General features: G+C 68.8%; 109 protein-coding genes, 3 tRNA genes and 1 pseudogene (2 of these 113 only partly in view). 51 read left to right on the top strand and 62 right to left on the bottom strand.

Annotated elements, in window-relative coordinates; genetic code table 11:
• Positions 1–1,193: the 5' portion of a cryptochrome/photolyase family protein gene (locus PSC72_RS22100; protein WP_274323588.1), read on the bottom strand. It extends 208 nt beyond the left edge of the window; only the first 1,193 of its 1,401 coding nucleotides appear in the window; it begins with the start codon at positions 1,191–1,193; its stop codon lies off the left edge, out of view.
• 125 nt (positions 1,194–1,318) lie between these two features.
• Between PSC72_RS22100 and PSC72_RS22095 the strand changes: the two genes are divergently transcribed.
• Entirely contained in the window at positions 1,319–2,104 is a 786-nt protein-coding gene (locus tag PSC72_RS22095) for an enoyl-CoA hydratase/isomerase family protein (RefSeq protein ID WP_274323587.1), read from the top strand.
• A 42-nt stretch (positions 2,105–2,146) separates the two neighbouring features.
• Here the strand turns inward: PSC72_RS22095 and PSC72_RS22090 are convergent, their stop codons facing one another.
• Positions 2,147–2,812, bottom strand: a complete 666-nt coding sequence (locus PSC72_RS22090; RefSeq protein WP_274323586.1) for an HD domain-containing protein — start codon at positions 2,810–2,812, stop codon at positions 2,147–2,149.
• Between the two features lie 75 nt (positions 2,813–2,887).
• On the bottom strand, positions 2,888–3,946 hold the full coding sequence (locus PSC72_RS22085; protein WP_274323585.1) for a DMT family transporter: 1,059 nt from the start codon (positions 3,944–3,946) through the stop codon (positions 2,888–2,890).
• Between the two features lie 313 nt (positions 3,947–4,259).
• Between PSC72_RS22085 and PSC72_RS22080 the strand changes: the two genes are divergently transcribed.
• The 4 genes from PSC72_RS22080 (at position 4,260) to PSC72_RS22065 (ending at position 7,852) form a co-directional block, all read left to right on the top strand.
• Positions 4,260–5,066 (top strand): helix-turn-helix transcriptional regulator, encoded by an 807-nt coding sequence (locus PSC72_RS22080; protein ID WP_274323584.1) that lies wholly within the window; start codon positions 4,260–4,262, stop codon positions 5,064–5,066.
• A 197-nt stretch (positions 5,067–5,263) separates the two neighbouring features.
• Positions 5,264–6,037, top strand: coding sequence for a TMEM165/GDT1 family protein (locus PSC72_RS22075; protein WP_274323583.1), 774 nt, complete (start codon positions 5,264–5,266; stop codon positions 6,035–6,037).
• An 84-nt stretch (positions 6,038–6,121) separates the two neighbouring features.
• Positions 6,122–7,054: an HhH-GPD family protein gene (locus tag PSC72_RS22070; RefSeq protein ID WP_274323582.1), complete on the top strand. Its 933-nt coding sequence runs from the start codon at positions 6,122–6,124 to the stop codon at positions 7,052–7,054.
• 144 nt (positions 7,055–7,198) lie between these two features.
• Positions 7,199–7,852 (top strand): ribonuclease HI family protein, encoded by a 654-nt coding sequence (locus tag PSC72_RS22065; RefSeq protein WP_274323581.1) that lies wholly within the window; start codon positions 7,199–7,201, stop codon positions 7,850–7,852.
• 5 nt (positions 7,853–7,857) lie between these two features.
• On the opposite strand, the gene PSC72_RS22060 is transcribed toward PSC72_RS22065, so the two are convergent.
• Positions 7,858–8,316 carry a response regulator gene (locus PSC72_RS22060; protein ID WP_274323580.1) on the bottom strand — a complete coding sequence of 153 codons (459 nt, stop codon included), beginning with the start codon at positions 8,314–8,316 and terminating at the stop codon, positions 7,858–7,860.
• Positions 8,303–13,300, bottom strand: coding sequence for a PAS domain S-box protein (locus tag PSC72_RS22055; RefSeq protein WP_274323579.1), 4,998 nt, complete (start codon positions 13,298–13,300; stop codon positions 8,303–8,305). Before PSC72_RS22055 ends, PSC72_RS22060 begins: the two co-directional genes overlap by 14 nt.
• A 193-nt stretch (positions 13,301–13,493) precedes the next feature.
• Between PSC72_RS22055 and PSC72_RS22050 the strand changes: the two genes are divergently transcribed.
• The 8 genes from PSC72_RS22050 to PSC72_RS22015 all read left to right on the top strand — a co-directional run bounded on the left by PSC72_RS22050 (position 13,494) and on the right by PSC72_RS22015 (position 20,529).
• Complete coding sequence (locus tag PSC72_RS22050) at positions 13,494–14,501, top strand: sodium:calcium antiporter (protein WP_274323578.1); 1,008 nt, start codon at positions 13,494–13,496, stop codon at positions 14,499–14,501.
• Positions 14,502–14,585: 84 nt separating this feature from the next.
• Positions 14,586–15,164, top strand: coding sequence for an NADPH-dependent FMN reductase (locus tag PSC72_RS22045; protein ID WP_274323577.1), 579 nt, complete (start codon positions 14,586–14,588; stop codon positions 15,162–15,164).
• Between the two features lie 87 nt (positions 15,165–15,251).
• Positions 15,252–16,289, top strand: coding sequence for a sensor histidine kinase (locus tag PSC72_RS22040; RefSeq protein WP_274323576.1), 1,038 nt, complete (start codon positions 15,252–15,254; stop codon positions 16,287–16,289).
• A 40-nt stretch (positions 16,290–16,329) separates the two neighbouring features.
• A tRNA-Leu gene (locus tag PSC72_RS22035) sits at positions 16,330–16,413 on the top strand.
• 447 nt (positions 16,414–16,860) lie between these two features.
• The gene (locus tag PSC72_RS22030; RefSeq protein WP_274323575.1) at positions 16,861–17,574 is read left to right on the top strand and encodes a TIGR00266 family protein; all 714 of its coding nucleotides are present in this window, start codon (positions 16,861–16,863) and stop codon (positions 17,572–17,574) included.
• Positions 17,575–17,711: 137 nt separating this feature from the next.
• Positions 17,712–18,722 carry a nicotinate-nucleotide--dimethylbenzimidazole phosphoribosyltransferase gene (locus PSC72_RS22025; protein WP_274323574.1) on the top strand — a complete coding sequence of 337 codons (1,011 nt, stop codon included), beginning with the start codon at positions 17,712–17,714 and terminating at the stop codon, positions 18,720–18,722.
• A 209-nt stretch (positions 18,723–18,931) separates the two neighbouring features.
• Entirely contained in the window at positions 18,932–19,738 is an 807-nt protein-coding gene (gene dacZ / locus PSC72_RS22020; RefSeq protein WP_274323573.1) for a diadenylate cyclase DacZ, read from the top strand.
• A complete protein-coding gene (locus PSC72_RS22015; protein ID WP_274323572.1) occupies positions 19,738–20,529 on the top strand; it encodes a mechanosensitive ion channel domain-containing protein in 792 nt (263 codons plus the stop codon). Before dacZ ends, PSC72_RS22015 begins: the two co-directional genes overlap by 1 nt.
• Before the next feature lie 49 nt (positions 20,530–20,578).
• Here PSC72_RS22015 and PSC72_RS22010 read toward each other — a convergent pair whose 3' ends face one another.
• The 8 genes from PSC72_RS22010 to glmS all read right to left on the bottom strand — a co-directional run bounded on the left by PSC72_RS22010 (position 20,579) and on the right by glmS (position 28,805).
• Positions 20,579–21,052 (bottom strand): acyltransferase, encoded by a 474-nt coding sequence (locus PSC72_RS22010; protein ID WP_274326208.1) that lies wholly within the window; start codon positions 21,050–21,052, stop codon positions 20,579–20,581.
• A gap of 244 nt (positions 21,053–21,296) precedes the next feature.
• On the bottom strand, positions 21,297–22,736 hold the full coding sequence (locus tag PSC72_RS22005; RefSeq protein WP_274323571.1) for a DUF4397 domain-containing protein: 1,440 nt from the start codon (positions 22,734–22,736) through the stop codon (positions 21,297–21,299).
• 549 nt (positions 22,737–23,285) lie between these two features.
• Positions 23,286–23,356 (bottom strand) — tRNA-Gly (locus PSC72_RS22000).
• A 127-nt stretch (positions 23,357–23,483) separates the two neighbouring features.
• On the bottom strand, positions 23,484–24,524 hold the full coding sequence (gene citE / locus PSC72_RS21995) for an L-malyl-CoA/beta-methylmalyl-CoA lyase (RefSeq protein ID WP_274323570.1): 1,041 nt from the start codon (positions 24,522–24,524) through the stop codon (positions 23,484–23,486).
• Between the two features lie 6 nt (positions 24,525–24,530).
• A complete protein-coding gene (gene mch, locus PSC72_RS21990) occupies positions 24,531–25,598 on the bottom strand; it encodes a 2-methylfumaryl-CoA hydratase (RefSeq protein WP_274323569.1) in 1,068 nt (355 codons plus the stop codon).
• The gene (locus PSC72_RS21985; protein WP_274323568.1) at positions 25,595–26,884 is read right to left on the bottom strand and encodes a methylaspartate ammonia-lyase; all 1,290 of its coding nucleotides are present in this window, start codon (positions 26,882–26,884) and stop codon (positions 25,595–25,597) included. Before PSC72_RS21985 ends, mch begins: the two co-directional genes overlap by 4 nt.
• Positions 26,874–28,358: a methylaspartate mutase subunit E gene (locus tag PSC72_RS21980; RefSeq protein ID WP_274323567.1), complete on the bottom strand. Its 1,485-nt coding sequence runs from the start codon at positions 28,356–28,358 to the stop codon at positions 26,874–26,876. Before PSC72_RS21980 ends, PSC72_RS21985 begins: the two co-directional genes overlap by 11 nt.
• Positions 28,359–28,805, bottom strand: a complete 447-nt coding sequence (glmS, locus tag PSC72_RS21975; RefSeq protein WP_274323566.1) for a methylaspartate mutase subunit S — start codon at positions 28,803–28,805, stop codon at positions 28,359–28,361.
• A 153-nt stretch (positions 28,806–28,958) separates the two neighbouring features.
• On the opposite strand from glmS, the gene mct reads away from it, so the two are divergent.
• Both mct and PSC72_RS21965 read left to right on the top strand, forming a co-directional pair.
• Positions 28,959–30,152: a succinyl-CoA:mesaconate CoA-transferase gene (gene mct, locus PSC72_RS21970; RefSeq protein WP_274323565.1), complete on the top strand. Its 1,194-nt coding sequence runs from the start codon at positions 28,959–28,961 to the stop codon at positions 30,150–30,152.
• A gap of 128 nt (positions 30,153–30,280) precedes the next feature.
• Complete coding sequence (locus tag PSC72_RS21965) at positions 30,281–30,568, top strand: hypothetical protein (RefSeq protein ID WP_274323564.1); 288 nt, start codon at positions 30,281–30,283, stop codon at positions 30,566–30,568.
• Positions 30,569–30,592: 24 nt separating this feature from the next.
• Here the strand turns inward: PSC72_RS21965 and PSC72_RS21960 are convergent, their stop codons facing one another.
• Positions 30,593–31,240, bottom strand: a complete 648-nt coding sequence (locus PSC72_RS21960) for a class I SAM-dependent methyltransferase (protein WP_274323563.1) — start codon at positions 31,238–31,240, stop codon at positions 30,593–30,595.
• 16 nt (positions 31,241–31,256) lie between these two features.
• Positions 31,257–32,291, bottom strand: a complete 1,035-nt coding sequence (locus tag PSC72_RS21955) for a tyrosine--tRNA ligase (RefSeq protein ID WP_274323562.1) — start codon at positions 32,289–32,291, stop codon at positions 31,257–31,259.
• A 153-nt stretch (positions 32,292–32,444) separates the two neighbouring features.
• Between PSC72_RS21955 and PSC72_RS21950 the strand changes: the two genes are divergently transcribed.
• Entirely contained in the window at positions 32,445–32,840 is a 396-nt protein-coding gene (locus tag PSC72_RS21950) for an RAD55 family ATPase (protein ID WP_274323561.1), read from the top strand.
• A 34-nt stretch (positions 32,841–32,874) separates the two neighbouring features.
• Here PSC72_RS21950 and PSC72_RS21945 read toward each other — a convergent pair whose 3' ends face one another.
• On the bottom strand, positions 32,875–33,132 hold the full coding sequence (locus tag PSC72_RS21945; protein ID WP_274323560.1) for an HAH_0734 family protein: 258 nt from the start codon (positions 33,130–33,132) through the stop codon (positions 32,875–32,877).
• Positions 33,133–33,266: 134 nt separating this feature from the next.
• On the opposite strand from PSC72_RS21945, the gene PSC72_RS21940 reads away from it, so the two are divergent.
• The 6 genes from PSC72_RS21940 to PSC72_RS21915 all read left to right on the top strand — a co-directional run bounded on the left by PSC72_RS21940 (position 33,267) and on the right by PSC72_RS21915 (position 36,172).
• Complete coding sequence (locus tag PSC72_RS21940; RefSeq protein WP_006883878.1) at positions 33,267–33,551, top strand: 50S ribosomal protein L44e; 285 nt, start codon at positions 33,267–33,269, stop codon at positions 33,549–33,551.
• Positions 33,552–33,553: 2 nt separating this feature from the next.
• Positions 33,554–33,727, top strand: coding sequence for a 30S ribosomal protein S27e (locus tag PSC72_RS21935; RefSeq protein WP_274323559.1), 174 nt, complete (start codon positions 33,554–33,556; stop codon positions 33,725–33,727).
• Positions 33,727–34,527: a translation initiation factor IF-2 subunit alpha gene (locus PSC72_RS21930; protein WP_274323558.1), complete on the top strand. Its 801-nt coding sequence runs from the start codon at positions 33,727–33,729 to the stop codon at positions 34,525–34,527. The genes PSC72_RS21935 and PSC72_RS21930 overlap by 1 nt, the downstream gene beginning before the upstream one ends.
• A gap of 29 nt (positions 34,528–34,556) precedes the next feature.
• Entirely contained in the window at positions 34,557–34,739 is a 183-nt protein-coding gene (locus PSC72_RS21925; RefSeq protein WP_274323557.1) for an RNA-protein complex protein Nop10, read from the top strand.
• Between the two features lie 5 nt (positions 34,740–34,744).
• Positions 34,745–35,500: a proteasome assembly chaperone family protein gene (locus tag PSC72_RS21920; RefSeq protein WP_274323556.1), complete on the top strand. Its 756-nt coding sequence runs from the start codon at positions 34,745–34,747 to the stop codon at positions 35,498–35,500.
• Positions 35,501–35,572: 72 nt separating this feature from the next.
• The gene (locus PSC72_RS21915) at positions 35,573–36,172 is read left to right on the top strand and encodes a J domain-containing protein (RefSeq protein ID WP_382261876.1); all 600 of its coding nucleotides are present in this window, start codon (positions 35,573–35,575) and stop codon (positions 36,170–36,172) included.
• 31 nt (positions 36,173–36,203) lie between these two features.
• On the opposite strand, the gene PSC72_RS21910 is transcribed toward PSC72_RS21915, so the two are convergent.
• From PSC72_RS21910 to PSC72_RS21895, 4 genes are all read right to left on the bottom strand, one after another.
• The gene (locus PSC72_RS21910) at positions 36,204–36,479 is read right to left on the bottom strand and encodes a HalOD1 output domain-containing protein (RefSeq protein WP_274323554.1); all 276 of its coding nucleotides are present in this window, start codon (positions 36,477–36,479) and stop codon (positions 36,204–36,206) included.
• Positions 36,480–36,657: 178 nt separating this feature from the next.
• Positions 36,658–38,700: a PAS domain S-box protein gene (locus PSC72_RS21905; protein WP_274323553.1), complete on the bottom strand. Its 2,043-nt coding sequence runs from the start codon at positions 38,698–38,700 to the stop codon at positions 36,658–36,660.
• A gap of 415 nt (positions 38,701–39,115) precedes the next feature.
• Positions 39,116–41,038 (bottom strand): molecular chaperone DnaK, encoded by a 1,923-nt coding sequence (gene dnaK / locus PSC72_RS21900; RefSeq protein ID WP_274323552.1) that lies wholly within the window; start codon positions 41,036–41,038, stop codon positions 39,116–39,118.
• A gap of 209 nt (positions 41,039–41,247) precedes the next feature.
• Positions 41,248–41,988 (bottom strand): nucleotide exchange factor GrpE, encoded by a 741-nt coding sequence (locus tag PSC72_RS21895; protein ID WP_274323551.1) that lies wholly within the window; start codon positions 41,986–41,988, stop codon positions 41,248–41,250.
• A gap of 166 nt (positions 41,989–42,154) precedes the next feature.
• Here PSC72_RS21895 and PSC72_RS21890 point away from each other — a divergent pair, with 166 nt between their 5' ends.
• Complete coding sequence (locus tag PSC72_RS21890; RefSeq protein ID WP_274323550.1) at positions 42,155–43,564, top strand: DEAD/DEAH box helicase; 1,410 nt, start codon at positions 42,155–42,157, stop codon at positions 43,562–43,564.
• A 26-nt stretch (positions 43,565–43,590) separates the two neighbouring features.
• Here the strand turns inward: PSC72_RS21890 and PSC72_RS21885 are convergent, their stop codons facing one another.
• Positions 43,591–44,163 (bottom strand): hypothetical protein, encoded by a 573-nt coding sequence (locus PSC72_RS21885; RefSeq protein ID WP_274323549.1) that lies wholly within the window; start codon positions 44,161–44,163, stop codon positions 43,591–43,593.
• Positions 44,164–44,281: 118 nt separating this feature from the next.
• On the opposite strand from PSC72_RS21885, the gene PSC72_RS21880 reads away from it, so the two are divergent.
• On the top strand, positions 44,282–45,793 hold the full coding sequence (locus tag PSC72_RS21880; protein ID WP_274323548.1) for a DUF790 family protein: 1,512 nt from the start codon (positions 44,282–44,284) through the stop codon (positions 45,791–45,793).
• 23 nt (positions 45,794–45,816) lie between these two features.
• Here the strand turns inward: PSC72_RS21880 and PSC72_RS21875 are convergent, their stop codons facing one another.
• The 3 genes from PSC72_RS21875 to PSC72_RS21865 all read right to left on the bottom strand — a co-directional run bounded on the left by PSC72_RS21875 (position 45,817) and on the right by PSC72_RS21865 (position 47,856).
• Positions 45,817–46,290, bottom strand: coding sequence for a hypothetical protein (locus PSC72_RS21875; protein WP_274323547.1), 474 nt, complete (start codon positions 46,288–46,290; stop codon positions 45,817–45,819).
• A gap of 112 nt (positions 46,291–46,402) precedes the next feature.
• On the bottom strand, positions 46,403–46,921 hold the full coding sequence (locus tag PSC72_RS21870) for a DUF7122 family protein (protein WP_274323546.1): 519 nt from the start codon (positions 46,919–46,921) through the stop codon (positions 46,403–46,405).
• The gene (locus PSC72_RS21865; RefSeq protein ID WP_274323545.1) at positions 46,918–47,856 is read right to left on the bottom strand and encodes an RsmB/NOP family class I SAM-dependent RNA methyltransferase; all 939 of its coding nucleotides are present in this window, start codon (positions 47,854–47,856) and stop codon (positions 46,918–46,920) included. Before PSC72_RS21865 ends, PSC72_RS21870 begins: the two co-directional genes overlap by 4 nt.
• A gap of 123 nt (positions 47,857–47,979) precedes the next feature.
• On the opposite strand from PSC72_RS21865, the gene PSC72_RS21860 reads away from it, so the two are divergent.
• The gene (locus PSC72_RS21860) at positions 47,980–48,717 is read left to right on the top strand and encodes a proteasome assembly chaperone family protein (RefSeq protein WP_274323544.1); all 738 of its coding nucleotides are present in this window, start codon (positions 47,980–47,982) and stop codon (positions 48,715–48,717) included.
• A gap of 93 nt (positions 48,718–48,810) precedes the next feature.
• On the top strand, positions 48,811–49,521 hold the full coding sequence (locus PSC72_RS21855; RefSeq protein ID WP_274323543.1) for a LysE family translocator: 711 nt from the start codon (positions 48,811–48,813) through the stop codon (positions 49,519–49,521).
• Positions 49,522–49,555: 34 nt separating this feature from the next.
• On the opposite strand, the gene PSC72_RS21850 is transcribed toward PSC72_RS21855, so the two are convergent.
• Positions 49,556–50,266 (bottom strand): HD domain-containing protein, encoded by a 711-nt coding sequence (locus PSC72_RS21850; RefSeq protein WP_274323542.1) that lies wholly within the window; start codon positions 50,264–50,266, stop codon positions 49,556–49,558.
• Between the two features lie 324 nt (positions 50,267–50,590).
• On the opposite strand from PSC72_RS21850, the gene PSC72_RS21845 reads away from it, so the two are divergent.
• The gene (locus tag PSC72_RS21845) at positions 50,591–51,322 is read left to right on the top strand and encodes a GNAT family N-acetyltransferase (protein ID WP_274323541.1); all 732 of its coding nucleotides are present in this window, start codon (positions 50,591–50,593) and stop codon (positions 51,320–51,322) included.
• Positions 51,323–51,358: 36 nt separating this feature from the next.
• Here the strand turns inward: PSC72_RS21845 and nikR are convergent, their stop codons facing one another.
• Positions 51,359–51,778, bottom strand: coding sequence for a nickel-responsive transcriptional regulator NikR (nikR, locus tag PSC72_RS21840; RefSeq protein WP_274323540.1), 420 nt, complete (start codon positions 51,776–51,778; stop codon positions 51,359–51,361).
• Positions 51,779–51,896: 118 nt separating this feature from the next.
• Here nikR and PSC72_RS21835 point away from each other — a divergent pair, with 118 nt between their 5' ends.
• Positions 51,897–52,934: a DNA-methyltransferase gene (locus PSC72_RS21835; RefSeq protein ID WP_274323539.1), complete on the top strand. Its 1,038-nt coding sequence runs from the start codon at positions 51,897–51,899 to the stop codon at positions 52,932–52,934.
• Between the two features lie 85 nt (positions 52,935–53,019).
• Here the strand turns inward: PSC72_RS21835 and PSC72_RS21830 are convergent, their stop codons facing one another.
• The 10 genes from PSC72_RS21830 to PSC72_RS21785 form a co-directional block, all read right to left on the bottom strand.
• Positions 53,020–55,233 carry an immune inhibitor A domain-containing protein gene (locus PSC72_RS21830; RefSeq protein ID WP_274323538.1) on the bottom strand — a complete coding sequence of 738 codons (2,214 nt, stop codon included), beginning with the start codon at positions 55,231–55,233 and terminating at the stop codon, positions 53,020–53,022.
• A gap of 226 nt (positions 55,234–55,459) precedes the next feature.
• Positions 55,460–55,532: transfer RNA gene (locus tag PSC72_RS21825), tRNA-Gln, on the bottom strand.
• Positions 55,533–55,626: 94 nt separating this feature from the next.
• A complete protein-coding gene (locus tag PSC72_RS21820) occupies positions 55,627–56,058 on the bottom strand; it encodes a metal-dependent transcriptional regulator (protein ID WP_274323537.1) in 432 nt (143 codons plus the stop codon).
• 52 nt (positions 56,059–56,110) lie between these two features.
• The gene (locus PSC72_RS21815; protein ID WP_274323536.1) at positions 56,111–56,593 is read right to left on the bottom strand and encodes a ferritin-like domain-containing protein; all 483 of its coding nucleotides are present in this window, start codon (positions 56,591–56,593) and stop codon (positions 56,111–56,113) included.
• A 100-nt stretch (positions 56,594–56,693) separates the two neighbouring features.
• Positions 56,694–56,903, bottom strand: a complete 210-nt coding sequence (locus tag PSC72_RS21810; protein ID WP_274323535.1) for a hypothetical protein — start codon at positions 56,901–56,903, stop codon at positions 56,694–56,696.
• A 129-nt stretch (positions 56,904–57,032) separates the two neighbouring features.
• Positions 57,033–58,247 carry a Fe-S cluster assembly protein SufD gene (sufD, locus tag PSC72_RS21805; protein ID WP_274323534.1) on the bottom strand — a complete coding sequence of 405 codons (1,215 nt, stop codon included), beginning with the start codon at positions 58,245–58,247 and terminating at the stop codon, positions 57,033–57,035.
• A 15-nt stretch (positions 58,248–58,262) separates the two neighbouring features.
• Entirely contained in the window at positions 58,263–59,693 is a 1,431-nt protein-coding gene (gene sufB / locus PSC72_RS21800) for a Fe-S cluster assembly protein SufB (protein ID WP_274323533.1), read from the bottom strand.
• A gap of 45 nt (positions 59,694–59,738) precedes the next feature.
• Positions 59,739–60,665: an ABC transporter ATP-binding protein gene (locus tag PSC72_RS21795; protein ID WP_274323532.1), complete on the bottom strand. Its 927-nt coding sequence runs from the start codon at positions 60,663–60,665 to the stop codon at positions 59,739–59,741.
• 133 nt (positions 60,666–60,798) lie between these two features.
• On the bottom strand, positions 60,799–62,811 hold the full coding sequence (locus tag PSC72_RS21790; protein ID WP_274323531.1) for an ATP-binding protein: 2,013 nt from the start codon (positions 62,809–62,811) through the stop codon (positions 60,799–60,801).
• 127 nt (positions 62,812–62,938) lie between these two features.
• Entirely contained in the window at positions 62,939–65,674 is a 2,736-nt protein-coding gene (locus PSC72_RS21785) for a DNA-directed DNA polymerase (protein WP_274323530.1), read from the bottom strand.
• 126 nt (positions 65,675–65,800) lie between these two features.
• Here PSC72_RS21785 and PSC72_RS21780 point away from each other — a divergent pair, with 126 nt between their 5' ends.
• The 4 genes from PSC72_RS21780 to PSC72_RS21765 all read left to right on the top strand — a co-directional run bounded on the left by PSC72_RS21780 (position 65,801) and on the right by PSC72_RS21765 (position 68,365).
• On the top strand, positions 65,801–66,007 hold the full coding sequence (locus PSC72_RS21780) for a DUF7331 family protein (RefSeq protein WP_274323529.1): 207 nt from the start codon (positions 65,801–65,803) through the stop codon (positions 66,005–66,007).
• 686 nt (positions 66,008–66,693) lie between these two features.
• The gene (locus PSC72_RS21775) at positions 66,694–67,068 is read left to right on the top strand and encodes a DUF7322 domain-containing protein (protein ID WP_274323528.1); all 375 of its coding nucleotides are present in this window, start codon (positions 66,694–66,696) and stop codon (positions 67,066–67,068) included.
• An 81-nt stretch (positions 67,069–67,149) separates the two neighbouring features.
• Positions 67,150–67,587, top strand: a complete 438-nt coding sequence (locus PSC72_RS21770; protein ID WP_274323527.1) for a DUF7346 family protein — start codon at positions 67,150–67,152, stop codon at positions 67,585–67,587.
• Positions 67,588–67,654: 67 nt separating this feature from the next.
• Complete coding sequence (locus PSC72_RS21765) at positions 67,655–68,365, top strand: hypothetical protein (protein WP_274323526.1); 711 nt, start codon at positions 67,655–67,657, stop codon at positions 68,363–68,365.
• A 189-nt stretch (positions 68,366–68,554) separates the two neighbouring features.
• Here PSC72_RS21765 and rad50 read toward each other — a convergent pair whose 3' ends face one another.
• The 3 genes from rad50 to PSC72_RS21750 all read right to left on the bottom strand — a co-directional run bounded on the left by rad50 (position 68,555) and on the right by PSC72_RS21750 (position 73,080).
• Entirely contained in the window at positions 68,555–71,254 is a 2,700-nt protein-coding gene (gene rad50 / locus PSC72_RS21760) for a DNA double-strand break repair ATPase Rad50 (protein WP_274323525.1), read from the bottom strand.
• Entirely contained in the window at positions 71,251–72,648 is a 1,398-nt protein-coding gene (gene mre11 / locus PSC72_RS21755) for a DNA double-strand break repair protein Mre11 (protein WP_274323524.1), read from the bottom strand. The genes rad50 and mre11 overlap by 4 nt, the downstream gene beginning before the upstream one ends.
• A 165-nt stretch (positions 72,649–72,813) precedes the next feature.
• Positions 72,814–73,080, bottom strand: a complete 267-nt coding sequence (locus PSC72_RS21750) for a MarR family transcriptional regulator (protein WP_274323523.1) — start codon at positions 73,078–73,080, stop codon at positions 72,814–72,816.
• Between the two features lie 249 nt (positions 73,081–73,329).
• Between PSC72_RS21750 and pan1 the strand changes: the two genes are divergently transcribed.
• On the top strand, positions 73,330–74,541 hold the full coding sequence (gene pan1, locus PSC72_RS21745; protein ID WP_274323522.1) for a proteasome-activating nucleotidase Pan1: 1,212 nt from the start codon (positions 73,330–73,332) through the stop codon (positions 74,539–74,541).
• A 15-nt stretch (positions 74,542–74,556) separates the two neighbouring features.
• Here pan1 and PSC72_RS21740 read toward each other — a convergent pair whose 3' ends face one another.
• Entirely contained in the window at positions 74,557–74,790 is a 234-nt protein-coding gene (locus tag PSC72_RS21740) for a hypothetical protein (RefSeq protein ID WP_274323521.1), read from the bottom strand.
• A 126-nt stretch (positions 74,791–74,916) separates the two neighbouring features.
• Here PSC72_RS21740 and PSC72_RS21735 point away from each other — a divergent pair, with 126 nt between their 5' ends.
• Positions 74,917–75,057: a hypothetical protein gene (locus tag PSC72_RS21735; protein WP_274323520.1), complete on the top strand. Its 141-nt coding sequence runs from the start codon at positions 74,917–74,919 to the stop codon at positions 75,055–75,057.
• 73 nt (positions 75,058–75,130) lie between these two features.
• Here the strand turns inward: PSC72_RS21735 and PSC72_RS21730 are convergent, their stop codons facing one another.
• Complete coding sequence (locus PSC72_RS21730; RefSeq protein WP_274323519.1) at positions 75,131–75,328, bottom strand: DUF5800 family protein; 198 nt, start codon at positions 75,326–75,328, stop codon at positions 75,131–75,133.
• 136 nt (positions 75,329–75,464) lie between these two features.
• Between PSC72_RS21730 and PSC72_RS21725 the strand changes: the two genes are divergently transcribed.
• The 3 genes from PSC72_RS21725 (at position 75,465) to PSC72_RS21715 (ending at position 78,263) form a co-directional block, all read left to right on the top strand.
• Positions 75,465–76,694 (top strand): polymer-forming cytoskeletal protein, encoded by a 1,230-nt coding sequence (locus PSC72_RS21725; RefSeq protein WP_274323518.1) that lies wholly within the window; start codon positions 75,465–75,467, stop codon positions 76,692–76,694.
• Between the two features lie 86 nt (positions 76,695–76,780).
• Positions 76,781–76,981 (top strand): hypothetical protein, encoded by a 201-nt coding sequence (locus PSC72_RS21720; RefSeq protein WP_274323517.1) that lies wholly within the window; start codon positions 76,781–76,783, stop codon positions 76,979–76,981.
• A gap of 100 nt (positions 76,982–77,081) precedes the next feature.
• Entirely contained in the window at positions 77,082–78,263 is a 1,182-nt protein-coding gene (locus PSC72_RS21715; RefSeq protein ID WP_274323516.1) for a redox-regulated ATPase YchF, read from the top strand.
• A 60-nt stretch (positions 78,264–78,323) separates the two neighbouring features.
• Here the strand turns inward: PSC72_RS21715 and PSC72_RS21710 are convergent, their stop codons facing one another.
• On the bottom strand, positions 78,324–78,629 hold the full coding sequence (locus PSC72_RS21710) for a hypothetical protein (protein ID WP_274323515.1): 306 nt from the start codon (positions 78,627–78,629) through the stop codon (positions 78,324–78,326).
• An 86-nt stretch (positions 78,630–78,715) separates the two neighbouring features.
• Here PSC72_RS21710 and PSC72_RS21705 point away from each other — a divergent pair, with 86 nt between their 5' ends.
• Complete coding sequence (locus tag PSC72_RS21705) at positions 78,716–79,471, top strand: DNA-3-methyladenine glycosylase (protein ID WP_274323514.1); 756 nt, start codon at positions 78,716–78,718, stop codon at positions 79,469–79,471.
• A gap of 59 nt (positions 79,472–79,530) precedes the next feature.
• Positions 79,531–79,947: a hypothetical protein gene (locus PSC72_RS21700; RefSeq protein ID WP_274323513.1), complete on the top strand. Its 417-nt coding sequence runs from the start codon at positions 79,531–79,533 to the stop codon at positions 79,945–79,947.
• 17 nt (positions 79,948–79,964) lie between these two features.
• Here the strand turns inward: PSC72_RS21700 and PSC72_RS21695 are convergent, their stop codons facing one another.
• The 3 genes from PSC72_RS21695 to PSC72_RS21685 are packed head-to-tail and all read right to left on the bottom strand — an operon-like array spanning position 79,965 to position 82,451.
• Positions 79,965–80,417, bottom strand: coding sequence for a DUF7124 domain-containing protein (locus tag PSC72_RS21695; protein ID WP_274323512.1), 453 nt, complete (start codon positions 80,415–80,417; stop codon positions 79,965–79,967).
• 54 nt (positions 80,418–80,471) lie between these two features.
• Positions 80,472–81,536: a guanosine monophosphate reductase gene (locus PSC72_RS21690; protein ID WP_274323511.1), complete on the bottom strand. Its 1,065-nt coding sequence runs from the start codon at positions 81,534–81,536 to the stop codon at positions 80,472–80,474.
• Between the two features lie 60 nt (positions 81,537–81,596).
• The gene (locus tag PSC72_RS21685; protein ID WP_274323510.1) at positions 81,597–82,451 is read right to left on the bottom strand and encodes a UbiA family prenyltransferase; all 855 of its coding nucleotides are present in this window, start codon (positions 82,449–82,451) and stop codon (positions 81,597–81,599) included.
• A gap of 146 nt (positions 82,452–82,597) precedes the next feature.
• Between PSC72_RS21685 and PSC72_RS25650 the strand changes: the two genes are divergently transcribed.
• Positions 82,598–83,158, top strand: coding sequence for a lycopene cyclase domain-containing protein (locus PSC72_RS25650; RefSeq protein WP_382261824.1), 561 nt, complete (start codon positions 82,598–82,600; stop codon positions 83,156–83,158).
• 26 nt (positions 83,159–83,184) lie between these two features.
• Here the strand turns inward: PSC72_RS25650 and PSC72_RS21675 are convergent, their stop codons facing one another.
• The 3 genes from PSC72_RS21675 to PSC72_RS21665 all read right to left on the bottom strand — a co-directional run bounded on the left by PSC72_RS21675 (position 83,185) and on the right by PSC72_RS21665 (position 85,831).
• Positions 83,185–83,556, bottom strand: a complete 372-nt coding sequence (locus PSC72_RS21675; RefSeq protein WP_274323509.1) for a hypothetical protein — start codon at positions 83,554–83,556, stop codon at positions 83,185–83,187.
• Positions 83,557–83,743: 187 nt separating this feature from the next.
• Positions 83,744–84,646 (bottom strand): hypothetical protein, encoded by a 903-nt coding sequence (locus PSC72_RS21670; protein ID WP_274323508.1) that lies wholly within the window; start codon positions 84,644–84,646, stop codon positions 83,744–83,746.
• 63 nt (positions 84,647–84,709) lie between these two features.
• Entirely contained in the window at positions 84,710–85,831 is a 1,122-nt protein-coding gene (locus PSC72_RS21665) for a pyridoxal phosphate-dependent aminotransferase (RefSeq protein WP_274323507.1), read from the bottom strand.
• A gap of 226 nt (positions 85,832–86,057) precedes the next feature.
• Here PSC72_RS21665 and PSC72_RS21660 point away from each other — a divergent pair, with 226 nt between their 5' ends.
• Positions 86,058–86,705, top strand: a complete 648-nt coding sequence (locus PSC72_RS21660; RefSeq protein WP_274323506.1) for a DUF6517 family protein — start codon at positions 86,058–86,060, stop codon at positions 86,703–86,705.
• 314 nt (positions 86,706–87,019) lie between these two features.
• Here PSC72_RS21660 and PSC72_RS21655 read toward each other — a convergent pair whose 3' ends face one another.
• Together PSC72_RS21655 and PSC72_RS21650 are read right to left on the bottom strand one after the other, a co-directional pair.
• Positions 87,020–88,183 (bottom strand): thiolase family protein, encoded by a 1,164-nt coding sequence (locus tag PSC72_RS21655; protein ID WP_274323505.1) that lies wholly within the window; start codon positions 88,181–88,183, stop codon positions 87,020–87,022.
• Between the two features lie 105 nt (positions 88,184–88,288).
• Complete coding sequence (locus PSC72_RS21650; protein ID WP_274323504.1) at positions 88,289–88,441, bottom strand: hypothetical protein; 153 nt, start codon at positions 88,439–88,441, stop codon at positions 88,289–88,291.
• A gap of 128 nt (positions 88,442–88,569) precedes the next feature.
• On the opposite strand from PSC72_RS21650, the gene PSC72_RS21645 reads away from it, so the two are divergent.
• Both PSC72_RS21645 and PSC72_RS21640 read left to right on the top strand, forming a co-directional pair.
• Positions 88,570–89,235: a GNAT family N-acetyltransferase gene (locus tag PSC72_RS21645; RefSeq protein WP_274323503.1), complete on the top strand. Its 666-nt coding sequence runs from the start codon at positions 88,570–88,572 to the stop codon at positions 89,233–89,235.
• Between the two features lie 72 nt (positions 89,236–89,307).
• Positions 89,308–90,009, top strand: coding sequence for a metallophosphoesterase (locus tag PSC72_RS21640; RefSeq protein WP_274323502.1), 702 nt, complete (start codon positions 89,308–89,310; stop codon positions 90,007–90,009).
• Between the two features lie 353 nt (positions 90,010–90,362).
• Here the strand turns inward: PSC72_RS21640 and PSC72_RS21635 are convergent, their stop codons facing one another.
• A complete protein-coding gene (locus PSC72_RS21635; RefSeq protein WP_274323501.1) occupies positions 90,363–91,625 on the bottom strand; it encodes an NAD(P)/FAD-dependent oxidoreductase in 1,263 nt (420 codons plus the stop codon).
• Between the two features lie 117 nt (positions 91,626–91,742).
• Between PSC72_RS21635 and PSC72_RS21630 the strand changes: the two genes are divergently transcribed.
• Complete coding sequence (locus PSC72_RS21630; RefSeq protein ID WP_274323500.1) at positions 91,743–92,939, top strand: threonine synthase; 1,197 nt, start codon at positions 91,743–91,745, stop codon at positions 92,937–92,939.
• 489 nt (positions 92,940–93,428) lie between these two features.
• Here PSC72_RS21630 and PSC72_RS21625 read toward each other — a convergent pair whose 3' ends face one another.
• Both PSC72_RS21625 and PSC72_RS21620 read right to left on the bottom strand, forming a co-directional pair.
• A complete protein-coding gene (locus PSC72_RS21625) occupies positions 93,429–93,581 on the bottom strand; it encodes a hypothetical protein (protein WP_274323499.1) in 153 nt (50 codons plus the stop codon).
• 433 nt (positions 93,582–94,014) lie between these two features.
• Positions 94,015–95,763, bottom strand: a pseudogene (locus tag PSC72_RS21620) (Rieske (2Fe-2S) protein); the annotation flags it as partial.
• Between the two features lie 127 nt (positions 95,764–95,890).
• On the opposite strand from PSC72_RS21620, the gene PSC72_RS21615 reads away from it, so the two are divergent.
• The 7 genes from PSC72_RS21615 to PSC72_RS21585 all read left to right on the top strand — a co-directional run bounded on the left by PSC72_RS21615 (position 95,891) and on the right by PSC72_RS21585 (position 101,419).
• Complete coding sequence (locus tag PSC72_RS21615; RefSeq protein WP_274323497.1) at positions 95,891–96,490, top strand: DUF5789 family protein; 600 nt, start codon at positions 95,891–95,893, stop codon at positions 96,488–96,490.
• A 42-nt stretch (positions 96,491–96,532) separates the two neighbouring features.
• Positions 96,533–97,147 carry a cupin domain-containing protein gene (locus PSC72_RS21610; protein ID WP_274323496.1) on the top strand — a complete coding sequence of 205 codons (615 nt, stop codon included), beginning with the start codon at positions 96,533–96,535 and terminating at the stop codon, positions 97,145–97,147.
• Between the two features lie 252 nt (positions 97,148–97,399).
• Complete coding sequence (locus tag PSC72_RS21605; RefSeq protein WP_274323495.1) at positions 97,400–98,005, top strand: hypothetical protein; 606 nt, start codon at positions 97,400–97,402, stop codon at positions 98,003–98,005.
• A 91-nt stretch (positions 98,006–98,096) separates the two neighbouring features.
• On the top strand, positions 98,097–99,254 hold the full coding sequence (gene dnaJ, locus PSC72_RS21600) for a molecular chaperone DnaJ (RefSeq protein ID WP_274323494.1): 1,158 nt from the start codon (positions 98,097–98,099) through the stop codon (positions 99,252–99,254).
• Between the two features lie 230 nt (positions 99,255–99,484).
• On the top strand, positions 99,485–99,997 hold the full coding sequence (locus PSC72_RS21595) for an Lrp/AsnC family transcriptional regulator (RefSeq protein WP_274323493.1): 513 nt from the start codon (positions 99,485–99,487) through the stop codon (positions 99,995–99,997).
• Positions 99,998–100,244: 247 nt separating this feature from the next.
• A complete protein-coding gene (locus tag PSC72_RS21590; protein ID WP_274323492.1) occupies positions 100,245–100,571 on the top strand; it encodes a DUF7344 domain-containing protein in 327 nt (108 codons plus the stop codon).
• A gap of 131 nt (positions 100,572–100,702) precedes the next feature.
• On the top strand, positions 100,703–101,419 hold the full coding sequence (locus PSC72_RS21585; RefSeq protein WP_274323491.1) for a hypothetical protein: 717 nt from the start codon (positions 100,703–100,705) through the stop codon (positions 101,417–101,419).
• 10 nt (positions 101,420–101,429) lie between these two features.
• Here the strand turns inward: PSC72_RS21585 and PSC72_RS21580 are convergent, their stop codons facing one another.
• The 9 genes from PSC72_RS21580 to PSC72_RS21540 all read right to left on the bottom strand — a co-directional run.
• Complete coding sequence (locus PSC72_RS21580; protein ID WP_274323490.1) at positions 101,430–102,182, bottom strand: hypothetical protein; 753 nt, start codon at positions 102,180–102,182, stop codon at positions 101,430–101,432.
• A 175-nt stretch (positions 102,183–102,357) separates the two neighbouring features.
• Positions 102,358–103,197, bottom strand: coding sequence for an aldo/keto reductase (locus PSC72_RS21575; RefSeq protein ID WP_274323489.1), 840 nt, complete (start codon positions 103,195–103,197; stop codon positions 102,358–102,360).
• Positions 103,198–103,259: 62 nt separating this feature from the next.
• The gene (locus tag PSC72_RS21570; RefSeq protein ID WP_274323488.1) at positions 103,260–105,218 is read right to left on the bottom strand and encodes a hypothetical protein; all 1,959 of its coding nucleotides are present in this window, start codon (positions 105,216–105,218) and stop codon (positions 103,260–103,262) included.
• A gap of 79 nt (positions 105,219–105,297) precedes the next feature.
• A complete protein-coding gene (locus tag PSC72_RS21565; protein ID WP_274323487.1) occupies positions 105,298–106,527 on the bottom strand; it encodes a digeranylgeranylglycerophospholipid reductase in 1,230 nt (409 codons plus the stop codon).
• Positions 106,528–106,589: 62 nt separating this feature from the next.
• Positions 106,590–107,090: a DUF7519 family protein gene (locus PSC72_RS21560; RefSeq protein WP_274323486.1), complete on the bottom strand. Its 501-nt coding sequence runs from the start codon at positions 107,088–107,090 to the stop codon at positions 106,590–106,592.
• On the bottom strand, positions 107,081–108,454 hold the full coding sequence (locus PSC72_RS21555) for a DUF58 domain-containing protein (RefSeq protein ID WP_274323485.1): 1,374 nt from the start codon (positions 108,452–108,454) through the stop codon (positions 107,081–107,083). The genes PSC72_RS21560 and PSC72_RS21555 overlap by 10 nt, the downstream gene beginning before the upstream one ends.
• The gene (locus tag PSC72_RS21550) at positions 108,447–109,028 is read right to left on the bottom strand and encodes a DUF7269 family protein (RefSeq protein WP_274323484.1); all 582 of its coding nucleotides are present in this window, start codon (positions 109,026–109,028) and stop codon (positions 108,447–108,449) included. The genes PSC72_RS21555 and PSC72_RS21550 overlap by 8 nt, the downstream gene beginning before the upstream one ends.
• Positions 109,025–109,723, bottom strand: a complete 699-nt coding sequence (locus tag PSC72_RS21545; protein WP_274323483.1) for a DUF4129 domain-containing protein — start codon at positions 109,721–109,723, stop codon at positions 109,025–109,027. The genes PSC72_RS21550 and PSC72_RS21545 overlap by 4 nt, the downstream gene beginning before the upstream one ends.
• 10 nt (positions 109,724–109,733) lie before the next feature.
• A protein-coding gene (locus PSC72_RS21540) for a DUF4129 domain-containing protein (RefSeq protein WP_274323482.1) crosses the window boundary here: on the bottom strand, positions 109,734–110,047 show its end. The gene runs 370 nt beyond the window's last position; the window shows 314 of its 684 coding nt (coding positions 371–684); its start codon lies off the right edge, out of view; its stop codon occupies positions 109,734–109,736.

Genomic DNA, 110,047 nt, shown 5'->3' with positions numbered 1-110,047 from the left:
CCCTGGGTCATCGGGTTGAAGACGCGGAAGTAGGGCTGGGCGTCGGTCCCCGTGGAGGCGGCCCACTGCCACCCGCCGACATCGTTCGCGGTGTCGTGGTCGACGAGTTTCTCCCGGTACCAGTCGTACCCCTCGCGCCAGTCGACGAGGAGGTCCTTCGTCAGGAAGGAGGCGGCGATCATCCGCACGCGGTTGTGCACGAAGGCTTCCGCCCGCAACTGGCGCATGCCCGCGTCGACGATGGGATAGCCCGTCTCGCCGTCCTTCCACGCCTGGAGCGCATCGGGGTCGCGGTTCCACTCGATGGGCCGTTCGTAGTCCTTGAAGTTCTCGGTGACGACGTTCGGACGGTCCCAGAGGACGTGGCTGTAGAACTCCCGCCAGGCGAGTTGCGACTCGAACTCCTCGGCGGCGTCGTAGTCGGTCCCCGCGACCGCGCTCTTGGCCTCCGCGACGGCGTCGTAGACCTCCCGGATTCCGATGGTCCCGAACTTGAGGTGGGCGGAGAGCCGCGACGTGCACTCGTCGGCCGGGTAGTCGCGCCGGTCGTCGTAGTCGTAGATGTCGTCCGCACAGAAGGCTGCGAGGAGTTCGCGGGCCGCGCTGGTCCCGGCCGGCGGAACCGTCGCCTCAGGTTCCTCGAAGCCCAGGTCGCCGAGCGAGGGGAGCGGTTCGTCGTCGGCGACATCTGCGAGGTCGTCCGAGGTGAGAGGGGCCACGGGGTCCTCCTTCGGTCGGTCGCGCCACTTCTTCCAGAAGTAGGTGAACACCGAGTAGACCTCGCCCTGGTTCGTCCGGATCGAACCGGGGTCGTGCAGGAGCGCGTCCTGGACGCTCCGGCGGGCCACGTCGGCGTCGTCGAGCGCCCGCCGGACCGCCGCGTCGCGCTCGCGACCGAGTCCCGAGACCTCTTTCCCCCAGGTGACGGCGTCGGCGCCGAACTCCGCCGCGAGGTCGGGGAGGACTTCGCGCGGGTCGCCGCGGCGGACCAGAAGGTCGCTCCCGTGCTCGCGGTAGCGCTCCCGGAGCGAGTCGAGCGCGTCGAGCATGAACGCGACGCGCGGCGGCCCCGCGTGGGCGAGCACGCCGCGGTCGAAGACGAAGACGGGGACGACGGGACCGCCCTCGGCCGCCGCGGCGAGCCCCGCGTTGTCGGCGACCCGGAGGTCCCGGCGGTGCCAGTGGAGTCTCACAGGGGAGGTATCCGGTTAATCCCCCTCAAACTACCGCCAAACTGGTGTGGGATAGCGGCAGTCCACGACGCCGCTCGTCTCGATCCAGGCCCACGCTTAAGCGGCGGCCGACCGTCTCTCGCGACATGGAACACGTCACACTCGACGTGACCGACGGGGTCGCGACGGTGACGCTCGACCACCCGGAGATGCGCAACGCGCTGACCAGCGGCGTCGCGACGGACCTCATCGCGGCGATGGAGGAGATCCCCGACGACGCCCGCTGCGTCGTCCTGGCCGGCAACGGCCCGACGTTCTGCGCCGGGGGCGACATCGACGCGATGGTCGACGGGCTGGAGAGCGAGGCGCCCGCCCACGAGCGCGTCCAGCGGATCGTCGACGAGACGGCGGGCGCGGTCCGGGCGGTCGCGACCTGCGACCTGCCCACGGTCGCGAAGATCCACGGCCCGGCCTACGGCGCCGGGGGTGCCCTCGCCGTCGCCTGCGACGTGCTCCTGGCGAGCGAGTCCGCGTCTATCAGCTTCGGATTCCGACAGGTCGGCCTGAACGTCGACTCCGGCGCCTCGCATCTGCTGCCGCGAGTGGTCGGCGAGAACGTCGCGAAGGAACTGCTGTTCACCGGCGAACTCATCGATGCCGAGCGGGCGGCGGAGGTCGGACTGTTCAACCACGTCTTCCCCGACGACGAGTTCGACGCGCGCGTCGCGGGGACGGTCGACCGCATCGCTACCGGGCCGACTGTCGCGCTGAAACAGTCCAAACGCCTCGTCGAACAGGGGCTCACGAGCTCGCTCGACGAGGCCGTCGAGAACGAGGCCGCCGCCCAGATCGTCTCGGCGTCGACCGACGACCACGAGGAAGGCGTCCGCGCCTTCGTGGCGAGCCGCGACCCCGAGTTCGAGGGGGAGTGACGAGCGGCGCCGCCGAGCGTCGGGACGGCAATCGCTCGCCGATCAGCGCTCCCCGTCGACGCCGATCTCGGCGTAGAACTGCGCGAAGAAGTCGTCCATGAACTGCCACCGGGACTCCCCGAGGCGGCGAGCGGGCGGCGTTTGCAACGCATCCAGTCGCTTTCTGGCCCACTCCCGGAGGATCGCGACGTCGGGCACGTCCGGCTCGTCCGCGCCCGGGATCGACGAGTCGTCGATCGCCGCGTATCGCTCCCCAGTTCTGCCCGAGCGCTCGCCGACGATGCACGCCAGCCGGACGAGCCCGACCGCTCCGGTCGCGTCCAGCTTGTCCGCGTCGAACAGCAGTTCGGCCTCGACCGTCTCCGGGTCCGGCGAACTTGACCGGATGCTGTGGGCGCGGATGCAGTGTTCGACGGCGTCGATCGTCTCTGTCGACGCGCCTTCGGCGTCGAGGAGGTCGACCGCTTCCGCGGCGGCCCACTGGTCGTGGTCGTCGATCGCTCCCGTCCGTTCCAGCGGCCGGCCGATGTCGTGCAGCCAGGCCGCCGCGGCGAGGACGTCCCGGTCGACGGATCGCTCGGAGCGGTCCGCCAACCGGATCGACAGGTCGCGGACCCGTTTGGCGTGGAAGCAGTCGTGGGCCGGGAGGGCGTCTTCGTAGTACGGTAGCGACAGGTCTCGCGCGAGGGGACCGAGGTCTCGCGTCATAGGGCGTCTGGACCGTCGAAAGCCGGACAGCAAAGTCGTTGTGGAGTGGTCGAGGGACCGGACGGGGCCGGACAGTCAGTCGTCAGCAGGACAGCCGGGCGCGTCCGAACTGAATCGCGAGTCGGACGCGGCCTCGGCGTCGGACTGCCCGGACGAACCGCTCTCGGTCGCGTAGGCGTCGTCGAGGGGGAGGATGCCGTCGGACGCGGCGATCCGACCGGGGAGCGTACCGCGGAACCACGGGTCGTCGAGGGAGTCGCTCCCGATGATCGCGAAGCCGACGAAGATGACGAGGAAGCCGGCCATCGCGAGCGCCGAGACGGTCTCGTCGAGCAGCGCCCAGCCGCCGAGCGTCGCGACGACCGGGACGACGTAGAACGCCAGGTTCGCGCGGATCGGGCCCACGTCGTCGATGAGGCCGAAGTAGGCGATGTAGGCCAGCGCACCGGCGAACAGCGCCACGTACCCGAGCGCGAGCAGCGACTCGGCGTTCCACGAGACGGCGGCGACGGACTCGCCGGCGCCCAGGCTCAGCGCGTGGGTGACGACCGCCGCCAGGGGGAGGCCCCACGCGGTCCGGACGGTGCTGGAGAGGTCGGCGTCGGCCCGGCGGATGAGCACCGACCCGAGCGCGCCGCAGACGGCGCTCGCGAGCATGACCGACTCCCCGAAGACGCCCCCGGAGAGGAGCGCCGCTGGGTCCGGGTTCGCGACGAGGCCGACGCCGAGCAGGCCCAGCGCCATCCCGACGGCGCCGCGCGCCGAGAGCCGCTCGTCGGCGAGCAGGACGGCCGCGAAGACGGGCGTCAGGATGGGGTTGAGGCTCGCGATGATCGACGCGACGCCGCTGGTGACGTACTGCTGGCCGACGAACAGCAGCGCGTTCGTCAGCCCGATGGCGAACAGCCCCGTCGCGACGATGCCCCCGAGGTCGCCGCGGGTCCGCGGGATCAGGTCCGCGCGCTCTCGCGTGAGGGCGACGAACGCGAACATGACGACCGCCGCCACGTCGAAGCGGAGCGCGACGAACAGCAGCGGCGGGAAGTGGTCGAGGCCGGCCTTCGCCGCGACGAACGTCCCGCCGAAGAAGACGCTCGTCGCGAGGAACGCGAGGATGCTCTTGCGACTGATCACGCCGACACCTCCGCTAGCTGTCGGCTGCGGCTCACGCCTGCGGCGGGGGGCGAACGCGTCGAGGGCGAGGAGATATCGAGATATCGCATCTTACCATATCGTAGGATACGTAGCCTTATAGTGTCGTTTAGAAAATTTTGAGCGGCGAGAAACGGGCGCGTCCCGTGCTTCGTTTTCACCCCGTGCAAGCGCGGCGCGGGGTGCAAGCGGACGCCGGCGTCGGGCCGTCACGTGCGGGCCCAGATGCGCCGCAAAGGCACGCGAGCCGTCCGGACCCCGAAAACGGTTTAGCCCGACGGCCGTCAGGTCGGGTATGGACGCGGCGCTCGAAGACGTGGAGTTCCTCGCGCTCTCGGCCAACCGGGTGGAGGTGTTGCAGTCGCTCGCGACGGGGTCGCGGAGCCGATCGGACCTCGCGGCGGAGACCGGGGCGTCCCAGGCGACGCTCGGCCGGATCCTCGGCGACTTCGAAGAGCGGTCGTGGGTCCGGCGGAGCGACGGCGCGTACGAGGCGACGGCGACCGGCCGGCTCGTCGCGAGCGCGTTCTCGGACCTCCTCGACGTGCTGGAGACCGAGCGACAGCTCCGCGACATCGTCGCCGACCTCCCGACCGACGCGATGGAGTTCGACCTCGCCCGCCTCGCCGACGCGACGATCACCGTCCCGACCGAGACGCGGCCCAACGCGCCGCTCCAGCGGCTGATCGACCTGGAGCGCGAGGCCGAGACGATCTGCGCGTTCTCCCACGCGTTCAACGAACAGACGCTCGCGCTGACGGCCGAGCGCGCCGCGGACGGCGACGTCTCGTTCAGCGGCGTCTTCTCCCGGAGCGCCATCGACGCGCTGGCGAGCGAGTCGACGCTCAGGCGGCGGCTGGAGACGCTCCTCGGCGCGGACGCCGCGTCGGTCCGCGTCCGCGACGACGGCGTTCCCCTCGCCGGGACGCTCGTCGACGACAGGGTCCACCTGCTCGTCCGCGACGACAGCGGCGTCTTGCGGGCGTCGATCGATACCGACGACCCGGCCGTCGTGTCGTGGGCCGAGGACGCCTTCGAGCGCTACTGGTCCGACGCGACGCCGCTCGACCGGGACGACATCGCCGACTGCGATACCGACTGACTCCCGAACGACTGGGGAGTGAGGCGCCACCGGCCGGATCCGACCAGTTCGCCGTCGGCCACTGCGGGGGTGTTTGCGCCGCCAGACTTATGATTTAGACGGGTCTAATCCGAGCCGATGAACGGTCGCGCGTCCGTCGGATACGTCACCGACAGCGACGCCGAGACGGTCCGCGCGGCGGTACGGGTGAGTCGCTCGTGAACGGGTTCCTCACCGTGATGGTCGCCGCGATGGTCGCCCAGCTAGTCGTCTTGCCGGGCGAGAAGGTGCAGTTCATCATCGCGGGCCTGGCGACGCGGTTCGACCCGCGCACGGTCGTCAGCGCCGCCGGGCTGGCGTTCGCCGGGTGGACGGCACTGGAGATCTGGTTCGGGCAGGCGCTGAAGGGCGCGCTCCCGCCCGTCTACCTCGACGGCATCGCTGGCGGGCTCTTCCTCCTGTTCGGCGTGTTGCTCCTCCGGTCCATCCCGGAGGGCGGGGGCGTCCAGCCGAGCGGGGGGAAAGAGGCCCTCGCCGAGACCGACGGCGGCGTCGCCGGCGTCGCGAGCGCGGGCGGGGAGCTCGACGTGTCCGTGCTGGGCCGCGACGTCCCCAACCGCTTCGGGAACTTCCTCCCCATCTTCGCGATGATGGCCGCCGGCGAGTTCGGCGACAAGACCCAGCTTGTCACCATCAGCCTCGCCGTCAAGTACGGCGCTCACCCGGGCATCTGGGTCGGCGAGATGCTCGTCATCATCCCGGTGAGCCTCGCCAACGCGTACTTCTTCAGCACCTTCTCCGGGCGCTTCGACGCGGTGAAAGCCCACCTCGCCGGCGCGGCGCTGTTTTTCTTCTTCGGCCTCGACACCTTCCTGACCATCTTCACCGGCTTCTCCGTCTGGGAGACGGTCGTCGACGCAGTCGCGGCCGTCCTCCAGGGCATCTGGGGCGGCGTCGCGGCGGCGATGCCGGCGTTCGCGGCGCTCGCTTGACGGGAACGAGTGCGGGACGGTCGGCGCCGCGTCCGGCGTCGCTGATCGCCACACCCAAGCGAGTTCGACCGGTAGCAGTGAGCGATGAGCGAGGCCGACGAGTCGGTGGGTGCGGACGACCATCTCCCCGAGGACGTCGAGGCGGTCCGGGCGGCGCTGGTCGAGTGGTACGAGGCCGACCACCGCGAGTTCCCGTGGCGACGGACCGACGACCCCTACGAGATCCACGTCTCCGAGGTGATGAGCCAGCAGACCCAGTTGAGCCGCGTCGTCACCGCATGGGAGGCGTTCCTGGAGCGGTGGCCGACGACCGCGGATCTCGCGGCCGCCGACCGCGCCGACGTGGTCGGGTTCTGGAGCGACCACAGCCTCGGCTACAACAACCGCGCCAAGTACCTCCACGAGGCGGCGGGTCAGATCGAGTCCGAGTACGGCGGCGAGTTCCCCCGCGAGCCCGACGAACTCGCGGAACTGATGGGCGTCGGTCCCTACACCGCCAACGCGGTCGCGAGCTTCGCGTTCGACAACGGCGACGCCGTCGTCGACACGAACGTCAAGCGCGTCCTCTACCGCGCGTTCGACGTGCCGGACGACGACGCGACCTTCGAACGGGTGGCCGCCGACCTCATGCCGGAGGGCGAGTCCCGCGTCTGGAACAACGCGATCATGGAACTCGGCGGCGTGGCCTGCGAGAAGACGCCGGAGTGCGACGGCGAGTCCTGTCCGTGGCGCGAGTGGTGTCACGCCTACGAGACCGGCGACTTCACCGCGCCGGACGTCCCGACACAGCCCGCGTTCGAGGGGAGCAGGCGGCAGTTCCGCGGGCGGATCGTCCGGACGCTCGGCGAGCACGACGAGTTGCCCCTCGACGTACTCGGCCCGCGTATCCGCGTCGACTACGCCCCGGACGGCGAATACGGCCGCGAGTGGCTCCGAGGACTGCTCTCGGACCTGGCCGACGACGGCCTCGTCCGGGTCGAGGAGCGGGACGACGAGACAGTCGCTCGGCTCCAGTAGTCAGAACGGTCGCCTGTCGGTCCCACCTGAAGGGATTATCCCGCTCGACCGCCGAGAACAGGTATGCAGTGGTGCGACCGGTCGACGATATCGCCCGGGACCGAGCGAAGGAATCCCGTACCGGAGTCCGGCGGGTGACGCGGTGTGACTGACGACCGACTCCCGGGCGAACACCTCACGCGGCTCGCCGCGCTCGTCGACGAGGTACTAGCGGGCGTCGGCTACGAGATGGCGGCGGCAACCGAGGTCATCGACGACGCCGTCCCCGGCTACGGCGGCCTCTTCGACCCCGCGACGACCCCGGCCGAGTTGCGTGGCGCGCTCGAGACCCTGCTGGAGTCGGACCTCGCCCGACCACCGGCCCCCGAGCCGTCGGGCGACGCGTTCGTCCTCTACGTCGACGGCAGTTCACGCGGCAATCCCGGCCCCGCAGGCGCGGGCGCCGTCATCATGGACGCCGAGGAGAACGAACTCGTCCGTCTCGGCCGGCCGGTCGGCTCCCGAGCGGGGAACAACACCGCCGAGTACGTCGCCCTCCAGCTCGGACTCTCCGAACTGCTGGCTCGCTACGAGCCGCGCAGGCTGGAGGTTCGCATCGATTCGATGACGGTCGTCCGGGACGTCTGGGGCGGCGACGCCCCGACGGAGCCGGGCGTCGAGACGTACAGCGAAGGCGTCGCGGCGGCGCTATCGAGCGTCCCGGACCATCGGTACACGCATCTCGCCGACAGCGACCCGAACCCCGCCGACGCGCTCGCGACGGTCGGCGCCGATATCGCGGCCCTCGGACCCGGCTAGCGGAGCTACTCCTCGTCGTAGGGCGGGAGCCGAACGACGGACAGCCAGAACTGCTGGATCGACCGGACGGTCTCGATGAACTCGCTCGGGTCGACCGGTTTCGTCAGGTACGCGTTCGCCTGGAGTTCGTACGACTGGACCACGTCCTCCTGGGCCTCCGAACTCGTCAGGACGATGACCGGCAGGTACTCGAGATCGGGGTCACTCCGTATCTCGTCGAGCACTTCGTCGCCGTTCTTCCGGGGGAGGTTGAGATCGAGGAGGACGATGTCCGGGAGCGGCGCGTCCGCGTGGTCGCCGCGCCGGCGGAGGAAGTCGAGCGCTTCGACCCCGTCGGTCACCACGTGGAGGGTGTTCCGGATCTGTCCCTCTTTGAACGCCTCTTGCGTGAGGCGGACGTCGCCCGGATTGTCCTCGACGAGGAGGATGTCGGCGGGGTCGCCGGAGCGGTCATGGTCGGGCACTGTCTGTCCCTATGGTCGGCAACGTGAATGTAAACGTCGATCCCTCACCGGGCACGGAGTCGAGCCAGATGTCGCCGCCGTGGCGCTCGACGATCCGCTCACAGAGCGCGAGGCCGATGCCCGTGCCGGCGTGGTCGCCCTGGCTGTGGAGGCTCTGGAACACTTCGAAGACCCGGTCGGCGTCCTCGGGGTCGATGCCGATGCCCTCGTCGCTGACCGAGACTTCCCACCGGTCGCCGGCCCGCTCGGCCGAGACGCGGACCCGCGGTGGGTCGTCGCCGCTGTACTCGATCGCGTTGTCGAACAGATTCTGGAACACCTGCCGCAGTTGCCCGCCGTCGCCCTCGACCTGGGGCAGCGGGTCGGCGGTTATCTCGGCGCCGCTCTCCTCGATCCGGACCTGCAGGTCGTCGCAGACGTCCGACACGACGGCCTCCAGGTCGACCGGTTCGAAGGGGTCGCCGCGGGTGTCCACGCGGGAGTACTGGAGCAGCCCCTGGATCATGTCCCGCATGCGGTCGGCGCCGTCGACGGCGAACTCGATGAACTCGCGGCCGTCCTCGTCGAGGTCGTCGGCGTAGCGGCGTTCGATCAACTGGAGATAGCTCGACACCATCCGCAGCGGCTCCTGCAGGTCGTGCGAGGCGGCGTAGGCGAACTGTTCGAGCCGTTCGTTCGACTCCTCCAGTCGTTCGATCAGGTCTTCGAGGCGCTGTTCGCGGTGCTTGCGCTCGGTGACGTCCTGGGCCGCGCCGCGGAGCGAGACGACGTCGCCGTCGACCACCTCCGGGACGCCCTGGAGCCGCAGCCAGCGGATCTCGCCGGTCGCCCCCGTCCGGAGACGCACCTCGACGTCGAACGACTCGCCGGACGCGAGCGCGTCGTCGACGGCTTCCTCGACGATCGCCCGGTCGTCCGCGTGGTACATGTCGAGGGCCTCGTCCAGCGGCGGTTCATCCTCGCCCTCGACCTCCAGCAGGTCGAAGACGTGGTCTGTCCAGAACACGTCCCGCGTTTGCGGGTCGATCTCCCAGCCGCCGACGTCGGCGATGCGCTCGGTCCGCTCCAGCAGGTCGAGCGCCCGTTCGAGTTCGGCCTCGCGCTCGACCTGTTCGGTGATGTCCTGGGAGAAGCTCAGGCCGGCGAATATCTCGCCGCCGGCGTCGCGCAGCGGGGTCGCTCGCGTCCGCCAGTGCCGGCCGCCGAACTCGAAGGTGTCGCTGTCGCTCTCGCCCTCCTCGACGGCGGCCCGCAACAGCGGTTCGAGGCGCTCGACGATGCCCCGCGGGAACACCTCCGAGACGGTCCGGCCCTCGAGTTCGTCGCGCTCCGGGAGCACGTCGCCAAGTTCGGCGCCCTGGGTGAGCGTGAACCGGAGGTCCTCGTCGTACACGGCGACGGCGCCGTTCGGGAAGTTCTCGGCGAGCGTGCGGTACCGGCGCTCGGACTCCTCCAGGCGGCGCTCGCGCTCGACCTGCTCGGTGATGTCCTGTGACATCCCCATCGCGCCGAATATCTCCCCGTCGTCGTCCCGAACGGGGAACGTCCGGTACCGAGTGTGCCTGTCTCCGTCCTCGTGGCTGTACTCCAGCGTGGCGGGTTCGCCGTCGAGCGCCGACTGGTAGAGCGATTCGACGCGGTCGGCCAGTTCCGGCGACAGCACCTCACGGACCAACCGTCCTTCCAGGTCTTCGGCCGTCAGATCCCTCTCGGTGAGCGGTTTCCCGCCGATGGTCACGTACCGCAGGTCCGTGTCGACGAGGCCCACCGCGCCGTTGGGGAAGTTTTCGACGACCGTCCGGTAGCGGCGCTCGCTCCGTTCTAGTTCGCGCTCGCGCTCGACGCGCTCGGTCACGTCATCGCCGATGCCGACGACGCGAACCATCCCGCTGTCCTCGTCTCGCACGGTGGCGCCGCGGGAGTGGACCCAGCGGACCTCACCGTCGCTTCGGCGGATCCGGTACTCCTCGTCGAACTCCCGCTCCGGGAGCGCGGCGAACGCCTCGCGGACGCGCTCGCGGTCGTCGGGATGGACCGCGTCGAGGAAGGACGTGGGTTCGTCGTACAGTTCTCGTCGGTCGAGTCCCCACACCTCCTCGAAGGCGGGGTTGATGTAGACGAACTCCTCGCCGTCCGCGGTGGCCATCCAGACGATCTCCTCGAGGTTCTCGGCGAGCATGCGGAACTTCGCCTCGCTCTCGCGGAGTTCGCGCTGGGCCTCCCGGCGCTCGGTGACGTCCTGGACGACGAGCATGCCGGCGAACACCTCGTCGTCGGCGTTCCTGACCGGGAGCGTGTGAGCGTGGAGGCGGCGGCCGCGGTATTCGACCTCGAAGGAGTTCATCTCGCCGTCGAGTGCGGCGTGGAAGTACGGCTCGATTTCCTCGAGCAGTTCGTCGGAGTGGATCTCGGAGATGCGCTTTCCGATCCGGTCATCCGGCGACATGTCGAGACTGTCCAGGAGCTGTCCGCCCACGACGGTGTATCGCAGGTCTTCGTCGAACATCCCGACGGACCCGTTCGGGAAGTTCTCCACCAGCGTCCGGTAGCGGCGCTCGGACCGCTCGACCTCCTGCTGGTACTCCTTGCGTTCGGTGATATCGGTGAGCGCACCGGGGAAGTTGACCGGCGTCCCGTCCTCGTCGCACTCGACGTGGCCGCGCGCGACCACCCACCGGAGATCGCCGTCGGCGTTCCAGACGCGGTACTCCGACTCGTACTCGCCGCACGACTGGACGGCGGCCTCGATCTCGCGTTCGACCCGCTCGCGGTCGGCCTCGTAGATCGAGTCGACGAGCCGGTCGAGCGACACGCCCTCGCGGGCCTCCTCGGGGTCGATGCCGAACTTCCGCGCGAGCGAGGCGTCGGCGACGAACCGGTCTTCGGGAATGTGCCACTCCCACGTCCCGACCGCGCCGGCCTCGGCCGCGGCTTCGAGTTGCGACTTCGCGTCGCGCAGGTACTGCTCGCGCTCTTTCTGTTCGGTGATGTCCTGGACGATCCCGATTCCCCTGACGGGGTCGCCGTCGTCGTCCTCGTGGAACTCGCCCTGGACGGAGATCCAGCGCTGTTCGCCGTCGGCTCGGACGATCCGGCACTCGAACACCCACTCGCCCGTCTCGAAGGCCCGCTCGAAACGCCGCTCCACCCGCTCACGGTCGTCGGGGTGGACGTGGTCGAGAAACGTCTCGAAGTCCCAGTCGTTCAGCGGCTCCTCGTAGCCGAATATCTGGTCGTGCTGCTCGGTGCGGACGGGCGCACCGCCGGTCTCCAGGTCGAGTTCCCACGACCCCATCTCGCCGGCTTCGAGCGCGAGCTGGAGGCGCTCCTCGCTCTCCCGTAGCTCGGTTATCATCTCGTCGAGCGCCCGCTCGCGCTCCTTGCGCTCTGTGACGTCCTGGGCCATCGTCATGCCCGCGAAGACGTCGCCGCGCTCGTCGGTGATGGGCACGCCGTGGACGAGCCAGTCCCGCCCCGCGTACTCGACCTCGATGGACCGCTCCTCGCCGTCGAGGGCGGCCTGGAACAGCGGTTCGAGCGCCGCTGCGGTGTCCTCGTCCCAGACGTCGCTGAACTGCTCTCCCTCCGCGTCCTCCGGGTCGACGGGGATCCTGTCGAACCCCTGGCCGGCGGCGAGCGTGTACTGCAGGTCGTGGTCGAACAGCGTCACGAGACCGTTCGGGAAGTACTCGGCGAGCGTCCGGTAGCGGCGCTCGGACTCCGCGAGTTGCCGCTCGCGCTCCTTGCGCTCGGTCACGTCGCGGTCGGAGACGATGATCGAGACGACCTCGCCGTCGTCGTTCGTGACCGGCCGGAAGTAGCCTTCGATGGAGTACTGCTCGCCGTTCGGACGGGTGAGATCGGCCTGGAAGTCGACGTATTCGCCGTCCGCGGCACGCGAGATCCACTCGGTGACGTCGGACCGGACGTCGTCGCCCTCGCCCCACCACGGCGTCTCCCAGAACGGGTCGCCGCGCACGTCGGCGAGGTCGGCGTCGATGTACTCCATCGCCGTCTCGTTGATGTCCAGTACCGTCCCGTCCGGTTCGAGCAGCCCGACCAGGATGTTCGGATCCTCGAACACCGCCTCGAAGCGCCGCTCGGTCTCCCGCAGTTCCCGCTCGCGCTCCGTCCGGTCGGTGACGTCCTGGACGAAACAGAGTAGCTTCCCGTCACCGGTCGACACGAGCGAGTGGTGGCTGCGGAACCGACTCCCGTCGCTCCGGACGCACGTCGTCGTGCCCGTCCACTGGCCGTCCTCGTGGATAGTCGAGAGGACCTCCTCGCGAAATCCCTCCGGGTCGGCCTCGATGCCGAGGGCCTCCCAGCGTTCCCCTCTCATCTCGTCGGGGTCGTAGCCGAACGTCTCGGCGTAGGCGTCGTTCACGTAGACGAACTCGCCGTCCTCGTTCAGCAGGCTGACACCTTCACGAGCGGCTTCGAGCGCGGTGATCAGATGCTCGTGGTCGATCGCTCGCCCCCGGCCGCTCCTCTCGTTCTCGTGGTTCCGCTCGCGTTCGTCGGCGGATGCTCCGCCGCTGGACTCCCCCTCGGCGTCGCCCCCCTCCGCCGCTTCGCGTCCGACGTCCCGGCGGACGACGCCGACGAGTCCCGCGGTGCCGTCCAGTTCGATCGGGTTCACGCGCATCTCGCAGGGGACGCGGTTCCCGTCCGCGGTTCGAAGGGCGATGTCGGCCCTCGCGCTTCGTCCGGCCTCGCCCGCGGCGAGTCGGTCGACCTCGCGTTCGATCGCCGGGGCGTCTCCGTCGAAGAGCGCGGCGACGGGCCGCCCGAGGAGGTCCTCGCGCTCGCGACCCGTCAGGTCGACGAGTACGTCGTCGACGGCGGCGACTCGTCCCTCGCCGTCGATCCGGACGATCCCACCGTCTATCGCGTCGACCAGGGCTCGATACCGCTCGCGAGCCTCGGTGTCGTCGACTTCACCCCAGAACGCCGTCCCCGAGGCGTCGGCCCGTCTGCACATGTTCACGCTACAGTGGTCCACGGTGGATAAGTTTCTTGTCTGGCCGCAGTCCCCGGATCGGTCACCGGTCGACCGGGCCCGGCGAGCGCGAATCGACCCGTTCGGCCGCCGTATCGAGCGAAACGCGGCCCGGGCTCGAGCGAAGCGTTCGAAGGGGACACTCACTTCAGCGCGCGTCCGCAATTTCCGGGCGATGCCCGGTCTCCTCGTCTCGCTCGCGCTGGCGGTCGTGGCGACGGTCGTCATCTGGAAGGGGAGCGGGCGCTTCGAGCGGGCCGCCGAACGCCTGAGCAGGTACTACGGGCTACCCGTCGCCGTCCACGGGGCCATCGTCGTCGCCGTCGGGTCGAGCTTCCCCGAGATCAGCTCCATCGCCATCAGCACGGTCGTCCACGACGAGTTCTCCCTCGGCGTCGGCGCCATCGTCGGCAGCGCCATCTTCAACCTCCTCGTCATCCCCGCGCTCTCGGCGCTCGCGAGCGAGGACCTGGAAGCGACGCGCGACGTGGTCCACAAGGACGCCCAGTTCTACGTCATCAGCGTGCTCGTCCTGTTCATCGTCTTCGCCCTCGGCGCGACGTACGTCCCCGGCGGGACGAACAGGGCCGCCGTCCTCACGCGACCGCTCGTCGTCCTCCCGCTCGCTACCTACGTCGTCTACGTCTTCCTCCACCAGCAGGACGCGAGCGAGCACGTGGCCGCCGCCGCGCCCGACGTGGATCCGCTCCGCGAGTGGGGACGGCTCGCTGTCGCGCTCGTGGTCATCGCCGTCGGCGTCGAGGGCATCGTCCGCGCCGCCCTCTCGTTCGGGACGATATTCGACACGCCGACGTTCCTGTGGGGGCTGACCGTCATCGCCGCCGGGACGAGCCTCCCCGACGCGTTCGTCAGCGTCAACGCCGCGAAGAACGACGACGACGTCACCAGCCTCACGAACGTCCTCGGGAGCAACACGTTCAACCTCCTGGTCGCCATCCCTGTCGGCGTCCTCCTCGCGGGCGAGGCGACGATCGACTTCCTCGTGGCGATCCCGACGATGGGCTTTCTCGCGTTCGCGACGCTCGTGTTCATCGTCTTCACGCGCACTCGCCTCGAACTCACCGACCCCGAGGCGTACGGCTTCCTCGGACTGTACGCGCTGTTCCTCGTCTGGATGACCCTGGAGACCGTCGGCGTCGTCGACACCGTCATCGGGATATAGGTGACGGCGCGGTCCGACGGCACTGCCGCCCGGAGAAGCGGCGGAACCGGCGAAATTTTAGGCTCGCGTCCCCGACGAGGACACATGTCGGACCAGCCGCACGTCGCCGCCGTCTGTGGTAGCCTGCGCGAGGAGAGTTACACACGCAAAGCGCTGCGGATCGCGCTCGATGCCGCGGAAGAGACCGGCGCGAGCGTCGACCTGATCGACCTCCGATCGCTCGACCTCCCGGTGTTCGACCCCGACGACGAGGACGCCGGCGACGCCGCGGAACTCCGCGACAGGATCGGCCAGGCCGATTCGATCCTCCTGGGGACGCCCGTCTACCACGGGTCGTACTCGTCGGTCCTCAAGACGGCTCTCGACTACTGCGGATTCGACGAGTTCGAACACAAGACGATCGGCCTCCTCTGCGTGGCCGGCGGGTCGTTCCCGGTCACGTCCCTCGACCACCTCCGGTCGGTCTGCCGCTCGCTCAACGCGTGGGTCCTCCCCCACCAGGCCGCGCTGCCGCGGGCGCGGACCAAGTTCGACGGCGAGTCGCTCCGGGAGGAGAGCGACCGCGACCGAGTCCGGACGCTCGGCCAGCGAGCCGTCGAGTACGCGAGCATCGAACCCGATCCGCCCTACATCGAGAGCACGGAGAACGTCGGCGCCGACTGACGCTCGCGGACAGTCGACCCGACTGGCGAACCGCCCCGCCGATCCCGGTACGATACTTTAACCGGGAGGGCGGCGCACTCGCTTGCAATGAACGGGGAGAGAGCCGTGGCGTGGGTCGACGGAGCGCCGGGGGAGCGAACCGAGGCCTTCGCCGATGCCGAATCGCGGTTCCAGCGGAGAGATTTCACCGTCGAACGGATCGCTTTCGGCGATCTCGCGGACGACGTCGCGGCCGGACGACCGGACTGTCTGGTGGTCGACGCGGACAGCTGTCCGGACCCAGTCGCAGCGATACAGACGATCCGCGAGACCGATCCGGCCGTCGCAGTGGTCGCACTCGCACGCGAGGGGGACGAATCGCTGGCGCATCGGGCCGTCGCGGCGGGCGCCGCGGAGTACGTCCCATCGATAGCTGACGAGGCGCTCGTCGACGCCGTCGAACGAGCGATCGACCGGGGGGAGCGGGCGCGCGAGCGGTACCGCCAGTCCGAGACCGACCAGATCGGCGAGTTCGCGAGCGTCGTCGGTCACGACCTGCGAAATCCGCTCTACGCGGTCAGGCACCGCATCGAGATGGCCCGCCGGACGGGCGACGACGGTCACCTCGACGACGCCCTCGCGGCGCTCGACCGGACGGACGAACTGCTGAGCGACCTGATCGCGAGGACCGGATCGGACCCGTCGGCCGACGACACCGAGTACGTCTCGCTCGCCGCGGTCGCTCGCTCGGCCTGGGAACACGTCGCGACGGGCGAGTCGACGCTGTTCGTCCGCGACGACCGACCCGTCGCGGCCGACCGCGGGCGACTGACCCAACTGCTCGAGAACCTCTTCGTCAACGCGGTGGAGCACGGGATCGGTGACGAGAACGGCGGGGTGGAGGTGAGCGTCGGCGTCGACGGGGACGGCTGCCTCTCCGTCGAAGACGACGGGTGCGGGATCCCGGCGGAAGAGCGGGAAGCGGTGTTCGAGTCGGGGTATTCGACGGCAGTCGACGGGACCGGATACGGTCTGGTGAGCGTCCGACGGATCGCGCGGGCTCACGGCTGGACCGTCGAGGTGACAGAGGGGGCTGACGGCGGCGCCCGCTTCGAGTTCCACGGGGTGGCGGTCGGCGACTCGTGAGCGACACCTTCATGAGCGCGACGGGGATAGCGGAAAGCGGGCGCGGGTAGCCAAGCCAGGAAAAGGCGCAGCGCTTAGGACGCTGTTCCGTAGGGATCCGCCGGTTCAAATCCGGTCCCGCGCATGAGCGAACGGAGTGAGCGAAGAGCAGGACCGCGATTTGAACCCGGGGAGTCGCAGCGGCCGAGCGAAGCGAGGCCGACCGTCTCCACTCGGTTCAAATCCGGTCCCGCGCATTTTTGCTGCGAGCAAACCGCGAGCAGTAAAATCGCCAGCGGATTTGAACCCTACCAGTCGCGCACAGCGACCACAGGGAGCGAGCACGTCTGGGTCCGGTTCAAATCCGGTCCCGCGCATTTTTGCTGCGAGCAGACTACGAGTCGCAACATCGCCAACGGATTCGAACCCGAGGAGTCGCAGCGGGCGAGCGACGTTAGGCCGACCGTCCCCGTTCGGTTCGGATCCGGTCCCGCGAATTGTCCCGTGAACGCGGCCAACAGGCCCGAACGGTGGCGTTTGCACGTAAACATTAGCAAGATATAAGTAACGGATGAGAGACATACCTGGTGAGATGCGCTACACGATCGACAAGCGACCGAGTTACGCGGTGCTGGAAGTGGGTCTCGCGGAGGGTGAGGAGATCGAGACGAAGCCGGGCGCGATGATGACCCAGTCGGCGGGAATCGAGAACGAGACGAGCATCGGCGGCGACGACGGCGTGATGGGGATGGCGAAGCGGGCGATCAGCGACGAGCGGGGGTTAGTCGAGAACAAGTACTACGCGGTGGCCGACGACGCCGAGGTGACGCTGGTGCCGGACCACCCGGGCGACATCACGGCGATCAACGTCACCGAGCAGGGACCGATCAAGTCCCAGTCGGGGTCGCTGCTGGCCTGGGAGCCGCTGGTGGAGCGGTCGACGGAGATGAACAACCGGTCGAACCTGTTCTCGTCGGGCGAGCTGACGGTGCTGGGCATTTCGGGGCAGGGGATGGCCTTCGTCTCCTCGTACGGGTCGATGTACGAGAAGGAGGTGACGCCGGAGGAGCCGCTGACGGTCGACGAGGATCACCTCGTGGCCTGGACCGACGGGCTGTCGATGGACCGCCGGAAAGACGGGAGCATCAAGTCGACGATGCTGGGCGGCGAGGGCTTCGTGACCGAACTCTCCGGCGAGGGGCACGTCTGGCTCCAGACGCGCAACCCGCTGACGCTGATGGCCGGCGGGACCGAACACGAGGACAGCGATTCGGCCGGCGGCCCGAGCGTCGACGACTTCATCTGACGAAACCGAGTCGGTTCGAGGGGGACCGGTTCGAAGCGTCCTCTTTCTTGCGGCGAGCGTCCCGACGGAGTTAACTCGTGGCCGTCTGACCCGACGGATATGGAACGCAGTCCGAGCGCGACGGGGAGGGGAGACAGGTGCGCGTAGTTCTGGCAGTCGGGACGACGCGGACGGCGGAGATCGAGGGGCTGAGCGCGGCGGGCGCCGACCCGGAGGCGATGGTCCACACGCCGAGCGCCGACGCCGAGATCGTGAGCTACGGCGAACCGGTCCGGTCGCCGGTAGTGCCGGTGAGTCCCACCGGCTGTCCGACGCCGGCGGTGGTGACGCGGGCTGTGCGAGACCTGGTCGGGTTCGACGTGACCGTCGTCGACGCCGGGCTGGCCGAACCGACCGGCGCGCCGACGGTGACGGTCGGGGCGCGGTCCGGCGACGACATCCGGGAAGCCGATCCGGTCCCGACTGCGCCGGGGGCGTTCGCGGCGGCCCGGGAGTTCGGGCAGGCGCTGCCCGACGACGAGGTGTACCTCGGGGAGTCGATCCCCGGCGGGACGACGACGGCGCTCGGCGTGCAGGCGGCGCTCGGCGAGCGGTCGGCCACCGCCGACGGCGCGAGCGTCTCCTCGTCGCTGCCGGAGAACCCGGTCGAACGGAAGGAGGCGGTCGTCGACGAGGGACTCGCCGCGAGCGGGCTCGCGGAGGGCGACCTGTCCGGCGACCCCCGGGAGGCGATCCGGCGGATGGGCGACCCGGTGCTGGCCGTGCTGAGCGGGCTCGCGCTGGGCTGTCTCGAATCGGGGACGGCCGTCACGCTCGCCGGTGGGACCCAGCTGGCGACGGTCGCCGCGGTCCTGCGCCACGCGGGGGAGGAGCGGCCGCTCGACCTGGCGACGACGCAGTACGTCGCCGACGATCCGTCGGTGGATCTCGGCGCGCTGGCCGACGCGTTCGACCTCTCGGTGACCGCGACCGATCCGGCGTTCGACGCCGGCGACCACCCCGCGTTCGACGGCTACGTCGCCGGCGAGGCGAAGGAAGGCGTCGCCATGGGCGGGGCGCTCGCGCTCGCGAGGACCGCCGGCGTGTCCGACGCCGACGTCCGCGAGCGAGTGCTGGAGCGGTACCGCTCGCTCCCGCTCGACGCCTGATCGGGGCGTCGCGGTCGCATGGCAGTCCGTCGCGGCAGTGAGCGATCGCGGACGGAACACCACCCCCGACGCGGACGTGTCAGGTGGCAGTTCTTTTCCGGGTGCGGCGGGCCGGCCTCGGGACGAGTTCGGCGCGTTCGCATGACGAGCGTGCGACGGCGGTCAGACGGGCCGAAACGCTTTTTCATGTCGGATGAGTTGATACGACAATGACCGGTCTCGACGACTTCCTCGACGAGCTAGTCGCGGACGCCGACGCTGTGTTTCTCTTCTCGCCGGGCAAATCGGACTACGAGACGATGGCCGAGGACGAGGAGACCGTCGTCGTCGGCCCGGACAACGACGTCGAAGCGGAGTCGTTCGTGGAGCTGCCGCTGGAGTTCGAGGACCTGCGCGATCGGGTTCGGTTCGGCGTCGAAGGGGCCGTCGAGAACGGCCACGTCGACGAGGACGCGGAGCTGGTCTGTCTGGCGGGCGTGTTCGGCGAGGACGCCGACACGGTCACGCGAGTGCGGGCCGACGAGTTCGAGAAGTCGGGCGTCTACGACCTGTTCGCCAACTCGCGGGCCGAGCCCTCGGTCATCCGCGACGTGCTCGAAGTGGCGGTCGAACTCGGCAAGAAGGGCCAGAAGGGCAAGCCGGTCGGCGCGCTGTTCGTCGTCGGCGACGCCGGGAAGGTGATGAACAAGTCCCGGCCGCTCAGTTACAACCCCTTCGAGAAGTCCCACGTCCACGTCGGCGACCCCATCGTCAACGTGATGCTCAAGGAGTTCTCGCGGCTCGACGGCGCGTTCGTCATCTCCGACTCCGGGAAGATCGTCTCCGCCTATCGCTACCTCGAACCCTCCGCCGAGGGCGTCGACATCCCGAAGGGGCTCGGCGCGCGCCACATGGCCGCCGGGGCGATCACGCGGGACACGAACGCCATCGCGATCGTCCTCTCCGAGAGCGACGGTCTCGTGCGAGCGTTCAAGGCGGGAGAACTCATCCTGGAGCTCGATCCGGAGGCGTACTGATGCAGATCGACTGGCTCGCGGAGTTCGTCCGCGCGGTCTTCTCCGACCAGGGAGCGGTCGTGGCCTCGATCGCGATCCTGCTGTTCGGCCTCGTCTTCAGCTACCTCGTCTGGCGGTGGACGCGGACGCTGCTCAGGAGCGCCGGCATCCCCGAGACCGTCGAGGGGACGCCGTTCGAACGGACCGCTCGCGGCTTCGGCACCTCGACGATCGGGATCATCTCGAACATCGCGGCGGTCTTCGTCTACGTGCTCGCCATCGTTCTGGCGGTCAACGTGGCCCAGCTCGGCAACCCGGACGTGTTCTGGACGCGCTTCACGGGGTACCTGCCGAGCCTGTTCATCGCCGCGCTCGCACTCATCATCGGGCTCGTCGTCGGCGACCAGGCGAAGCTCTACGTCGGCGAGCGCCTCCGGAGCGTCAAGCTCCCGGAGGTCAGCGTCATCCCCGAACTCGTCAAGTACAGCATCTTCTACGTGGCGATACTGATCGCGCTCGGCCAGCTCGGCGTGGAGACCGACGCGCTGCTCGTCCTGCTCGCCGTCTACGCGTTCTCGCTGGTCGTCCTCGCCGTCGTCGCGTTCTGGGACATGCTCCGCTCGGGGGCGGCCGGCGTCTACCTGCTGCTGACGGAACCGTACAGCATCGGCGACCGCGTCCGCATCGACGACAGCGAGGGGATCGTCCAGGAGGTCGACATGTTCACCACTCGCATCGAGAGCGACGGCGAGGAGTACATCGTCCCGAACCGGAGCGTCTTCGAGTCGGGCATCGTTCGCATCCGCGACTGACCGCGTTCGACCGTCGCGGCGTCAGACCACTGCCCCGTAGTTCGTCCGGTCACTCGGCGTCCTCGACGGTCGCCGGAACGCCGGCGGCGGTCGCGCCGGGCGGGACGTCGTCGGTCACGAGCGAGTTGGCGGCCACCTGCGCGCCGGCGCCGACCTCGACGCCCGGCAGGACGATCGCGCCGGCGCCGATCATCGCCCGCTCGCCGATGACGACCTCGCCCGTCCGGTACTCGTCCTGGAGGAACTCGTGACAGAGGACGGTCGCGTCGTAGCCGACGATCGCGTGGTCTTCGACGGTGATGAGATCGGGCCAGAACACGTCCGGCGTCGACTCCAGCCCCCAGGCGACGCCCTCGCCGACCGTCACGCCGATGCGCCGCAGCAACCAGTTCTTCAACCGCATGCTCGGACAGACCCGACAGGCGAGGATGACGACGTAGTTGACCATCACCCGGAGCGGGTGGCGCGCCGTCGTCCAGTGAAAGATGGAATTGTGCGGCCCCCGCGTGGGGTGGCGCGTCACCCGATCGTAGCGAGCGGTGGACCCGCCGCGCTCCGCTTCCGACGTGTCCTCGGACGGTGACGACGCCGCCCCGCGTCGCTGCCCCCCGTCGTCGGCCTGCGTGTCGTCGTTCACGAGCGCACGTTCGGTCGCCGTCGCCTTGAATCTCGCCACATCGATCGGTTCAGACGAGCCTCTCGGGGTGCAACGGCGGTGCAGAAAAAAGGCGATTTCGCGTCTATCCGTCGGCGGAGTCAGTCGCTCGCTATGCGCCGGCTTCGGTGGCGGTGTCCGTCTCCGTTTCGACACCAAGCCCGTCGTCGGTCTCCGTCTCGGTTTCGGTGCCGATACCGACGTCAGTTTCCGTCTCGGTCTCCGTGCCGAGGCCGTCGTCGGTCGCGGTCTCGGTCTCGTTGCCGATGCCGACGTCAGTTTCCGTCTCGGTTTCGGTCTCGTTACCGATGCCGACGTCGGTCTCGGTCTCCGTCTCGGTCTCTTCGCCGACCACGTCAGTCTCGGTTCCGGTCTCGGTCTCCGCGCCCGCTTCCACGGTCGGGAGCGTGACAGACTTCGTCGCGTCCTGAACGGTGATCAGCTGGAACGAGGCGCCCGCGGGCGCTTCGTCGGGGTACTGGTACCCGGCGAGGAACGCCGTGTACGCGTTGCCGCCCTCGACGGAGAGGTCGACGGTGGCGAGCGTCTCGCCCGTCTCGTTCGAGCGGATCTCGAGCGTGTAGTCACCGGCCGGGACGTTCATGTACTCCGAAGCGTTCCGGAACGTGACGTTCTGGGCGAGGGTCAGCTGCTCGTCCATATCGGTCTCGGTCTCGTTACCGACCATGTCGGTCTCAGTTTCGGTCTCGGTTTCGGTACCGACCACGTCCGTCTCAGTTTCCGTCTCGGTCTCGTTGCCGACACCGACGTCAGTCTCCGTCTCGGTCTCGTTGCCGACACCGACGTCAGTCTCCGTCTCGGTCTCGTTGCCGAGGCCGTCGTCGGTCTCGGTCTCCGTGTCCGTCTCCTCCTGCGCTGCGAGGAACATTCCCTCGTCTGTCGCGGTTTCCGTCTCGTTACCCATGCCGACGTCAGTTTCCGTCTCAGTCTCGGTCTCGTTGCCGACACCGACGTCAGTCTCCGTCCCGGTCTCGTTGCCGACACCGACGTCAGTCTCGGTCTCCGTCTCGGTCTCTTCGCCGACCACGTCGGTCTCGGTCTCCGTCTCTTCGCCGGTCTGTCCGTCGGACGGCCCCTCGGTGACGACGACGTCGACCGAACCCACGTCCGGCGAGAGGTTGACGATACTCACTGCCGCCATGTCGTCGCTCGGCTTCCAGGCGTTGTCCTCGAAGGTCGCCGGTTCGAAGTCCGTCATGGACTCCGAGGAGAACTCACCGCTGGCGGCGATCGTCGCGACCACTCGCGGCTCGATGGTCACGTTCCCCTCGAAGATCGCGTTCGTCGGCTGTCCCACGGGAGTGATGCTCACGTTGTACGTGCCCGCGGTGACGTTCATGTACTCGGTCACGTTGCCGAACTCGACGTTCGACGCGACCGTCTGGTTACCCAGCGTCACGTTGACTGCCGGCGCGTCCGGCGACAGGTGGGCGATCCGAACGTACGAGGTCTCCTGCGTCTGCGTGCTCGTCTGTGTGTCGTCTTGCTGTGCGGAGAACGACGCAGCGCCGCTCATCGCGAGCGTACTCACGACGAGTGTCAGCGCTACGGCTCCGACTATCGCTTTTGTGTATTTATCGTAAGTCATGCGACCGAGGAAAGGGGCGAGATACACTTTGTTATCCTCCGCCCAGTGGCAGGTCGCGATCCGTAAGCCGAGGCAATTCCCGGGAACGCCGTCGATAGCCCCCTCATTGTGTCACCCTGTTCCACACGCGGCTCAGTGGGGCATCCTTACCCGTATCGAACGCACGCACTCCGACGACGCCGTCGGCCGACGGTAATTTCCAGTTACTCGCGGCGAGACCGCCGAAACCACCCGTGAACTTTGACCCGAATATCGATCTCGATTCTCGGCGCGACGTTCGACCCCTTATAAATCTCAGATGCTGTCATAATTCACACACGCTGTCGGACGTGGACTCGACGGCGACACTCACACCGTTCTGCGGCTGCGACCCGCGTGAAACGAATCCCACCAGCGGCTCGCTCGTCACGTCCGTTCCTCGCAGAACTGCGCTCACGGGTCACTTCGTTTCCCGTTCGCCGTTCGAGGCGCTCACTGCGTTCGCGCCTCGCATGCGCCGGCCGGGATTTGAACCCGGGCCATGAGCTTGGAAGGCTCAGGTCCTACCACTAGACCACCGGCGCTCGTTCGACTCGCTCGCGCCCAGAGGCTCGCGAACGCACCGCGTTCGCTCACCACCGGCGCTCACTTCGTCTTTTTTCGCCGCTAATTAAGGGTGTTTCCTTTCCGACCGAGGCGACGGCCGACGTCTCACCCGAAGTCGAGCGCGACCGAGCGCACCCGTTCGAGAAGCGACCCGTCGTACGTCTCGGCCGTCTGCGCCGGATGCGCCTGGTCGATGGCCCGGACCGTCTGGACCGTGTTCGCGAAGTTCCTGTAGGTCGCCTCGTCGACCATCTGGCCGTCGAGGACCACTGCACCGGTCCCCTCGCGCTTGGCCTCGTTGAAGCCCTCGACCTTCTCGACGGCGGATTCGAGTTCCGCGGTCGTCGGCATGTGGACGCGGTTCGCCTGCGCGGTCTGCTTGGGGTGCAGCGACCACGACCCGTCGAGGCCGATGCGCGCCTCGCGTTCGACCTGGTCCGCGTAGCCTGGCGCGTTGTAGTAGGTGACGCCGGCCCGCTCGTCGAACAGGCGGTCGAACGGCCCGCCGATGGCGACCAGTCCGCCCGCGGACGCCTCGTTCGACAGGCGTTCGAGCAGACCGCTCCAGCGCGGGCGCTCGCCGTCCATCGACCGACCGCCCAGGTCCGCCGTGTAATCGACGGGGCCGAACACCAGCCCGGCCAGCCGATCGGTCTCGCCGAGGCGGGCGATGTCGGGCAGGTCCGAGACCGCAGGGGCCGTCTCGACGATGACCGCGAGTTCGATGCTGCCGTCGTCGTAGCCGAATTCCCGCTCGGTCTCGGCGACCGCGACGGCCGCGCGCTCCACGTCTTCCAGCCGGCCGACCTTCGGCACGACGACGCCGTCGAGGTGGTCGCCGGCCACCGCGACCAGCGTCTCGATCTGGGATCGGCCGCGTTCGCGGTACTCCGCGTCGTCGTGGGCCCACTCGACGCGCGGCCAGATCTCGCCGCCGAAGTCGGGGGCGAGCGCGGGGAGCCGATCGACGACGTTGTCGACGGCCTCCGACTTCATGTCCGGGGCAGTCCCGTCTTCGATATCGGGGACGAGCCAGTCGGGCGCCTCGAACCCCTCGGCGGTGAGACCCGATTCGAGGTACTTCGCCGTGTCGTCGCCGGGAACGGCGGCCGGTGCGGTCTGGAACGTGCGGCAGAGTCGTGGCATTGGTGATCAGGCTCCCTCGCGGTCGACGAGCGCTCGACGAACGCCGGAGTACACCGGCCGCTCGTCGTCAGTGAACGCGACGTGTTCGAAGGTGACTTCGCCGGCGCGCGACGGACCGGCGGACCCGTCCGCGTCGAGCACCCGGGTGAACCCGAAGACCGTGTCCCCGGCGGTCACGAAGTCGTGGAACCGCTCGCCGTCGTAGCCGAGTTCGCGGTAGGTCCGCTCGTCCGAGCGGGCGTGGCCGAGCGCGGTCGAACGGGTCACGTCGCCGTACGCGACGGGTTCGCCCGACGGCGAATCGGCCATCGCCGCCGCGTTGTGGTGCTGGCGCGCGGTGTTGAGCGTGGCGAGCGGGAGCGCGGCGACGGTGAACTCGTCCGTGGTCCGCCCCCGCTCGTGCCGGTAGGCGACCGCGGCGTCGCGGTCGGCGGCCTCGTCCAGCGCACGGCGGAAGTCCTCGAACGCACCGCCGTCCGGCGCGACGAGCGTCTCCGGGAGGAGCGACGGCCCGGACTCGTCGTCCCCGGTCGATCCCGACCGACCGCCGTCGGTCGCGGCGGGTTCGCGGCGCGGGACCATGTTCGTCCGCTCGTAGGACACCAGCGGCTCGCCGGACGCCGCGTCGATACCGCGCGTCTCCCAGGTGACGACCCCGTAGCCTGGCCGGCTACTCGACGGTCGCGTCGTCTCGACGGTGGATTCGACGCGCAGTTCCGTTCCGAGCGGGACGCCGTGGCGGTGGAACTCCACGCCGTCGCGACCGAGGAAGTAGCCGCCCTTCTCGCTGAGATCCTCGACGGACGGGCCCATCACGCAGGCGAGGAGGTAATCCGGGTGGACCGGCGGGGCGTCGAATCCGCGGTCGAGCGCGGCGTCGCTCCGCCAGTAGGCGGGGTCGTGATTGAGCGTCTGGCTCATCCACGTCTCCGAGCCGTGGCGAGTCAGCCGGAGGCCCGGCGCGTGTTCGATCACCGCGCCCTCGTCGAAGTCCTCGAAGTACCGGCCCTTCTCGCGGGTGTCCGCGCGGTCGAGCGCCGCCGCGAACGTCTCCGGGTCGGTCCAGTCGGTCATCGGCGACCACCGCCCGACCCGTCGGCTGGCACCGCTCGGTCCGCCCGCTCGCGTCGCGCGAGCGTCCGGCGCATCTCGTTGGTGACGACCATGTACCCCTCGTCGAAGCCCATCCCCGGTTTCGCGAGGATCTGCGCGGCGTCGGTCGCGAGCGCGACGTGGACGCAGGCGCGGGCCGAGACGGCGGTCTCGTTGCAGGTGCCGCCGAGGTACGCGCGTGTGTCCGTCCCGTCGCACTCGGTCACCGCGCGGGCGCTCCGCTGGATCCCGCCCAGGTCGGGCGTCTTCACCTGCACGACGTCCGCCGCGCCGGCGTCGACGAACGCCTGCACGTCGCCGTAGGTGTTGCACCACTCGTCGGCGACGATGTCGACCGAGACCCCCGCACCGTCGAGGCCGTCGCGGAGTTCGGCCATCGCGGCGATCTGTTCGCTCCGGCCGCCCGCGTCCATCGGCCCCTCGACCTGGAGCGGATACGGGTCGGCGGCCGCGGCCAGGTCGGCGAAGTAGTCCGTGACTTCCGCGCGGTCGTAGGGCGGACCGAACACCTCCCCGACGGTCCCGTACACGTCGACGTGGAATTGGGGGCGGTAGCCGTCCGGACCGAGTTCGCCGGCGCGCTCGCCGAGCCACGCCAGGTACTCGACCAGCCGCCCGCCGTCGCTCCCGAGCTTCGCCTCGCTGTTGAACAGGCCGTGGGGCAGGACCGGCACGCCCTTCACGAGCATCTTCTCGGCGTTCCGCCGGCGCTCGTCGCCCGACTGCCCGAAGACCGGGACCGGGTCGGTGGCGGGAGCGGTCCCGAACGCCTCCGCGAAGACGCCGGTCGGCGTGATCCGCCGCACCCGCGCCGCGGCCGCGGCCAGCGCCTGCGAGACGCCGTACCGGACCGCCGTGTGGAGCGCCTGGCCGTCGTCGGCGGCGGACGGCAGCAGTTCGACGACGGAGACGTTGTCGGCGAACGCCCGCGGGTCCCGCCCGCGGAGCGCGTCGGCGACGGGGCCCTCCACGACCGGGGCGTACTCCTCGGCCCGGAACAGCGGGTCCCGACCGCCGGCGCCGGAGTACTGGACGGCCGCGCAGTCGCCGCGGACGACGCTCCCGTCCGAGAGTTCGAGTTCGACGAGCAGCGCCTCGCCGGCCTGGCGGACGGCGTCGAAGCCGTTGGTGACCGGTTCGCCCGCGTAGGCGAACCCGTCCTCGTCGGCGCCGGCCTTGATGGCCCGCTGGTCGTCGAAGTAGAAGCCGGAGACGCCGGGGACCGCCCGGACCGACTCAATCCGCATCGCTCTCGCCCCCCTGGGTGCCGACGCCGTCGCCCGAGTCGCCGTCGCTCGCGGACGGGCGACCGATCAGTCTCCCGTCGCTGATGGCGTCGACGTCGTCGGCCACCATCCGGAACGAACGGTTGCGTCCCTCGGTGCGCGCCCGCTCGTCGAGGCGGGCCTCGTGGACCTCCCTGACCTCCTCGGGCACCGCGAGGTCGCCCCATTCGAGGACGCGGACCCGCCCGTCGTCGTCGCGGGCCGGCAGGACGGCCGCCTTCGCGCTGTCGCTCGGCGCGAACGGCACGTCGAGCGCGCCGGACTCGAAGGCCGCGACCGCGCCGCGGGCGACGTCGCCGTCGCCGCGGTCGAACACCGCCTCGATCAGCGAGCGCGCCGCGCGCTCGATGAGATCCTGTTCCTCGCCGATGCCGTCGATGACTATCTCCTGTTCGACCATCATATCGATGAGCTGTCTGGTGGTGCGCAGGCCTGCGGCGTTGGCCTCGCGGGTGGGGACCCCCTGGAACTCCTGGGGCGACTTGGTGATGACCTTGTCCGGACGGGCGAGCGCGGCGGTCGCGCCGCCGAGGCCGATGACGCCGCTCGCGCGGGCCTCGTCGGGCGGGAAGCCGCCCATCCACTCGTGGAAGACGGTGGTGACCGCGACGTCGTCGGGGAGGTACGCCTCGCCGAGGTCGCGCAGCGCCCGCAGCGCCGCCACGTCCTGGACGACGTTGCCGACCTGGCCGAACCCGAGTGTGAGCGAGCGGACGCCCTGGGTCGCCGCGAGCAGGCCCTCGACGACCATCACCGCGATGGCGATGGCCGGCGGGACCAGCGTGCCCGTGAGCGGGCCGAACGGCTCGCGGTTGATCCGGACGCCGCGCTCGGTGTAGGCGCCGCAGAGCCGGTCGACGAACTGCCAGTGTTCGATCGTCTCCGCGAGGTCGTGTTCCTCGGTGTACGGGATGTTGTACGAGATGGGCCCGCCCTCGAAGCTCTGGAGGCCGCCGGCGAGCGTGACGACGGCGAGCAGGCGCGCGTCGGGCGTCCCGTGGCGGACCTCGACCGGCGCGTCGACCGACCGGACCAGGTCCCGACAGGCGCCGACGCCGTGGTTCACCGCCGGAAAGCCGTTGAGCGTGTCGTCGCCGGACTCGCGGGCCTCCTCCAGGCCCCGTCCGGCCTTCTCGTACTCGTTGTCCCGGGTGTACGAGTCGATGGTCGTCGGCAGCAGGTCGGCCCCGCCCTCGGTTTCGAGGTAGCGGAGCAGGCCGATCTGGTCGTCCAGCCGCGGGACGCCGGCGCGGGGCTGGAGGAGCGGTCGGTCGGCCGACTCCAGCACGTCGGCGAAGCGCTTGCTCGCGGGCAGCGACTCGTGGAACTCGACGGCGTCCTCGAAGTCGGCGCCGGCGCCGGTCGGCCAGCGGTCGCGGAGCCGTTCTTCCGTCTCCCGTAGCTGCTCGCCGGGAATGCGTTCGTCGCGGAGCATCTACGAGTTCACGCTGACCCTGTCGGTCTCGGGCTCGGTGGTCCGCTGGTCGAGGTCGCGTTCGAGCGCGGCGACGACGGACTCGGGGTCGGTCTCGGCGTCGAACACGCGGTCGAACCCGAGTTCGCGGAACAGCGACTCCGTCTCCGCCCAGTCGTCCTGGCCGACGGCGAGGTTGCCGCCGATGTACGTGACGGCGTCGCAGTCGGCGTCGGCGAGGCGCTCGTGGAGCCCTCGACAGTCCTGCTCGGCGTGCCCGTACAGCGAGGAGACGAGTACCGCGCCCGCGTCCTCGGTCTCCGCCGCCGAGACGAACTCGGCCTTCGACGTCTGCACGCCCAGGTTCTCGACGTCGAACCCGGCGGCTGTGAGCGCCTGTTCGAGGATCGTGATGCCGACGACGTGGGCGTCGGACCCGATCACACCGAGGATGACAGTCTGCCCCATGTGAGTGTCTGCACCGTTGGGGGCCACCGTGATAAATATAATGGTCTTTCATTATAGACTTGGTAACCGCTCACACAGACGCGAACGGCGGAACATTCGAGTATGTAATGATTTATCACTAGATTTTATGTCGGGCGAACGCCTGGGGGTGGTATGGGCGCACTGTCGGACCTGCGCGTGATCGACCTGACACAGGTCCTGGCCGGGCCGTACTGCACGATGTTGCTGGCGGACATGGGCGCGGACGTCGTGAAGGTGGAGCGGCCTGGCGGTGACCTCATCAGAACGAACCCGCCGTTCGTCGAGGACGCCGACGAGGAAGCCTACGGCGGCTACTTCCAGAGCGTCAACCGGAACAAGCGGTCGCTAGAACTGGATCTGGGGGACAGGGAGGACCGCGCCGACTTCCTCTCGCTCGTCGAGACGGCCGACGTGGTCGTCGAGAACTACCGCGCGGGCACCATGGAGCGGTTCGACCTCGGCTACGAGACGCTGCGCGAGCGCAACCCCGGCCTGATCTACTCGTCGATCCGCGGATTCGGCGACCCGCGAACCGGCGAGACCGACCGGCAGGGACAGCCCTCGTTCGACCTCGTCGCGCAGGCGCTGGGCGGCGTGATGGAGATCACCGGCCGGCCCGACGGCCCGCCGACCAAGGTCGGCCCCGGCATCGGCGACCTGTTCACGGCCGTACTCAACGCCGTGGGCGTCCTCGCCGCGGTCCATCACCGCGACCGCACGGGCGAGGGCCAGTACGTCGACACGGCGATGTACGACGCGATGGTCTCGCTCTGCGAGCGCACGGTCTACCAGTACTCCTACACCGGCGAGGCCCCCGGACGCCGGGGGAACGCCCACCCCACCCTGTTCCCCTACAACGCCTTCGAGACGACCGACGGCCACGTCGTGATCGCCGCGTTCTCGGACGGCCACTGGCGGGCGCTCTGCGAGGCGATGGAGCGACCGGACCTGGCCGCTGACTACCCGGACGGCGCCGACCGCCTCGCCGAGCGCGACGCGCTCCGCGGCGAGATCGCCGAGTGGACGCGGACGCGATCGTCGGACGCGGTCGTCGAGGCGCTGGACGGGTCTGTGCCCGCGGCCCCCGTTCAGGACACGAGCGACGTGTTCGCGGATCCCCACGTCGAAGCGCGGGAGATGCTCGCGACCGTCGACCAGCCCGGCACCGACGAGCGGGTCACCGTCGCCGGCAACCCGATCAAGCTCTCCGAGACGCCGACGGGCGTCGAGCGCCGCGCGCCGCTGCTGGACGAACACCGCGACGAACTGCTGGACCACCTGGGACCGGGCCGCGACGACGCCGAACAGGCGAAACGCACCGACTGAGATCGTGCGACAGCGGACGGGTTCCCACCGTAGAGAGCGCGTCTGCCGCCGTTATTGTCCGTGATAGCTGCGGGAGACCGCTTATAAGCGATGGTCGACCACCTTGAGAGACGGTATCGACGACAGCTATGAGCCTGGAATCCACGCGACGGCCGTACTCGTCCGCCGACCGGAGCGAGAGCGACGACGCGGCGAACCTCGACGACCCGGACACCGGATCGGTCTGGTGGGCCGAACTGTCACTGGGCGCCGTCTGCTGGCTCGCCGCCGGCGCGGTCGCCCTGTCTCAGACGTCGATCGGACCGTTCTCGTCCGTGTCGTTCGTCTACGGGACGATTCCGACGACGCTGTATCTCGTCGCCGCGACGGCGCTCGGCCTGAGTTTTCTCCGGTCCGGCTTCCGGCGAGCTCCCTGAACGGGCGGCTGCCCCATCGGCCGGCTACGCCGGTCGTACGACCGCGTAGCAGTTCCCGCTGGATAGCTCGAACTCGACGAGCGCCAGCCCGCTCGCGGCCACGTCCGCCCGGAACTCCTCGGGGTCGTAGATGTGGTAGAAGCGGTCGACCGTCTCGCCGCCCGGCAGGGTCCACTCGACGGTCGTGTCGAAGCCCTCGTCCTCCTCGAAGCGGTCGTGTGCGGTCGACCACGCGCTCACGAGCGCCCGGCCGTCGGCATCGAGCGCCCGAGCGAGTTCGTCCAGGCTCGCGACGCGGCGCTCCCGCGACGGCAGGTGCGGCAGCGTCGCGACGTACACGGCGAGGTCGATAGCGTCGCTTTTGACGGGTAGCCGCGCCGCGTCGGCCTGTCCGAGTGCGCACGAGAACTCCCGCTCCGCGGCCCGAGCGCTCGCTTCGCGGAGTATCCCGCGGCTCACGTCGAGACCCACCGCGCGATCGCAGCGCTCGGCCAGCAGTTCGGTGTGGCGGCCGTTGCCGCAGCCGACGTCGAGGCCCACGTCGCCCGATCGGCCGTCGAGAAAGCGCTCGACCTCCGGCCAGGGGTACTCGCGCGTCGACGAGAAGTGCTCGGCGATCCGGTCGTAGGTGTCGCGGACCGCCTGCGTGTCCGGGCCGTCCGCCGGCGTCATCGGTCGCTCATCCCGATCAGTCGTACTTCTCGGGGTAGGCCTCGCGGAGCAGTTCGCGCCGGTCGTTCAGGCGCCCGCGGACGGGCGCGATGACGTCCGAGATGGCCTCGCCCGCGGAGGGCTTGAGGTCCGCCGGGTGGAGCTCGCCCGACAGGAAGTCTTCCTCCAGGTCGTCGTAGTCGTCGTAGGTGAGGTTCCCGCCGTACTCGTCGGGGCGTTCGACGACGAGCGACTCGCCGCGCTCGTCGAGGATCGGGAAGACGAGGTATTCGAGGTACTCCAGGACGCCGTTGTCCTCGCGCTCGCCCGCGGGGCAGTAGGCGGCCTCGATCTTCTCGACGACTTCCTCCGGGGAGTCGTTGAGGTTGACCTTCGAGGACTCGTCGGAAGCGGACATCTTCCCCCCCGAGAGCCCCGAGAGCAGCGGCGCGAAGACGCAGACCGGCGCCTCGCCGCCGTGGTCGGGGAGGATCTCCCGCGAGAGCATGTAGATACCGCGCTGGTCGATACCGCCGTAGGCCACGTCGGCGTCCAGCGCGTCCACGTCCAGCGTCTGCATGAGCGGGTAGAGCAGCCCGCCGAGCTTCGGCGAGTCGGACTCGCGGACGACCTCGCTGCCGGCCCGCTGGGCGCGGCTGAGCGTCGTCTCGGCGGCCATCCGCAGCAGTTCCAGCGTGTAGTCGGGGTCGAGTTCGAAGTCGCTCCCGCGGACGAAGGAGATCCGGTCGGCGTCAGCGCCAGCGGCGTCGATCATCGCCTCGATGGACGCCTCGTAGTAGTCCGAGCGGGCGTCGAGCAGGTCGAAGGGACTCTTGTTGTCGTCGAGGTGGGCGTGCAGGTCCGCGATCAGGACCGTCACGTCCATCCCGGCGCCGAGGAAGTCCGCGAGCTTGCGCATCGTCGTGAAGTGCCCGATGTGCATCTCGCCCGTCGGCGCGTAGCCGATGTAGACCGACGGGTCCCCCTCCTCGAAGTGCGCCTCCAGTTCCGATCGCTCGACCACCTCGGCCGTGTTCCGGGTCGCGAGTTCGAGCCGCTCGGCCGTGTCCATGTCCACCCGTCCCACCGGGCGAGATTAAAGCGTTTCTTTCGCCCGAGAACGCCTATCACCGCCCCGATACGTTTTTGCGGCCGGAACTCTCCGGCGACGGCACCCAAATGTGTCGGAACAACTGATTTAATCGCTGAAACGCATTTGGGGACGATGCCTCTCTCGACCGGATGCGAGCGGCTGAACGCGCTCCTGGGCGGTGGCGTGCCGGCGAATCGCAGTCTGCTCGTGTCCGGCTCGCCGGGGACGGGGAAGACCACGCTCGGGATGCAGTTCCTCCAGGCCGGCCTCGACGGAGGGGAGGACTGCCTGTTCGTCAGCACCGAGCAGACGCTGGAAGAACTCGAAGACGCGCTCGCCCCCTACCCGTTCGACCTGAATGCGGAGAACCTGACGGTGATCACCGTCCACTCCGAGCCGGGCGAGACGATGGAGCGCGACGACGACGGCGTCGAGTGGCTCACGCTGGAGCAGTCGCCGACGGGGTCGCCGGGGACGAGCGCCGTCGTCGACTACGCCGAGGACCCGCCGTACGTGGACCTCGTGTGACGGGAGAAAAACGGGACTGTCGGGCGCGGCCGGCTCAGGCCGTCGCCGGTTCGACGAGTTCGACCGCCTCGGCGTCGACGGCCTCCGTGTCGAGGAAGTTGGGGATGTAGTCGCGGCGCTCGTAGGTGTCGCGCTCGTCTTCGGTGCCGACAGTGCACCACAGCTGGGGTCGGTCCGGACCGTGCCACTCGCCCTGGCGAGCGACGCCGAAGACGACCAGCTCCTCGCCGTCGACCGAGATGACGGCGTCCTTCCGGAATCCGGGGTCCCCGTGGACGATCAGCTTCTTCATGCCCGTCGATTCGGCGGAACCGTACTTAGTGACTTCGAAGCGCCCTCCGAGCCACCGCTTCGCGCTCCTGTCGCCGCCCCGAACCAAACGGGTTTTAAGCGGGCACGACCAAGCCGCTCGCAAGGTCGATATCTATGGAGATGCCACGCCGATTTAACACGTACTGTCCGCACTGCGACGAGCACAACGAACACGAGGTCGAGCGCGTTCGGAGCGGTCGGACCTCGGGGATGACCAAGGTCAACGGGCGACAGGCCGAGCGAACGCGCTCGGGCTACGGGAACGCGGGCAAGTTCTCGAAGGTCCCCTCGGGCGGGAAGCCGACCCAGAAGACCGACCTCAAGTACCGCTGTTCCGACTGCGGCAAGGCCCACCTCCGCGAGGGATGGCGCGCCGGCAAACTGGACCTGCAGGACTAACGATGACAGGCAACTTCTACTCCGTCGCGTGCCCGGACTGTGAGAACGAACAGATCGTCTTCGGCAAGGCCGCATCCGAAGTCGCCTGCGAGGTCTGCGGTCACACGCTCGCCCGACCGACGGGCGGCAAAGCGGCTATTGAGGGCGAGGTTCTAGAGACCGTCGAGGCACGATAATGAAATACAGCGGCTGGCCCGACCCCGGCGAACTGGTGGTCGGACGCGTCGACGAGATCGAGGACTTCGGCGTCTTCGTCGACCTCCAGGAGTACGAGGACAAGCGCGGCCTCTGTCACATCAGCGAGGTCGCCTCCGGGTGGATCAAGAACGTCCGCGACCACGTCTCCGAGGGCCAGACGGTCGTCGCGAAGGTCCTCGACGTCGACGAGGATGCCCAGCAGATCGATCTGTCGATCAAGGACGTCAACGACCACCAGCGCAAGGACAAGATCCAGGAGTGGAAAAACGAGCAGAAGGCCGACAACTGGATGCTGCTGGCGTTCGGCGACGACATCGACGACGAGACCTACGCCGCCATCGCCAACGAGTTGCTGGCCGCCTTCGGCTCGATGTACGAGGGCTTCGAGGAGGCCGCCATCCACGGCGAGGAAGCCCTCGACGAGACCGACCTCTCCGACGAGGAGATCGAGGCCATCGTCGAGACCGCTCGGGAGAACGTCTCGGTGCCCTACGTCAACGTCACCGGCTACGTCACGCTGGAGTGCCCCAGCGGCGACGGCGTCGACGTGATCAAGGAGTCGCTCCAGGCCGCGGAAGGCAACGGCGAGATCCCCGAGGAGGTCGACCTCGAAGTGACCTACGTCGGCTCGCCCGAGTACCGCATCCAGGTGCAGGCGCCCGACTACAAGACGGCCGAGTCCCACCTCGAGACCAGCGCCGAGCGCGCAATCGCCGTCGTCAGTGACCACGGCGGCAGCGGCGAGTACCACCGCGACCGCCGCGAAGACGCCGAGTAATCGACGTCGCTCGCGGCCCACCAGTTCTCATGAAATCGGACATCCTCGTCTGCTCGGCGTGGCGCGACGAACACGAGCGGCCGCGCTACACGCTCGCCGAGACGTGTCCGGCGTGCGGTGCTGAGGCGGTCAACTCCGCGCCGGCGCCGTTCTCGCCCGAGGACAACTACGGGAAGTATCGACGCGCACTTAAGCGGCGACGCCGCGACTAACCCGTATGGACGAATACGAACGCGAGGCGCTGGCGAGCCCCGACCTCGACGAGCCCGTGCTGGTCGAGGGGCTGCCCGGCGTCGGTCACGTCGGCAAACTCGCCGTCGAGCACCTCCTCGAAGAGATCGACAGCGAGCTGGTCGAACGGGTCCACTCGACGCACTTCCCGCCGCAGGTGAGCGTCGAGGACGGCCGGACGGAGCTCGCCTCCGCCGAGTTCCACGCCGTCCAGCCCGAGGACGGCCGGGACCTGCTCGTTCTCACCGGCGACCACCAGGCCCAGGACAGCGAGGGCCACTACGGGCTGACCGACACGTTCCTCGACGTGGCCGACGACTACGGCGTCGAGCGCGTGTTCGCCCTCGGAGGCGTCCCCACCGGCGAACTCATCGAGGAGTACTCCGTCCTCGGAGCGGCGACGACGGACGAGGTCGTCGACGACCTCGAAGCGGTCGGCGTCGAGTTCCGCGAGGACGAGCCGGCCGGCGGCATCGTCGGCGTCAGCGGCCTGCTGCTCGGCCTCGGCGAGCGCCGCGGCTTCGAAGCGGCCTGTCTGATGGGCGAGACCAGCGGCTACCTCGTCGATCCCAAGAGCGCACAGGCCGTCCTCGAAGTCCTCCAGGAGGTCGTCGACTTCGACGTCGACTACGCCTCGCTGGAAGAGCGCGCCGACGAGATGGAGGAGGTCGTCCGGAAGATCCAGGAGATGGACCAGGGCACCCCGACCCCCTCCGACGAGGACCTCCGCTACATCGGGTGACCGGAGACCGCCGGTTCGCCGTTCGCCGCTCCCGAGACTTTCATATTTCAGCGACGCCAACGCCCGCGCGTGGTGGTGGACGGCCTGCTCTCGCTGCCCGAGTGGTTGCTCGTCGGGATCGGTCTCGGCGTCGCGAGTAGCCTCCTCGCCGCCTGTCTGTTCGTCGTCGCCGACCGACTCTATCCCGCTCGCCAGGCCCAGCGGCGACGACATGGCGGCGAGGGCCGACGCCGGACCGAACTGCGCGAGTACCTCGAAGCCATCGACGAGCCCTTCGCCGAGGACCACTTCGTCGAGGGCCAGCACGTGGCGTTCTACCTCCCGGAACGGGACGTGGCGATCACGTTCGACGCCCGGGCGTACTACCGAATCGAGCGCTCGCCGACGGTGCCGGTGCTCGTCGAGCACGAGATGCCGGGCGTCCAGCTGGGCCAGCGGCTCCCGTTCGACGTGCCCGACGTCGACTTCGGGCCTGACGAGGACGAAGACCGCGTGGACCCGACGCTCGCCGCCTTCGCCGAACTGGGCGTGCCCGCCTCCGCCAGCCTCGACGAGGTGAAAGCCGCCTACCGGCGAAAAGTCAAGGAAGTCCACCCCGACCAGGGCGGCGACGAGGACGAGTTCAAGCGGGTCCGCGAGGCGTACACGACCGCCAAGCGCTACGCCGGCTGACGACGGATCGGCCGTGCGACGCCGCCGGACGCTATCGGCTCGTCGACATCCCGGCGTCGTCGGTCGCGCTGACCCGCACGTGCGTCTCGGTGACGGTCACGTGACAGCCCTCGTAGTCGAATCTGATCGACGGCTCGCCCGCTCCCTCCAGGAGGCGGTCGAGCGAGTCCGAGTCGACGGCGTAGTACAGCGGACGGAGGTCAGCGACCGACCGATCGGTCGCCGCGGCGACGGCCCTCACGACCGCTTCGCTCACCGGGTCGTCCCCGTAGGCGTTCGTGACTGTCCAGTCGTCGATAGCTGTCATCGGTGGTTCACCGGATCAGGTCTGCCCGTCCGCGCCGCGATTCCGGCGGGCCTCGCCGGCGGCCAACCGTTCCAGCACGGGCGTCGACGGCAGACCGGGGTCGACGCGGCGGTTTCGATTCGACTCCGGGCACAACCGATATTGGCCGCGAGGGGCATTGAGGAGCATACCAGAGCACTCAGGTACGGCTCCGGTCGAGAGCGTCTCCCCGTCTCGCGTCCTCGAACAGCGCCGAGAGGAGTTTGCGCTCGGCGACGCGGAGGTGCTGGTGGAACGTCTGGGGGGCGATGTCCAGCGTCTCCGCGACGGCGCCGGCGTCGCTCGTCCGCGCCGGCCACTCGAAGTACCCCGAGAAGTACGCCGCCTCCAGCGCGGCCTGCTGTTTCTCCGTCAGGTCGGTCGCGAGCGTGCGGCGGAACTCGTCCGGGCGCTGCAGCGACCGCTCGGTCTCGTGGCGCGCGGCCAGATCGGTGTCCGGGTACCGCTCCTGGACTGCGTCGACCACCTCGCGGACTGCCGCGTCGGACGGCAACTCCGCGACGATCCGCGCCTCGCCGTGGTCCGCGACGCCGGCGGTCGTCCTGGCGCCCAACTCAGCCAGCACCGACGTGATCGTCCCGCCGCACGTCCGGAACTCGAAGCGCCCGTCGTCGAGCGCGTCGACGGCGGTGATCGCGGGGACGGACGAGGCCGCGTCGCGGATACGGTCCGCCGGAACGCCGCTCGACGCGAAGTAGAAGACCTGTTCGTCCCCGAACGAGAGCGACCGCTGGAGGTCGAGCCGGCAGTCGGCCGCTTCGGAGACCGCGACGAACGGCACGTCCGCGTCTCGCGACCGGAGTTCGATCTCGACGACGGCGTCCGAGTGGAGCAACTGCCGGGTCAGCGCCGACTGGATCGCGTTCCCGATCACTTCCCCGAGTTCGCCGAGCACCGCCCGCTCTCGGTCGGAAAGGCCCGGTACCCGATGGGTACACACGCCGAGGAGGCCGAACCGCTGGTCGTCCGCGAGTAGCGGGACCACCGCGAACGTCCGGGAGCGTTCCGTCCCCTCGGTCTCGTCGACCATGGGTCCGCTCGTGACGTTCTCGGAGACCTGTACGGAGCCCGACTCGGCCGCCCGCTCGACGATGGACGGCACGTCGCCGTCCTCCGCGCGGTCCGCTGCCACCTCGACCATCTCCCGCCCGAGCCCCGCCCAGGCGTCAACGTCGAGCCCCACGCCGTCGCCGTCCAGCGACCCGACGACCGCCCCGCAGTAGGCGCCCTCCTCGACGAGGCGCGTACAGACCGAGCGGGTGATCTCCTCGCGCGTGTCGGCATCGACGAGCGCCCGGTCGACTGACCGGATCGCCGTGTTGAGGTCGTCCAGCCGCTCCAGCGTCTCCTCGTAGCGCTTCCGCTCGGAGACGTCGCGACCCACGCCGGTTTCGCCGACGATCTCGCCGTTCTCGACCAGCGGCGCGCCCGTGAACTCGTAGGGGATCTCCGTGCCCTCTTTCGTGACGAGCCGCGACTCGATCGTCTCGACGGTGCCCTCGGTGAACACCCGCTGCATGGACGCCGCGACCCGCTCGTGGTCCTCCTCGGGGATCACGTCCAGCGGGTCCAGCCCCCGGATCTCCTCGTCGGTGTATCCGGTGACCTCACCCGCCTGCTCGTTCCACCGGAGGAATCGCCCGTCCCGGTCGAACGCGTAGACGATGTCGGGCAGTGCGTCGAAGACGCTCCCGACGAACGCCCGCTCCGCCGCGAGCTCCTCGCGCCGCTGGACCTCCGCCGAGACGTCCCTGACGACGCCGACGAAGTACCGGTCGCCGTCGTGGGCGAACTCGCGGAACCACATCGCCACCGGGACCTCCCGACCGTCCCGGTGGCGGCCTCGAAACCGCACGTCGTCCCAGTCGAACGTCCGCTCGCCCCGTCGCAAGTACTCCTCGAACCCCGACCGGTGGGCGTCGCGCAACCGCTCCGGGATCAGCTCGAACAACGGGTGATCCACGAGCTCCTCCGGCCCGTATCCGAAGATCCGTTGGACCGCGGGGTTCGTGAAGACGACACGGCCCGCCTCGTCGACGACGATGAAACAGTCCGCAGCGCTCGCGACAAGTAGCTCCGAGAGGACCGTCCCCCCGATCACGTCGACGAACGACTCGTCGACCGCGTTCGCCGCCGCTGCATCGCCCCACTCCCCCCGGGGGGGCTCGACGTCCTTGCTCACAGGCCCATTGAGGTCGTTTGATGATTAAGTGTTCTCCCGACAGCATCAACGTGCGATATATTGGCCGAATAGTGAGCTAGCGGCCCGCAACCGCTCGTTAACATACTGCCATCTCTCGGACCGCTCCAGAGTCAATCGTGAGAATTCACAGTCACCGCGAGAGACCGATCAACCGGTCCGCGTTCATCGAATCCGCGGTGTTCGTCGCCGTCGTCTGTTTCGAAACGCGTTACTCCGTTCAGTGTTCGTCGATCGCGAGGAGACTCGCCCCGCTCGTCCCCCGAGCCGACGAAAACGACTCGACTCGTCTTACTCGTCGTCGTCCACCTCGAAGTCCTCGCGATGCTCGGACTTCGAGACACCGATAGACTCACTGCGTTCGTCTATCGAGCCGACGAAAACGACTCGACTCGTCTTACTCGTCGTCGTCGTTTTCGTCGACGTCTTCGAAGTCGGCGTCGACGTACTCCTCGCCCTGGCCGGCACCGGCAGCGCCGCCCGCCGCGCCCGCGCCGGGTCCGCCGCCCATACCGCCCATGCCGCCGGCACCGGCCGCGCCGCCCGCGGCACCTGCGCCGGCCGCGCCCTCGGCGGCCTGGTCCTGGTACATCTGCTTGCCGATCTCCTGGAGCGCCTCGGCGAGGCTCTCGGTCGCGTCCTTGTAGTCCTCGGTGTCGGCGTCCTCGTCTTCGAGGACCTCGCGAACCTCGTCGATCTCCGCTTCGATGTCCTCGACGAGTTCCTCGTCGACGTTCTCCTCGTTCTCCTCCAGCAGCGTCTCGGCGCGCTGGATCGTGCTCTCGGCCTCGTTACGGGCCTCGATGCGCTCGCGGCGCTGCTCGTCTTCCTCGGCGTGCTCCTCGGCTTCCTGCTGCATCTCCTCGATCTGCTCGTCCGAGAGGCCGGCGCCGCCCTCGATGGTGATGTTCTCCTCGTTGCCCGAGCCCTTGTCCTCGGCGGAGACGTTGACGATGCCGTTCTCGTCGATGTTGAACGAGACCTCGATCTGCGGCGTGCCCGCGGGCGCCGGCGGGATGCCGGTCAGCGCGAACTCGCCGAGCAGTTCGTTCTCGTTGGCGATCTCGCGCTCGCCCTGGAAGACGCGGATCTGGACCTGCGTCTGGTTGTCCGCGGCCGTGGTGAAGATCTTCGACTCCTCGGTCGGGATGGTCGTGTTCTTCTCGATGAGTCGCTCGAAGAGGCCGCCCTTGACCTCGACACCGAGCGAGAGCGGCGTCACGTCGAGCAGGACGATGTCGTCCACGTCGCCCGAGAGGACGCCGCCCTGGATGGCCGCGCCGAGCGCGACGGCCTCGTCGGGGTTGACGTTCTTCTTGGGCTCCTGGCCGGTCATCTCCTCGACCTTGTCCTGAACCTGCGGCATCCGCGTGGAGCCGCCGACGAGGATGACCTCGTCGATGTCGCCCTTGTCGTAGCCGGCGTCTTCGAGCGCCTGCTCCGTCGGGCCGACCGTCCGCTCGATGAGGTCCGCGGTCAGCGACTCGAACTTCGCGCGGGTGAGCTTCTCCTCGAGGTCGAGGGGGCCCTCGTCCGTCGTCGTGATGAACGGCAGGTCGATGCGGGTCTCCTTGCGGTTGGAGAGCTCGATCTTCGCCTCCTCGGCGGCGTCGTTCAGCCGCTGGAGCGCCTGGCGGTCGTCGCGGAGGTCGATGCCGTGTTCGTCCTCGAACTGCTCGGCGAGGTAGTCGATGATGGCGTGGTCCCAGTCGTCGCCACCCAGGTCGTTGTCGCCGTTGGTCGCGACGACCTCGTAGACGCCGCCGCCGAGATCGAGGATGGAGACGTCGAAGGTCCCCCCGCCGAGGTCGTAGACGAGGACGGTCTGGTCGGACTCGTCGTCGAGGCCGTAGGCCATCGCGGCCGCGGTCGGCTCGTTGACGATGCGCTCGACCTCGAAGCCGGCGATCTCGCCGGCGTCCTTCGTGGCCTGGCGCTGTCGGTCGTTGAAGTAGGCCGGGACGGTGATGACGGCCTTCTCGACCTCGTCGCCGAGGTACTCCTCGGCGTCGCGCTTGATCTTCTGGAGGATCATCGCCGAGACCTGCTCGGGCGTGTACTCCTCCCCGTCGAGTTCGACCGAGTAGTCGTCCTCGCCCATGTGGCGCTTGATGGACTGGATCGTCTCGTCGGGGTTCTTGACCGCCTGGTTCTTCGCGGGTTTGCCGACGAGTCGCTCGCCCTCGTCGAACGCGACGACGGACGGCGTCGTTCGCTCGCCCTCGGAGTTCACGATGATCTCGGGGTCGCCCCCCTCCATGACCGCGAACGCGCTGTTCGTGGTCCCGAGGTCGATTCCGAGAATCTTGTTGCTCGCCATCTTACCCGACTATACCCGATTGCGCCGGTTAAAAGTTGCTAGATGAACCGAACACGAATCCACCCAGACGGCCCCAGACGGGCGATTTCCGTCTCCGACCGCGCGGCCGACCGGTGCCTATAAATCCAACCGCAATACCAGCGTTGCACCGCCCAAAACTAGCCCGTCCGACAGGTCCGGGGGCGCTTGCCGCCCCCGTTCCCGGGGCGTCACTCCTCGCCGCCGGAGCCGTCGCTGACGGTGACCTGCGCCTCCCGGATGACCTTGTCGGCCATGACGTAGCCCGGGCGGTGGACCTCGGCGATGGCGCCTTCCGGCTGGGCTGACTCGACGCGGACGAGCACCTCGTGGCGGTGCGGGTCGACGTCCTCGCCGGGTTCCGGTTCGATCACGTCGACGTTCTCCTGGTCGAGGACGTCGTCGAACGACCGCAGCGTGGACTCGACGCCGCCCCTGATGTCGACGTCCTCGTCCTGTTCGAGCGCGCGCTGGAGGTTGTCCCTGACGTCCAGCAGCCGCGTGACCAGGTCCTCGGTCGCCCGCTGTTTCTCCTCCTCGCGGCGCTCGTCCATCCGCTTCTTGTAGTTCTTGAACTCCGCCTGTTTGCGCTTGAGCTTCTCGGTGACGTCGTCGAGTTCCTCCTCGCGGGCGTCCAGCTGGTCTTCCAGCCCGTCGACGCGCGTCCGGAGCGCGGCGAGTTCGTGAGCGACCGACTCCGGGTCGGACTCGGCGACGCGGTCGATCAGGTCCTCGCCCGCGGCGTCGTCGATGTCGGCCGCCTCGTCGGCGGCGCCCTCACCGTCTCCCGCGTCCGCGCCGGCCTCGTCGGGGTCGATGACCTCGTCGGGACTGACGGGGTCGTCGGCCTCCCCGTCGAACTCGGCGTCTGCGGTCGCGCCTGTCTCCTCTGCAGCGGCCCCAGCGGGGTCGGACGCGTCCTGCTCGGTCATACCCGTTGGAAGTCGCCGCGGCGACAAAAGGGTTGAGAATCCGACCGACGGCACGGATCAGCAGACGCCATCGCCGCTCGACTCGCCGTCGGTCGAACCCCCGACGGCCCGGACCAACCGGCGGACCCCGCACCGCTTAACTCCGGGGCGCGGATAGACCGCAGCAGTGACCGTCCGGCTCACCTACGAGGAAGGGACCATCCGGATCTCCGGCGCCGCCGACCTCGGCGAGTCCGACCCGCTCGACCTCTCCTACGTCGAGCGCGACGCCCGCTCGAAGACCCTCCGAGCGCCGGCCCACCGCTATACTGACCTCCTCACGGCTCTCGACGAGGGCGGCGTCGCGTACGACGACCGCGTCCTCGACCTGTCGGACCTCCCGCTCGAATCGACCTACGAACTCCGCGAGTACCAGCAGGGAGCGCTCGACGACTGGGGGCGCGCCGACCGCCGCGGGGTGCTGGAACTCCCGACCGGGAGCGGGAAGACCGTCATCGGCATCGCCGCGATGGAGGCGCTGGGCACGCCGACGCTCGTCGTCGTCCCCACCATCGACCTGCTCGAACAGTGGCGCCGGGAGCTCGAACGGGAGTTCGACCGCGAAGTCGGGCAACTCGGCGGCGGCGAGCAACGGCTGGCCGACGTGACTGTCTCGACGTACGACTCGGCGTACCTCCGCGCCGACGAACTCGGGGACCATTTCGGTCTCGTCGTCTTCGACGAGGTCCACCACCTCGGCGGCGAGGGCTACCGCGACATCGCACGGCTGCTCGCCGCGCCCGCTCGCATGGGTCTCACCGCCACCTTCGAGCGACCAGACGGGGCCCACGAGGTCGTCGAGGAACTCGTCGGCCCGCTGGTCCACCGGGTCGACGTGGACGAACTCGCCGGCGAGCACCTCGCCGACTACGACATCAAGCGCCTGGAGGTCGAATTGACTCCCGAGGAACGGGAGGTGTACGAGCGCCACCAGGAGACGTTCACCGACTACCTGGCCCAGTCGGGCATCCAGATGCGGTCGGGCAGCGACTACCAGGAACTCGTCAAGCGCTCCGGGAGCGATCCGCGGGCCCGCGAAGCGCTGCTGGCCAAGCAGCGCGCCCGCGAAGTGATGATGAACGCGGACGAGAAGGTCGAACGCCTGCGGGTCATCCTCGACAGACACCGTGCGGACCGGATCATCGTCTTCACCGCCCACACCGACCTCGTCTATCGGCTCTCAGAGCGGTTCCTGATCCCCGCGATCACCCACGAGACCGGCGCGAGCGAGCGCCGCGAGATACTGGAGCGGTTCCGCTCCGGGGAGTACTCCCGCGTCGTGACTGCGAACGTCCTCGACGAAGGAGTGGACGTGCCCGACGCGAACGTGGCCGTCGTGCTCTCCGGGAGCGGGAGCGAACGGGAGTTCACCCAGCGCCTCGGACGGATCCTGCGGCCGAAAGGCGGCGGCGGCCCCGAGTCCACGGACTCGGAGGCCCGAGAGACGACGCAGTCGTCTCTCGGCGAGCGCGCGTTGCTGTACGAGATCGTCACCGAGGAGACGGCCGAAGAACGGGTCGCGCGCCGGCGGCGGTGATCTCCGGGGCGACTCCTTTCCGCTCGTTACTCCGTCGCGGTCGGGTCGCCGTCGCTCGCAGTCGTCGCGACGGCTGTGGAGTTCGCTGTCCCCGTCGACGAGGCCGTCGCGGTCTCCCTGTCTTCGGGGTACGGCGTGACCGTCCCCTCGGGGAGCGGCGTCTCGGGCGCGCCGGGGTCGAACCGTACTTCGAACCCGGGTTCCGCGTCGTATTCGCTGTACGCAACGGGGACGACGATCCGTATCTCCCGCGACTCGCCGGGCTGGAGCGAGACGTGCTCCGTCGGCGTGAATCGCTTGTCGCCCGCCGTGAGGACGACCGTCATCGTCGCCTCGTCGGGGCTCTGCGCCCGGTTTTCGACCGTCAGCACGACCCGGAGGTCGCCGTCTTCGGTCGCCTCGTACGACCACTCGGGCACGGCAAACTGCAGCGACTCTGGCGTTTCGCCGCCGTTCGAACTCCCGCCGCTTCCGGCGTTGCGGACTTCGTCCGGGGGTTCCGGGGCCGTCACCGGCACCTCCCTGTTGGCGCCCGTACACCCCGCCGCCGCGCCCGCGGCGACGGCGGCCAGCCCACGCAGGACCCTCCGTCGTTGCATACCTGCCTCCCGGGGACGGTCCGGTAAGAATCTTCTCGTCGGATCCACCCGACGGTGGCGCCGCCGGCGCGAACGACCACCCGCCGCGCTTATGCCCGTCGGCGGCCGATTCCCGGCCGTGCTGACGAAGGACCTGCTGCGCGTCTCGCGCGCCGGCGGCGGCTTCCACCCGCAGTTCGTCGACGCCGACCGGCGCGAGCTCGCCGCGCGAGTCCTCGGCGTCTTCCAGGGTCACGTCGACCACACGCAGGCGGAGCTCGACGACGCCCTCCAGTCGCTCGAACGCGAGGCCGACGACTTCAAGCTGGTCCGCGGGTTCGCCAAGCTGCTCGACCGCGAGGCCCGCTTCGAGGTGCGCGCGCCGGTCGACCCCCACCGCGCCCGCGAGGCCGCCTTCGCCGCGAGCGAGGCCGTCGGCGTCGTCACCGCCGAGGACCGCGAGCGGGCGCTCGAACGGGCCGCGGGGAGGTTCGACGCCGACACCGACGCCGAGGCGGTCGCCGACTCGCTGTACGCCGACCTCGAAGACCGGCAGGTCCTCGCCGCGGTGGACCCGCGCTGGGACCCCGACGAACTGGTCGCCCAGTACAACCTCTCGCTGGGCCAGACGGCGCTGTTTGACGCCACGGAGGTCCGCGTCCGGTCGAGCGACCCGAAGGCGCTCGTCTCCGCCGTCAAGCGCCTCCGCCTGATGTACGAAGTCCGGAAGACCGACGCCGGGCGCGAGGTGGTCGTCACCGGACCGGACGCCCTGTTCCGGGCGACGCGCCGCTACGGCACCCGCTTCGCCCGCCTCCTTCGGACGGTCGCCAAAGCCGACGACTGGCGCCTGGAGGCGACCGTCGACGACCGCGGCACCGAGCGGACGATGACGCTCACCGACGCCGACGTGTCGGTGCCGGGCGTCGAGCCCGTGACCGACGTGAGCTACGACAGCGGCGTCGAGGCGGAGTTCGCGACGCGCTTCGAGTCGCTCGACCTGGACTGGGACCTCGTCCGCGAGCCCGAACCCCTCGAAGCGGGCGCGAGCGTCGCTATCCCAGACTTCGCCTTCGACTACCGCCACGCCGATTTCCGCGTGTTCTTCGAGATCATGGGCTTCTGGACGCCGGAGTACGTCGAGAAGAAGCTCGCCCAGCTTGACGCCATCGACGACGTCGAGCTGCTCGTCGCCGTCGACGAGGACCTGGGCGCCGGCGAGGCCATCAAAGCGCGAGACCACCGCGCCATCCCCTATTCCGGGACGGTTCGCGTCAAGGACGTTCGCGACGCCCTCCGGCGCTACGAGGACGAACTCGTCGCCGAGAGCGCCGCCGCGTTGCCGGACGAACTGGTTCCCGACGCGGACGTGGTGACGATCGAATCGCTCGCCGCGGAGTACGGCGTCAGCCAGAGCGCCGTCGAGGACAAGGCCTTCCCGGAGCACGAGCGCGTCGGACGCACCCTCGTCAGGCCGGCGGTGCTGGGGGAACTCGCCGGCCGGATCGAGGTCGGGATGGACCTCGACGAGGCCGAGACCGCGCTGGACGAGTACGGCATCGACGACGCCAGCGCCGCGCTCTCGGCGCTGGGGTACCGGGTGGCCTGGGAGGGCCTGAGCGGCGGGACGGTCCGCGAGCGCGACGAGTGAGTCCGTAACCGAGGCCCGTCCGGTCAGCAGTCCTGGCCGGCTTTCACGGGGACGAGCGTCACCGTCTTCGTCCGCTCGGCGACGGTCGCGCTGCCCTGTGAGACCTGTATCACGACGTCTTCGAACGACTGCGGCGCCCAAGATCCCTCGCGGACGCTGGTGAACGGGACGGTCACCGTCCGACTGGAGCCGGGCGGGACCGAGACGACCCGTCGCTTCGTCTCCCCGAAGACCGAGGCGCGGACAGCCACCCCGACGGCCCAGAACTGCTGGTTGTCGACGCTCGCTCCCGGACGGCTGACAGTGGCTGAGACGGACGCGCTCCGGACGACGACGTTCTCGCAGTTCGCCGTGGTGTTCGTCGGCGTCGCGCCCGTGACGGTCACGTCCTCGACGGCGACGGCGCCGTCGCCGTACAGCGAGGCGAGAATTGCGGCCGAGGCGCCGAGTACGGCGATGACCGCCAGGACGACCCAGATCCGGCGCGACCACGACATACCACTACGATTCTCGGTTCTCCTGTTAAGTGTTGTCGTGGTCGGGCATCGCGGGCGCACGTCGGTGTGCTCCCGCGGCTCGGCGCCGCTCTTGCAGTTCCCGACGCCGCTCCTACAGTTCCCGACGCCGTCCCTTCGGGACCTGCGAGCGGAGTTCGCCGTGGACGTAGAGGCCGACGCCGACGGGTGCGGGCTCGTCCGCGACGTCGGTCGTGACGATCAGGTACCCCCAGTCGCCGTCCCAGTCGAGTTCCTGGTCGTCGCCGGCGACGAACGTCGCCGCCTGCTCCCGCGAGAGGTGGACGACGCACTCGTCGGCGCGGTCGCCGAACCGCTGGACGGCTTCCAGCGTCGGTTTCCAGTGTTCCCGGCGCGTCCGCAGGAAGGCGAGCCCGAGCCCCTCGATCTCCACCGGCGAGGCCACGTCGTCGGCGAACGCCCAGATCTTCCCCGACCCGCGCTCCCAGAAGGTGTGGTTCTCGAACGTCTCCGGCGGGACGCCGAAGCGCTCGTCCCACCACTCCAGCACTTCCTCGCGGGTCGCCCGGCCCTCGACCGTCCGCTCGTCGGCCGTTGGGGGGAGTCGGTCGAATCGAGTCCCGTCGTTTTCCTCCGCGGCGTCGGGACTCATTCGGCGGTCACCTCCAGTTTCGCGCAGAAAAAGCCGCCGGTGTCGTTGTGGTGCGGGTAGATGCGCCTGGCCTTCCGGACGGACTCGTCGTAGGTCTCGTCTTCCCATTCGGTGACGCCGGGCCGCGAGTCGAGCGGCAGGTCGAACTCGACGAGTTCGCACGGCTCTTCGTCGAGCGCGTAGTCGAGGACGGCCTCGTTCTCCTCGGGCGCGAACGTGCAGGTGGAGTAGACGACGGTGCCGCCCTCGCGGGTGGTCTGGATCGCCCGACGGAGGACGCCCTTCTGGACGCCGGCGATGCCGTGGACGTGATCGAGGTTCCAGTCGTCGAGCGCGTCGGGGTTCTTGCGGATGGTCCCCTCGCAGGAACACGGCACGTCGACGAGCGCCCGATCGTACGGTGCGCCCTCCCGCCCCTCGTCGGCGTCGGGCGCGCGAAACGGTTTGAGCGAGTGATTGCGCGCGTCCTCGTGAGTGACGGCGACGTTGGTGGCGCCGGCGCGCTCGGCGTTCGACCGCAGCGCAGAGATCCGGCCGAGGTTGTTGTCCGTCGCGACGAGCAGGCCGGTGTCGTCCATCAGCGCGGCGATCTGGGTCGTCTTGCTGCCCGGCGCCGCGCAGGCGTCCCAGACGCGCTCGCCGGGCTGGGGGTCGAGGACCTCCGCGGGGACGGCGGAGACCTCCTCCTGCCCGTGGATCCAGCCGAGCACGTACGGCCAGTTCGTCCCCGGCTGGTCCTCGGGGAGCGCGAGCAGTCCGTCGTGCCACTCGCGGGGCTCGTAGGCGATGCCGGCCTCCTCCAGGGCCGCTCGGGCGCGCTCGACGGTCGTCTTCAGCGTGTTGACGCGGACGACCGAGGGGAGCGGCCGGTCGCAGGCCGCGCGGAAGGCGTCGAAATCGTCGACGAGCGGCGCGTAGCGCTCCAGTACGTCCATTGGGGCTCCGTTCGCTCCCGCCCGTGTTAACCCCCTCGTCTCGCGCCGGGAACGGTCGGTCTCTGTGCCGCCGGCCGCTCCGCCGCGTGCGGTTTTAAGCCGCTGGCAGCCCGGGGATCCGTCATGGCACGCGTGCAGGTACACGACGACGGGATCGAACTCGACTCGCCGACGCTGATCGAGGGGCTACCCGGCGTCGGCCTCGTCGGCAAGATCGCGGCCGACCACCTCGTCGACGCGCTCGACATGACCTACTACGCGTCGTGTCACTGCGACGGCCTCCCCGAAGTGGCCGTCTTCAACGACGGCGAGCGCGCCTACGAGCCGCCGGTCCGGATCTACGCCGACGAGGCGCGGGACCTGCTCGTCCTGCAGAGCGACGTGCCCGTCTCCCCGAACGCGGCCGACGACTTCGCTACCTGTCTGACCGCCTGGCTGGGCGAGCGAGACGCGACGGCCCTGTTCGTCTCCGGGCTCCCCGCCGAGAAAGACGGCGTCCCCGAACTGTACGGCGTCGCGAACGGCGGCGCGGCCGCGATCCTCGACGAACACGGGATCCCCGCGCCGACGGAGAGCGGCGTCATCAGCGGCCCGACCGGCGCGCTCCTCTACGAGGCGAACCGCAGCGACCTCGACGCGCTGGGGCTGGTCGTCGAGTCCAACAGGAACTTCCCCGATCCGGAGGCCGCGCGCGTGATCCTGCTGGACGGCGTCGGCCCGATCGCGGGCGTCGACGTCGACACCGACCACCTCGTCGAGCAGGCCGAGGAGATCAGCGAGGCCCGCGAGAACCTCGCCCAGCGGATGCAGGAGGCCCAGGAGGAGAGTTCGAAGGCCCAGCCGATCGGGATGTACCAGTAGCGGGCCGGGCGGGAACCGCGCTGTGTCCCCGTGGCGGGCTCGGACGCGTCGGACGCAACGCCTTTTTCGCGATCCGGTCGGTATCCGACGCCGATGGGAGTCGCAACCGCCGCGCAGACCGTCGGCGTCGGCGTGGTCTTCGGGCTGGCGCTGGCCGCGCCGCCCGGCCCGATGAACGCGGTCATCGCCGAGGAGAGCGTCCTCCGCGGCTGGCTCGCCGGCTTCACGGCCGGGCTGGGCGCGATGAGCGCCGACCTGATCTTCTTCGCGCTGTCGCTGGCCGGCGTGGTGGCGTTCCTCGACGACGCGGGGACGGTCCGGGCGATCATGGTCGGTGCCGGCGGGCTGCTGATGCTCTACTTCGCCGCCGGCGCGGTCCGCGACGCTCGCGCGGACTTCCTGTCCGACGACGCAGGGCCCGCCCCGGACGACGCCGACGCTCGCGGCTTCACGAAGGCGTTCGTCCTCGCGCTGACGAACCCCTACCAGATACTCTTCTGGCTGACGGTCGGCGTCGGCCTGCTCGAACCCGGGACCGTCGACGTGCTCTCGTACCTGCCCGCCGTCGGCGAGGGACTGTCGGGCGTGCTGGTGGTCAGAACCGGGAGTCCGGCGCTACTCGCGGGGCTGTTCGGCGGGATCGGCGTCTGGATCGTCGGCTTCCCCGCGACGCTGGTCAGCGTCGGCCGACGCGTCGACTCGTTCGCGCCGGCCGTCGCAGGCGTCTCGGCCGTCGTACTCGCGGGCTTCGGCGCCACCTTCTGCTGGACGGCGGCGCGGACGCTCCTCGGCTCGGTCGCGTAGCTGTCGGAGGCCTCGGCGCGAAGGGTAGACCGGGTCAGTCCGGTCGGTCGGGCGGGCCGCGCAGGTCCCCGTCGGGGTCGACGTCGGCGACCTCGGATTCGAGCCACTCCTTGAACCACTTGACCCGCTTGAGCCGGCGGTGGACGATGCTCTCGGCGGTGTCGCTCCGGACGCGCTCGCGGGCGTCGATGCCGCGTTCGAGGACGCGCCCGACCATCTCGGCCGCGTCGATGTGCGTGCGGGACTCGTAGCCCATCCGCAGGAGCATCAGGGCCGTGCCGTTCGCCCCGACCTTGTCGAGCAGGTCGGCCTCGATGAGACACTGGGTCTCCAGGGAGAGGTCGGTGAGATCGCCCTGATAGGAGTGGTCCTCGACCGCGGCGCAGACCTCGTCGACGAACGACGCGGGGTAGTCGCCGTGGCTCGTGAGGTACTCGCGGGCGATGCGGGCGCCCTCCTCGGCGTGGAGGTCCTGGTCGACCTCCAGTTTCGCGATGTCGTGGAACAGCGCGGCCACGCGGGTCACGTCCACGTTCGCGCCCTCGGACTCGGCGATCTCCTCGGCGAGTTCGACGACGTTCAGGATGTGATTGAACCGGTACTCCGCGGAGTGCCAGGGGTACCACCGCATGCGGCCGCCGTCGTCCTCGCTCTCGACGCTGGCGGCGAGGTAGTCGTGAACGAAGCCCTTCATCTCCTCGAACTCCTCCTCGGAGACCGGCGACTCCCTAATCTCGACCCCCACAGAACCACCCCCGAGAGATACGTGCGTCAGTCATCTTACGGATAGAAACGCGCGTTCGACTCTTAGGCGTTACGACACCCGTGGCCCACCGGTTTCGCCCGGATTCCGGGGTCGCTCGCGGTCCCATCGAATGGGATGTTCCACCGTGACAGGGCCACTGTCTTGCGATTTCGTCTCACGGACGAACCCTCCGGGCCGGTCGATGCCGCTCTCGCCCCGACAAATTCCACGCTCGCCCACCGATCCCCGTCGCGGCCCGACGAGTCGACAGCCGATCCGCGGCGTGGCTGTGGTTTTATCGTGATGGGTGTCAACAACCCACATATGCAAGTTCGAACCGCAGCGTCGGAGGACAGCCCCGCGATCCGGGACGTGGCCCGTCGGTCGTTGCAGGCGTCGTACTCCCTCGGTCCCCAGGCGATCACCACCGCCGTGTCCGGATGGTACGACGAGGACGCGCTGGACGAGACGATCGACGACGACGACCGACTGGTGCTCGTCGCCGAGCGGGACGGGCAGGTCGTCGGCTTCGCCGAGTCCGAGCGCTCGGGGGACGGCGGTACGGCGACGCTCCTGTGGCTCCACGTCGATCCGGCGTATCGCGGCCGAGGCGTCGCGAGCGCACTGTTCGACCGGACTCACGACCGACTGACGGCCTCCGGCGTCGACCGCGTCGCCGGGCGCGTGCTCGAAGACAACGCCGACGGGAACGAGTTCTACGAGGCACAGGGGTTCGAACGAGTCGGCCGGGACGAGGTCGAGATCGCCGGAGAGACGCGCGTCGAGAACGTCTACGCCGAGGGGGAGGCGGGCGGACTGCAGTCCATCCGGGCGAGCGACGGTGACACCGTCTACGTCGACGAGAGCGACTGGGACGAGGGCTCTTCGGGGAAGTTCTACGCCGTCTATGCCGACGAGGACGCGACCGAGCACTACGGCTACTTCTGTGCCAACTGCAACCGGCTGGCGAACGCGATGGACGCCATGGGCCGCATCGAGTGCGACAGTTGCGGCAACGCCCGCAAGGCGACGCGGTGGGACGCGGCGTACCTGTAGCGGCCGTCAGCCCACCGGGACGTCCGGACCGCCGGACTACCCGATGGTGTCGATGCGGTCGACCGGCATGACGGAGTAGTCGATAGAGAGCGTGTCCTGGGTCGCCCGGATCTTGCCCACGAAGGTCGAGATGTCTTCGAGCGAGCCCTCCAGGATGAACAGTTCGAGGCAGTAGTGGTCGCCGATGTGGCTGTGGACGTTCGAGGCGACGAGGTTCTCGTACTCGTGGCGGAGGTTCATCATCCGGTTTTCGACCCCCGAGGAGGAGTAGTCGAACAGGACCGTGACGACGCCCATCAGTTCGCGCTCTTCGAGTTGTTTGTCCTCGAACTCGCCGAGCAGGTTGCGCGCCGCCTCGCGGACGACCTCGCTCCGCCCGGTGTACCCGTGTTCGTCCGCGAACGCGTCGATCCGTTCGAGGAGTTCGTCGGGCATCGAGACGCTGACGACGGTCATATGTTAAGCGACGGCCGTCGAGATGATAAGAATTGATATCACCCCCGGTTGGGGGCCCGGGCGCACAGCCTCGCCTCGGTCGGGAGACTCAAGGAGGGTGGTGTAGACTACAGGGACGATGGAGACGAGTCACCGGGTCGTCGTGGGCGACGCGCGCGACCTCTCGGACGTGGCCGCCGACAGCGTCGACCTCGTCGTCACCTCGCCTCCCTACCCGATGATCGAGATGTGGGACGAGACGTTCACCGCCCTCGATCCAGCCGTTGGCGACGCGCTCGCCGACGGGGACGGCGACCGCGCGTTCGAGGCGATGCACGGCGTCCTCGACGACGTCTGGGCCGAAGTGTCGCGCGTCCTCGTCGACGGGGGCATCGCCTGCGTCAACGTCGGCGACGCCACCCGGACGGTCGGCGATAGCTTCAGCGTCTACCCCAACCACGCGCGCGTCGTCGAGGCGTTCCAGTCGCTCGGCTTCGACCCGCTGCCCGACGTGCTGTGGCGCAAGCCCGCCAACAGCGCCGCGAAGTTCATGGGCTCGGGGATGGTCCCGCCGAACGCCTACGTCACGCTCGAACACGAGTACGTTCTCGTCTTCCGCAACGGGAGCGACTCGCGGTCGTTCGAACCCGGCGCCGACCGCCGCTACGAGGCCGCCTACTTCTGGGAGGAGCGCAACCGCTGGTTCTCTGACGTCTGGACCGACGTGCAGGGCGAACTCCAGGGCCTCGGCCACGACGACCTCCGCGAGCGCTCGGCCGCGTTCCCCTTCGAGATACCCTACCGCCTCGTCAACATGTACTCGGTGTACGACGACACCGTGCTCGACCCGTTCTGGGGCACCGGCACCACGTCGCTCGCCGCCCTCGTCGCCGGCCGGAACTCGATCGGCTACGAGCGCGAGGCGGCCTTCACCGAGGTGTTCGACGACCAGATGACCGACGTGGCGGCCCTCTCGCGGTCGGTCGTCAGGGAGCGACTTGACCGCCACCGGGAGTTCGTTGCCGAGACCCGCGAGAGCGGTGACTCCCTCGACTACGAGGCGACCCACTACGACTTTCCGGTCCGGACCAGCCAGGAGCGGGACCTGCGGCTGTACGCCATCGAGTCCGTGGAGCGTACCGCAGACGGCTACCGGGCCGTCCACACGCCGATCTGACCGCGTTCGCGCATCGGAAGGTGCCGACGAAAAGGAGGGGTCCCGACCGGTGGGTCGGGGTCGAACCGGTCACTTCAGCGGGCCGTTATCGTCCCCCGTGGCCGTTGCCGTGACCATTGCCGTTGCCGTTACCGTTCCCATTGTCGTGGCCGTTACCGTGACCATTGCCGTGGTCGTTCGCGCGTTCGTCCTCGCCGGCGAACGTGAACTCGATCCCGACTGGGACGCGGCCGCTCTCGCTCTCGTCCCCGGCCCAGGTGCTCGCCACGACGACGCGCTCGAAGTTGCCGTTGTGCAGGAACTTCTTCAGGTCTTCCTCGCCGGACTCGTCGAACGTCGTCGTATCGATCTGTTTGACCTGGTAGTTGCCGTTGTGCTTGATCCCGACGAACGTGAACTGGTACTCGACCCTGTCACCGGTCGCCTCCCGTTCGCTCATGAACGGGTCCGTCGAGTTGGTAGCGACCGACTCCCCGGCGACGGTGACGTTCTTGACCCACCAGCCCGGCTGGGCGACGGCCCAGTCGGTCACGTACCGGACGGAGACGAGGACGCTCTCGTTGCCGGCGAACTCCGAGAGGTCGAACGACTGGCGTTCCCAGCCGTCGGTGTTCCCGGTCAGTCCCGGGACGTTCTCCCGGACGAGCGGATGGGCGCCGTCAGCGGGCGCGCCGTCGGTGTCCTGATTCGAGAGGCTGTGCCAGGTCTCGCCGCCGTCGGTCGAGACCTGCACGAACCCGTAGTCCCAGTTCGCCTCGATCCGCTGGTACGACTCGAAGGTGAGCGTCGGGCGCTCCGCGTCGGAGAGGTCTCGCTCGACGATGGCGTGGCGGTCGAAGAGGTTCCCAGAACCGCTGTAGAGCACGTCCCCCTGGCCGGTCACGGGATCGGTCGCCGTCGACCACTGCGTGTCGGTGAACTCCGTGCCGGAGACGGTCACCTCCCTGATCGGTCCGCGGTCGCTGGTGTCGATCGACCGGTAGTTCGTCCCCCAGACGCCGGCCGTCCCGACGTTCCCCGAGGTGTTGACGTTCACCTCGACGCCGTCGATGTGGTACTCGTCCTTCCGCGGCGTCCTGTGGTCGTCGGTCACGACCGCCGTCGAGAAGTCCTGGTAGAGGTCCTCGAAGTCGCGCTTCGCGCCGACCTCGTCGAGCGTGTTCTCCACGCTGTCGATCCCGTTGGCGTCGTCCCGAGCGAGATTCGTCACGAAGTCCCGGCCGTACTCGTCCGCCAGGTACATCGTCCACGTGAAGGCGATACCGTAGTCGGCGAGGACGTTCGCCGACCCCTGGTCCTCCCAGTTGACCAGGGAGTTCGAGGGCAGCTCCTCGTATGCGTTGAGGTGGCCCTGCGGGACGCCGTAACCGGTGAGATACTCCGCGTAGTCGGACATCCCCTCGTTGACCCAGCTGGTCTCGTCGCCGTCGAGGTCGGCGTGGATCAGGTGCTGGTACTCGTGAGCAAGGGTCCCCTCGTAGCCCGTCTGTCCCCCGGAGTCGCCGACTCCGTTCCAGCCGTAGGCGTCGATCGTGATCGCGTTGCGGTCGGTGTACTGCTGGATCGTCGGCGAGTAGAACCCGGCGATGTACAGCGGGTGGTCCTCGTCGTAGTAGTTCTGGTCGCGGATGTTGTCCACGAGCAGGACCGTCCGGTCGGAGCCGTTGCCGGTCTGGTAGTAGTCCTCGGGCACCGTGCCCGACCGTTCGAGCAGCGACTCCGTGCCGTTGCGGGCCGCGGGCTCGCCGAACGTCTCCGACTCGACGGGGTGGATGTTCCCGTCGAACTGCCGGGCCATCGCCTCGGCCTGGTCCTCGGAGATGGTCGGGTCCGTCCGCGTGTCGTTCGCCGGCCACGAGAGGTCGTTCGCCACCCAGACCTCGATGTTCTCGCCGACCGAGAGCAGCGTGTACTCCTTGAAGTAGTAGCTTCCCTGGTCGGACCCGAGGTACTGCTTGCTCGTCCCGACCAGCGGGTGGTCCTCGTCGCTCGGGTCCATCGCGATGGAGTCCGACCTCGCGACGCTCACGGACCCGTTCGACGCCCCCGCGCCGGAGAACTCCGCGGGCGCCGTGTCGAGGTCGACCGGTTTGTCCGTCCAGTTACGCGTCGGTTCGATCGCCCGGTACCCGTCCGAGGTGTTCTCCTGGTCCTCTTTCGGGATTACCGCGTCCGCCGCGTTCGCCGCATCAGTCGCGTCCGCCGGGCTGACCGCGCCTGCCCGTTCGTTCGGTGGCGATACCACTGCCGCGCCGCCGACGCCTGCCGTGACCGCCGACAGGACGACGACGAGTGCCATCAGTACTGTTCGCATCCGTGCAACCCGGATGTCAATACATTCGGAGTTACAAAAAATAGTCACACCGTAATCATCAATTAGAGACACTATTCTGCGACGTGCTGATCAGATCTGTTCGTCGGCGGCGGAGTTGCCGTAAAGTGACCGGGGTGGCGGGAATCCAACGTCCGACCGGGAGTCGTCTCCGGGACGGAAATGTGTGCGTAGACAGCCTGAGAACCGAGGATAGTCCCGAGCGGATTCGAACCGCTGTCAGTGGCTCCAAAGGCCACTATGATTGGCCACTACACCACGGGACTGCCGGCAGTTCGAACGGCCGTCCGCTGGCCGGACTGTCGAACCGCTCGCTGCAAAATCGTACACTGGGGGCGAACTTCAACGCTTCGAGACGGGTCAGTCGTCGGCGGTCGCCGGGACTTCCAGCAGGCTGCAGACGTCGTCTTCCGGATCGAAGCAGTCGGGGCACTTCGGGTCGCGGTCGATGATGGTGTCGAGGCGCTCGGCGACGGTCTCGTCGATGACGCTCTCTAGCTGGCGGGCCTCGCCGCGGAACTCCTCGACTTCGAGAACTTCGACGAGGAAGCGCTCGATGATGCAGTAGTTCTGGAGGGCGTCGCGAGCGCGGACGATGCCGTCGTCCGAGAGGGTGACGCCCTTGTACTTCTCGTGTTCGGCCAGCCCCTGGTCTTCGAGTTTGCCGATCATCTCGTTGGCGCTGGCGGGGCTCACGTCGAGCCGGTCGGCGAGGTCGCCGGTCGATGCCGGCCCATCCTCGATCTGCTGGATGAGGTAGATGGCTTTCAGGTACTGGTCGGCCGTGTTCATGCGTATCCCTCCGGGTTCGCGTGAGCTCGACGGAACGGAGTTCCGTCGGCGTTCATCGTCGTTCCTCCATGAGTTGGGTCACTTCCTCGACGCCCTCGGCCTCCTCCTCGCGGATCGCCGCGAGCGTGTCGATGAGCCGCTCGCGGTCGATGCCGAACTGCACGTCCGAGGCCTCGACCGCGTCGATGAGGTCGTCGTAGAACTTGTAGGCGGTCTCCTCGTTGCAGAGCTGGTCGTAGAGGACGCCGTCGAAGTCCTCGTCGGCCTCGTACTGGGCTTCGACCAGCATCTCGATCTCCTCGAAGGGGACCGTCTCCGCGTCGAGTTCGTCGACCAGCGCTTCCAGGCGGTTGCGGTGGTCGGCCGACTCCTCGGCCGCCTCTTCGAGCATCGCCGTGACCTCGTCACCGAGGTCTGCGGCGGAGTCCGCGGCGTGTTTGGCGGCGCGGGCCTCGACGACCTCTTCGAGGACGATGCCGATCTGCAACAGGCGGGCCAACTGGTGGTCGGACCCGACCGGGACGGTGAGACTCACCGTTCGGCCTCCCGGTAGTCGTCGCGCGCGACTCCGTTCATGCGCAGTCCTCGGAGAGCAGGGGACGTAAGTGCTTCCCTCGGCGATTCGAGCGGAGCGGTCAGTTCGTCCCGCGGTCGCGGTTCCGTGCCCCCTCGGTACCGGTGTCCCGACGGTCGCCTCCGGTCCAGCGGAGCGCGGCCAGGTACAGGACGACGGCGACGACGCCGACGATCACCCCCAGCACCGAGTCGGCGAACAGTCGGGGAGGGCCGGCGTGGAGGGGAGCGAGCGCCGCGACTACGAGGGGGACGATGTGGATCGGGCGCATCCGTTACGTGGGTATGGTTCGCCGGCTCTATTTAAAATCGCGGCGTATTTTCGCGGGCTGGGAACGGCGCGGCGTACCGAGAATCGTGGAAGAGCGCGTCCCTTCAGACGAAAACCGCGAGAAGTCCCGTTACTCCTGCAGGCGCTTGACGACGAGTTCGTCGAGGTCGTCGCGGAGCTCGTCGACGGCGACTTCCTCGAAGACGGGCACGAAGAAGCCCTCGACGAGCATGTCCTTCGCGCGCTTCTCGTCGACGCCGCGGGAGGTCATGTAGAACAGCTCCTCGGCGTCGACCTGGCCGACCGTCGCGGAGTGGCTGGCCTCGGTGTCGTGGTTGTTGATGATGAGCTTCGGCGAGGCGTCGGCCTCGGCGTCGTCGCTCAGCATCAGCGTGTTCTCGCGCTGGTAGGAGTTGGTGTCCCACGCCTCGCGGCCGACGTCTTGGACGCCCTCGTAGACCGAGCGGGCCTCGTCGTCGAGGACGCCGCGGGTCACGAGGTCGGCGGTGGTGTGCTCGTTCTCGTGCCAGACGCGGCTGTTGATGTCGAAGTGCTGGTCGTCGTGCCCGAAGAAGGCGCCGACGATCTGGCTCTCGGAGCCCTCGCCGAGCAGTCGGGTCTCGACGCTGGACTTGGTGAGTCGGGAGCCGATGTTGCCCTCGATCCAGTCGACCGTGCCGTGGTCGTCGGCGTGGCCGCGCTTGACCTGGAAGTTGTAGGTGTCCTCGGCGAGGTTCTGCAGCGCGCCGTACTGGACGCTCGAATTCTCGCCGGCGACGACCTCGACGACGCCCGAGTAGTACTGGTCGCCGTCGATGTTCGTGCCGGTCGTCTGGCGTTCGAGGATCGTGGCCGAGGAGGACTCCTCGGCGACGACGAGCGTGTAGTTGAACAGCGAGCGGCTGTTCATCGTCGTGCGGATCTTCACGTCCTCGGCGGCGACGCCCTCGGGGACGTAGACGAGCGTCCCGGCGCTGAACAGCGCGGTGGAGAGGGCCGTCAGGAAGTCCCGCTGGGGGTCGACGACGCTGCCGAAGTGCTCCTCGATCAGGTCGCCGTGCTCGGCGAGCGCCTCGTCCCACGAGAGGACATCGGCGCCCTCGGCCTCGACGCGGTCTTTCTCCTGGGCGAACTCCAGGGGGTCGACCAGCGTCTCGTAGTCGAGGTCGACGAGGTTCGTCCAGTTGCGCGGACCCGGCGTCGTGATGACGTCCGGCATGTCCAGGCCGTCGAGCGCGTCGAGCGCCTCCAGACGGGTCTCGAGGAGCCACTCGGGCTCGTCGAGCTCGTCGCTGATCTGCTGTACTTGCTCCTCCGTGAGGTTCGCGTGTAGCTGCGTGCTCATGGTAGACACCGGGGGTTACCCGAGCGAGCCCTCCATCTCCAGTTCGATGAGGCGGTTGAGCTCGACCGCGTACTCGATGGGCAGTTCCTCGGTGATCGGCTCGATGAAGCCGGCGACGATCATCTGCTTGGCGTCGTCGTCGTCCAGACCGCGGCTCTGGAGATAGAAGACGTCCTCGTCGCCGATCTTGCCGACGGTCGCCTCGTGAGCGACGTCGACGTCGTTGTCCTTGATCTCCATGTACGGCATGGTGTCCGACGTGGACTGGTTGTCGAACATCAGCGCGTCACACTCGACGTTAGTTTTCGAGCCCTTGGCGCCGTCGGCCATGTGGACGAGCCCGCGGTAGTTGGTGCGGCCGCCGTCCTTGGCAATGGACTTCGACTCGATGGTGGAGTTCGTGTTCGGCGCGTTGTGGTAGACCTTCGCGCCGGTGTCGATGTCCTGACCCTCGCCGGCCATGGCGATGGTGATGTGGTTGTCGGTCGCGCCGGGGCCCTTGAGGATGGTGCTCGGGTAGAGCATCGTCGCCTTCGAGCCCATCGAACCGGAGACCCACTCCATGGTCCCGTCGGCCTCGACGATGGCGCGCTTGGTGTTGAGGTTGTACGTGTTCTTCGACCAGTTCTGCACGGTCGAGTACTGGACGTGGGCGTCCTCACCGACGAAGACCTCGACGCCCCCGCTGTGGAGGTTGAAGGCCGAATACTTCGGCGCGGAACAGCCCTCGATGTAGTGAACCTCGGAACCCTCCTCGGCGATGATGAGCGTGTGCTCGAACTGACCCATCCCCTCGGAGTTCATCCGGAAGTACGCCTGCACCGGCATGTTGACCGTGGTGTCCTCCGGGATGTAGACGAAGGAACCGCCGGACCAGATGGCGCCGTGCAGCGCGGCGAACTTGTTGTCGCTCGGGGGGACGCACTTCGTCATGAAGTGCTCTTTGACGATCTCCTCGTGCTCCTGGACGGCCTTGTCCATGTCGCAGAAGATGACGCCCTTCTCCTCCCAGCGCTCCTGCATGTTCTGGTAGACGATCTCCGACTCGTACTGCGCGCCGACGCCGGAGAGCGCGTTCTTCTCGGCCTCCGGGATGCCCAGCTTGTCGAAGGTGTCCTGGATCTCCTCGGGGAGGTCCTCCCAGTTCTCGGCGCCGCCGCGCGTCTCGATGTCCGGGCGGATGTAGGGGACGATCTCGTCGATGTCGACCTCCGAGAGGTCGGGCTGCCCCGGCCAGTCGGTCGGCATCGGCATCTCCTGGAACTGCTCCAGGGCGCGCAGGCGTCGCTCGAGCATCCACTCGGGCTCGTCTTTGTCCTCCGAGATGAGACGGACCGTCTCCTCGGTCAGTCCCTTCTCGGTCTCGAAGGCCGACTTCTCCTCTTTCTTGAACTCGAAGCGGGCCTCCGTGTCTGTCTCTTTGAGGTGGTCTTGATCTGAACTCATTGTTGTGTCGTAGGTTTGGTGTCGAGCCTTATGACGCTGTGCACGTTATGCGGCCTCGTAGACTTCCTCGCGGACCCAGTCGTACCCCTCGTCTTCGAGGGTCTCGGCCAGTTCCGCGCCGCCGGACTTGGCGATCTCGCCGTCGAGCATGACGTGGACGTAGTCCGGCTCGACGTAGTCGAGGATGCGCTGGTAGTGGGTGATCTGCAGGATGCCCGCGCCCTGCTCGTCGCGCAGGGCGTTGATGCCCGTCGAGACGTCCTGCAGGCGGTCGATGTCCAGCCCGGAGTCGATCTCGTCGAGCACGGCGATCGACGGCTCGAGGATCGCGGCCTGGAGGACCTCGTTCTGCTTCTTCTCGCCGCCCGAGAAGCCCGCGTTGAGGTAACGGTTCGCGAACTTCTCGTCCATGTCGAGCTGCTCCATCTTCTCCTGGAGGATCTCCTGAAACTCGGCGACGCCGACCTCGCCCTCGTCGGCGGGACCTTCCATCGGCGACGTCTCGTAGCCGGCCGCGTCCTCGTTCGTGTCGCCCTCGGCCTCCTCGGCCTCTTCGTCCTCGTCCTCGAAGAGCTCCTCGCGCTCCTCGAGCTTGGCGTTGAGCGCCGTCCGCAGGAAGTTCACCATCGTGACGCCCTCGATCTCGGCGGGGTACTGGAAGGCCAGGAAGATGCCCAGCGCCGCGCGCTCGTTCGGTTCGAGGTCGAGCAGGTCCCACGTCTGGAGGTCTTCGGGGACCTCGATGTCCTCGAACTCGTCCTCCTCGATGTGCAGCGAGACGCTGCCGCCCGTGACCTCGTAGGCCGGGTGGCCCGCGATGATCTTCGCCAGCGTCGACTTCCCGGACCCGTTCGGTCCCATCAGCGCGTGGATCTCGCCCGACTCGACTTCCAGATCCACGCCCTCGAGGATCTGCTCACCGCCCTCCTCTGCGACTTTCGCCTGCAGGTTGTCTATTTCGAGTACAGCCATATGTTTCGGTCATCCTAAAACACGGTCCTGTCGCTGATAATAGTTTCGAGTTTTTCCTGGCTGTATTCGCCATTGCGAAAAATAAGTTTCACAATCCGTAACCCGCGTCCGCGGAGCGTCGAGTCCCGGCGATTCAGCCGGTCTGCGGTTCGGAGAGCGAGGTGACGGTGACGTCCTCCACGACCGCCGTCGTGGGGTATTCCGGAGAGAGGCTGGAGACGGCGATTCCGACGAGTACCTGCTTGTCGAACTCGACCGGTCGCTGGTCGACCGCGTACCAGTCTTTCCCCCTCCGGGACACCGAGCACGTGACCGTGTCGCCGACCCGATCGATCCGGTAGTATTCGAACCGGTCGGCGTCGTCGCCGAGCAGCTGCGACCGGCCTCCGGCACCGGGGCGCCCGCGCCAGAGCACCTCGGAGCCCTGCGCCGCAGTCGCACCGACGTGTCCGTAGGCGCAGTCCTCGTCGGTCCCGCTCCGGATCATGAACCCGGCCTTGCTGTAGTCGATCACCCGTTCGACGTCTCGCACGCGCCCTTCGATCCGGACGTCGCCCGAGACGCGTGTGAACACGTAGTGGAAGCCGTTGTCGTGCTGCCAGATGTTGGTGCCGTCAGACTCTATCGTCCATCGGTCCGCTTCGGCGTCGTACGTCCCGCGGTCGCCGGTCGTGACCGCGCCCACGTCGACCGCCTCGTCGAGTTCGTGTGACGCGCCGGCGATGGTCGGCCCCGGGTGTTCGGCCACGAGCATCACGTTCCGGAACTCGAATCGGGCGCCTCCGGACTCGCTCTCGGTGACGACGAGGTCCCACTCGTTGTCGGTCGCTATCTCCGAGACGATCGCCAGCCCCGACCCGCTCCCCGATTCGGCGGTCGTGTACCCCTGTTCCGTGACCGCGTCGCGTTCCTCGGCCGGGATCCCGGGGCCGTCGTCGGCGACGTAGAACCCATCCGCGAGGGGCCCGACCCTCACGGTCACGCCCTCGCCGCCGTGCTCCACGGCGTCGTCGGTCTGTGACCGACTGCTCGTCGAACCGTGTTCGACGGCGTTTTTCAGGAGGTTCTCGAACAGCGGGCGAACATCGGAGTCGGCGGCCCGGATCGCGGCGCCGTCGGGGAACGCGACGTCGAGCGTCGCCGGTTCGGTGTCGATGGCCGCCCACACGTCGTCGACGGTCGGGGTGAGCGGCACCATCCCCGCCTGGCTGTCGATACTCGTCCCGGCCTGCGACGTCTGTCTGAGGTCGTCGAACATCTCTTCCATCCGGTTGAGAGCCCCCTGGATCTTCTCGAGGGCGACCTCGTCGTCGTCCTGCTCGCGGGCGATCTCCAGGAAGCCGGAGGCCACCTGCAGCGGATTCTTCAGGTCGTGGTGTGCGTGCGAGACGAAGTGCTCCAGGCGCTCGATCCGTCGTTCGAGCGCGCCGATACGCGCTTTCAGTTCGGTGACGTCTACCGAGATGCCGACGAGGCCCGTGATGGGCCCGTCCTCGTCCCGTAGCGGTACTTTCGTCGTCCGCAACCAGATGGGGACCTCCTCGCCGTGGTGCTGTATCTTCTCGCGGATCGGTTCTCCCGTTTCGATGACCCGCATGTCGTCCCGGTACGTTTCGTCCGAATCGAACGGGTGGTCGTCCCCGAATATCTCCCGATCGGTCTTTCCGTACTGCTCCCCGGGCGGGACACCGCCCTTGATGTCGGCGACTTTCACGTGACGCGCCCGTTCGTCCTTCGCGTAGAGCGCGACATCGAGGTCAGACAGCATGGTATCGAGAATCGTGCTCTCCGTCGCGCTGACCCAGCGTTCCTGGTAGGTCTCGACCGCATCGGTCATGGCGTTGACGAGACGGTCGTGTAATCCGTCGACTCGCGGGACGTACCCCGCCCCCGCTGCTGCTGCGGCGGCGACGGTGCGTTCGTCACCGTCCATCGGGCAGTAGAGGATCGGGACGTCGGGCTCGATGCTCGACAGGAACTCGATGAGCCCCTCCTCGACGTCTCCGATCGCGACGCAAGCGCTCTCGTCCCCATCGATGCGGTCCCGTGCCGTCGCGAACGACTCGGCGACCGCCACGTCCGCCCCGTCGCAGGCCTCCGCCGCACGGACGAGGGGTTCCCGTTCGGACTCGTCCGACGCGACCACGAGTATCGTCGATGGTTTCCTGAGAGCTAGCTTCATCGGGCAATAGCGTCTTTAAAACCCTACACGTCAAAAATCTACGGGCAGTGTTTCAACCCGTGATACTTCCGGAGCGGCGGCCGCCGCCGCGCTACATGAAGCTCTCGAGACCGGTCTGCTCCTGCCCGCTCTTGACCTCCTCCCAGGAGATATCGAGCGCTTCGAGGACCCGTGCGATGGGGCCTTTGAGGGTCTTGTCGAGCATCTTGTCCCAGTCGACTTCGAACTCCTCGGGGACCTGGTCGGCGTAGTCGAAGCAGATGACCCCGTCGCCCGCGGCCACCTCTCGCTTGAACTCGCCGTACAGCGGGTCCTCCGCGGGGTCGAGGTCGAGTTCCTCCTCGACTCGCTGGAAGAAGTCGGGGTGGACCGTGTCGAGGTAGAGCCGCTTGGGCTTCGACCCGCTGGCGAAGTTGGTCCCCAGGAGGAGGTTGGCGTACTTGGCGCCGCGGACCTGCGCGGTGTCGGTGTCGTAGTTGTCGAGTTTCTTCCCGATGCCGCCCGGGATGCCCACGTCGTCGAGGCTGACGTTCCCGGACTGGTAGTCCTCGATGACGTCGTGGACGTAGTCTTTCACGTCTTCGAGGTCCTCGCCGTGGACGATCATCTCGATGACCTGCAACTGCACCTCCTTCGTGATCGGCGCGATGTCCGAGCGCTGGTACTCGAAGCCCGTGATGTCGATGTCGTCGACGTCCTTGCCCTCCTTCCAGACGATGTGGCCCGCGTAGCGCTTCTTCTTGCCCGCCTGGAAGAACCGCCGGTAGAGCTTCTCGAACTCGATCTGGAACCGGTGGGAGTCTGCGTTGAGCTCCTCGCGGGCGAACTCGTCGTAGCGGTCGTTGATGTGCTCCTCTATCTCGAACGACCGCTCGATGGCCTCGTCCTTCGGCGTGTCGCCGCCGAGCTCCAGCATCACGGAGTCGGTGTCGCCGTAGATGACCTCCTTGTCGAGTTCGTTGGACGCCTGTTCGGTGAAGCTGATGACCTCGCGGTTCGTCGAGGTGACGCCGGCGCTCATCTCCCGGTCGTACAGTCGGAACCGGTCCCAGCCGAACACCCCGTACAGCGAGTTCATGATGACCTTCACCGCGGCCTGCTGGCGGTCGTACCGCTCGTAGTCCTCCGACCCGGGGTCGTTGTCGTTGCGCAGCGCCTTCTTCTCCTCGCGCTCTTCGAGGAGTTCGTCGACCATCTCCCGGATGATACCGTCGGGTTCCTTCCGGAAGTGGACGCCCGTGGGCGTGCGATAGGTCTCGCCGTCGTAGGTCTCGGGGTCGACCTTCGTCTCCGGCGAGGCGTTGATGGTCGTCATCGACATCGGGTAGAGCGACTTCAGGTCCAGCACCGACACGTTCTCGCGGACGCCGGTGATGGGATCGAAGACGGCGCCGCCCTCGAACTCGTCGGTGGCCTCCTGCTGGCCCTTCGAGGGGAGCGCGAACTCGCCGTAGGCCTTGTGGAGGACGTACATGTCGACGGCGTCGCCGGCGGTCGGGGCGTCCTCTATCTTGCAGCCGACGAGCTTGCGCGCCTCGTCCCAGAAGGCGATGATGTCCTGTTTGCGGTCGAGTTCGACGCACAGCTCCACGTCGCGGAGGTTGTATTCGAGGAGTCGCTCGGGGTCGTCCTCCCAGAGGTCGCCGATGTCGCCGGGGTACCGCTCCTTTCCGACGCCCATCTCGACCTCGCCGACGGCGTCGAGCCGGTAGGACTCGAGTTCGCTGAACTGCGTCGCCTTGTACGCCCGCAGGAGGTCGAAGACGACCCGTCCCTTGATGTCCGGGCCGTTCCAGTCCGAGCGCCAGACCTCGTTCACCCGGGAGAGGCGGTCGATGTCGAGGTCGTAGTCGTGGCCCGGGCCTGCCAGTTCCTCGATGCGGTCCAGCAGGTAGGGTGCGTCGAAGTCCGCGAAGTTCCAGCCGGTGAGGATGTCGGGGTCGGTCTCCTCGAGATACTCGATGAACGAGTCGAGCATCTCGGCCTCCTCGTCGAACACGCGCACGTCGGCGTCGATGTCGTCCTCGATGGGGTCGTACGCTTCGAGGGCGGCGGGGCCGTCGACGCCGTCCGGGGAGTTGTACAGCCAGTTGATGTACTCGTCGCGATAGGAGTCGTGGGAGGTGAGACAGACGATGGTCTCCTCGCCGTCCTCGGGGAAACCGTTGCGGTCGTCGACCTCGATGTCGAAGGTGTTCACCCGGGGAGTGGCGTTGGCGTCGACGGCCTCGACCTCCTCGTGCGGGATCCGGATGGTGCCGTCGTCGGTCCGCCGCTCGGGCACGCGGATCCCGCTTTCGATGTCCTTGTCGATGAGCAGGCGATTGGGGAAGAGGATGTCCGCCTCGTAGTGTTCGAACTCGTCGCGCACTTGGCCCACGTCGCGCGGCGTGCGACCGATGATCTTCGCGAGTCGCTCGCCGCGGATTGACTCGAAGGGTTCTCCCTCGGGGTCAGTCTCGCGGTAGTCGACGAGCCCGTCGTACTGGGCGATGCGTTCGTCGTCGACGTTGTCGATCGGCGCGTAGAAGTACGGCTCGAAGTCGTAGACCTCGACGTGTTCGATTTTCGGCCGGCCCTCGTCGGTCTCCCGGCGGCCGAAGACGTGGACGACCGGGAACTCGTCGTCGCCGCTGTACTCGACGGTGTAGTCGACCTGCGTGACGGTGATCGTGACGCTGCCGTCGGCCTCGGGGAACCGGACCGAATCGGCGTCGACCACCGTCGCGACCTCGCCGCCGCTGCCGTCGTCACCGGCGACGTGGGCGGCTTCCTCGGCGGGCCGGTCGTCGCCGGCCCCGAAGTCCCCAAACTCCGTTTGCTCCATGATGGTCCCGCTTGGCGGCCGCCGATTAAAATAACCGCGGTCTGCCCGGTCGGGCCCGGCGCCCCTCGCGTCGTCGTTGCAGGCAGAAGATACTTGATACGGTGTCACAAACCCCGGCACGAAGCCATGACGGACCACACGACGCCCCGCGACGTGTCGGACAGTGGCGACAGCGAGCCGACGGCGGACGTGCGAGCGGCCCCGGCCGACACGGTCGGCGTCGCCGCCACGGACGCCTACGAGGTCGACGACCGCGTGGTCCTCTTCGACGTGGAGAACCCCCTCGCCTGGGTCGAATCCGACGACGCCCTCGCGCTCGGCCAGATGGCCTGACGCCGACTTCGCCGATCTATTGTCCTCGACGTATCGGAGTCGCCCACGCTATCGGAGGCCGACCCCGTTTGGTTTGGTAGTTCACGGTAATAATCCAGACACGCCCGCCGGCAAAGCGGCTTCCAGGGAAGCGAGACACAGACCGCATTTGAGACCTGGAAACAGGGGAAGTCCACGCAAAATCTGCTGTACCCACTCATTTATTCAGCCACGGTTGCGGTTAACTATCGCACAAATTTATTATTGGCTGTCATATACTAGCGAGGTGCATGGCACTTCGGGGAGAGTGTGAGTACTGTGGAGAGACGGAGGTGGACGATCGGTGTGGGAACTGCGGGATGAAATTTCACTATCGGTGTGCGGAAAACAGCGGCGACCTGAGAGTGGACCTAGAAGGTGGCGCGTTAGTCAGTTCCAAGCGGGCCCGTTACCAGTGGAGTTGCCCGAATTGCGGGCGGCGTTCACGCGGAGACGCTTGAAACGGGGTTCCCAATTCCTGTTCCCATTTCGAGCGCGTCGTACGTATCGTTGATTGTGAGTCCCCGGTGGTATCCGACGCGGAGAGCGCTCCCCTGAGACGGATCCGACGACGCCCCCGCGCTCGGCCAGATGCCCTGAGTATCCGGCGATTCGAGGCTGTGCACCGAGTGGGAACCCTTTTTGCCGCCAGTCCGCAACCGGCGGGTGTGTCGAACGACGCGGACGAGGACGACGGCCTGCTGGGCGGCGCCGAGCGGTTCGAATCGTCGCTCGGCCCCGACGTCCCCGAGGTGGACGTGCCGGAAGTCGATATCCCGTCCGTGCCAGGAGCCGCCGACGCCGGTGAGACCGACGAGGCGGACGCCGGCGCACTGGACGGAGACGTCGATCCGGAGGTCTCGCGGACGTTCTGGCGGCTCGTCCTCGTCTTCGACGTCGCGCTGCTCGCGATGTCGCTCGGCCCGATGTTCGTCTTCTTCAGGAGCGACTGGGACACCGGCGGTCCCCTGTTCGTCCTCGGCGTCGCCGCGTTCGTCTACGGCGTCCGCGAGTATCGACAGTTCCGGGACGGAAGGGAGTGAGACCGCGGCTGCGGCGATCTGGCCGGCGGGCTTACGGGTTCGACCGGAACGGCTAACCCCGCGAGTCGGCTACGGGCACACATGCGAACGGTCCGCGACGAGTCCGGGCGGCGCTATCTCCTGCTCAAGCAGTCCAGCGATTCCTCGCGCGTCCGCGACCCCGAGACCGGCGAGGAGCGACACGTCGCCAACGACCGGCTGGAGCCCGTCGACGGGGAGTCCCCGCTGGAGACGGCGAGCCGAGCGGTCCCGGAACCGGTCCGCGCAGTCGTCGGCGCAGTCCACGACGATCGGTCGCTCGGGCTCCTGCTGGAGATCGACGCCCGCAGTCCCGTGGACGTGCGGACGCTCATGGGCGCCGTCGACCTCTGCGAGAGCGACCTGCACGGCCTGCTGAGCGAGTTCCGGGCCGCGGGCCTGATCGCCGAGACCGACGTCGCGGGGGTCCGCGGCTACGAGACGACCGAGCGCGGACGCGCGGGCCTGTCGGCGCTCGTCGCCGCCGAAGACGAGGGATGACGAACCGGTCGGGCCGCGAGTCCGCCGGGTAGAAGACGTTTACAGTCGGCGGTGAAACCGCCCGGACATGCGCCGAACGGTCCTCGCGTTCGCGGTCGCGGCGTCGCTGGTCCTCGCCGGCTGTACGACCGGCCAGCCGAGTACGGAGTCCACGGTCCCATCCCTCACACCGTCACCCGCGCCGTCTCCGTCGCCCCAGCAGTCGGCCGATTCACCGACCCCCACGGCGACGAAGACGCCGGGATCGGTGCCGTCGACTGCCCTTCCAACCCAGACGCAGTCGACGCCGACATCGGAGCCCACGTCCGTCGAATACGTCGTCCGCGCCGGCGATATCCCCGACGAGTTCGCGTCGGTCGAAGTGACGTTCCGGGTCGTCTTCGTCGACGAGCTACGCGACCTCGGGCCCTGCTATCCCGACGTGTTCTCGGGACCGTACAAACCGACGCTGACCCCGCTTCCGACGCCCACCGGGGAGTGTCACGAGTCCCAGTCGGTCACCGTCGACGTGACGGAGGTGTCCGGCGAGCGGTCGCTCGGGAACTTCTCCGCGCCGGGGTCGACGAGCGGCCACGCGCTGATCGCGACCGAGGTGGAGGCCACCCACACGAACGGGACCGCCGTCACGACTATCTACGGAACGGGCGGCGCCGAACTGATCCGGTCCGACGAGCGACCGTCCGGCCCCTACGGCGTCGAGATCGGGTTCGACCCGGCTCCCGACGGTCGCGACTACGACTACTGGTTCCTCCACGAGGAGTACGACATCTCCGGGTGAGAGAACGGGTGCACTGATCCGGCAGAATCTCGCGCGGTCAGCAGCCGTCTTCGCGGATGGAGTGAGTGGCCCACGTGAATCGAGCGACCGTCTCGATCTCGGCCGGGATTCGCAGGATCGCGGCCATCGTGAACTTCGAATCGGGGGTCCCGGAGGGCTCGAACGCGTCGAGTCCCCGAATCCCGTCGTTCAGTCGCCGGCCCCGACGACTTCGGCGAGTCGGTCCTCGGGCTCCTCGCGGACGACCGTGGAGCGGTTCGTCGTCGAGTCCTTCTCGACGCGGACGAGGTCGTCTGCGGCGCCGACGAGTTCCTCGTCGTGGCTGACGACGAGGATCTGCTCGACGCCGTACTCCCGCATCGCCTCGACGAGCTCCACGAGCTGTGAGACGTGCCCGGAGTCCAGGAAGACGGTGGGCTCGTCGAGGATGAGCGGCGGCATGGGCGCGGTGCCCTCGATGCCCTCGGCGAGCAGGCGGTAGATGGCACAGCGGAGGCTCAGGTTGAACAGGGCGCGCTCGCCGCCGGAGAGCTGTTCGGGGTCGAGCGGTTCGCCGTCCTTCTGGTAGACGGTGAGTTCGTACTCGCCGGAGAGCTCGATGCGGGCGTAGGAGTCGTTCTGGTAGACCAGATCGAAGATCTCGTTGAGCATCGCCTGCAGGCTCTCGACGTTGCGCTGGCGAAGCTCCGCGCGCAGGTCGCCGTACATCCGCTGGAGCTGCTCGGTCTCCTCGTACAGCGAGTCGAGCCACGCGACGCGCTCGGCGAGGTCGTCGCGGCGCTCGCGCAGCGATTCGAGCTCCTCGATCTCGTTCTCGACGCCGCCGATGGCCGACTGGAGGTCGTCGCGGCGCTCGCGCAGCGATTCGAGCTTCGCGTCGGCCTTCTCGACGTAGTCGGAGGCGGTCTCGCGCTGCTCGCGGGCCTGCTCGATGCGGTCCTCGTCGAACTCCTCCTGGAGGTCCGACCGGCGCTCGCGCTTCTCGACGAGGCGCTCGCGGCGTTCGTCGTTCGTCTCTTCGAGGTGCTCGCGGCGCTCGCGCAGGCGCTCGATGGCGTCGGTGGCGTCCGCGACGGCGTCGAGCAGGTCCTCGACGCGCTCCAGGCGCTCGCGCCGCTCGCGGATCGTCCCGCGCTCTTTGTTGATCTCCGCGACGCGCTCGCGGCACTCCTCCGCGGCGTCCTCGCGCTCGGCTGCCTCTTCCCGCTTCTGCTCGGCCTCGGCTTCGAGTTCCTCGGCCTCCTCGCGGAGCTGCTCGATCTGCTCGACTTTCTCCTCGACGGTCGCCTCGCGCTGCTCGACGAGCTGCTCGACGTTCGAGCGGTTCGTCCGGCACTCCCGAATCTCGGACTCGGTCTCGACGAGGTCCTCCGCGCGTTCGAGCCGGTCTTCGAGGGCCGACTGCCGCTCGCGGGCCTCCGCGAGGTCGTCCTCTAACGCCGCGAGGCGCTCGCGGTCGTCGTCGATGGTCTCGACGTGCGGGGAGTCGTCGACGTCCTGCCCGCACTCGGGACACTTGCCCTGATCGAGGAGTTCCTCGGCCTCCTCGATCTGTTCGCGCCGGTTCTCGACGTCGGATTCGAGCCCCGCGACCGTCTCGCGGGCCTCGCTGAGGTCGTCGGCGACGTCCTCGCGGAACGACGCCGCCTCGCCGAACTCGACCGGCGCGTCCTCGAACGCCGCTTCGAGCGCCTCGACGCGCTCGCCGAGTTCGTCGATCTTCTCGCGGCGGTCCGCGAGCGACTCGCGAGTCTCGGCCACGTCGGACTCGAACTCCGCGGCCTGCTCGCGCCGCTGCTCGGCCTGCGATTCGAGGTCCTCGGCGCTCTCCCGGAGGTTCTCGGCCTGATTCGTGTGTTCGGTCACCGCCGAGGTGACCTCGTTGAGGTCCGACTGCAGTTCGTCGTCCCGCTCGGCGAGCGCGTCGAGTCGGTCGTCGACCGCGTCGGGACTCGGCGGGTCCTCGGCGTCGCCGTCGAGTTCCGTTTCGGGAAGCAGTTCCCCGAGTTCATCGCGGCGTTCCTCGCGGGTCTCGCGATGGTCACTGATCGTCTCGGCCAGTTCCTCGCGGTCGCGTTCGGTCTCGGATATCTGCTCGCGAAGGTCCTCGATGTCCGATTCGAGGGACGCGAGTTCCTCGCGTTTCTCCTCGTAGCTTTCGAGGATCTCGACGGCGCGGTCGCGCGTCTCGACGGCCTTCTCCCGCTGTTCGTCGAAGCGGTCGATCTCGGCGGCGACCTCCTCGTGTTCGCTCTGCAGGTCGTTGAGCCGGGCGTGGAGCTCCTTCTCCTCCTTGGCCTCGATCTGCTCGTCGAGCTGCGAGAGGGCGCCGCGCTTGTCGTCGCGGACGCGACCGACGCCGACGCGGGCGTCGCTGGCGCGCTCGCGGTAGTCTTCGAGCTTGCCCAGCTGGAGGAGCGAGTCGAGCATGTCCTGGCGCTGGGCGGGCGAGGCGTTGATGAGCTTGTTCACCTCGCCCTGGCGGACGTACGCGCAGTTGACGAACGCCTCGGCGTCCATGCGGAGGAGGTCCTCGACGTAGGCGCGGACGTCGCGGGCCCCCTCGATCGTCGCGTCCGGCGCTTCGAGGACGCACTTCGCCGTCGTCGGCTGGTCGCCGGTCGCGCGGACGCGCCGCTCGACGTGATACGAGTCGCCTCCGTGGGCGAACCAGAGTTCGACCTCCGTGTCGTCGGCGCCGATGGTGACCACGTCGCCCAGGTTACCGTCCAACCCCTTCGAGCCGTACAGTGCGAAGAACGACGCCTCCAGCAGTGACGACTTCCCGCTGCCGTTGAGTCCGTGGATGACCGTCACGCCGCGGTCGAGGCGCAGGTCCGCGTCGTCGTAGCACTTGAAGTTCGAGAGCCTGACGCGCTCGAACCTCACAGGTACTCACCCATCGTTGCCTGGTCTTCCGGGTCCTCGTCCGGCGGTTCGCCCTCCTTCGTCGACGTGTCCGTTTCAGCCGATACGTCCACCTCCGCCGACGCGCCCGTTTCAGCCGACGCGTCCTCGCCTGGTTCACCGTCGGCGCCGGCGGAATCGCTGTCCGCCGTCGGTTCCGGATCCGCCGTGGATTCGCCTTCGTCGTCGCTCGATCGACCCGATCCTCCGTCGCTCCGCTCGTCCGACTCGTCACCCGCATCGCTCTCGTCGGGGCCGAGGTCGGCCGCGGCGAACTCCGCGGGGTCGCCGGCCTCGACTAGGTCGGCGACCTGCGACTCGACCTCCTCGGCGACGTTCGAGTCGGCGATCTTGCTGGCGCGGACGGTCTCGTCGAGCGAGCGTGCGGCGCTGCTGAGGCCGAGTTCGCGCACGCGCTCGCGGACGGCGTCGTCCGGGTCGGCGAAGGTGACCTCGCGTTCGGTCTCCTCCGGCGTCTCGCGGCGGTCGGTGACCCTGGCGACGAGCGCGCCCCGTTCGAGCGCGAACTCCTCGACCGCGGCGGGCGTGACCGGTTCGCCCTCGCCGTCGATGGTGACGACTACCACCGCGTCCTCGATGTCGTACTCGTCGACGCGCTGGCGGACGCGCTCGACGCCCTCGCCCTCGCCGAGTTCCAGGTCCACGAAGACGAACTCGCGGGTGTCGAGGCCGCGTCGGCGGATGTCCACGTCGCCGTCGAAGGTGACGAGGTTGTATCCCCGCTCGGCGCGCTCGGTGGTGCTCGTCCGCTCGGTCGACCCGCAGTAGGTCACCCAGGTGCCGTCGACCTCGGCGGTGTCGGCGTGGTGGTTGTCGCCCAGCAGGAGCGCGTCGAACTCGACGTCGGCCGCGTCGAAGATCTCCCGCGGGTCCCACTCGCCGAAGTCGAACGGTTCGAACAGACCGTGGGTGACCAGCGCGGCGTGGTCGCGGTCGTGGGCGTCGCAGTCCATCTCGAAACCCTCGCGGCGCGAGCGAGGGACGAAGTCGAGGCCGTAGAAGGCCGTGTCCCCGACCGCGACCGGTTCGGGACCGAGGCGGGTGGCGAGGCCGAGCGACTCGAAGAGGTCCAGCCACTGGGCGTCTCGTTTGCCCTCGTGGTTGCCGACGATCGCCAGGAAGGGCACGTCGGCGTCGTCGAGGGTGCGCAGGACCGAGAGCGTCCCCATGATGTCGTCGAGGGTCGGCCGCCGGTCGTGGAAGAGGTCGCCGGCGTGGACGACCGCGTCGACGTCGTCGGCGACCGCGTCGTCGACCACCTGCCGGAACGCGTCCAGATAGTCCCGTTTGCGCTCCGGCCGGTGATACTGCCGGTAGCCGAGGTGGGTGTCCCCGGTGTGTATCACGCGCGTCATCTGTCACCGGGTACGAAACCCCCGCCTAAAGAGGTGTCGCGAGCGCGGTGAAAGTGTTCTCGCACGGTACGGTCGGACTACCGGACGAACCGGGCGACTCCTGCGGAAAAACGGTCGAGTTCGGGGCGACTCGAAGCGAGCGAGGACCGCTCGCGTCCGCCTCGATCACTCGATGTCGAGCGTGTAGATGCGCTTTCGCGCGTCGGCGAAGGAGAAGCGAGAGCTGACGACGTCTACGTCCTCGAGGCGGTTGAGGGCGTAGCGGACGGTCCGCGGCGGGAGGAGGGTCTCTTCGGCGAGCTGACTCTGGGTCAGTGCGTCGTTGTACTCCAGCGTCTTCGCGACCAGCTTGGCGCTGGGCGGCAGGTCGCGGACGGCGTCCCAGCCGTCCGCCGCCGGCGATTCGGGTTCCGCAGACTCGGGCGTGCTCATCTCACCTTCCGCTTCTGGATACAGCCTAATAATATTTCCCGTTTCGAATTATTACCTCGGAGAATCAATCGGCAAGAACCGCGGCGCGGTAGGCACGTATGCGGCCAGAATATGTCCAGTGGTAACAAGTAACTAGAATTTGGGGAGTGAATCGAGATACAGCACCGGAGGCCCCGCAGAACTGCCGGAACGGCAAGCAACCCGAACGACCCGAAACCTCTTATTATCTCATCCGCTAGCAGGGGTGTAATGACCGACACCGTGGACGAGGTGGACCTGCCGTACGACGACGACGCCTCCCAGCAGGACAAGATCGAGGCGCTCGAAGAGCGCCTCGAGGTCCTCGAATCCCAGAACGAGGAGATGCGCGACAAGCTCCTCGACGCGAACGCCGAGAACAACAAGTACCAGCAGAAGCTCGAGCGGCTGACTCACGAGAACAAGAAGCTCAAGCAGTCGCCGCTGTTCGTCGCCACGGTGCAGGAGCTCACCGACGACGGCGTCATCATCAAGCAGCACGGCAACAACCAGGAGGCCATCACCGAGGTCACCGAGGAGATGCGCGACGACCTCGAACCAGACTCCCGCGTCGCCGTCAACAACTCCCTGTCGATCGTCAAGAGCCTCGAAGATGAGACGGACGTCCGCGCCCGCGTGATGGAAGTCGACCAGTCGCCCGACGTCACCTATCAGGACATCGGCGGCATCGAGGACCAGCTCGAAGAGGTCCGCGAGACCGTCGAGATGCCCCTGGAGAACCCCGACATGTTCGAGCAAGTCGGCATCGACCCGCCGAGCGGCGTCCTGCTCCACGGCCCGCCCGGCACGGGGAAGACGATGCTCGCCAAGGCCGTCGCCAACCAGACCGACGCGACGTTCATCAAGATGGCCGGCTCCGAGCTGGTCCACAAGTTCATCGGTGAGGGCGCCAAGCTCGTCCGCGACCTGTTCGAACTCGCCCGCCAGCACGAGCCCTCTGTCCTGTTCATCGACGAGATCGACGCCATCGCCGCCAAGCGGACCGACTCCAAGACCTCGGGCGACGCCGAGGTCCAGCGGACGATGATGCAGCTGCTCTCGGAGATGGACGGTTTCGAGGACCGCGGCGAGATCCGTATCATCGCCGCCACCAACCGCTTCGACATGCTCGACCGCGCCATCCTCCGCCCCGGCCGCTTCGACCGCCTCATCGAGGTGCCCAAGCCCGACGTCGAGGGCCGCGAACAGATCTTCCGGATCCACACCCGCGACATGAACCTCGACGAGGAACTCGACTTCGAGAAGCTCGCCGACCTCACCGGCGAGGCGTCCGGTGCCGACGTCAAGGCGGTCTGCACCGAGGCCGGGATGTTCGCCATCCGCGACGACCGGACCGAGGTCCGCATGCAGGACTTCCTCGACGCCTGGGACAAGATCCAGGCCGAGGAAGACGACGAAGACGTCTCGCGCACGTTCGCCTGAACGGCGACCACTCGTCTACTCGGCTCCGGTTCGCCCGTCCATTTTCTGGTCGACGAACGCGTTCACCTGTCTGAAGAGGAGCACCACGCTGAGGAACGCCGTCACGAGCGCGACGGCCAGTCCGGCGACGCCGCCGCCCCGCATTCCGAGCGACAGCGCTCCGATTCCCGAGAGAACGCCCGCCTGGACGAACCAGAAGAACGAGCGGGCTACCACGCCCCAGTCGTGTGAGTCAGTCCGACGTGTCATACTACAACCACTATCGGCGGGTAGTTATCGGTTCCCCTGTCGCGGAGCCGAGCGGTGCGTCCGGGCTCTCGGTAGCGCGGTGTGGCAGGCACTAACGGTTAAGGACGACGCGTCCGAGGACGACGTATGAACGCGCGTGAGCAGTTCGACCATCCGGCGTGGGTGACGGCGGCCGCCACGCTCGTCAGCTACGGGCTGATCTTGCTGTTCATGTTCGTACTGCTGTTCGTCGTCCCGTATCTGGTCTACACGTCGGTCGTCGCCTGATCGACGCGGCAGAGAGCGACACGACGTGAGCCGACGCGGTGGGGACCGAGACGAACCTGACCCGCAGGAGGGTTCAGTTCACGATGTCGGCGATCCGTCGCGCTTCACCCGAGGGCGAGGCGTTCTTCTCGACCAGTCGCAGGACCTCGTGGTCGGTGACCTCGGGATAGGGCTTCTCGGTCGCGTCCTCGATGAGCGACTTCTCCAGGCGGAAGTCGTGGCCCTCGTAGACGACGTCGACGCCCTGCTCGTCGAAAGAAAGTACCGTCATGGCAGCAGGTAGGCCGTCGCCGAATAAATATCTGGAGGTGTCGCCGGCGGGCCCACACCGGCACCGTCAGACACGCGTCAGACGTCCGTCGTGCACGGTGTCAGGGTTTATTACCACGGAAATCGCTGATCGGAGTGTGCCGATCCGCTCGGACCCGCTCGACGAACTGACAATCCCAGACGGCACCACGGTCGAGGAGCACGACCTGGTGACCGACGGCGACGTGATCGTCGGAGGACAGAGCACCGTCGAGTTCGGGGTCCGCGGCGACGACGTGATGGCGGGCGAACGCGTGACGTTCGGCGGCCACATCGAGGCCGAAGGCGACTGTCGGCTGGACATGTGGAGCGAAGTCGCGGAGGACGTGCTCGTCGGTGGCGACGCCTACCTCGGCGAGCGCGCGCAGGTCGGAGGCGAACTCAAGGTCGCCGGCAACGTCGACATCGGGGACGACGTCGACATCCAGGAGAGCTTCGAGGCCAGCGGCCACATCGTGATCCGAAACCCGATGCCGACGGTCGTCTTCCTCGTGGTCTACCTCTCGCAGCTGCTCCGCATCGGCGAGGAGGAGGCCGCCGAGGACCTGGCGAGCCAGCTGGTCGAGGCCGACGACGCGGAGGACGAACCGATCGTCATCCCGCGCGGGGCGCGGGTCAGCGACGACGCCTGGCGCGTCTCGACGCCCGCGCGCATCGGCGACGACTGCCGCCTGCACGGCAACATCCGCGCCGAGACGCTGACCGTCGGCGCCGACAACACGATCTTCGGGAGCCTCCGCGCCCGCGGCGACGTGGTCGTCGGCGAGGAGACCGAGATCAAAGGCGACGTGACCACCCGCAACGGCGACGTGTCCGTCGCCCGGGGCGCGACGGTCTGGGGCGACATCTCCGCCGAGGACGTCGAACTCCACGAGCACGCCATCGTCGAGGGGAAGATCCGCGTCAGCGGCGAACTCACGCAGGTCCGCGACGCGCTCGGCCCCGAACGTCCCGACGACGAGGCCGAAGGTGACGACGCCGCGGACGCCGAGACCACCGACGACGAGACCGACGAGAGTGACGACGAAGCCGCGGACACGGAGGACGAACCGGCTGATCCCGACGACGGGACGACCGAGGCCGATACCGGCGAGCCGGACGACGAGACAGCCGAAGTCGTCGCCGACGAGACGGCCGGCACCGATGCCGACGACGGCGAATCTGTCGACGGCGCAGGCGAATCCGACGACGAGGCGAGTCCGGCCGTCGAGAGCCGCGACGCCGTCGAGGCCGAACTCGACGGCGTCGTCCCGATGATGGGCGGGCGACCCGACTACAGCGAGAACGGCCACGACGAGGACGCAGAGGTCGTTCCGGACGCCGACTGACGCCGCCTCGCCGCAGCCCGCCGTGTTCGCGCCCCTGTCATCTGAGAGAGGAAACTACTTTGTAGAGTCGTTGTATCTGACAGGACATGGGTTACGGGTCGAAGCTCGTGCAACGGGTACCGCTGTTTTTCCTCCTCATGGGTCTGGCAGCGTTCGGAATGGGCAGAAAGGCATCGCGGACGAACGCGGGAGGGGAGATCCCGGACTGGGTCGGCTTCCTGTTGATCGGCGGTGCGGTCGCGCTGTGGGTCGTGATCAACGTCGTCGTCGGCGTCGGGTCCGAGTAGACGCGGCGGTCGTCGCCCGCGCGGCCGCAGGCCGACCGAGCGGGGTCGTCGCCGGTCCAGGGACCGAAAGCGGCTTTTCGCGGACCGCAGTAGAGAGAGTATGCTCTCTATCGCGCTTGCCGGCAAACCGAACGCCGGCAAGTCGACCTTCTACAAGGCGGCGACGATGGCCGACGTGGACGTGGGTAACTACCCGTTCACGACCATCGACGCCAACCGCGGCGTCACTCACGTCCGCACCGAGTGCCCCTGTCTCGACCGCGAGGACCGCTGCGGGCAGGAGAACTGCCACGACGGCAAGCGCTTCGTCCCCGTCGAACTGCTCGACGTAGCCGGACTGGTTCCGGGCGCCCACGAGGGCCGCGGCCTCGGCAACCAGTTCCTCGACGAGCTGTCGAACGCCGACGTGATCCTCCACGTCGTCGACGCCTCCGGGGGGACCGACGAGGAGGGCGAACCCGTCGAAGTCGGGGAACACGACCCCGTCGAGGACCTGCAGTTCATCGAGGAGGAGATGGACCTGTGGCTGGCGAGCATCGTCGACCGCAACTGGGAGTCCATCGAGCGCGCCTCCCGCTCGCCCGACTTCGACATCGACGAGGAACTGGCGGATCTCCTGACCGGCGTCGGCGCGACGGAACTCGACGTGGCGCGCACCTTGCGGGACCTGGAGTACCCAGAGGACCCCATCCAGTGGACCGACGACCACCGCGAGGAACTGGCCAGCGAGATCCGGGCGCGAACGAAACCCATCGTCGTCGTCGCCAACAAGGCCGACGTGGCGCCGCCCGAGAACCTGCAGGCCCTCAAGGAGCGCAACGAGGCCACCATCCCGACGACCGCGGACGGCGAGTTGGCCCTGCGGAAGGCCGCCGAGGCGGGCGTCGTCGACTACGATCCGGGCGACGAGGACTTCGAGATCGTCGGCGACCTGAGCGACCAGCAGGAACGGGGCCTCGAACAGATCCGCGAGGTGATGGCGGAGCATGGCGGGACAGGCGTCCAGCAGGCGCTCGACACCGCCGTGTACGATGTATTGAACCAGATCACAGCGTATCCGGTCCAGGACGAGACCCACTGGACCGACGGCCAGGGGAACGCCCTGCCCGACGCGTTCCTGCTCCAGTCGGGGTCGACGCCGAAAGACCTGGCCTACGCCGTCCACTCGGACATCGGCGACGGCTACCTCCACGCCGTCGACGCGCGGAAGAACATGCGGATCAGCGACGAGGAGGAACTGGACGAGGGCGACGTGATCAAAATCGTCTCGACGGCCAACTGACGCGCGCGCCGCGGCCGCGGTGGACCGTGAGTTCGCTCGGTCAGTCTACACCACTCCGGGTCACTGCGAGCTATGCTCCGAGTGCGTGTCCGCGCCCTCGGGGTTGTTGACCGCTCCGAGATCGACCCGGAACGTGGTGCCGTCCGACGACTCGACGCGGTCGAGGTCCGCGGCGTCGACCGGGTGAGTCTCCGTCGGGTCGTCCCAGCCGATCGATCCTCTGGCGGGCACGTCGTCGAGTTCCGGTTCGGGGTCGACGAGCGCCGTGTTTCCGTCGACGCCGGCGACGGTACCTATCTGGGTCCCTTCGGTGTCGACCACCGGTTCGCCGACGTCGTCTTCGGAAAGCGGTTGCTGGTCGGTCACGATCGTCCTTCGGGCCGGCGAGGCAAAGATGCCCGGTCGAGAGCGATCGAGCGATACACGTCGCTCGCGCGCCAACGGCGATCCAGATGCCGACGCCGCGTACGCCCGACGAGTTCGCCAGCGGCGAGCCGCTCACAGCAGAGGACTTCCGCGACGAAGCCAGACACCTCGCGCCCGCCCTGCTGGGGACGCTCCTGCTCGTCGACCCGCCGACGGAGTCGTCCGAATCTACCGTCGAGCCCGGCCCCGGCGCGGCCGGCGAGTCGTCTGACGGTCCCGTCGGGGGGCTGATCGTCGAAACAGAAGCGTACGTGAACGGCGTCGACCCGGCGGCGCACCTCGCGGCGGGCCGCACGCCGCGGACGGCCACGTTCTTCAGCGGTCCGGGGACCGTCTACGTCTACGCGATCCACGGCCACCACGCGCTCAACTTCGTGACCGTCAGCGACGGGTACCCGGAGGGCGTCCTCGTGCGCGCGCTGGAGCCGACCCACGGCCTGGAAACCATGCGCGAACGCCGCGGCTTCGACGACCCGGGGAAGCTGACCTCTGGGCCCGGACGCCTCACCGAGGCGCTCGGGATCACCACCGGCGAGTTTGACGACAGATCGCTGGAAGACACTCGCCTCGCCGTCTACGAGACGGATCTCGACCCCGAGATAGCCGTCTCCGGACGCATCGGGGTCTCCGAGGCCGCAGATTGGCCGTTGCGGTACACCGTCGCTGACAACGAGTTCGTCTCTCGGCCGGTCCCGGAGGACGAACCGCTCGACCACGACGCGGTCGAGCGGTGTTACGACCGGCTCGCCGCGGAGGAAAGCGATGCGCACGCCCTCGATTAGCGCGGAGACCGAACCGGTACGCCAACACCGACAACTTCGCCGGCTCCGAACGCCGGTCCATGTCAGAACGCAGCGAGGAGCCTGCCGAAACCGTCCCTCCGGCCGCGCTCCGGCCCAGTCAGCTCTACGTCAGCGCCGAGAAGCTCTCGACGGTCTTCGACCGCGTGGACGGGCCCGACCACCAGTTCGGCCCGCTTCCCGTCTACGAGTTCGACAGCGAGCGGCACCTGACCGACGGCCACACGCGCGCTTTCGCGGCGTATCTCACGGGGGCCGACGAGGTGGCCGTCGAATACGACGAGGACCTGGCCGCGGAACACGACCTCGGGCTCTACCGCGAATGTATCTCGTGGTGCGAGGAGGAGGGCGTCGAGCGCGTCTCTGACTTCACCGGTCGCGTACTGGCGCCCGACGAGTACGAGCGGCGGTGGCTCGACCGGTGTTCCCGGGCGGCCGAACGGCTCGGAGACGGCTGACCGTCCGACGGCGCGAATCAACGGTCGGAACTACCGGACAGCGCGGCCGAGAGGCGCGAGAGCAATCGACCGACGAGGCCAGGTTCAGACTGGTCCGACTGTTCGAGGTCCCACCCGGCCGCGTCGGCGACGTCGCTCGGGCGGCGGAACTCCCACCCGGTCGCGTCCGCGATGCGGCGGTCCTCGGGGGTCGTCCCGACGAAGACGTGCCGCGGCGCGTCGCTCGACTCGCGGATCCCCTCCATCGCGAGCCAGATGTCGCGGTCGCCGAGTTCGAAGTCCTGGAGGAGGTCGTGCTCGGCGACGAAGTCGGCGACCGCGTCGGTGTCGTTGGAGACGACGCCGACGTAGCGACTCCACTCGCGGGCGTCTTCGAACACCGCCGCGGGCTCGGCGAACTCGCGGATCGCATCGAGCTCGAACGCCAGCGTCATCTCGCCGCTCCGTCCGTCCTCGGCCTCGACGCTCATGGACCAGTGTTCGACGGCCGGCGTGAAAACGAATTGGGCGCCGTCGCTCGCGGTTCAGTCGTCGACGACGACGGTCTCCCAGTCGTGGTCGCCGTGGGCGCCCTCGCGCTCCTTGGCGGCCTGGTCGACCTTGATGAACTCGGCCTTCTCGCGGGCCTCGGGGATGGTGTGGCCGCCGCAGTAGGAGAGGCCCGATCGGATGCCGGCGCAGAACTCCTCGGCGACGTCCGCGAGCGGGCCCTTGTACTCGGTGAAGCCCTCGACGCCCTCGTCGGCGTCGATCTCCGACTCGGCGTCTTCCTTGTCCGAGCGGTCCTCGGCGGCGGCGGTCGTCGCCATGCCGCGGGACTTCTTGAATCGCTCGCCGTCGATCTCGACGATCTCCGGTGGCGTCTCCTCGGTCCCGGCGAAGAGGCTGCCCATCATCACCGTGTCGGCGCCGGCCATGAGCGCCTTGACGGCGTCGCCCGACGAGCGGATGCCCCCGTCGGCGATGATCGGGATCCCGAGGTCCTCCGCGGCGTCGGCGCAGTCGTCGACCGCGGTCAGTTGCGGGACGCCCGCGCCGGCGACGCGCCGGGTGGTGCAGTGCGAACCGGGGCCGATCCCGACTTTCACGCAGTCTGCGCCCGCGGCGTGTAGGTCACGAACCCCCTCGGGAGTGGCGACGTTCCCGACCACGAGGTCCGTGTCGGGGAACTCCGAGCGGAGGCGCTCGACGGTGTCGAGGCAGCGTTCGAGGTGGCCGTGGGCCACGTCGACCATCACGCAGTCGACGCCGGCGTCGACGACCGCGGCGCTGCGGGCGACGGCGTCCTCGGCGATGCCGACCGCGGCGCCGACTTGCTGGCCGGCGTCGGCGACCTGTTCGACGGCCGCGGCCTGTTCCTCGACGGTCATGAAGCGGTGGATCGTGCCGAACCCGCCGGCGCGGCCGATCGCGATCGCCGCGTCGGCGCCCGTCACCGTGTCCATGGGCGCCGAGAGGAGGGGCGTCTCCAGTTCGATGTCGGGAGTCAGGCGCGTCGAGAGGTCGACGTCGCTCCGGCTGTCGACGGGCGACCGCTGGGGGACCAGCAACACGTCGCCGTACGAGAGCCCGGTACGCAGGTTTTCCATGCCGACACCACTCTAGCCGTTCCCGAAGTAAAACCCTGCTGATCCGGGAACTCGCGGCCGTCACCCCAGCGGTCGGAACCACACCGCGGCGACGAGGACGGCGAGAAAGAGGTACGACCCCCTGATCAGCAGCATCGTCGCGAGCTCCGGTTCGGCGCGGCGGGCGACCAGCGCGACGACGCCGAAGACGAGCGACGCGAGGCCGGCGCTCGGCGGGATGCCGCGCAGGCCGAGCGCCAGGAGCACGACCGCGACCATCCCCGTGGCCATGAGGGCGTAGGCGGCCCTGTAGGCGCCCCGCGGGCCGAGCACGACCGCGACGGTCCGCTTGCCGATCGAGCGGTCGTAGTCGTAGTCCTGGGCGTCGTCGACGACCTTGATCCCCGAGAGGAAGAGGAGGAACACGCCCGCGAGCCCGAGGACGGCCGGCGTGAGTTCGCCCGCCTGGGCGTAGTATCCGCCGAGGAGTGCAAGCGCGATGCCCGTCGGGTAGCCCGCGGTGGCGCCGACGGTGTGGGTGTCGAGTTGCGGCGCGTGGAAGTACCCGAGCGCCCACGTCGGCGCCGTGATCGCGACCGCGCCCGGACCGGAGGTGACCCAGATCCCGACCAGCGCCGCGAGGAAGCCGGCTGTCGAGCCGAGGAGCGCCCGGCGACAGGCCGACGCGGAGAGAGGGTGGTCGTCGTCCTCGCCGCGGACGTGGAAGTCGACGTAGCCGTCCTTCACGTGGGCCGTGTAGACCGCGAAGAACAGGGCCACGACGTGGAGCGCGGCCGCGGCGGGCGCGACCTGCCCGGCGAACACCGCGCCGAACAGCGACGCGGCCAGCGGCGGCAGCATGAACACCGGATGGACCTGCGAGAGCAGGGCTCGCGCGACCTCCTCGCCCCCCCGGGCGTGCGTAACATCCCCCATGTTACACGGGAGGGTCGGGAGCCCCTACGTTCTTTCGTCGCGTCAGGTTTACAGGTCCGGTGGCACCGCCGTTCGAGAGGAGAGCCCGACGCCGCCGAAGTGGTGCTCACCCGGCCGCTCATGTGCCTGGCACCGCTTGGATCGGTATGGATCGCGGACGAACGCGTCGGTTCGCCTGGGGGCTGTTCGGCCTCGGCGTCGTCGTCCTGTGGCTCACCGTCGGCGGGCTCGTCGGACCCGTCGGCGGACTCGCCGCGGCCGCGTACTTCGTCCCGGCGCTCCGGGTTCGGACGGAGTCGGCCGGACGAGCGACCGCCGAACTCGCCGTCGCCGCCACGGCCGGGCTCGGTCTCTTCGTCGTCGCGATGTTTCGGCCGCTCGCCGGTCTCCCGCTGCCCGAAATCAGCGTTTTCGGGCCCTATACGTACCTCGCGACGGAGGTCGCGTTCGGGGCGCTCGCGTTCGCGCTGCTCGCGCGGGCGGGCCGAGGGGAGCTTCGCCGAGCCGGCGCCACGATCGCCGCGATCTACCCGCTCGCGTACGTCTGGGACTGGTACACGCTCGAAGTCGGCGTGTTCGCCATCCCGCTCCGGACCGGTGTCGAGTTCGCCGGGATCCCGCTGGAAGAGCACCTGTTCATGGTCGTCGTCCCCGCGCTGATCCTGGGAGTCCACGAGACGCTGAACGAGCGGGAGGCGGGCGCGTAGCGCCCACCGTGCGGACTGTCGCGAACTCAGACCAGGTTGTCGTCGTCGAAGACGAACGCGGAGACGTGCGACGCGAGGCGGCGAGCGTCGGACTCGGTCTCGGCGTGGAGTTCGCCGGCGTGCGGCCCCGTTTCGCCGCCGACGGACTCCGTCTGGGACCGCGGGTCGACCTCGATCGAGTACGACCGGAGCGAGCGCACCTGTTCGCGCAGCTTCCGGAGGGCGGTCTCGGACAGTTCGCTGTCGAGGTGCTGGAGGTCGTAGCGGACGACGAACCCGCGTTCCGCGTCGCGGACGGCGACGACCGGCAGCCCGCGGTCCGCACAGCGGTCCCACAGCGTCTGTCCCTCCGCTTTCGTCTCGTAGACCGGGACGTTCGACGGGGCCAATTGATCCATTGCCAGCGTTTGGGTCGGGAGGTCCTTCCGTATTGCGCCCGCGACGCCCGGGCTCTGGTCGGCCCCCGACATGTCGGCCTCCGTCGTGTCGGCCCGGTCACTCGAACGCCGTTCGGGAACCCGTCGAGTCGGCGTCGTCCCGCCGAACCGGTCAGCGGCGAATCGACCAACTACCCCTCACTCTGGCTCAGACCGCACCGCTCAGGATCGCCGCGACGCCGAAGCAGACGAGCGCGAGCGAGGCGCCGGTGGGACCCGCTCTGACCCGACGGCGGAGCTGTCGACGGACCGTCTCGCCCGAGCGGTCGGCAAGGACCGTTCCGGGGCCGCCGATCGCCGTCCGCCCGTCGGCCGTCCCGAAGACTGTCACGCTGTCGCCCGGTTCCACGCGGGCCTCCTCGTAGATACGTGAGCGATCGGGGTCGCCGAGGCCAGCGTCGGCCGCGTACTCGGCCACGTGCTCCGAGACGCCGTCGCGTTCGCGGGCGACGAAATCCGACCGCGACGGCCGACCGCCGACCGGCCACACGTCGAGCGCCGCGTCGCTCGGGTTCACACAGACTCGCTCGGTGTCGGACTGGACCACGAACGCTGTTCCGCCCGAATCGCGGTGGATCGGTGGCGGTCCGCCCTTGCGGAAGACCCCGGAGTGCTCGCGGACCCGGACCGCCCACGCGAGACAGGGCTCGCCGCTCAGCGGGGCCCGAACCGTCTCGTCACCCTCGGCTGCTGCGACGCCCGCAACGAACTCACCGGCGCGGAGTCGGCGGTACCGGCCCAGGTTGCTCAGGGCGAGCGCGACGCAGAACAGACCGACGCCGAAACCGACGAGCGCGAGGTTGGTCGGTATCCAGAACGGTTCGCCCTCGTCAGGAATCCCACCGACCGCGCCGATCCAGGCGAACCCGGTGAAGAAGACCAGCATCGCCCCGAACCCCGTCCAACGGCCGATACCGAGCGGCCGGGCGATCATCCCGACGCGTGCGGAGAGGTTCAGGTACCTGGCGAAGACGTATCCGAGCGCCGCCGTCGGGATCAGCACGAACGCCATCGCGACCGCGACGACGACAGTGACGAGATCCGGCGCCATCACCGGGGATGGCCCGTACACCCGCAAAAATCCGGCGGGTCGTCGGCGCTCACCCGCGGCGCGTCACTGGACGGCGTCGTACGCCTCGCCCATGATATCGAGCGCTTCCCGGAGCGTCTCGACGTCGACCGCGTAGGAGATGCGGGCGTAGCCCTCGCCGTGCTCGCCGAAGGCGTCCCCGGGGACGACCACGACGCCGCGGTCGATCACCTCGTCGACGAAGCCCTCCGGCACTTCCGGCATCGCGTAGAACGCGCCGTGGGGCGTCGGGCAGTCGAGGCCGATGTCCGCGAGGCCGTCGAGGAGGACGTCGCGGCGCTCCTCGAACGCCGCCACCATCTCGTCGACTGGTTCCTGCGGGCCCGTGAGCGCGGCCTCGGCGGCGTACTGCGCGGCCGCCGTCGCGCAGGCCTGGCCGTACTGGTGGACCCGGAGCATCCGCTCGATCCGGCGGTTCGAGCCGGTGACCCACCCGAGCCGCCAGCCCGTCATCGAGTAGGTCTTCGAGCAGGCGCTCACGACGACGACGTTGTCGGTCTCCGCGAACTCCAGCGGCGAGCGGTGTTCGCCCTCGAAGACGATGTGCTCGTACACCTCGTCGGAGATGCAGAGCACGTCGTGCTCGTCGGCGATGCGGGCGAACTCGCGCATGTCCTCGGGCGACTGGACGGCACCGGTCGGGTTGGCGGGGCTGTTGACGATGAACGCCGCCGTGTCGTCGGTGATGGCCTCCTCGACGGCCGCGGGGTCCATCGTGAGGTCGTCGCGGAGTCCGACGGGTCTGGGTTCCCCGCCCGCGAGATGCGTGAGCGCCTCGTAGGAGACGAATCCGGGGTCGGGGAAGATCACTTCCTGCCCCTCGTCCACGTGGGCTTCGAGCGCGATGTGGAGCGCCTCGCTCCCGCCCGCGGTGGCGATGACGTCGTTGGGGTCGACGTCGATGCCGCGGTCCTCGGCGTAACGGCCGGCGATGGCCTCGCGGAGCGACTCGGTGCCCTTGTTCGAGGTGTAGCCGTCGGCCTTCCCCTCGCGGATCGCCTCGATGGCGCCCTCGCGGGCGTGTTCGGGGGTCGGGAAGTCCGGCTGGCCCAGGCCGAGGTTGATCGCGTCTTCGCCCGCGGCCTCGAAGACCTCGCGGATCCCGCTTATCGACACCTGCTCGACCCGGTGAGAGAACTCCGTCATACCACTACCGCCGGCGCGCTCCCCGATAATTCTTGAGGGTCCGCGTCCGCCGTCCGTCCAACGCCTGTGTCAGGATCCCCGCACAGGAAATTTCAAATACACGACCGATACGACGAAACCATCTCCCAAGTGACGGCAGAATAGTCAACTGAACGCATCTATCAACCATCTGTCTCCCGTGTCACGGAGCGTCACACTTACCCGTGTTCTGATACAATAGCGCTCCATGTACATGCGACAGGCGCTCGTCGCGCTGGCGGTCGTCCTCGCGACGGTGACGGCCGGGTGCGGCTTTCTCACCGGACAGAAGCCGCTCACCTTCAGCGCGGAACCGGCGACAGTGAGCGACGACGTCCAGTCGGACACCGGGTACGAAGAACAGGCCGTCAACGAGTCGGTGGTGACGCGCAACGTTAGCGCCGCCGGGCAGACCAGACAGGTCGAGGTGACCAACCAGCAGGCGCGCTACGAGCGGGCGGTCGACCTCGGTCCGCTCGGGTCCCAGCGCGCCGCCGTGTTCGTCACCTTCGCCAGCCCGGAGGTCGAGGCCGTGGGGCAGACGTTCAACCCCATCTCGGACATGAGCACACGAGATATCCTCCAGCAGTTCGAGTCCCAGTACGAGGGACTCACCGTGGGCGACCACGTCGAGAACCGGAGCGTCCGCGCGCTCGGGCGCCAGCGGACCCTCCAGAAGTACGAGGGGACCGCGACACTGGCCGGGAGCGAGGTCGACGTGTACGTCCACGCCGCGAAGTTCAGGCACGGTGAGGACCACATCGTCGCCGTCGGCATCTATCCCCAGCAGATCGACGGCGAGGAGGAGAACGTCGTCGCGCTCTTGCGCGGGGTAGAACACGACAGCGGCGAGTAACTGTCCACACCGCCTGCTCGGCCCGGTCGAGCGGGTCAGAAGAGTATTGACAACACGACGAGAGCGGCGATCAACAGTAGTAATCCCAGCAGCAGGCCGCCCCCGCTGACAGATGTGGGCCTGGGATTCTGCGTGGTCTCCGTGGAGAGCGGGCCGTTGGAACCAGGGTCCGTACCTCACAGACGGAGACGAGCACGTATGTATCCTCGTTCGCGGCCCGGGAAACGCGTGTTCGGCCGTCAGCGCGAAAGCAACGCCATCACCGCACCGCCGCCGACGCTCACTCGCGACGCCGCCGGCAGTCCTACAGCGCCTCACCGCGACAACAGCATCATCACCGCACCGCCGCCGCCGACGCTCATCCCCACCACTCCGTAGTCGTGATCCTCCCGGACCATCGCGTGAGCGATCGTCGTCGCCAGGATGCCGCCGCTGGCGCCGATGGGGTGGCCGAGCGCGACCGCGCCGCCGAGCGGGTTCAGCCGCTCCTCGGGGATGCCCAGTCGGTCGCGGACGTAGACGGTCTGGGCGGCGAAGGCCTCGTTGACCTCGTAGTGGTCGACGTCGTCGACGGCCAGGTCGTTCCGGTCGAGCAGTTTCTCGATGGCGTCCCCGACCGCCTGCGAGAACTCCGCCGGGTCTCGGTAGGCGACGGCGTAGTCCTCGACGTGGACCATCGGCCCCAGTCCGCGCTCCTCGGCCGCCTCGGCGCTCGCGAGCAAGACGCCGCCCGCGCCGTCTGCGAGCTTGGACGCGTTGCCGGGCGTGATCGTCCCGTCCTCGCTGAACGCGGTCGGAAGCTCTGCGAGCCTGTCGAGAGAGGTGTCGGGGCGCGGCCCCTCGTCCTCGGTGACGAGGCGGTCGCCGGCTTCGACGGGGACGAGTTCCTCGGCGAATCGACCCGCCTCGATTGATTCGGCGGCCCTGCGGTTGCTCCGCAGCGCGTACCGGTCCTGGTCCTCGCGAGAGATGTCGTACTCGTCGGCGAGCGCCTCGGTGAGGTCGCCCATGTGCGCGTCGTAGCCCACGTCCCAGAGCGCGTCGAAGATCATCGAGTCGACCAGCTCCGCGTTGCCGTGGCGGCGGCCCTGGCGCATCTCGCGGACGAGGTACGGCGCGTTGGACATCGACTCCATGCCGCCGGCGACGGCGACGTCGACCCGGCCGGCGTCGATGCGGTCCGCGGCGAGCATGATCGCCCGCAGTCCCGACCCCGACGCCTCGTTGACGGTCGTCGCTGGCGTGTCGTCCGGCAGTCCCGCCTCGACGACGGCCTGGCGCGCCGGTACCTGCCCCACGCCCGCCTGGACGGCGTTACCCAGGCCGACCCAGTCGAGGTCGTCGGGATCGACCCCCGAGCGGTCGACGAGGTCTTCGAGTACCGTCGCGCCGAGTTCCGGCGCGCGCACGCCCGAGAGCGACCCGAGCATCGCTCCGTGGGCCGTCCGCGCCCCGTCGACTATCACGACGTCTGTCATGTGTGTCGGGCGGTTCGTCCGCCCGCACTATCGGTCTTCCCCCGGCCGTCGCAGTCGGTCCCGGCCGTCAAAGTTGGTTCCCGGCCTGTCCCGGGCCGCCGAGCGTCACTCCTCGGCGACCTCGCGCAGGTCCGAGATGTGGTCGCGCAGCACGGTCAGCGTCGCGTCGGCGTCGGCGTATCCCTGGTCGTACTCTCCGAGCGTCGTGTCGGTCTTGTCGAGGAACTCCTCGACCGCCGTCTGCAGGTCGTCGGTCATACGCGTCCGTCGGCGCTCCGCCGGTAAAATACCCCTGCGTCGGTCGGGCCGCGGGAACCGACGCCACCTGCGATAACGGGTATCACACCCGGGAAAGCGCTTTTCCGGTGGCCCGCTCGGATAGGTGTATGTCCGATCTCTTCCCCGAGCGCATCGAGACGGAGCGACTCGTCCTCGAAGCGGCGACGACGGAGACGCTCGACCCGCTCGACCAGTACGAGTACGTCCGCGAAGGCGCCCCGCACATCGACGAGATCACCGAGTACGTCACCTGGACGCCCCACGAGACGCCGAAGGAGACCGAGGAGTTCCTCGAACAGATCACCGAACAACGCGAGAACGGAGAGGGGGCGACCTACGCGATCCGGCCCAAACCGGGCGAGGACGGCGAGGCGCGGAGCGCCTCGGAAGATTCGAGCGGTGACCAGCGGGAACCGCGAGACGGCGCCGGCGAGTTCGCCGGTTTCACCGGGATCTCCGTCGACTGGGACCGGCAGACGGCGACGTTCGGCGCGTGGCTGCGCAAGCGCTTCTGGGGCCGCGGCTACTCCGGCGAGCGCGCCGCGGCGCTCATGGAGGTGGCCTTCGACCGGTTGGATCTGGAAGCCGTGGTCGTGACGGTCTTCGACGGGAACGAGAAGTCCTACAAGGCGGTCTCGCGCTATATCGAGGCCCACGGCGGCCACCGCGAGGGGCTCCTGCGGAACTTCCAGGTCACCATGGACGGCTCCGTCGCCGACGTCCACCGGTTCACCGTCACGGCCGAAGAGTACCGCCAGGCGACCGGGGAGTGACCCGGTCGCCGTCGGTCGACGACGCCGGCGGGTGCGTCAGGTCTTTGCCCGCCCGCGTCCGAGTGGTGAGCGATGGACCCCGAGTACCGCGACCGGGCCGTCTTCGTCGACGGAACGCTCGTCCTCGCGGATCTCCACTTCGGGAAGGCGGAGGCCTCGACGGTCGAGTTCCCCATCGGCGCCGGCGATGACTGCGTCGAGCGGCTGGAAGGCCTGCTCGACCACTTCGACCCCGACGAGGTGGTTCTGGCCGGCGACGTGTTCCACTCGTTCAGCTCCGTCCCGGACAGCGCAGACGCGGCGCTCTCTGGGATCTCCCGCGCGGTCCGCGGATCGGGGGCTCGCCTCGTCGTCGTCGAGGGGAACCACGACACGATGCTCGGCGACGCCTACGCGGGCGACCTGCACGACGAGTACGAACTCGACACCGAGGGCGACGATACCGTCGTCGTGACCCACGGCCACGAGGAACCCGAGACGCCCGCCGACGCCTACGTCGTCGGCCACGACCACCCCGCAATCGAGATCGAGGGGCAGAAGCGCCCGTGTTTTCTCGTCGGTGACGGCGCCTATCGCCGCTCGGACGTGCTCGTGGTTCCCGCGTTCAATCGACTCGTCGAGGGGCTGTCCGTCAACGGCCGCGTCGGGACGTCGCGGCCGGAGCTGTCGCCGATGGTCACTCGCATCGCGCAGTTCCGTCCCGTCGTGTTCGACGCCGAGAGCGAGGAAGTGCTGACGTTCCCCCCGCTCGGCCAGTTCTCCCGGATGTTGTAGGCGTTGTATTTTCTGGTGACCGTCGAGAGTCTTCGACACGTTCGCTAGCGGCAGTGACTACAGAGACTGCTGAGAGTTGAAAGCCCTCGGCGCGCTCGCGGTCGCTGAGTCGGATATCCTCGCTTCGCTCGGATAGTGCCGACTCAGGCGACTGTATAAACGCGACCGCGCCTCGCCCTTTCAGTCCGCCAGGGACGGCAGGACAGCCACCGAACGGCACCGCAGACGGCCTCACGCCTCCCCAACCGATTCGCTCGGTCACTGCGTTCCCTCGCTCACCCCTCGCGCGGCTACTGTCGCGGCATGAACGCCGCGACAGCGCGCGCCACGTCTTCCGGATGATCGAGCTCCCCTCAGATCTCGCCCGAGACGGCGTCTGCCGCGACCTGACCGCTCTCCAGCGCGCCCTGTATCGAGGACCACTGCGTGTAGTCGCCGGCGAGGTAGACCGAGCCGTCCGGGTCGTCGACCGCGGGCAGGTCGTCGCGGAAGCCCGGCGGCTGGGCGAACTGGGCGAACTCGACGCGGTCGGTGGCGACGAGTTCGAGGTCGTCGAAGCGGTGTTCGGGGTACCAGGTGACGAGCGCGTCCCGGACGGCCGTGGCGAGTTCTTCGTCGCTCCGGTCGGGGTCGCCGAGCGTCGTCGCCGAGAGCAGCGCCTTCCCGTCGGGGGCGTACTCCGGCGCGACCGTCGAGAGCGGCGCGACGGTGTTCGGAGCCCCGCCGCTCGCGTTGAGGACGATCCGGTATCCGGTATCGAGCGAGCGGTGCTCGCGCGTCGAGAAGTACTGGGTGACGCATCCGAGCGCGTCGGTCGGGATCGACTCGACGCCCGTCAGGTCCGTCGCGCTCCTGGGGTCCGTGGCGACGACGACGGCGTCCGCGTCGACCGTCTCACCGCCCGCCTCGACGGTCGCGCCGCCCTCGTCGCCTTCGACCCCGGAGACCTCGATACCGGTCTCTATCGTCGCGCCGGCCGCTCGGGCGCGGTCCGCGAGTTGAGCGGGAACGGCTCCCATGCCGTCGGCCGGGACGGCGGTGCTCCCGCGAGAGAGCATCGAGAAGGTGTAGCGGAAGACGCCGGCGTCGGTCGACAGCGAGCGGTCGAGCGTGATGCCGCCGTAGAAGGGCGCGGCGAAGTTCTCGACGAACCGGTCGGAGAACCCCCGCCGGTCGAGGTAGTCGCGGATCGACTCCTCGGGCCCGTCGAGGAGCGTCTCGGGGTCCGCGTTCCCGAGTTCGCGGCGCAGCCGCAGGACCCGGAACTTGTCGCCCAGGGTCACGTCGGGGTTCATGGCCGATTCGATGGCCGCGAACGGGGCCCGGAAGGGATCGGCGAGCGTCGAGCGGTGGTCCGGCCGGGCGATGGTCGCGCCGGGGGCGAACGTCCGCAGGTCCAGTGCATCGAGGTCGAGTTCCTCCCGGACGGCCGGGTAGGCGGAGAAGAGCACCTGGAAGCCGCGGTCGAGGGTGAACCCGTCGACCTCCCGCGAGCGGACGCGCCCGCCCACCTCGTCGCGGCGTTCGAACAGCGTCACGTCCGCGCCCTCAGCGGCCAGGCGCCGTGCGGCGACCAGGCCGGCCAGTCCTCCGCCGACGATGACGACGTCGCTCATATCTCCACCATGGACCGGTCCCACAAAACGCCCCGTGTCTCCGTCCCGCGGCGCCTTGGACCCGCCGTGCGCCGGCGAACGGACAGTGATTAGTCGATGGCTTCCCCCGATTCGGACATGGAGACCACTACGTCGCTCGACGGCCTCGCCTGCGTCGACTGCGATGCCGTCCACGACCCGGCGGACGCCCCGCGCCGCTGTCCGGACTGCGGAGGGATCCTCCGGCCGACCTACGACCACGGCGCGGTCGACGTGACTCGGGAGTCGCTGGCCAGCGAGCGCTTCGACGGCGTCGCCCGCTTCGCCGACCTACTCCCGTTCCCCGCCGACTCGCTCGTCACGCTCGACGAGGGGACGACGCCGCTCGTCCCCTGCCCGGCGTTCGCCGACGAACTCGGCGTCGGCGCCGTCTACGTGAAAGACGAGGGGGCAAATCCGACCGGGACGACCGCCGACCGCGGGGCCGCCCTCGCCGTCACCGCCGCGCGGGAACACGGCGCCGAGAAGGTCGCGCTCCCGACCACGGGCGACGCCGGCCAGAGCGTCGCCGCCTACGCCGCCCGCGCGGGCCTCGACTCGGAGGCGTTCGTGCCGACGCGCTCGACGTTCGTCGCCAAGGCGATGACCAACGTCCACGGCGGCGACATGAGCGTCGTCGAGGGCCGTTACCCCGACGCCGTCGAAGCCTTCGAGAGCGCGATGGCGGACGACGACAACGCCGACTGGCACTCGCTGGCGCCGTTCGACACCCCGTATCGCCACGAGGGCGCGAAGACGCTCCTGTTCGAAGTCGTCGAGCAACTCGACTGGGAGGTCCCCGACGCCGTCGTCCATCCCACCGGCCACGGCCACGGCGTCGTCGGCAGTCACATCGCCGCCGAGCAGCTCAGAGAGTCCGGACTGGCGGAGGAGGCGCCCGCACTCCACGTCGCTCAGCCGGAGGACTGCGCGCCCGTCGTCGCCGCCGACGACGCGGGCGAGGACGACACGGAGGTCTGGGAGCGCCCGGACACCCTCGTCGGCGCGCTGGAGGTCGACGACCCCGAGGGCGGCGCGCTCGCGCTGGACGCCGTCCGCGACACCGGCGGGTGGGCCGTCGGCGCCAGCGACGACGACGCCCTCGAAGCGGCCGTCACGCTCAACGCGGAAGGCGTCGAGGTGAGCGCCACCGGCGGCGTCGGCGCCGCTGCCGCCCAGGAACTCGCCGAGGGCGGCCACCTCGGGAGCGACGACGTCGTCGTGCTCGTCAACCCCGTCGCCGGCAACAAGGAGAACGACGTCCTCCGGAGTCACCTGATGCGGAAGGGCATCTGAGCGGACGCAGACGGACTGATTTTCCGGGTGGCGCGCGCTGTCGCGAGTCTCGTCTTCCTCGTGAGCGAAGCAAACGAGGGTCAGCGAGAGCTTCGCTCTCGCCAGACGCGACAGTACCGTGCGAGGTCTTCGTGAGCGAAGCGAACGAAGGCTCGAAAGACGAGCGCAGCGAGCGAAGGAATCGGCAAGGGAGGCGTGAGGCCGTCTGCGGTGTCGTGCGGTCGCGGCGTTGCTGTTGTCCTGGCGGACTGAAAGGGCGAGGCTTGGTCGCGGAGTCTGCGCGGGCCACTATCCGAGGGAGCGCCAGCGACCGAGGATATCCCGCACAGACCCCGCGAGCGGCCGAGGGCTTTCATCGCCTGCTGTCTCCTGTGCCGGGATCAACTGCTAGCGAGCGGGCCGAGCGCTTTCACCGCTTGCCGTCGCTCGCAGTCGAGCCCCTCCTTAGCGTGCTGGCCGAAGCGGTCTCTCCTATTCCAGCAGCGACAGTTACGATCCCAGCGTCGCGTTCGCGATGGTCACGGTGCGCGTGTCGCCGCGCATCGACCCGGTCCAGACCACGCGCACGCGGTCCCCCTGCTCCAGGTAGAAGCCGACGCTGCGCTCGGCGTCGAGGTAGTTCTCGTCGCCGTCGGCGTCCACGGAGGGGTCGTCGACGGTCAGCGAGTCACCGCGAGCGATCGGGTATCCCGGTCCCCGCTTCGACGGGCCGGCCGAATCGCTGGCCCACACAACCTCCTGGGTGCTCCCGGTGGTCGTGTCGACGGCGACCACGGACAGCCGCTGGGTCGTCCGGTCGACGATCGAGTCGCCGCCGGCGTGCCGGACGGTCAGCGTCCCCGTTTCGTTGTCGAACGACACCGTGAAGTCGGCGTCGGGGCTGTCGCGGCGGAACTCGTCGCCGAAGTAGACGACGGAGCCGACGGTGACCGCGAGGACGAGCAGCCAGACGACCCACCGCTCGACGCCGCCGCGCTCGTCGCCGACTTAGTCCGGAAGCTCCCCTCATCACTACCGGTACCCACTCGCGCCGGATAGTTAGCTGTCGGGGGTCGATACCGGCTACTCCGACCCCCTCGTGGATCGCCTCGCCGCGATACAGCCGGTGGGCGATGGTGAACGTCTGCTCGGCCTCGCGCCGCGTGGGGAAGTGCGCGGCCATGTACCGCGCCGGCGCGATCAGGGCGAGCCGCCGCTCACGGTCGCTCTCGGCGGCCGCGAACTGCGCGAACCCGGCCTCGACGCTCTGGAGGGTGTGGAAGCCGGCGTCCTCCCGCAGGAGTCCCTCGGCCATCGTCCGCTTCAGGTCGTCGGGGTCGCCGCCGGCGTCGAAGTGCCGGCTGGCGATCCGGCCGGCCTCGTCGACGCGGCCCTGCTCGTCGAACGTCTCCAGCAGGCGCTCGCGCAACGCCTCGGGGTCGTCGCCGTCGCCCTCTCCGGGTTCGGGGAGCGGCGCCCGCGGCTGGTTGAGGAAGCGGTCCAGGTAGACCGACATCGCGCCCTGCCAGCACGCCCGGTAGAGGTCGTCGGCGTCGGTGCGTCCGGCCAACTGCTCGACCGCGTTGGCGAACGAGAACGTGTGGTGGACCGTGTTCCAGTCGCTGAACTCGTTGCTGGTCGCGAAGTGGGCCACCCGCCGCATCGCCGCCACGGCGACCGCGTGGGCCAACTGCTCCGTCGTGGCGCCCTCCCGGATCGCGTCCCGCAGCGCCTCGTCGATGGCGTGGGGGTCGTCGCCGAGCAGCGTCTCGACGAAGTCCGCTGGGCGGTCCCAGGACTTCCCGTCGCCGGCCGCGGCCAGTTCCGAAATGTCGTCGTCGGCGTCGAAACACAACTGTGCTACGTCGATGGGCTGGCGCCAGGCGTTGGTCTCTTCGGCGCGCGACCCGCCGGTGACGGTGTCCACTGTCGACGCGAGGACGTCCTCGGCCTTCTCCCAGCCGACGTGGTCCAGCGTCTCGAACGCCTTGTTGACGAAGTCGACCGTGTGACTCGAATTCATGTAGAGGTGGTCCGTGGCGGCGGCGACGAGTATCTCGACGAGGTCCTCCGGGGGGAGGGTCGCCGTCGCGGCGCGGAGACAGCGCTCGGCGCCGTCGCTGTCGCGGACCTCGCAGGTCTCGCGGAACCACGACTTCAGGCGCGCCTTCGAGAGGTCCTCGTTGCTCAGCGCGTACTGGTCGAACCGCGGCGGTTCGCCGGCGCAGTTGGCCGCCACCTCGCGGACGCCGACGAACATCGCCCGCTGTTTCTCGTCGTGGTCGACCTGGTCGTAGAGGTTCGCCATCGCGCCGAGCGTCGTCAGTCCGCGGCCCCAGCCGTCGGCGCGGTACTTCGTGCCGAAGTCGACAGCCGTCTCCATCGGCGTGGTGAACCCCTCGCCGTGGTGGTCGAGGTGAATGGCGGCCTTCGCCAGCACCAGGGAGAGATTTTCGCGCATCCCGTCGACCAGGCGGTTTCGCCAGTGGACCTCCGGCGCCACGTCAGTCTCGGGGTCCGGGTCGACGTACACCGCGCCGTCCCGGACCGCCGTCGGGAACGTCTGCACGTCGTCGGCCCAGATGTCGAACGTGTCGCCGCAGGCGAGTTCGAACCGGGCGTGGTGCCAGTGGCAGGTCAGCAGACCGTCCTCGACGGTGCCCTTCGAGAGGGGGAACCCCATGTGCGGACAGCGGTTGTCGACGCCGTACACCTCCCCCTCGTGGTGAAACAGCGCGACGCTGTGGCCGCCGACGGTCGTCACCGCGCGTCCGTCCTCCCGGACCGCATCGAGGTCCGCGGCCCGCTCGTACCCGTCCGGCACGTCCGTGGGTTCTGTTGCCATATCTCACGAGAGGGCCGCCCGCTGTAAAGGCGTTCGCTGAAGCCGGTTTTTGAAACGGATCGGACAGGTCCGTCCGCGAACGAGGGGCGGCCACAGGGTTATCCGCGCCGAAGCCCAAAATCGCGGTATGCCAGACGACAAATCGGGGAGAGACAAACAGGCCCGCGACGAGGAGAACCGCCAGCGAATGCGCGCGATGCTGGAGGAACTCGAACGGGGCGACGAGACCGAACCGCCGGTCGAGGAGCGGGACCTCGACGACCTCGGCGACGAACTGGAGACCATGGAGTTCCCGGCGACCGGGATTGAACTCGTCGAGGCCGTCGGCTACCACGAGGTCGAGACGCCCGAAGGCTCGTACGACGTCGCGGAACTCGTCCCGAGTACGGAAGCGGAGACCTTCGACTCGCCCGAGGCCGTGCGCATGCGCGTCCAGCGGCCGACGGTCGCCGCCGCGATGAAGCGGATCGTCGAGGCGACCGGGACGCTCGACGACGCCGGCGTCTGGGGCTCGCAGCGGGAGGCCTACGAGCGGACGTTCCGGGAGCTCAAAGGGATCGACGCCGTCGACGACGACGAGGTGATCGGCGTGATGGCCGACTGGATCGTCGAGCGGATCGAGGAGAAGGAGAAGCTCCCCGGCTCGCGGGACGTGCGCCGCCAGGCGGCGAAGGTCTGCCGCGAGAACGGGTACGAGGTCCGCAACGACGAGTGGCTCGGCGTGTAGGCCTCCCACAGAGATTTCACGCTCCCGACCTACCGTCGGGACATGGAACGAGTCGTCATCGACGACCTGTCGCCCAGTGCTGCCCTCGACGTCGACCGCCGCGGACTGTCCGGGCCGCTCGACACCAGCGACGTGGCCCTCAATCGGTATCGGATCCCGCCCGGAGAGGGGTTCCTTAGCGGCCTCCACACGCACGCCGACCAGGAGGAGATATTCCTCGTCGTCGACGGGACCGCGACCTTCGAGACGCTGCCGGAGTCGGACCCACCGAGCGATCCCGCCGATCCGCCGCGCACCGGCCGCGAAGTCACCGTCGACGCGGGCGAGGCAGTCCGCTTCGCCCCCGGCGAATACCAGTCGGGCTACAACCGCGGCGAGACCGACCTCCTCGCGTTCGCCGTCGGCGCGCCGCGGGAGAGCACTGACGTCCGCGTCCCCGTCCGGTGTCCCGAGTGCGGCGGCGCCGACCTCGGGCTGGACACCGGCGGCGACGCGCTGTCGTTCGTCTGTCCCGACTGCGGCGCCGAACGGATCCCGGCGCCCTGCCCGGAGTGTGGCTCCGATTCGATGACGCTCACTCTCGACGGCGATCGGACGGTCGTCAGTGCCTGTGAGCGGTGTGGCAGTGCCTTCCGGACGCCGCCGTACCGCGACTGAGCGACCGGCCGGAACGCGGAGGCAGTGCGGTCGAACTGTCCCGTCGTCGGTATTTGCAAGCGTCGCGGACTCAGGAACCGGGCGTGCTCGGCCGCCAGCGGCCCTGTCGCCGTCGACTGTGGGGGCGAAAACATGTCCGTGCGCTATCTGGTGGTTTCCACTGATCGACTCCGAGGATCCCATTCCGTGGGCGTTTCAGTGGCAGGCTTCAGATTGATCCGCGTCAATCCCCAACGGGCGGTCGGAGCTACAATGACTGACGACGACAACTCGATTCTCCCGTTCGACGAGCTAGAGGAATCGCGCCGATCACTGATGAAAAAGAGCGCAATCGCCGCCGCGGGGACGGGCGTCGCGGCCACCGGCGCCGGTGCGGCGGCCGCCCAGGAGGGCGACGAGACCGACACCGGCGGCGGGGACAGTCAGAAGGCACTGATGTTCTCACAGAGCGTCAACCCCTTCTCGGAGTTCGTCATCACGTCCCCGGTCCTCGAGTGGGTCCCGAACGTCGAGGAGGTACGGGACAACGTCTGGTCGGACTACAACACGCGGATGATCCGCTACCTCGGGACCGGCCAGCGCGCGACGTTCTTCCAGGCCCAAGACGCTCAGGTTCCGAACTTCAACCAGGAAGCCGGCTACGTCGTCGACGCCGAGGGCGACACCGCCGACGACGGCACGCCCCAGCCGGAGGTGTACAGACTCGAACCCGAGTCCACGTTCTTCGATCCGAACGGCTGGCTACAGACCGTGAACTTCAGTGCGGTCGGCGAAGACGAGGAAGACGACTTCCTCGACGACGAGGACTGGTGGCTCAGCGACGAGGAGGAGACCGGTACGGCCACCGACAGCGCCTGATCCGCAAGCCCCCTCCCGCCGCCGCGCGTGCGACCCGCCGTCTCGAACCCGTTCTTTTCAAGTACTTCAACCGACTACACCGCGACAAGCGATGAGCGAGGACTTCTACGAAGTGCTCGGGGTCTCCCGGGACGCCAGCGAGGACGAGATCCAGGAGGCATACCGGGAGAAGGCGCGCGAGTACCACCCCGACGTGAGCGACGACCCCGACGCCGAGGAGAAGTTCAAGAAGGCCAAGAAGGCCAAGGAGGTCCTCACCGACGAGGAGCAGCGCCAGATGTACGATCAGCTGGGCCACGACCGCTACGTCGAGGCCGACAAGCACGGCGCCACCGACAACGGCGGCCGCGGCGCCGGCGGGATGGGTGGCATGGGCGGCGGCATGGGCGGCGGACAGGGCCCCTTCGGCGACATGTCCGACATCTTCGAGACGTTCTTCGGCGGCGGCGGTGGCGGTTCCAGTCGCCCCCGTCAGGGCCGGGACCTGCGCACCGGCCTGACCATCGACCTCGAAGACGCCTACCACGGCGTCGAGAAGGAACTCAACGTCACGCGCCCGGACACCTGTCCCGACTGCAACGGCCAGGGACACCCGCCCGACACCGACTCCCGGCAGTGCCCCGAGTGCAACGGCCAGGGACAGACCACGACCGTCCAGCAGACGCCGATGGGCCGCGTCCAGCAGCGCCAGACCTGCCGGCGCTGCGAGGGCGAGGGCACCATCTACGACGAGACCTGTTCGACCTGCCGCGGCGACGGCGTCGTCCGCGAGGACGCCTCGCTCTCGGTCGAGATCCCCGCCGGCATCGAGGACGGCCAGACCCTCCGCATGGAGCGCGAGGGCGCCCCCGGCGAGCGCGGCGGCCCCAAGGGCGACCTCCTCATCGAGGTCTCGGTGCGGGACCACCCCGACTTCGAGCGCGACGGCGCCGACCTGCACCACCAGGAGCCCATCTCCTTCCCGCAGGCCGTCTTCGGCGACACTATCGAGGTCCCCACGGTCGACGGCGCCGTCGAACTCGACGTCCCCGAGGGCACCCAGAGCGGGGAGACCTTCCGCCTCTCCGGCAAGGGCATGCCCCGCCTGCGCCGGCGCGGCAACGGCGACCTCTACGTCCAGGTCCAGGTCGTCACCCCCGAGAGCCTCAACGAGGACCAGCGCGATGCCCTGGAAGCGTTCGCCGAGGCCGGCGGCGAGGAAGTCGAGGTCGAGCAGGGCTTCTTCGAGAAGATCAAGAGTTCTTTCTAAACCACCTAGTTACCATCTTTTTCGCTCGGGGGTCGCCTGCGGCGACCCCCGAACCAAAAACATGGGTGAAAAAGCAGGTCGCTCCCTTCGGTCGCGACCTGTGAAACCGCCCCTCGCTCCGCTCGGCGCGGTACGCTTGCCGCACTACGGCCGCACTCGTCTGTAGTACCCACCTACTTGCGGGCCCCTCCTCGAAGGCGACAAGTAGCCGAGGCCCCTGACTAGAGTCGATGTGCGCGTCCCCGGAGTTCACGCCGCTCGACGACGTCGACCGGGCGATCATCCAGCTGTTACAGCGGGACGCCCGGCACAAGACGGCCGTGGACATCGCGGAGGCCGTCGGCGTCACGGACGGGACCGTCCGGAACCGGATCGCCGATCTCGAAGAGCGCGGAATCATCGAGGGGTACGTCCCCGTCGTGGACTACGAGCAGGCCGGCTATCAGCTCGAGATCCAGTTCACCTGTTCGGCCCCCATCGTCGACCGGGAGGCGCTCGCGCGGGAGGCGCTCCAGATCGAGGGCGTCGTCGAGGTCACCGAACTCATGGCCGGCAGGGAGAACGTCGAGATCATGGGCGTCGCTCCGCGGAACGACGACGTGACCCGCATCGCGAAGGAACTCGACCAGCTGGGGATGCAGATCGAAAACGAGGAACTGATCCGCCACAGGTACATCCGGCCGTTCGACCACTTCGGGACCGAGGTCGTCTCCGACGACGAGAGCGGCACCTACGAGACGTGACCGATCGACCGGGACCCGGAGACCGCCGCTCTGGCCGCCGTCACCGTGTGGGACGGTACTACGGGCCACTGGACCGGCGAGTGCGATCCGCGATTCAGTTTTTCCGAATCTGCTCGGCTCACGGCCCGGCGATTTCACCGGTACGACGGCGCCACTGTGGATAACGGAACGTAGAGCTGTTCCGTTGCTAATTTCCAGCATTAGTCTCTGCGAAAGCAATATACGTGCACGGCACCGAATGAGAGTGATGACTCCCACAGACGGTACGCTCAGGCACAGTGACAAATCACTCGTGTACGACGCGCTGTCGAGTTCACGACGGCGCGACGTCGTCCGCCTGCTCGACGACGCCGAGGCCGGGCTGCGTCTCCGGGACCTCGCGGAGGCGGTCGCGGAACGGGAACTGGAGGACGGCGCCGACGACGAACAGGTCAAACGCGTGCAGGCGTCGCTGTATCACGTCCACATCCCGAAACTCGCCGACGCGGGCATCGTCCGCTACAGGGAGGGGAGCGATCAGGTCCGCCTCACGCAAGCGGTCACGTTCGACGCGATCGACGTCCTCGGCGAGTGAACGATCTGAGACTTCTCCGGTGCGCGCTCGCGCCCGCTACTCGTGATCGAGCCCCGAGAGCGACGGCGCTCACGTAAACGCCCTCGATACCGGGTCGGACTCCTTTTGCCGATTCCCGTCGAAGCGGCGGTATGGACGTTATCGGGGACCTCGTGGCGCGCGAGCGGCGAAGCGACGACCTCGCGGTGCTGACGGACAGTCGCGCCGGGTCGTACAGCTACGAGAAGTTCTGTACGAACGCCTGGAAGAGCGGCAACCTCCTGCGACACTACGGCGTCCGCGGCGGCGCCACCGTCGCCGTCGACGCCGGCGACCCGCTGACCCCGCCCCCGCTACTCGCGTTCTGCGGCGCCGCGCTGCTGGGCGCGACAGTCCGGTTCGACCCGCGGGAGTCGCCCGACGCCAAGGCACTGCTCGCGCCGGCGTCGCGGACCGACTCGTACGACGCCGGGCCCGGAACGAAGGTGCTCGTTTACGGCGACGTGCCCGACGACCCCGAGGTCGCCCACTTCGAGGCGGAGATGTGGAGCGAGAACCCGACCAATCCGCCCGACGCCGTCGCGCCGACCGACACCGCGCTCGCGGCCGGAGACCGACAGTTCACTCACGAGCGACTGCTGGAGCGCGCCGAGGCGGTGGTGGAATCACACAGCCTGGACGAGACGGACGAGGTGGCAATCCGCGCGCCGCTCTCGGGCCCAGGGACGGTCGTCGCGGGCGTGCTCGCGCCGCTCCGGGTCGGTGCCTCGGTGCTCGTCGACCGGGGCCAGACCGGGACCGTGGCGGTCGCCACTGGGGGCGGAGACGTGCCGGAAGAAACGAGGATCGACCCCTCGGACGCGGCGTGAGGCCCGGCGCTCACTCGCCGGTCGGCCGGATGAAGTCGGCCAGCGCGACGGTGATGCCGAGGAGCCACCCCAGCGGGACGGAGACGCCGATCCAGATGAGGACGTAGGCGAACTCCGTCATGTCGAACTTCTCGGCGACGTCGTCCCGGAGTCCGAGCGGTTCGAGGACTTCGGCGCGGGCGAGTTCGGCTATCTGATCGGCGTAGACGATGCTGAACTGCGCGACGTCGTCGGAGACGAGCGCGGCGACGACGGGTGGCAGGAAGATAGCCGTCACGCCGAACGGGTAGGCGAAGACGACGGTCGTGATCCGACCGCCGACGCTCCGGAAGAGCACCGCGAGCGCCGACGAGAGGACGGCCACGACGCTGGCGGCGATGATCGCGTTGGCTTCCTGGCTCGAGAACTGCGCCTGCAGTCGGAACTCGACGAGCGCGGAGAGGCCCCCCCAGACGAGGATCGTCAACAGGACGACCCCGACGGCGCCGAGTTTCTCGACCGAGACGTCGATCTTGCGGGCGTGGAAGCGGACGATGACGCCGAACAGCGCGAGCGGATAGAGGACGGCCACGACGAGCGCGCCCAGTGCCGACCACGCTGTGTACGATACCTTCTCGCGGGTGGTCTGCGGTTGCCACTTCCCGAGGACGGTGTTGCTCGCCCCCCGCTGGCGCGGATAGAGCAACCCCATCCAGGTCTCGTGGAACTTGTTCAAGTCGAAGCGTATCGCTTCGACGACCCCCTGACTGTTCCCGACGGACATATCGAGGGGTTTGGTAGTGCCCTGTATACCTCTTTTGTTGCTGGATGGCTGCCGACTCCTATTCTCGGCCGACAGGTCCTCTCTGCGACAGGATTGGGGGTTTCCGTGACGGCCTGAACATCCCAGAGATCACGCTCTGAGGCGACGACTCTCGGTCGCTGGCCCGACGGCCGGGTCAGCCCCAGGCGTCCGGGCCGAATCCGGGGTCGATCTGACGCTCCGTCCGGTCGATGGCGTCGATCGCCGCGACGTCCTCGTCGTCGAGGTCGAGCGCCACGCTCTCCCAGTTGTCGCGGATGTGAGCCTCGCTCGTCGCCTTCGGGATCGGCGTCACGCCCTTCTCGCGGAGCCAGGCGAGCGACACCTGCGCCTCGCTGGCGTCGTGTTTCTCCGCGATCTCGGACAGTTCGGGCACGTCGAAGACTCGCCCGCGGATGAGCGGCGAGTACGCGACGAGTTCGATGTCCGCTTCCGCGGCGTACTCGCGGAGTTCCTCCTGGCGGAGCAGCGGGTGCATCTCGACCTGGTTCGCGAAGATCGGTTCGTCGAGCACCTCGCGGGCCTCGTCGAGGTGGTGCGGTTCGAAGTTCGAGACGCCGATGCGGTCGATCAGGCCGCGGTCTCTCAGTTCTTCGAGCGCCGGGAGCGTCTCCGCGGCGTCGTAGGTCCGCGACGGCCAGTGGACGTACAGCAGGTCCAGCGAGTCCACGCCGAGTTTCTCCAGGCTCTCTTCGGTCGACTCGACGACGCCGTCGCGGTCGAGGTGGTCGATCCACACCTTCGTCGCCAGGAACATCTCCTCGCGAGGGACGTCCGCCGCGGCGATACCGTCGCCGACCGCCGATTCGTTGTCGTAGGCCTGCGCGGTGTCGACGTGGCGATACCCCATCTCCAGGGCCGTCCGGACGCTCTCGGCGCACTCGTCTGGGTTCTCGTTCTGCCAAGTGCCGAGCCCGAACGTCGGCATTCCGTCGACGCGCGGTACGCTCTCCGGAGTCTGTGAGTCCTGAGTCATGGCCGGTACTGAGGACGAGCGACCAAAAGGCGTTGCGACCGGCGAACCCGCTGTCGGCGAGCCTACGTGTCCGTCGACTCGTCGTCGGTCGATTCGTCCGAACCGTCGCCGCCGTCGGAATCAGCCCCCGACTCGGTCTGGTCGTCGCCGGAACCGGACTCCGCGTCGCCGTCCGCGTCGGCGGACTCGGTCGACTCCGCGTCGTCGCCGCCGTCGGCACCGGCCGCTTCGTCGGCGCTCTCCGCACCGTCTGCGCTCTCCGTCCCGTCGACCGATTCGCCGGCGCTGTCGGCGCCCTCGACGACGGTCTGGGCCGACTGGACGTCCTCGTTCTCGTCGGTCGCCGGTTCGGTTGTCTCGGCACCGCCAGTCCCGCCGTCACCGCCGTCGCCGCCGTCGCCGGGATCGACAGGCGCGGCGCCGCCGGTCCCTTGCCCGGGTCCGGCGACGTCCTCGTCGTCGCCCGCGAGGAACCGGTTGTAGAGCACGCCGCCTCCGCCGAGGGCGAGGATCACCGCGCCGATACCGATGGTGGTCGGCGACAGCCCGCCGCCGCTCTCTTCGGCCGCGGTCGTCCCCGTATCACCGCCGCCGTCCGTCCCCGAGCCGCCGTCTCCGCCGGGCGTCTCGGTCGGCGTGGGCGCGCCCGTGTCCGTCCCGCCGCCGCCAGCCGTGGCGGTCCCGCTCGTCCCGTCCGACGGCGTGGGAGTGAACGTCGGCGTGTTCGTCGACCCCGGGGTCGGCGACGGCGTCGGACTCGGCGTCGGCGACGGCGTGGCGGTGGCGACCTCGTCGCCGCCGATCTGTACGCCCCAGCCGCTCGCGCTCGAACCGGCCGATTCCGCCGAACTCCCCACCGCGACGACGCCTCCCCCGCCGGTCTTCTGGAACGCCGAGAACTCGCTGGAGCCGTCGCCCCAGGTGTCGGACCACTGCATCTGGCCGTCGATACCGAGTTTGGCGGCGTAGCCCCGCGCGTCAGTCCCCTCGCCGTCGGTGGCCGTCTCACCGACGACGTAGTACTCCAGGTTCTTGTACGAGACGTCGTACAGCGCGGTGTAGTTCGCCTCGGTGTAGCGCTTGTCCCAGAGCTTGCCCCCGTTGACGTTGAACTCGAGCGCCCAGCCGCGCTGGTCGTTCGTCTGCTGGTCGAACGCGTTCGCGCCGACCGCGACGAACCCGCTTCGGGTCTCGGTGACGTCGTAGAAGGCGTTGTAGTCGTCGTACGGGTTCGTCGCGCTGTTCGAGTTCTTCTTGAACTGCTGGGAGAACTGCTGGACGCCCTCCTCGTCGAGCTTGTTCGCCCAGCCGGTCGTGTCGCCGGACGTGTCGACGTTCTCGCCGACGACGACGTACCCGCCGTCGGAGGCCGTCACGACGCCGTGGTAGCGGCTCCGCGAGCCCGGACCGTACCGCTCCGACCAGTTGATCTTGTTCTCGTCGGTCAGTTGCGCGACCCAGGCGTCGTCGAAGCGGCTCGTCCACCCCGCGAAGATGAATCGACCGTCGCCGTCGACGTCGACCGCCCGCATGGTGTCGGTCGTGCTGTCCCGCACGTGGAAGACCCGCCGCCACTGTTCGACGCCCTCGGCGTCGACACGGAGCGCGACCGCGTCCTGGGGGTCGACGCCCTCCTCGCGGGTGTGACCGGCGACGATGAACCCGTCTTCCGTCGCGGCGATGTCGAACCCCTCTGTGACCGGGCGCTCGCCGAAGGTCTTCTCCCAGACGAGTTGCCCCGCGGCGGATATCTTGAAGAGCCAGAGCTTGCGCTTGTACTCGCCCTTCGAGGGATCGGTCGACCCGACGACGACGTAGCCGCCGTCGCTCGCGGGGGCGATCCCGTTCGCCGTACCGCCGTCCCCCGTCTGATACGTCCGATCCCAGCGCGTCTTCGGCACCGCGGCGCGGTCGGCCTCCTCGGCCGCCGCACCGCTCGCGAATCCGCCGGCCGCCAGCGCCCCTGCGCCGGCGACGCAACAGCCCGTGATGAATCGCCGTCTGCTCGGTTCCCGTTCCATGCCATGGGAGGTGACCGGAGGGGGTAAAATCTTGTTGGGTCCTCGATGGGTTGGACCGTCCCCCCGATTCGCCGCGCCCTCAGGCGTTCAGCCGCTCGCGAGCGAATCGGGCGAGCAAGGGGAGGTCGCTCAGGTGAATCAGGTCGCGCATCGCCAGTCGGTTGCCGTCGTTGACCTTCGCGAGCGTGTCCCCGTCCGCCCGCCGCAGGTCGGCCATCAGCCTGTCGTAGCGCTCGTTGGGCGCCAGGTAGAGCAGTTCCGTCATCAACAGACGCGACTTGGCCTTCGGGGCCACGTCCTCGCGCCAGAGCTTGTTGTAGATCCGCATCTGCTCGGCGGAGGTGTCGACCGTCCCGGTCAACGCCCTGTCGGCGGTCGCCGCCGCGGCCCGCGCCGAGAGCATCCCCTTGTGGATCCCCTCGCCCCACAGCGGGTCGATGGTCGGCACCGTGTCGCCGATGGCGATGAAGCTGTCCGTGGTCATCTGGCCCGGCTCCTGGATGTGCGCCGAGCCCCGGTGTTGCTTGCCGTCGAGCCGGCGCGCGTCCGCGAAGCGCGGGTCGGACTCCAGCCAGTACTCCAGGTAGTCGTCGATGCCCATCCCCTCCTTCGCGTACTCGCGGTGGCTGTCGTTCTGGATGTAACAGAGGCCGACCTTCGCCGTGTCCCCGCCGGTGTGGAAGATCCAGGAGTAGCCGCCCGGCGCGAGGTCGTGGTCGAGTCGGAGCATCATCGCATCCCGGCAGTCGGCGAAGTCCGGGTGGTCGACCTGGACCCCCTCGAACTCGTACTCGACGCCGATGGCCTGGCGATCGCGGGAGAGGTCGGTGACGCCCAGGTCCTTGGCCAGCGGCGCCGCCGGCCCCGTCGCGTCGACCACGATGTCCGCGTACACCTCTTTCTGCCCGTCGTATCGGACGCCGACCACGTCGCCGTCCTCGGTGATCGGCTTCGAGACGCGCGAGTCGAAGCGGTACTCCGCGCCCGCCTCGCGCCCCTCGGCGACGAGCCAGCGCTTGAAGTCGGCGAACTCCAGGACCGCGCCGGGCTGGTCGCGAACGAAGTGGTCGTTCGGCGACTCTAACACGACGTTCTCGGTGAAGTTCATCACGACGTCGTCGGGGACGTTGAACGACGCCATCATCGAGGGGAACGTCCCGGCGGTCGACTTGTTGCTCTGACGCGGGAAGTCGGCCTCGGGCTCGGTCTCCAGCACGAGTACGTCGTACTCTCTCGCCGCCAGGTCGCGCGCGCACTGCGCTCCAGCGGGACCGGCCCCCGCGATCACCACGTCAAAGCGGTCGCTCATAGACTGTGGTCCGGCGTGTGCATTATTAGTATTGCTGAACGCACCGAACCCGTGCGACAGGTTCACTCCCGCAGTAGCCACGCCAGCACGACGCCACCGAGCAAGAGCGCGACGACGCCGAGCGACCCGCCGCTCGGGACCGTCTCGAACAATGCGTACCCGACGCCAGCGGTGAGTATCGCGACCGTGGCGCTCCCGACGGCGTGGAGCAGTTCGACACGGGTGGTCGCCACCGCCGCGTCCGCGTCGCGGTCGATGCCGATGGCGAAGGTCCCGAGGTCCGCCGCGAGAACCGCGCCGAAGGCGCCGATCAACACCGACTCGGCGTCAGCGGGACCGGTCGCCGCCAGGACCGTCGCCGCGAACAGCGTCGCGCCGGCGAAGACGACCGACGGCTCCGACCGGCGGATCAACCCCGCGACGAGCGCCAGCGCACCGCCCAGGCCGACGAGGGCGGCCATCGTCGACCCGCGGACCGCCGACAGCACCGCGAGCGTCGCGACGACTGCGAGGGCGTGGCTCGCCCGCGGCCGACGCCGGTCGCGCGCTCGACTCACCGCCATTCGCCGTCACCTCCGTCCGTCGCGACTGCTGGCTCGCGGGAACCGCGGCCGGGTTCGACCACCGCTGACCCCCCGTCCCGGGTCGTCCACTCGACGACGGAGATGCCGGCGCGACGACACTCGTCGAGTCCGAGGCGACGCTCGGTCGCGGCCAGTCGGCGGTACGGCGAATCGGCCGCCGTCACGTCCGGACTCGCGACGGTCACGTCGTGGCCCCGAGCGTCGAGCGCGCGGGCCACCTCGACCGCTCTGTCGTCGACGAACGGCGAACAGAAGACGACCTGCGCGTCGCCGGGCAACTGGGCGAGCAGGCGGTCGAACCCGTCGTCGACCGGGTCGGATTCGTCCCCCTCCCCGGATCGCGATTCCGCCGGCGGCCGCCAGCCGAACGCGTCGTGAGTCGTGAGCGCCTCGTGGAGCCGCTCGCGGTGCGTCCGGCCGGAGGCCGGCGGGAGCCAGCAGTCGCGCGGCGACAGCGCCGCCAGCCCGACGTGGCAGCCGTCGTCCGCCAGTCCGCTCGCCAGCGCGCCGGCGGCGTACGCGCAGACGTCGACGCCCGGCCGGCGGTCGTCGCCGGCCGTCACGTACGCCTCGCGGCGCGCGTCGACGAGCAGGACGACTTTGACGGTGCGGGGCTGGTCGAACCGCCGCGTCGCGAGTTCGCCGTCCTTCGCGTAGCGGTTCCAGTCGACGCTGGACAGCGAGTCGCCGGTCCGGTACTCCCGCATGGAGTGGAAGGCGATCCCCTCGCCCGTCGCCGAGACGGGCTGGTCGCCGGTGAGTCGAGTGGCGAGGTCGCCGAGCGGCGCCGTCCGCGCCTCGTATCGCGGGCGGCAGACGACCGTCGAGCGGTCGGTGGCCTGCCGCGCGGTCCGCCGGCTCGCGCCGCTCACGTCCCGCGTCACGACGGTGAGACTGTCGAATTCGTGGCGTCCCCGCACCGCCTCGAACTCGTAGGCGATCGACGCTCGCTTGCCCGGGCGGAGCGCGGTCGTGTGCCGCGCGGTCCCCTCGACGACTTCCAGCCCCGCGGGCACGTCGTCGCAGAATCGCAGGTCCGGGAGCGTGCGGCCGCTCTCGTTCTCGACGGTGAGCGTGACGCGCACCGTGTCGCCCGGGTCAGGGTCCGTATCGCTGACGTGCCGTTCGACGGCGAGCGCCGGGTCCGGCGCCTCCGCGGCGCGGCTATACGCCGCGAACCCGACGCCAGCGAGGCCAGCGAGGATCGCGACGGGCGTCCCGACGAGGATGCCGACCGCCGTCGCCGCGAGCGCCAGCGCGTGGATGCCGTCCCAGCGACCGGTCCGTTCGAGCCGCTGCTCGCCCCGAGCGAGTTCGCTCCCGAGCGCCGCCGCCTCAGTCATCGGCGGCACCTCCGGCCCGTCGGACCTCGGCGTCGCGCCCGCCCTCGTCTCCTAACCTGGCGATGGCGGCGGCAGCGCGCTCGGCGCGGCGATCGAAATCAGGGTCGACATCGGCGTGGATCCCGGCGTCGCCGTCGTCGGCGAACAGCGCCGCCGCGTCGGGGTCCCCGGTCCACGCCCCCTCGGCGAGTCTGGCGTCGGCCTCGGCGGGCGAGTCCCCCTCGAACCGTTCGAGCGCCTCGACCGCTGTCGCGCGCAAGCGCTCGCGGATCCGGTCGCGTTCGGCCGCGTCGCGTTCGCTCGCGCCGACGGCGCCCACCGCCGCTGCGAGGTCGTCGCCCGGGACGGCGTAGTCGGGCCGCTCGCCCGCTCGCGGGAGCGCTCCGGTCGAGTCGTCCTCGCCGTCGAATCGCTGGACCGCCGCGAGGGCGACCCCGACCAGCGCGACGGCCCAGATGCCCAGCGTCAGCAGCGTCGCGAAGTCGAAGCTGACCAGCCCCGGCCGGAGCGTCAGCGCGACGCCCGCGACGACGGCGGCGAGACCGACCGCGAGCAGGCCGCCGCGGCGGTTCACGCGCCGTCACCCCCGGGCGAGCGGCCGTTGCGGTCCGCGTCGAGTCGGTCCGCAAGTCGCTCCGCTCGCCGTTCCTGCTCGGTACCGGGGAATTCGTGGCCGTAGCGGACGGACTCGAACTGCCCGGTGATCCCTTCGACGGCGTCGGCGGGGAAGCCGCGGTCGACGGCCGCCGACGCGGCTTCTCCGGGCGTCGTCGCGTCGTCAACGCCCTCGACGCGGTCGGTGAGCCGGCGCCAGGCGCGCACGACGGCGTTGTCGGCCGGCGAGTCGTAGGCCGGATCCACTGCGGGTGTGGGAGGACTGGGATCGCCGCCGTCGCCCCCGTCTTCGTCTCGGGGAGGCGCTCGGGTGTCGTCGTCGGTCAGAATCACGGCGAGCAGGGCGGCGACGAGTAGCGCACCGACGAGTCCGGCGACGATCAGCGAGGAGGTTCCCCCACCGTCACCTGTGTCCGGCGGAGGTGCCTCCGTCTCGTCGTCCACGACGTTCGCCGACTGCGTTGCGTTCGGCGCACCATCACCGGCACCGCTCCCGTTGTACATCGGCGCCTTCTCGGCGGGCGTCGTTCCGGAGTAGAGCGTCGGCTGGTCGACGCCGCCGAGCGATCCGGCGGCGGTGACGAGCGCGACCAGCGCGAGGAGGGCGATCAGGGCGGTCGCGAAACGCTTCACGGGCGAGACTGTTCGCCCCATCTACAAGTTTTTATCGACCGTCCGTCGACCCAGATTCGCGAGCGTCGTCGTCCCCTCGACGAGTAGTCTCGTCCATTCGGTCGGCGGCGCTCTCCACGTCGGCGACGACGCCGTCAGTCGGTCGCTCGTCCCCGTAGCGGAACGCTCGGAACCGATCCGTGACGGTCGAAACCCGGTCTGCGGGGAGGTCACGGTCGATCGCTCTCGCGGCGACTTCCCCGGGCGTCGCGGTCTCGTCCGCTCCGGCGCGTCCGCGGAGTCGACGCCAGGCGTCGACGAGGGCGCTCTCGGCCGGGGAACCGTAGTCGGGGTCGACGTTTGGTA

It is taken from the genome of Halosimplex aquaticum (assembly GCF_028747785.1).
In the GTDB taxonomy this organism is placed as follows: domain Archaea; phylum Halobacteriota; class Halobacteria; order Halobacteriales; family Haloarculaceae; genus Halosimplex; species Halosimplex aquaticum.
This window is presented reverse-complemented; position numbering and strand designations above follow the sequence as displayed.

What these genes read in the sequence shown, in the direction of transcription:
- PSC72_RS22095 (WP_274323587.1), top strand. Translation starts at nt 1,319, where the DNA reads ATGGAACACGTCACACTCGACGTGACCGACGGGGTCGCGACGGTGACG.
- PSC72_RS22090 (WP_274323586.1), bottom strand. Translation starts at nt 2,812, where the DNA reads ATGACGCGAGACCTCGGTCCCCTCGCGCGAGACCTGTCGCTACCGTAC.
- PSC72_RS22080 (WP_274323584.1), top strand. Translation starts at nt 4,260, where the DNA reads ATGGACGCGGCGCTCGAAGACGTGGAGTTCCTCGCGCTCTCGGCCAAC.
- PSC72_RS22070 (WP_274323582.1), top strand. Translation starts at nt 6,122, where the DNA reads ATGAGCGAGGCCGACGAGTCGGTGGGTGCGGACGACCATCTCCCCGAG.
- PSC72_RS22055 (WP_274323579.1), bottom strand. Translation starts at nt 13,300, where the DNA reads ATGTGCAGACGGGCCGACGCCTCGGGGACGGCGTTCTGGGGTGAAGTC.
- PSC72_RS22050 (WP_274323578.1), top strand. Translation starts at nt 13,494, where the DNA reads ATGCCCGGTCTCCTCGTCTCGCTCGCGCTGGCGGTCGTGGCGACGGTC.
- PSC72_RS22045 (WP_274323577.1), top strand. Translation starts at nt 14,586, where the DNA reads ATGTCGGACCAGCCGCACGTCGCCGCCGTCTGTGGTAGCCTGCGCGAG.
- PSC72_RS22040 (WP_274323576.1), top strand. Translation starts at nt 15,252, where the DNA reads ATGAACGGGGAGAGAGCCGTGGCGTGGGTCGACGGAGCGCCGGGGGAG.
- PSC72_RS22030 (WP_274323575.1), top strand. Translation starts at nt 16,861, where the DNA reads ATGCGCTACACGATCGACAAGCGACCGAGTTACGCGGTGCTGGAAGTG.
- dacZ (WP_274323573.1), top strand. Translation starts at nt 18,932, where the DNA reads ATGACCGGTCTCGACGACTTCCTCGACGAGCTAGTCGCGGACGCCGAC.
- PSC72_RS22015 (WP_274323572.1), top strand. Translation starts at nt 19,738, where the DNA reads ATGCAGATCGACTGGCTCGCGGAGTTCGTCCGCGCGGTCTTCTCCGAC.
- citE (WP_274323570.1), bottom strand. Translation starts at nt 24,524, where the DNA reads ATGCCACGACTCTGCCGCACGTTCCAGACCGCACCGGCCGCCGTTCCC.
- mch (WP_274323569.1), bottom strand. Translation starts at nt 25,598, where the DNA reads ATGACCGACTGGACCGACCCGGAGACGTTCGCGGCGGCGCTCGACCGC.
- PSC72_RS21985 (WP_274323568.1), bottom strand. Translation starts at nt 26,884, where the DNA reads ATGCGGATTGAGTCGGTCCGGGCGGTCCCCGGCGTCTCCGGCTTCTAC.
- PSC72_RS21980 (WP_274323567.1), bottom strand. Translation starts at nt 28,358, where the DNA reads ATGCTCCGCGACGAACGCATTCCCGGCGAGCAGCTACGGGAGACGGAA.
- glmS (WP_274323566.1), bottom strand. Translation starts at nt 28,805, where the DNA reads ATGGGGCAGACTGTCATCCTCGGTGTGATCGGGTCCGACGCCCACGTC.
- mct (WP_274323565.1), top strand. Translation starts at nt 28,959, where the DNA reads ATGGGCGCACTGTCGGACCTGCGCGTGATCGACCTGACACAGGTCCTG.
- PSC72_RS21965 (WP_274323564.1), top strand. Translation starts at nt 30,281, where the DNA reads ATGAGCCTGGAATCCACGCGACGGCCGTACTCGTCCGCCGACCGGAGC.
- PSC72_RS21960 (WP_274323563.1), bottom strand. Translation starts at nt 31,240, where the DNA reads ATGACGCCGGCGGACGGCCCGGACACGCAGGCGGTCCGCGACACCTAC.
- PSC72_RS21955 (WP_274323562.1), bottom strand. Translation starts at nt 32,291, where the DNA reads ATGGACACGGCCGAGCGGCTCGAACTCGCGACCCGGAACACGGCCGAG.
- PSC72_RS21950 (WP_274323561.1), top strand. Translation starts at nt 32,445, where the DNA reads ATGCCTCTCTCGACCGGATGCGAGCGGCTGAACGCGCTCCTGGGCGGT.
- PSC72_RS21945 (WP_274323560.1), bottom strand. Translation starts at nt 33,132, where the DNA reads ATGAAGAAGCTGATCGTCCACGGGGACCCCGGATTCCGGAAGGACGCC.
- PSC72_RS21940 (WP_006883878.1), top strand. Translation starts at nt 33,267, where the DNA reads ATGGAGATGCCACGCCGATTTAACACGTACTGTCCGCACTGCGACGAG.
- PSC72_RS21935 (WP_274323559.1), top strand. Translation starts at nt 33,554, where the DNA reads ATGACAGGCAACTTCTACTCCGTCGCGTGCCCGGACTGTGAGAACGAA.
- PSC72_RS21930 (WP_274323558.1), top strand. Translation starts at nt 33,727, where the DNA reads ATGAAATACAGCGGCTGGCCCGACCCCGGCGAACTGGTGGTCGGACGC.
- PSC72_RS21925 (WP_274323557.1), top strand. Translation starts at nt 34,557, where the DNA reads ATGAAATCGGACATCCTCGTCTGCTCGGCGTGGCGCGACGAACACGAG.
- PSC72_RS21920 (WP_274323556.1), top strand. Translation starts at nt 34,745, where the DNA reads ATGGACGAATACGAACGCGAGGCGCTGGCGAGCCCCGACCTCGACGAG.
- PSC72_RS21910 (WP_274323554.1), bottom strand. Translation starts at nt 36,479, where the DNA reads ATGACAGCTATCGACGACTGGACAGTCACGAACGCCTACGGGGACGAC.
- dnaK (WP_274323552.1), bottom strand. Translation starts at nt 41,038, where the DNA reads ATGGCGAGCAACAAGATTCTCGGAATCGACCTCGGGACCACGAACAGC.
- PSC72_RS21895 (WP_274323551.1), bottom strand. Translation starts at nt 41,988, where the DNA reads ATGACCGAGCAGGACGCGTCCGACCCCGCTGGGGCCGCTGCAGAGGAG.
- PSC72_RS21885 (WP_274323549.1), bottom strand. Translation starts at nt 44,163, where the DNA reads ATGCAACGACGGAGGGTCCTGCGTGGGCTGGCCGCCGTCGCCGCGGGC.
- PSC72_RS21875 (WP_274323547.1), bottom strand. Translation starts at nt 46,290, where the DNA reads ATGTCGTGGTCGCGCCGGATCTGGGTCGTCCTGGCGGTCATCGCCGTA.
- PSC72_RS21870 (WP_274323546.1), bottom strand. Translation starts at nt 46,921, where the DNA reads ATGAGTCCCGACGCCGCGGAGGAAAACGACGGGACTCGATTCGACCGA.
- PSC72_RS21865 (WP_274323545.1), bottom strand. Translation starts at nt 47,856, where the DNA reads ATGGACGTACTGGAGCGCTACGCGCCGCTCGTCGACGATTTCGACGCC.
- PSC72_RS21860 (WP_274323544.1), top strand. Translation starts at nt 47,980, where the DNA reads ATGGCACGCGTGCAGGTACACGACGACGGGATCGAACTCGACTCGCCG.
- PSC72_RS21855 (WP_274323543.1), top strand. Translation starts at nt 48,811, where the DNA reads ATGGGAGTCGCAACCGCCGCGCAGACCGTCGGCGTCGGCGTGGTCTTC.
- PSC72_RS21845 (WP_274323541.1), top strand. Translation starts at nt 50,591, where the DNA reads ATGCAAGTTCGAACCGCAGCGTCGGAGGACAGCCCCGCGATCCGGGAC.
- nikR (WP_274323540.1), bottom strand. Translation starts at nt 51,778, where the DNA reads ATGACCGTCGTCAGCGTCTCGATGCCCGACGAACTCCTCGAACGGATC.
- PSC72_RS21835 (WP_274323539.1), top strand. Translation starts at nt 51,897, where the DNA reads ATGGAGACGAGTCACCGGGTCGTCGTGGGCGACGCGCGCGACCTCTCG.
- PSC72_RS21830 (WP_274323538.1), bottom strand. Translation starts at nt 55,233, where the DNA reads ATGGCACTCGTCGTCGTCCTGTCGGCGGTCACGGCAGGCGTCGGCGGC.
- PSC72_RS21820 (WP_274323537.1), bottom strand. Translation starts at nt 56,058, where the DNA reads ATGAACACGGCCGACCAGTACCTGAAAGCCATCTACCTCATCCAGCAG.
- PSC72_RS21810 (WP_274323535.1), bottom strand. Translation starts at nt 56,903, where the DNA reads ATGCGCCCGATCCACATCGTCCCCCTCGTAGTCGCGGCGCTCGCTCCC.
- sufD (WP_274323534.1), bottom strand. Translation starts at nt 58,247, where the DNA reads ATGAGCACGCAGCTACACGCGAACCTCACGGAGGAGCAAGTACAGCAG.
- sufB (WP_274323533.1), bottom strand. Translation starts at nt 59,693, where the DNA reads ATGAGTTCAGATCAAGACCACCTCAAAGAGACAGACACGGAGGCCCGC.
- PSC72_RS21795 (WP_274323532.1), bottom strand. Translation starts at nt 60,665, where the DNA reads ATGGCTGTACTCGAAATAGACAACCTGCAGGCGAAAGTCGCAGAGGAG.
- PSC72_RS21785 (WP_274323530.1), bottom strand. Translation starts at nt 65,674, where the DNA reads ATGGAGCAAACGGAGTTTGGGGACTTCGGGGCCGGCGACGACCGGCCC.
- PSC72_RS21780 (WP_274323529.1), top strand. Translation starts at nt 65,801, where the DNA reads ATGACGGACCACACGACGCCCCGCGACGTGTCGGACAGTGGCGACAGC.
- PSC72_RS21770 (WP_274323527.1), top strand. Translation starts at nt 67,150, where the DNA reads ATGCGAACGGTCCGCGACGAGTCCGGGCGGCGCTATCTCCTGCTCAAG.
- PSC72_RS21765 (WP_274323526.1), top strand. Translation starts at nt 67,655, where the DNA reads ATGCGCCGAACGGTCCTCGCGTTCGCGGTCGCGGCGTCGCTGGTCCTC.
- mre11 (WP_274323524.1), bottom strand. Translation starts at nt 72,648, where the DNA reads ATGACGCGCGTGATACACACCGGGGACACCCACCTCGGCTACCGGCAG.
- PSC72_RS21750 (WP_274323523.1), bottom strand. Translation starts at nt 73,080, where the DNA reads ATGAGCACGCCCGAGTCTGCGGAACCCGAATCGCCGGCGGCGGACGGC.
- pan1 (WP_274323522.1), top strand. Translation starts at nt 73,330, where the DNA reads ATGACCGACACCGTGGACGAGGTGGACCTGCCGTACGACGACGACGCC.
- PSC72_RS21740 (WP_274323521.1), bottom strand. Translation starts at nt 74,790, where the DNA reads ATGACACGTCGGACTGACTCACACGACTGGGGCGTGGTAGCCCGCTCG.
- PSC72_RS21735 (WP_274323520.1), top strand. Translation starts at nt 74,917, where the DNA reads ATGAACGCGCGTGAGCAGTTCGACCATCCGGCGTGGGTGACGGCGGCC.
- PSC72_RS21730 (WP_274323519.1), bottom strand. Translation starts at nt 75,328, where the DNA reads ATGACGGTACTTTCTTTCGACGAGCAGGGCGTCGACGTCGTCTACGAG.
- PSC72_RS21720 (WP_274323517.1), top strand. Translation starts at nt 76,781, where the DNA reads ATGGGTTACGGGTCGAAGCTCGTGCAACGGGTACCGCTGTTTTTCCTC.
- PSC72_RS21715 (WP_274323516.1), top strand. Translation starts at nt 77,082, where the DNA reads ATGCTCTCTATCGCGCTTGCCGGCAAACCGAACGCCGGCAAGTCGACC.
- PSC72_RS21705 (WP_274323514.1), top strand. Translation starts at nt 78,716, where the DNA reads ATGCCGACGCCGCGTACGCCCGACGAGTTCGCCAGCGGCGAGCCGCTC.
- PSC72_RS21700 (WP_274323513.1), top strand. Translation starts at nt 79,531, where the DNA reads ATGTCAGAACGCAGCGAGGAGCCTGCCGAAACCGTCCCTCCGGCCGCG.
- PSC72_RS21695 (WP_274323512.1), bottom strand. Translation starts at nt 80,417, where the DNA reads ATGAGCGTCGAGGCCGAGGACGGACGGAGCGGCGAGATGACGCTGGCG.
- PSC72_RS21690 (WP_274323511.1), bottom strand. Translation starts at nt 81,536, where the DNA reads ATGGAAAACCTGCGTACCGGGCTCTCGTACGGCGACGTGTTGCTGGTC.
- PSC72_RS21685 (WP_274323510.1), bottom strand. Translation starts at nt 82,451, where the DNA reads ATGGGGGATGTTACGCACGCCCGGGGGGGCGAGGAGGTCGCGCGAGCC.
- PSC72_RS25650 (WP_382261824.1), top strand. Translation starts at nt 82,598, where the DNA reads ATGGATCGCGGACGAACGCGTCGGTTCGCCTGGGGGCTGTTCGGCCTC.
- PSC72_RS21675 (WP_274323509.1), bottom strand. Translation starts at nt 83,556, where the DNA reads ATGGATCAATTGGCCCCGTCGAACGTCCCGGTCTACGAGACGAAAGCG.
- PSC72_RS21670 (WP_274323508.1), bottom strand. Translation starts at nt 84,646, where the DNA reads ATGGCGCCGGATCTCGTCACTGTCGTCGTCGCGGTCGCGATGGCGTTC.
- PSC72_RS21665 (WP_274323507.1), bottom strand. Translation starts at nt 85,831, where the DNA reads ATGACGGAGTTCTCTCACCGGGTCGAGCAGGTGTCGATAAGCGGGATC.
- PSC72_RS21660 (WP_274323506.1), top strand. Translation starts at nt 86,058, where the DNA reads ATGTACATGCGACAGGCGCTCGTCGCGCTGGCGGTCGTCCTCGCGACG.
- PSC72_RS21655 (WP_274323505.1), bottom strand. Translation starts at nt 88,183, where the DNA reads ATGACAGACGTCGTGATAGTCGACGGGGCGCGGACGGCCCACGGAGCG.
- PSC72_RS21650 (WP_274323504.1), bottom strand. Translation starts at nt 88,441, where the DNA reads ATGACCGACGACCTGCAGACGGCGGTCGAGGAGTTCCTCGACAAGACC.
- PSC72_RS21645 (WP_274323503.1), top strand. Translation starts at nt 88,570, where the DNA reads ATGTCCGATCTCTTCCCCGAGCGCATCGAGACGGAGCGACTCGTCCTC.
- PSC72_RS21640 (WP_274323502.1), top strand. Translation starts at nt 89,308, where the DNA reads ATGGACCCCGAGTACCGCGACCGGGCCGTCTTCGTCGACGGAACGCTC.
- PSC72_RS21635 (WP_274323501.1), bottom strand. Translation starts at nt 91,625, where the DNA reads ATGAGCGACGTCGTCATCGTCGGCGGAGGACTGGCCGGCCTGGTCGCC.
- PSC72_RS21630 (WP_274323500.1), top strand. Translation starts at nt 91,743, where the DNA reads ATGGAGACCACTACGTCGCTCGACGGCCTCGCCTGCGTCGACTGCGAT.
- PSC72_RS21615 (WP_274323497.1), top strand. Translation starts at nt 95,891, where the DNA reads ATGCCAGACGACAAATCGGGGAGAGACAAACAGGCCCGCGACGAGGAG.
- PSC72_RS21610 (WP_274323496.1), top strand. Translation starts at nt 96,533, where the DNA reads ATGGAACGAGTCGTCATCGACGACCTGTCGCCCAGTGCTGCCCTCGAC.
- PSC72_RS21605 (WP_274323495.1), top strand. Translation starts at nt 97,400, where the DNA reads ATGACTGACGACGACAACTCGATTCTCCCGTTCGACGAGCTAGAGGAA.
- dnaJ (WP_274323494.1), top strand. Translation starts at nt 98,097, where the DNA reads ATGAGCGAGGACTTCTACGAAGTGCTCGGGGTCTCCCGGGACGCCAGC.
- PSC72_RS21595 (WP_274323493.1), top strand. Translation starts at nt 99,485, where the DNA reads ATGTGCGCGTCCCCGGAGTTCACGCCGCTCGACGACGTCGACCGGGCG.
- PSC72_RS21590 (WP_274323492.1), top strand. Translation starts at nt 100,245, where the DNA reads ATGACTCCCACAGACGGTACGCTCAGGCACAGTGACAAATCACTCGTG.
- PSC72_RS21585 (WP_274323491.1), top strand. Translation starts at nt 100,703, where the DNA reads ATGGACGTTATCGGGGACCTCGTGGCGCGCGAGCGGCGAAGCGACGAC.
- PSC72_RS21580 (WP_274323490.1), bottom strand. Translation starts at nt 102,182, where the DNA reads ATGTCCGTCGGGAACAGTCAGGGGGTCGTCGAAGCGATACGCTTCGAC.
- PSC72_RS21575 (WP_274323489.1), bottom strand. Translation starts at nt 103,197, where the DNA reads ATGACTCAGGACTCACAGACTCCGGAGAGCGTACCGCGCGTCGACGGA.
- PSC72_RS21570 (WP_274323488.1), bottom strand. Translation starts at nt 105,218, where the DNA reads ATGGAACGGGAACCGAGCAGACGGCGATTCATCACGGGCTGTTGCGTC.
- PSC72_RS21565 (WP_274323487.1), bottom strand. Translation starts at nt 106,527, where the DNA reads ATGAGCGACCGCTTTGACGTGGTGATCGCGGGGGCCGGTCCCGCTGGA.
- PSC72_RS21560 (WP_274323486.1), bottom strand. Translation starts at nt 107,090, where the DNA reads ATGGCGGTGAGTCGAGCGCGCGACCGGCGTCGGCCGCGGGCGAGCCAC.
- PSC72_RS21555 (WP_274323485.1), bottom strand. Translation starts at nt 108,454, where the DNA reads ATGACTGAGGCGGCGGCGCTCGGGAGCGAACTCGCTCGGGGCGAGCAG.
- PSC72_RS21545 (WP_274323483.1), bottom strand. Translation starts at nt 109,723, where the DNA reads ATGGGGCGAACAGTCTCGCCCGTGAAGCGTTTCGCGACCGCCCTGATC.